General features: G+C 69.5%; 103 protein-coding genes (1 of these 103 running past the window's edge). 53 read left to right on the top strand and 50 right to left on the bottom strand.

What is annotated here, in order from left to right; genetic code table 11:
- Together malQ and KXR53_RS11265 are read right to left on the bottom strand one after the other, a co-directional pair.
- A protein-coding gene (gene malQ / locus KXR53_RS11270) for a 4-alpha-glucanotransferase (protein ID WP_437375231.1) crosses the window boundary here: on the bottom strand, positions 1–1,872 show its 5' portion. Its footprint begins 150 nt before the window's first position; only the first 1,872 of its 2,022 coding nucleotides appear in the window; the start codon lies at positions 1,870–1,872; the stop codon falls past the left edge of the window.
- 168 nt (positions 1,873–2,040) lie between these two features.
- Positions 2,041–2,343, bottom strand: coding sequence for a hypothetical protein (locus KXR53_RS11265; protein WP_026869828.1), 303 nt, complete (start codon positions 2,341–2,343; stop codon positions 2,041–2,043).
- A gap of 326 nt (positions 2,344–2,669) precedes the next feature.
- On the opposite strand from KXR53_RS11265, the gene KXR53_RS11260 reads away from it, so the two are divergent.
- On the top strand, positions 2,670–3,581 hold the full coding sequence (locus tag KXR53_RS11260; RefSeq protein ID WP_437375230.1) for a dihydrodipicolinate synthase family protein: 912 nt from the start codon (positions 2,670–2,672) through the stop codon (positions 3,579–3,581).
- 242 nt (positions 3,582–3,823) lie between these two features.
- The gene (locus tag KXR53_RS11255) at positions 3,824–4,168 is read left to right on the top strand and encodes a hypothetical protein (protein WP_437375229.1); all 345 of its coding nucleotides are present in this window, start codon (positions 3,824–3,826) and stop codon (positions 4,166–4,168) included.
- A gap of 66 nt (positions 4,169–4,234) precedes the next feature.
- Here the strand turns inward: KXR53_RS11255 and KXR53_RS11250 are convergent, their stop codons facing one another.
- From KXR53_RS11250 to KXR53_RS11235, 4 genes are all read right to left on the bottom strand, one after another.
- A complete protein-coding gene (locus tag KXR53_RS11250) occupies positions 4,235–5,329 on the bottom strand; it encodes an ABC transporter ATP-binding protein (RefSeq protein ID WP_437375228.1) in 1,095 nt (364 codons plus the stop codon).
- Between the two features lie 53 nt (positions 5,330–5,382).
- On the bottom strand, positions 5,383–6,174 hold the full coding sequence (locus tag KXR53_RS11245; protein WP_437375227.1) for an ABC transporter permease: 792 nt from the start codon (positions 6,172–6,174) through the stop codon (positions 5,383–5,385).
- On the bottom strand, positions 6,171–7,076 hold the full coding sequence (locus tag KXR53_RS11240; RefSeq protein WP_437375226.1) for an ABC transporter permease: 906 nt from the start codon (positions 7,074–7,076) through the stop codon (positions 6,171–6,173). Before KXR53_RS11240 ends, KXR53_RS11245 begins: the two co-directional genes overlap by 4 nt.
- A gap of 103 nt (positions 7,077–7,179) precedes the next feature.
- Positions 7,180–8,280, bottom strand: a complete 1,101-nt coding sequence (locus KXR53_RS11235; RefSeq protein ID WP_437375225.1) for an ABC transporter substrate-binding protein — start codon at positions 8,278–8,280, stop codon at positions 7,180–7,182.
- A gap of 492 nt (positions 8,281–8,772) precedes the next feature.
- On the opposite strand from KXR53_RS11235, the gene KXR53_RS11230 reads away from it, so the two are divergent.
- The gene (locus KXR53_RS11230; RefSeq protein ID WP_437375224.1) at positions 8,773–9,237 is read left to right on the top strand and encodes a RidA family protein; all 465 of its coding nucleotides are present in this window, start codon (positions 8,773–8,775) and stop codon (positions 9,235–9,237) included.
- Between the two features lie 46 nt (positions 9,238–9,283).
- Entirely contained in the window at positions 9,284–10,042 is a 759-nt protein-coding gene (locus KXR53_RS11225; RefSeq protein WP_437375223.1) for a TrmH family RNA methyltransferase, read from the top strand.
- 143 nt (positions 10,043–10,185) lie between these two features.
- On the opposite strand, the gene KXR53_RS11220 is transcribed toward KXR53_RS11225, so the two are convergent.
- Together KXR53_RS11220 and KXR53_RS11215 are read right to left on the bottom strand one after the other, a co-directional pair.
- Complete coding sequence (locus KXR53_RS11220; protein ID WP_437375222.1) at positions 10,186–10,716, bottom strand: GNAT family N-acetyltransferase; 531 nt, start codon at positions 10,714–10,716, stop codon at positions 10,186–10,188.
- 26 nt (positions 10,717–10,742) lie between these two features.
- Positions 10,743–11,873 carry a type III PLP-dependent enzyme gene (locus tag KXR53_RS11215; RefSeq protein ID WP_437375221.1) on the bottom strand — a complete coding sequence of 377 codons (1,131 nt, stop codon included), beginning with the start codon at positions 11,871–11,873 and terminating at the stop codon, positions 10,743–10,745.
- 517 nt (positions 11,874–12,390) lie between these two features.
- Here KXR53_RS11215 and KXR53_RS11210 point away from each other — a divergent pair.
- The 9 genes from KXR53_RS11210 (at position 12,391) to KXR53_RS11170 (ending at position 25,910) form a co-directional block, all read left to right on the top strand.
- Complete coding sequence (locus KXR53_RS11210; RefSeq protein WP_437375220.1) at positions 12,391–14,478, top strand: transglycosylase domain-containing protein; 2,088 nt, start codon at positions 12,391–12,393, stop codon at positions 14,476–14,478.
- Between the two features lie 258 nt (positions 14,479–14,736).
- Positions 14,737–15,639 (top strand): alpha/beta fold hydrolase, encoded by a 903-nt coding sequence (locus KXR53_RS11205; protein ID WP_437375219.1) that lies wholly within the window; start codon positions 14,737–14,739, stop codon positions 15,637–15,639.
- A 53-nt stretch (positions 15,640–15,692) separates the two neighbouring features.
- On the top strand, positions 15,693–19,028 hold the full coding sequence (locus KXR53_RS11200) for an adenylate/guanylate cyclase domain-containing protein (protein WP_437375218.1): 3,336 nt from the start codon (positions 15,693–15,695) through the stop codon (positions 19,026–19,028).
- Positions 19,029–19,098: 70 nt separating this feature from the next.
- On the top strand, positions 19,099–19,701 hold the full coding sequence (locus tag KXR53_RS11195) for a DUF1326 domain-containing protein (protein WP_437375217.1): 603 nt from the start codon (positions 19,099–19,101) through the stop codon (positions 19,699–19,701).
- A gap of 27 nt (positions 19,702–19,728) precedes the next feature.
- Positions 19,729–20,523 (top strand): DUF2182 domain-containing protein, encoded by a 795-nt coding sequence (locus tag KXR53_RS11190; RefSeq protein WP_437375216.1) that lies wholly within the window; start codon positions 19,729–19,731, stop codon positions 20,521–20,523.
- Between the two features lie 178 nt (positions 20,524–20,701).
- The gene (locus KXR53_RS11185) at positions 20,702–21,352 is read left to right on the top strand and encodes a glutathione S-transferase family protein (RefSeq protein ID WP_437375215.1); all 651 of its coding nucleotides are present in this window, start codon (positions 20,702–20,704) and stop codon (positions 21,350–21,352) included.
- Between the two features lie 256 nt (positions 21,353–21,608).
- Positions 21,609–23,267 (top strand): PBSX family phage terminase large subunit, encoded by a 1,659-nt coding sequence (locus KXR53_RS11180; protein ID WP_437375214.1) that lies wholly within the window; start codon positions 21,609–21,611, stop codon positions 23,265–23,267.
- Between the two features lie 689 nt (positions 23,268–23,956).
- Complete coding sequence (locus tag KXR53_RS11175) at positions 23,957–25,162, top strand: ABC transporter substrate-binding protein (RefSeq protein ID WP_437375213.1); 1,206 nt, start codon at positions 23,957–23,959, stop codon at positions 25,160–25,162.
- Between the two features lie 106 nt (positions 25,163–25,268).
- On the top strand, positions 25,269–25,910 hold the full coding sequence (locus tag KXR53_RS11170) for a LysE family translocator (protein ID WP_437375212.1): 642 nt from the start codon (positions 25,269–25,271) through the stop codon (positions 25,908–25,910).
- Here KXR53_RS11170 and KXR53_RS11165 read toward each other — a convergent pair.
- Positions 25,907–26,779: a LysR substrate-binding domain-containing protein gene (locus tag KXR53_RS11165; protein WP_437375211.1), complete on the bottom strand. Its 873-nt coding sequence runs from the start codon at positions 26,777–26,779 to the stop codon at positions 25,907–25,909. The genes KXR53_RS11170 and KXR53_RS11165 overlap by 4 nt on opposite strands.
- A 97-nt stretch (positions 26,780–26,876) precedes the next feature.
- On the opposite strand from KXR53_RS11165, the gene KXR53_RS11160 reads away from it, so the two are divergent.
- The gene (locus KXR53_RS11160; protein WP_437375210.1) at positions 26,877–27,740 is read left to right on the top strand and encodes an EamA family transporter; all 864 of its coding nucleotides are present in this window, start codon (positions 26,877–26,879) and stop codon (positions 27,738–27,740) included.
- Positions 27,741–28,186: 446 nt separating this feature from the next.
- Positions 28,187–29,731: an asparagine synthase-related protein gene (locus KXR53_RS11155; RefSeq protein ID WP_437375209.1), complete on the top strand. Its 1,545-nt coding sequence runs from the start codon at positions 28,187–28,189 to the stop codon at positions 29,729–29,731.
- 108 nt (positions 29,732–29,839) lie between these two features.
- On the opposite strand, the gene xylB is transcribed toward KXR53_RS11155, so the two are convergent.
- Complete coding sequence (gene xylB / locus KXR53_RS11150; protein WP_437375208.1) at positions 29,840–31,300, bottom strand: xylulokinase; 1,461 nt, start codon at positions 31,298–31,300, stop codon at positions 29,840–29,842.
- 76 nt (positions 31,301–31,376) lie between these two features.
- Here xylB and KXR53_RS11145 point away from each other — a divergent pair, with 76 nt between their 5' ends.
- The 3 genes from KXR53_RS11145 to KXR53_RS11135 are packed head-to-tail and all read left to right on the top strand — an operon-like array spanning position 31,377 to position 33,813.
- A complete protein-coding gene (locus tag KXR53_RS11145; protein WP_437375207.1) occupies positions 31,377–32,351 on the top strand; it encodes a zinc-dependent alcohol dehydrogenase in 975 nt (324 codons plus the stop codon).
- A gap of 2 nt (positions 32,352–32,353) precedes the next feature.
- Positions 32,354–32,758: a 6-pyruvoyl trahydropterin synthase family protein gene (locus KXR53_RS11140; RefSeq protein ID WP_437375206.1), complete on the top strand. Its 405-nt coding sequence runs from the start codon at positions 32,354–32,356 to the stop codon at positions 32,756–32,758.
- Positions 32,755–33,813, top strand: coding sequence for a glycosyltransferase family 4 protein (locus KXR53_RS11135; protein WP_437375205.1), 1,059 nt, complete (start codon positions 32,755–32,757; stop codon positions 33,811–33,813). Before KXR53_RS11140 ends, KXR53_RS11135 begins: the two co-directional genes overlap by 4 nt.
- A gap of 116 nt (positions 33,814–33,929) precedes the next feature.
- Here the strand turns inward: KXR53_RS11135 and KXR53_RS11130 are convergent, their stop codons facing one another.
- From KXR53_RS11130 to KXR53_RS11120, 3 genes are read right to left on the bottom strand one after another with little or no spacing between them, the layout of a single operon-like run.
- The gene (locus KXR53_RS11130; RefSeq protein WP_437375204.1) at positions 33,930–34,682 is read right to left on the bottom strand and encodes a RibD family protein; all 753 of its coding nucleotides are present in this window, start codon (positions 34,680–34,682) and stop codon (positions 33,930–33,932) included.
- A complete protein-coding gene (locus KXR53_RS11125) occupies positions 34,682–35,428 on the bottom strand; it encodes an FkbM family methyltransferase (protein WP_437375203.1) in 747 nt (248 codons plus the stop codon). Before KXR53_RS11125 ends, KXR53_RS11130 begins: the two co-directional genes overlap by 1 nt.
- The gene (locus tag KXR53_RS11120) at positions 35,425–36,165 is read right to left on the bottom strand and encodes a CDP-alcohol phosphatidyltransferase family protein (RefSeq protein ID WP_437375202.1); all 741 of its coding nucleotides are present in this window, start codon (positions 36,163–36,165) and stop codon (positions 35,425–35,427) included. The genes KXR53_RS11125 and KXR53_RS11120 overlap by 4 nt, the downstream gene beginning before the upstream one ends.
- 137 nt (positions 36,166–36,302) lie before the next feature.
- On the opposite strand from KXR53_RS11120, the gene KXR53_RS11115 reads away from it, so the two are divergent.
- Positions 36,303–37,292 (top strand): 2-hydroxyacid dehydrogenase, encoded by a 990-nt coding sequence (locus KXR53_RS11115; protein WP_437375201.1) that lies wholly within the window; start codon positions 36,303–36,305, stop codon positions 37,290–37,292.
- 191 nt (positions 37,293–37,483) lie between these two features.
- On the opposite strand, the gene KXR53_RS11110 is transcribed toward KXR53_RS11115, so the two are convergent.
- The 5 genes from KXR53_RS11110 to KXR53_RS11090 all read right to left on the bottom strand — a co-directional run bounded on the left by KXR53_RS11110 (position 37,484) and on the right by KXR53_RS11090 (position 41,982).
- A complete protein-coding gene (locus tag KXR53_RS11110) occupies positions 37,484–38,338 on the bottom strand; it encodes a DUF533 domain-containing protein (protein WP_437375200.1) in 855 nt (284 codons plus the stop codon).
- A 96-nt stretch (positions 38,339–38,434) separates the two neighbouring features.
- Positions 38,435–39,595, bottom strand: coding sequence for a GNAT family N-acetyltransferase (locus KXR53_RS11105; protein WP_437375199.1), 1,161 nt, complete (start codon positions 39,593–39,595; stop codon positions 38,435–38,437).
- Positions 39,596–39,696: 101 nt separating this feature from the next.
- A complete protein-coding gene (locus KXR53_RS11100) occupies positions 39,697–40,608 on the bottom strand; it encodes a polysaccharide deacetylase family protein (protein WP_437375198.1) in 912 nt (303 codons plus the stop codon).
- Positions 40,609–40,616: 8 nt separating this feature from the next.
- A complete protein-coding gene (locus tag KXR53_RS11095) occupies positions 40,617–41,261 on the bottom strand; it encodes a CoA transferase subunit B (RefSeq protein ID WP_437375197.1) in 645 nt (214 codons plus the stop codon).
- A 16-nt stretch (positions 41,262–41,277) separates the two neighbouring features.
- The gene (locus tag KXR53_RS11090) at positions 41,278–41,982 is read right to left on the bottom strand and encodes a CoA transferase subunit A (protein ID WP_437375196.1); all 705 of its coding nucleotides are present in this window, start codon (positions 41,980–41,982) and stop codon (positions 41,278–41,280) included.
- A 283-nt stretch (positions 41,983–42,265) separates the two neighbouring features.
- Between KXR53_RS11090 and KXR53_RS11085 the strand changes: the two genes are divergently transcribed.
- The 3 genes from KXR53_RS11085 (at position 42,266) to KXR53_RS11075 (ending at position 45,401) form a co-directional block, all read left to right on the top strand.
- Entirely contained in the window at positions 42,266–43,414 is a 1,149-nt protein-coding gene (locus KXR53_RS11085) for a TRAP transporter substrate-binding protein (RefSeq protein WP_437375195.1), read from the top strand.
- 71 nt (positions 43,415–43,485) lie between these two features.
- Positions 43,486–44,076 (top strand): TRAP transporter small permease subunit, encoded by a 591-nt coding sequence (locus tag KXR53_RS11080; RefSeq protein ID WP_437375194.1) that lies wholly within the window; start codon positions 43,486–43,488, stop codon positions 44,074–44,076.
- A complete protein-coding gene (locus KXR53_RS11075; RefSeq protein ID WP_437375193.1) occupies positions 44,073–45,401 on the top strand; it encodes a TRAP transporter large permease in 1,329 nt (442 codons plus the stop codon). The genes KXR53_RS11080 and KXR53_RS11075 overlap by 4 nt, the downstream gene beginning before the upstream one ends.
- A 27-nt stretch (positions 45,402–45,428) precedes the next feature.
- On the opposite strand, the gene KXR53_RS11070 is transcribed toward KXR53_RS11075, so the two are convergent.
- The 3 genes from KXR53_RS11070 to KXR53_RS11060 all read right to left on the bottom strand — a co-directional run bounded on the left by KXR53_RS11070 (position 45,429) and on the right by KXR53_RS11060 (position 49,885).
- A complete protein-coding gene (locus KXR53_RS11070; RefSeq protein ID WP_437375192.1) occupies positions 45,429–47,315 on the bottom strand; it encodes a potassium transporter Kup in 1,887 nt (628 codons plus the stop codon).
- Between the two features lie 146 nt (positions 47,316–47,461).
- Entirely contained in the window at positions 47,462–48,217 is a 756-nt protein-coding gene (locus KXR53_RS11065) for a glucose 1-dehydrogenase (protein WP_437375191.1), read from the bottom strand.
- Positions 48,218–48,439: 222 nt separating this feature from the next.
- Complete coding sequence (locus KXR53_RS11060; RefSeq protein WP_437375190.1) at positions 48,440–49,885, bottom strand: aldehyde dehydrogenase family protein; 1,446 nt, start codon at positions 49,883–49,885, stop codon at positions 48,440–48,442.
- Positions 49,886–49,993: 108 nt separating this feature from the next.
- On the opposite strand from KXR53_RS11060, the gene KXR53_RS11055 reads away from it, so the two are divergent.
- Positions 49,994–51,436, top strand: coding sequence for a sigma-54-dependent transcriptional regulator (locus KXR53_RS11055; protein WP_437375189.1), 1,443 nt, complete (start codon positions 49,994–49,996; stop codon positions 51,434–51,436).
- 15 nt (positions 51,437–51,451) lie between these two features.
- On the opposite strand, the gene KXR53_RS11050 is transcribed toward KXR53_RS11055, so the two are convergent.
- The 4 genes from KXR53_RS11050 to KXR53_RS11035 all read right to left on the bottom strand — a co-directional run bounded on the left by KXR53_RS11050 (position 51,452) and on the right by KXR53_RS11035 (position 54,370).
- Positions 51,452–52,660: an MFS transporter gene (locus tag KXR53_RS11050; RefSeq protein ID WP_437375188.1), complete on the bottom strand. Its 1,209-nt coding sequence runs from the start codon at positions 52,658–52,660 to the stop codon at positions 51,452–51,454.
- A 109-nt stretch (positions 52,661–52,769) separates the two neighbouring features.
- A complete protein-coding gene (locus KXR53_RS11045; RefSeq protein ID WP_437375187.1) occupies positions 52,770–53,189 on the bottom strand; it encodes a type II toxin-antitoxin system VapC family toxin in 420 nt (139 codons plus the stop codon).
- The gene (locus tag KXR53_RS11040; RefSeq protein ID WP_437375186.1) at positions 53,189–53,434 is read right to left on the bottom strand and encodes a type II toxin-antitoxin system VapB family antitoxin; all 246 of its coding nucleotides are present in this window, start codon (positions 53,432–53,434) and stop codon (positions 53,189–53,191) included. Before KXR53_RS11040 ends, KXR53_RS11045 begins: the two co-directional genes overlap by 1 nt.
- Positions 53,435–53,515: 81 nt before the next feature.
- Positions 53,516–54,370, bottom strand: coding sequence for a helix-turn-helix domain-containing protein (locus tag KXR53_RS11035; RefSeq protein WP_437375185.1), 855 nt, complete (start codon positions 54,368–54,370; stop codon positions 53,516–53,518).
- 135 nt (positions 54,371–54,505) lie between these two features.
- On the opposite strand from KXR53_RS11035, the gene KXR53_RS11030 reads away from it, so the two are divergent.
- A complete protein-coding gene (locus KXR53_RS11030; RefSeq protein WP_437375184.1) occupies positions 54,506–55,417 on the top strand; it encodes a fatty acid desaturase in 912 nt (303 codons plus the stop codon).
- Between the two features lie 41 nt (positions 55,418–55,458).
- On the top strand, positions 55,459–56,253 hold the full coding sequence (locus tag KXR53_RS11025) for a phosphate/phosphite/phosphonate ABC transporter substrate-binding protein (RefSeq protein ID WP_437375183.1): 795 nt from the start codon (positions 55,459–55,461) through the stop codon (positions 56,251–56,253).
- On the opposite strand, the gene KXR53_RS11020 is transcribed toward KXR53_RS11025, so the two are convergent.
- On the bottom strand, positions 56,198–56,578 hold the full coding sequence (locus KXR53_RS11020) for an Hpt domain-containing protein (protein ID WP_437375182.1): 381 nt from the start codon (positions 56,576–56,578) through the stop codon (positions 56,198–56,200). The two genes, KXR53_RS11025 and KXR53_RS11020, sit on opposite strands and share 56 nt — an antisense overlap.
- A 115-nt stretch (positions 56,579–56,693) precedes the next feature.
- Here KXR53_RS11020 and KXR53_RS11015 point away from each other — a divergent pair, with 115 nt between their 5' ends.
- Both KXR53_RS11015 and KXR53_RS11010 read left to right on the top strand, forming a co-directional pair.
- Positions 56,694–57,269, top strand: a complete 576-nt coding sequence (locus KXR53_RS11015) for a TetR/AcrR family transcriptional regulator (protein WP_437375181.1) — start codon at positions 56,694–56,696, stop codon at positions 57,267–57,269.
- 83 nt (positions 57,270–57,352) lie between these two features.
- On the top strand, positions 57,353–58,450 hold the full coding sequence (locus KXR53_RS11010; RefSeq protein ID WP_437375180.1) for an alkene reductase: 1,098 nt from the start codon (positions 57,353–57,355) through the stop codon (positions 58,448–58,450).
- Here the strand turns inward: KXR53_RS11010 and KXR53_RS11005 are convergent.
- The 4 genes from KXR53_RS11005 to KXR53_RS10990 form a co-directional block, all read right to left on the bottom strand.
- Positions 58,420–58,665, bottom strand: a complete 246-nt coding sequence (locus tag KXR53_RS11005; RefSeq protein WP_437375179.1) for a BON domain-containing protein — start codon at positions 58,663–58,665, stop codon at positions 58,420–58,422. The genes KXR53_RS11010 and KXR53_RS11005 overlap by 31 nt on opposite strands.
- Before the next feature lie 85 nt (positions 58,666–58,750).
- A complete protein-coding gene (locus KXR53_RS11000) occupies positions 58,751–59,410 on the bottom strand; it encodes a BON domain-containing protein (RefSeq protein WP_437375178.1) in 660 nt (219 codons plus the stop codon).
- 91 nt (positions 59,411–59,501) lie between these two features.
- The gene (locus KXR53_RS10995; protein ID WP_437375177.1) at positions 59,502–59,663 is read right to left on the bottom strand and encodes a hypothetical protein; all 162 of its coding nucleotides are present in this window, start codon (positions 59,661–59,663) and stop codon (positions 59,502–59,504) included.
- A gap of 7 nt (positions 59,664–59,670) precedes the next feature.
- Complete coding sequence (locus KXR53_RS10990) at positions 59,671–61,560, bottom strand: ABC transporter ATP-binding protein (RefSeq protein WP_437375176.1); 1,890 nt, start codon at positions 61,558–61,560, stop codon at positions 59,671–59,673.
- A gap of 59 nt (positions 61,561–61,619) precedes the next feature.
- Between KXR53_RS10990 and KXR53_RS10985 the strand changes: the two genes are divergently transcribed.
- From KXR53_RS10985 to KXR53_RS10960, 6 genes are all read left to right on the top strand, one after another.
- Positions 61,620–63,356, top strand: a complete 1,737-nt coding sequence (locus tag KXR53_RS10985) for a long-chain-fatty-acid--CoA ligase (protein WP_437375175.1) — start codon at positions 61,620–61,622, stop codon at positions 63,354–63,356.
- An 86-nt stretch (positions 63,357–63,442) separates the two neighbouring features.
- A complete protein-coding gene (locus tag KXR53_RS10980) occupies positions 63,443–63,868 on the top strand; it encodes a MerR family transcriptional regulator (RefSeq protein WP_437375174.1) in 426 nt (141 codons plus the stop codon).
- Positions 63,869–63,931: 63 nt separating this feature from the next.
- Positions 63,932–65,071 (top strand): thiolase family protein, encoded by a 1,140-nt coding sequence (locus KXR53_RS10975; protein ID WP_437375173.1) that lies wholly within the window; start codon positions 63,932–63,934, stop codon positions 65,069–65,071.
- Positions 65,072–65,211: 140 nt separating this feature from the next.
- Positions 65,212–67,542, top strand: coding sequence for a 3-hydroxyacyl-CoA dehydrogenase NAD-binding domain-containing protein (locus tag KXR53_RS10970; protein WP_437375172.1), 2,331 nt, complete (start codon positions 65,212–65,214; stop codon positions 67,540–67,542).
- An 11-nt stretch (positions 67,543–67,553) separates the two neighbouring features.
- Complete coding sequence (locus KXR53_RS10965) at positions 67,554–69,356, top strand: acyl-CoA dehydrogenase C-terminal domain-containing protein (protein ID WP_437375171.1); 1,803 nt, start codon at positions 67,554–67,556, stop codon at positions 69,354–69,356.
- A 135-nt stretch (positions 69,357–69,491) separates the two neighbouring features.
- Positions 69,492–70,040, top strand: a complete 549-nt coding sequence (locus KXR53_RS10960; RefSeq protein ID WP_437375170.1) for a thioesterase family protein — start codon at positions 69,492–69,494, stop codon at positions 70,038–70,040.
- A gap of 28 nt (positions 70,041–70,068) precedes the next feature.
- On the opposite strand, the gene def is transcribed toward KXR53_RS10960, so the two are convergent.
- On the bottom strand, positions 70,069–70,584 hold the full coding sequence (def, locus tag KXR53_RS10955) for a peptide deformylase (protein ID WP_437375353.1): 516 nt from the start codon (positions 70,582–70,584) through the stop codon (positions 70,069–70,071).
- A gap of 112 nt (positions 70,585–70,696) precedes the next feature.
- Between def and KXR53_RS10950 the strand changes: the two genes are divergently transcribed.
- The 4 genes from KXR53_RS10950 to KXR53_RS10935 all read left to right on the top strand — a co-directional run bounded on the left by KXR53_RS10950 (position 70,697) and on the right by KXR53_RS10935 (position 73,853).
- A complete protein-coding gene (locus KXR53_RS10950) occupies positions 70,697–71,323 on the top strand; it encodes a hypothetical protein (protein WP_437375169.1) in 627 nt (208 codons plus the stop codon).
- 22 nt (positions 71,324–71,345) lie between these two features.
- Positions 71,346–72,503: an aminotransferase gene (locus KXR53_RS10945; protein ID WP_437375168.1), complete on the top strand. Its 1,158-nt coding sequence runs from the start codon at positions 71,346–71,348 to the stop codon at positions 72,501–72,503.
- Positions 72,504–72,570: 67 nt separating this feature from the next.
- On the top strand, positions 72,571–72,747 hold the full coding sequence (locus KXR53_RS10940) for a DUF1345 domain-containing protein (protein WP_437375167.1): 177 nt from the start codon (positions 72,571–72,573) through the stop codon (positions 72,745–72,747).
- Between the two features lie 533 nt (positions 72,748–73,280).
- Positions 73,281–73,853: a DJ-1/PfpI family protein gene (locus KXR53_RS10935; RefSeq protein ID WP_437375166.1), complete on the top strand. Its 573-nt coding sequence runs from the start codon at positions 73,281–73,283 to the stop codon at positions 73,851–73,853.
- 51 nt (positions 73,854–73,904) lie between these two features.
- Here the strand turns inward: KXR53_RS10935 and KXR53_RS10930 are convergent, their stop codons facing one another.
- The 9 genes from KXR53_RS10930 to KXR53_RS10890 all read right to left on the bottom strand — a co-directional run bounded on the left by KXR53_RS10930 (position 73,905) and on the right by KXR53_RS10890 (position 84,143).
- Positions 73,905–74,864, bottom strand: coding sequence for an isopenicillin N synthase family dioxygenase (locus KXR53_RS10930; protein WP_437375165.1), 960 nt, complete (start codon positions 74,862–74,864; stop codon positions 73,905–73,907).
- 63 nt (positions 74,865–74,927) lie between these two features.
- A complete protein-coding gene (locus KXR53_RS10925; protein WP_437375164.1) occupies positions 74,928–75,980 on the bottom strand; it encodes an ABC transporter ATP-binding protein in 1,053 nt (350 codons plus the stop codon).
- Between the two features lie 10 nt (positions 75,981–75,990).
- Complete coding sequence (locus KXR53_RS10920) at positions 75,991–77,097, bottom strand: ABC transporter ATP-binding protein (RefSeq protein ID WP_437375163.1); 1,107 nt, start codon at positions 77,095–77,097, stop codon at positions 75,991–75,993.
- Between the two features lie 4 nt (positions 77,098–77,101).
- Positions 77,102–78,019 (bottom strand): ABC transporter permease subunit, encoded by a 918-nt coding sequence (locus KXR53_RS10915; RefSeq protein ID WP_437375162.1) that lies wholly within the window; start codon positions 78,017–78,019, stop codon positions 77,102–77,104.
- Between the two features lie 10 nt (positions 78,020–78,029).
- Positions 78,030–78,950, bottom strand: coding sequence for an oligopeptide ABC transporter permease OppB (gene oppB / locus KXR53_RS10910; protein WP_437375161.1), 921 nt, complete (start codon positions 78,948–78,950; stop codon positions 78,030–78,032).
- A 110-nt stretch (positions 78,951–79,060) separates the two neighbouring features.
- Positions 79,061–80,665, bottom strand: coding sequence for a peptide ABC transporter substrate-binding protein (locus KXR53_RS10905; protein WP_437375160.1), 1,605 nt, complete (start codon positions 80,663–80,665; stop codon positions 79,061–79,063).
- Positions 80,666–80,913: 248 nt separating this feature from the next.
- Positions 80,914–81,978, bottom strand: a complete 1,065-nt coding sequence (locus KXR53_RS10900) for a COX15/CtaA family protein (protein ID WP_437375159.1) — start codon at positions 81,976–81,978, stop codon at positions 80,914–80,916.
- Between the two features lie 79 nt (positions 81,979–82,057).
- Positions 82,058–82,978 (bottom strand): DnaJ C-terminal domain-containing protein, encoded by a 921-nt coding sequence (locus tag KXR53_RS10895; RefSeq protein ID WP_437375158.1) that lies wholly within the window; start codon positions 82,976–82,978, stop codon positions 82,058–82,060.
- A gap of 91 nt (positions 82,979–83,069) precedes the next feature.
- Positions 83,070–84,143 (bottom strand): Gfo/Idh/MocA family protein, encoded by a 1,074-nt coding sequence (locus KXR53_RS10890; RefSeq protein ID WP_437375157.1) that lies wholly within the window; start codon positions 84,141–84,143, stop codon positions 83,070–83,072.
- Between the two features lie 42 nt (positions 84,144–84,185).
- Between KXR53_RS10890 and KXR53_RS10885 the strand changes: the two genes are divergently transcribed.
- From KXR53_RS10885 to KXR53_RS10870, 4 genes are all read left to right on the top strand, one after another.
- The gene (locus KXR53_RS10885; protein WP_437375156.1) at positions 84,186–84,929 is read left to right on the top strand and encodes an SDR family oxidoreductase; all 744 of its coding nucleotides are present in this window, start codon (positions 84,186–84,188) and stop codon (positions 84,927–84,929) included.
- A 25-nt stretch (positions 84,930–84,954) separates the two neighbouring features.
- Positions 84,955–85,797, top strand: coding sequence for an ureidoglycolate lyase (locus KXR53_RS10880; protein WP_437375155.1), 843 nt, complete (start codon positions 84,955–84,957; stop codon positions 85,795–85,797).
- Positions 85,798–85,951: 154 nt separating this feature from the next.
- On the top strand, positions 85,952–86,311 hold the full coding sequence (locus KXR53_RS10875; RefSeq protein WP_437375154.1) for a hypothetical protein: 360 nt from the start codon (positions 85,952–85,954) through the stop codon (positions 86,309–86,311).
- 155 nt (positions 86,312–86,466) lie between these two features.
- A complete protein-coding gene (locus tag KXR53_RS10870) occupies positions 86,467–86,649 on the top strand; it encodes a hypothetical protein (protein WP_437375153.1) in 183 nt (60 codons plus the stop codon).
- Positions 86,650–86,652: 3 nt separating this feature from the next.
- Here the strand turns inward: KXR53_RS10870 and KXR53_RS10865 are convergent, their stop codons facing one another.
- On the bottom strand, positions 86,653–87,567 hold the full coding sequence (locus KXR53_RS10865; RefSeq protein ID WP_437375152.1) for a DMT family transporter: 915 nt from the start codon (positions 87,565–87,567) through the stop codon (positions 86,653–86,655).
- A complete protein-coding gene (locus tag KXR53_RS10860) occupies positions 87,564–88,328 on the bottom strand; it encodes a class I SAM-dependent methyltransferase (RefSeq protein WP_437375151.1) in 765 nt (254 codons plus the stop codon). The genes KXR53_RS10865 and KXR53_RS10860 overlap by 4 nt, the downstream gene beginning before the upstream one ends.
- 153 nt (positions 88,329–88,481) lie before the next feature.
- Here KXR53_RS10860 and KXR53_RS10855 point away from each other — a divergent pair, with 153 nt between their 5' ends.
- The 5 genes from KXR53_RS10855 (at position 88,482) to KXR53_RS10835 (ending at position 93,270) form a co-directional block, all read left to right on the top strand.
- Positions 88,482–89,345 (top strand): AraC family ligand binding domain-containing protein, encoded by an 864-nt coding sequence (locus tag KXR53_RS10855; RefSeq protein WP_437375150.1) that lies wholly within the window; start codon positions 88,482–88,484, stop codon positions 89,343–89,345.
- A 20-nt stretch (positions 89,346–89,365) separates the two neighbouring features.
- Entirely contained in the window at positions 89,366–90,064 is a 699-nt protein-coding gene (locus tag KXR53_RS10850) for an AzlC family ABC transporter permease (RefSeq protein WP_437375149.1), read from the top strand.
- Positions 90,061–90,360 (top strand): AzlD family protein, encoded by a 300-nt coding sequence (locus tag KXR53_RS10845; RefSeq protein ID WP_437375148.1) that lies wholly within the window; start codon positions 90,061–90,063, stop codon positions 90,358–90,360. The genes KXR53_RS10850 and KXR53_RS10845 overlap by 4 nt, the downstream gene beginning before the upstream one ends.
- 79 nt (positions 90,361–90,439) lie before the next feature.
- Positions 90,440–91,861, top strand: a complete 1,422-nt coding sequence (locus KXR53_RS10840) for an FAD-binding oxidoreductase (protein ID WP_437375147.1) — start codon at positions 90,440–90,442, stop codon at positions 91,859–91,861.
- Between the two features lie 59 nt (positions 91,862–91,920).
- Positions 91,921–93,270 (top strand): MFS transporter, encoded by a 1,350-nt coding sequence (locus KXR53_RS10835; RefSeq protein WP_437375146.1) that lies wholly within the window; start codon positions 91,921–91,923, stop codon positions 93,268–93,270.
- Positions 93,271–93,391: 121 nt separating this feature from the next.
- Here the strand turns inward: KXR53_RS10835 and acs are convergent, their stop codons facing one another.
- Positions 93,392–95,338 carry an acetate--CoA ligase gene (gene acs, locus KXR53_RS10830; RefSeq protein WP_437375145.1) on the bottom strand — a complete coding sequence of 649 codons (1,947 nt, stop codon included), beginning with the start codon at positions 95,336–95,338 and terminating at the stop codon, positions 93,392–93,394.
- Between the two features lie 133 nt (positions 95,339–95,471).
- Positions 95,472–95,876, bottom strand: a complete 405-nt coding sequence (locus KXR53_RS10825; RefSeq protein ID WP_437375144.1) for a DUF6496 domain-containing protein — start codon at positions 95,874–95,876, stop codon at positions 95,472–95,474.
- 205 nt (positions 95,877–96,081) lie between these two features.
- Here KXR53_RS10825 and KXR53_RS10820 point away from each other — a divergent pair, with 205 nt between their 5' ends.
- The 3 genes from KXR53_RS10820 to KXR53_RS10810 all read left to right on the top strand — a co-directional run bounded on the left by KXR53_RS10820 (position 96,082) and on the right by KXR53_RS10810 (position 100,665).
- Positions 96,082–98,598: a mechanosensitive ion channel family protein gene (locus KXR53_RS10820; protein WP_437375143.1), complete on the top strand. Its 2,517-nt coding sequence runs from the start codon at positions 96,082–96,084 to the stop codon at positions 98,596–98,598.
- The gene (locus KXR53_RS10815; RefSeq protein ID WP_437375142.1) at positions 98,588–99,361 is read left to right on the top strand and encodes a class I SAM-dependent methyltransferase; all 774 of its coding nucleotides are present in this window, start codon (positions 98,588–98,590) and stop codon (positions 99,359–99,361) included. The genes KXR53_RS10820 and KXR53_RS10815 overlap by 11 nt, the downstream gene beginning before the upstream one ends.
- A 230-nt stretch (positions 99,362–99,591) precedes the next feature.
- Positions 99,592–100,665 carry an OmpA family protein gene (locus KXR53_RS10810; protein ID WP_437375141.1) on the top strand — a complete coding sequence of 358 codons (1,074 nt, stop codon included), beginning with the start codon at positions 99,592–99,594 and terminating at the stop codon, positions 100,663–100,665.
- A gap of 36 nt (positions 100,666–100,701) precedes the next feature.
- Here KXR53_RS10810 and KXR53_RS10805 read toward each other — a convergent pair whose 3' ends face one another.
- From KXR53_RS10805 to KXR53_RS10780, 6 genes are all read right to left on the bottom strand, one after another.
- The gene (locus tag KXR53_RS10805; RefSeq protein ID WP_437375140.1) at positions 100,702–101,478 is read right to left on the bottom strand and encodes a DUF2182 domain-containing protein; all 777 of its coding nucleotides are present in this window, start codon (positions 101,476–101,478) and stop codon (positions 100,702–100,704) included.
- Between the two features lie 9 nt (positions 101,479–101,487).
- The gene (locus KXR53_RS10800) at positions 101,488–102,117 is read right to left on the bottom strand and encodes a DUF1326 domain-containing protein (protein ID WP_437375139.1); all 630 of its coding nucleotides are present in this window, start codon (positions 102,115–102,117) and stop codon (positions 101,488–101,490) included.
- A 121-nt stretch (positions 102,118–102,238) separates the two neighbouring features.
- The gene (locus KXR53_RS10795) at positions 102,239–104,320 is read right to left on the bottom strand and encodes a hypothetical protein (protein ID WP_437375138.1); all 2,082 of its coding nucleotides are present in this window, start codon (positions 104,318–104,320) and stop codon (positions 102,239–102,241) included.
- A 3-nt stretch (positions 104,321–104,323) separates the two neighbouring features.
- Positions 104,324–107,077, bottom strand: coding sequence for a DUF4159 domain-containing protein (locus KXR53_RS10790; protein ID WP_437375137.1), 2,754 nt, complete (start codon positions 107,075–107,077; stop codon positions 104,324–104,326).
- Entirely contained in the window at positions 107,071–107,985 is a 915-nt protein-coding gene (locus tag KXR53_RS10785) for a DUF58 domain-containing protein (protein ID WP_437375136.1), read from the bottom strand. The genes KXR53_RS10790 and KXR53_RS10785 overlap by 7 nt, the downstream gene beginning before the upstream one ends.
- Positions 107,986–107,992: 7 nt before the next feature.
- Positions 107,993–109,006: an AAA family ATPase gene (locus tag KXR53_RS10780; protein WP_437375135.1), complete on the bottom strand. Its 1,014-nt coding sequence runs from the start codon at positions 109,004–109,006 to the stop codon at positions 107,993–107,995.
- Between the two features lie 114 nt (positions 109,007–109,120).
- Here KXR53_RS10780 and KXR53_RS10775 point away from each other — a divergent pair, with 114 nt between their 5' ends.
- The 4 genes from KXR53_RS10775 (at position 109,121) to KXR53_RS10760 (ending at position 112,428) form a co-directional block, all read left to right on the top strand.
- Positions 109,121–109,624, top strand: a complete 504-nt coding sequence (locus tag KXR53_RS10775; protein ID WP_437375134.1) for a DUF1285 domain-containing protein — start codon at positions 109,121–109,123, stop codon at positions 109,622–109,624.
- Positions 109,621–110,235, top strand: coding sequence for a CoA pyrophosphatase (locus tag KXR53_RS10770; RefSeq protein WP_437375133.1), 615 nt, complete (start codon positions 109,621–109,623; stop codon positions 110,233–110,235). The genes KXR53_RS10775 and KXR53_RS10770 overlap by 4 nt, the downstream gene beginning before the upstream one ends.
- A complete protein-coding gene (locus tag KXR53_RS10765; RefSeq protein ID WP_437375132.1) occupies positions 110,232–111,431 on the top strand; it encodes a CCA tRNA nucleotidyltransferase in 1,200 nt (399 codons plus the stop codon). The genes KXR53_RS10770 and KXR53_RS10765 overlap by 4 nt, the downstream gene beginning before the upstream one ends.
- A gap of 145 nt (positions 111,432–111,576) precedes the next feature.
- Positions 111,577–112,428 (top strand): alpha/beta fold hydrolase, encoded by an 852-nt coding sequence (locus KXR53_RS10760; protein WP_437375131.1) that lies wholly within the window; start codon positions 111,577–111,579, stop codon positions 112,426–112,428.
- The last annotated feature ends 179 nt before the right edge of the window (positions 112,429–112,607 follow it).

The following is a 112,607-nucleotide window of genomic DNA, read 5'->3' as shown; positions in this document are numbered from 1 at the left end:
CGCATCCTCCAGCGGGATCAGCGCCAGCCGCGACGGGCTGCGGGCGACGAAGCGAAGAGCGGCGTCGACCACCGGTCCTGGTTGCTCGGGAAGCGGGCCGGCGCCGACCGCCCGCCACAGTTGGGCACGGCTGGCGTCGCGCTGTGCCTGCTCCGCCGCGCCGCCATCGGCGTAAGCGCCCAGAGCCGCCCGCGCGGCGATATCGGTGCCGCGCCACCAGCCGGCCACCGGCGGCAGGTCGTGAGTCGAGCTCATCGCCACGGCGCCGGCGTCCCAGCGCTCGGCCGGCTTGAAGCCGTCACCCTCGCGTTCGAACCACAGCACCCGCAAGCCGGCCACGGCGCGGTCGGCCAGCAGTTCCGCGAAGCCCCAGGGCAGGGTCCCGAGATCCTCGCCGATCACCACGGCGCGGTGGCGATGTGATTCCAGCGCCACCAACCGCAGCAGATCCTCCACCGGATAGGACAGGTACGCGCCTTCGGTCGGCGCCATCCCGTCCGGCACCAGCCACAGCCGGGCCAGCCCCATGACGTGGTCGATGCGGATGCCGCCGGCATGGCGCAGCGTCGCCCGCAGAGTGTCGAGGAAGGGGGCGAAGCCGGTCTCGACCATCGCCCGCGGCGAAATCGCGGCCAGAGTCCAGTTCTGCCCGTCGGCGTTGAAGGCGTCGGGCGGCGACCCGATGCTGGCTCCCCCCAGCACGTCGGACGGACGGCTCCAGGCATGGCTGCCGGTGGCGTCCATGCCGACCGCGAGATCCGCGATCAGCCCGAGCCGCATGCCGGCCGAGCGCGCCTCGGCCTGGGCGGCGGCGAAGGCGCGGTCGGCCAGCCATTGCAGGAACAGGTGGAAGCGGACCTCTCGGTCATGCGCCGCCGCGAACTCCGCCACCGCGGTGCTGCGGGGATCGCGCAGCGCCGCCGGCCAGCGCCGCCAGTCGCGGTCGGCCGGGTCGGCGGCCAGGCGCGCGGCGTGCAGCGCCTCGAATCGCGCATGATCCTGCAGCAGCGATCCGCCGGCCCGGACGAAGCCGGCGAAATCCTCGGCCAGGCTGCCGCCGGCCTCGGCGTCGAAGCCGTCGAACAGGGCCCGGAACAGCGCCAGCTTCGCCCGGGCCGCTTCCGGCCAGTCGATCAGCGCCAGAGATTCACAGCACCGCAGCGCCTCAGCCACGCCCGCCGCCCGGATCGCTGCGGCGACTCGGGCTTCGCCGAACAACGCGGCGGGATCGGCCAGCAGCGGGTTCCGGAACAGCCGGCTGGAGGGAGAGTAGGGGCCGAAGCGCTCCGGCTCCGCCGTGAACAGGGCATGGGTCGGGCTCAGCGCCACCGCGTCGGCGCCGGCGCGGCCTGCTGCTCGCGCCAGCTCCGCCACCCCGCGGCTGTCGCCGATGCCGCCGTCGCCCAAACCATCATGATGCTTGCGATGCAGCGCGTAGATCTGGGCGGCCAGGCCCCACATCCGGCCGCCGCGGGCGACCTCATCCAGGCCGAAGCAGCGCGGCGGGGCCACCGCCAGGGTGATCTCGCGGTCGCCCAGATGCAGCCGGTGATAGCCGGTCCGGTCGATCGGCGGCACCCAGCAGCGCCCGTCGTCGCCCGGATGCACGGTGATGTCTGCTCTCTCGCCCGACTCCAGCACCAGGACGGCGGCGCCGGTGCCGGCGGCTGGCGGCAGCGGGATCGCCTGGTGGACCTGACCGGTGACCAGAGGCGGCACGGGTGACGCCGGCTCATCGGCGCCGATCAGCGCCAGCAGCCGCTCCAGCGTCTCCGGCGCCACGCTGCGGGCCTGGCCGGTGACATCGGTCCAGTCGGGCGCGATGCCGGCCCGGCGGGCCCGGTCGCGCAGGGCGTCGTCCGCGAAATCCAAGACAGGACCCTTCCGCTCGGTCGCGCCGGGGACGGCGCGGCTGCGATCATATCCGCCTCTCACGGGGCCGGAATCAAAATCCCTTGCCTGCAGCAGCGCTCAGCGCCGTGCAGGCAAGGGATTGAACTCTCGGCCGCGGCCGAACAGCGGCCGTCCGGATGCGGCGACTCAGGCCAGGGTCAGCGAGCGCGGCATCGCCACGCTGCGGGTGCGACGGCGCTCCACCACCACGGCGCTGCCGGTGTTCGAGCGGATGGTCGAGGTGATGCGCAGGGTCGACTTCTTCGCCATCTCCGCCGCTTGGGCCTCGGCCGCGGCACGGACCTCGTCCAGCGACAGGCCGCTCAGCTCGGCGGCGATCTGCAGCCGTTCCTCGTAATCGGCGGTCAGCCCCTCGGCGGCGTACAGCGCGTCTTCCACCGTCGGCAGCTCGCGCTTGGTGACATAGCGGACGTTCTTGACGGCAGGCATTGGATCGCTCCCGAAAAACCTTCACCCGTTGCTCTGGACATTCGATTCCGGCCCTGCATCGGCCGGGCCGGTCAAATGCCCGTAAAATGTGGTGCAAAGAGGGCGGGGGCGAGGCCCTGATCGGGCTTTGCCGTGCCTCCCTGCACCTGACGAGAATAATCATACTATTTTGCAGTGCAACATAGGTTTGCAGGAAATGCTGCGGTGCAATGTCGCCAGCGAAGGGCTCGCTTCGGTCCATCGGAAGCTGTCGACAAATTAAATACAGAAGATATCCTGGGTTGGCCGCGAACGGATCGGCGGCCGATCACAGGGAGATGCAGGCGATGGCTGGGCAGCGCTGGACCGGGGTCTACACGGCGATCACCACCAAGATGGATGCGGCGCAGGATGTCGACCCGGCGGCGGTGCGCGCCGATGTCGTATTCCAGATCGAGAACGGCGTCGACGGCATCATCTGCTGCGGCTCGATCGGCGAGGCCAGCACGCTGACCGCCGACGAGAAGATGGCGATCGCCCGGGAGGTCAAGGAGGCGGCGGGCGGCCGCCCGGTGCTGCTGACCGTGGCCGAGGATTCGACCCGCGCCGGGGTGGCGCTGGCCGAACGGGCCGCGGCCGCGGGTATGGACGGGCTAATGCTGCTGCCGGCGATGCGCTACGTCTCCGATCGGCGTGAGACCATCCATCATTTCCGCACCGTGGCGCGGGCGACCGGCCTGCCGATCATGGTCTACAATAACCCGATCGCCTATTCGGTCGACATCACGCCGGAGATGTTCGCCGAGATGGCGGACGAGCCGAACTTCGTCGCGATCAAGGAATCCTCGGGCGACATCCGCCGCATCACCGATATCCTGAACACGGTCGGCGACCGCTATGCCATCTTCACCGGGGTCGACGATTTGGCGCTGGAAAGCCTGATGCTCGGCGCGGTCGGCTGGGTCGCCGGCCTGGTCTGCGCCTTTCCGCGCGAGACGGTGGCGATCCACAAGCTGGTCGCGGCCGGCCGGGTCCCGGAGGCGCTGGAGATCTACCGCTGGTTCATGCCGCTGCTGCACCTCGACGTGTCGCTGCGCTTCGTCCAGAACGTCAAGCTGGCCGAGGCGATCGTGCGCGGCACCTCGACCGTGGTGCGCCAGCCGCGGCTGGAACTGCAGGGAGCGGAGCGCGACCGCGTCGAGACCATCGTCCGCACCGCCCTGGCGAACCGTCCGGACCTGGCGAAGTACGGGCTCTGATGCGCTTGGCCAGGCGTCGGCGCGGCCTCGGGTAGCGGCCCGACGCGAATCGGACGCATCCGTAGGGGGAGGTGGACCGGACCGCCGATCGGTCCCAAATCAAGAAGGTACAGATAGACCGGGGTCCCGGTATCGGACGCCTGGGCGATTTGGGAGATGCGGCCTATGACTGCAGCCCTTGTGCGCAGCAGAACGCGATTTGATCGCCTGGTCCGGCCTGCGTGTCACATGGGAGAACGCCAATGAAACGCCCTGTGTCGACGCCCCAGAAGCTTCAGCAGTCAATCGATCACCTGAAAGGGAGGCAACTCGGGCTCGAGTTGATGCTGGCGGCCTTCGTGCGCTCCGTCGTGCCTGTCGAGGAGCACGGCGATATGGCGAACGGGCTTTCCGTCGACTGCCACTCGGCGATCGATGGCGTCCTCGTGGCGATGCCGGATGGCACGGTCAGGCCCGGCTTCGTGGCAGCCGACAATCCATCGTTCCGGAGGATCGAGGACGCGGCTCGCGACACCGTCGACGAGATCTGCACCCTCATCGCGGCCAGTCGCTCGCCCGAAGATCTTGGAGCCCGAACGAAGACGTGAGAGGCCGGTGACCATGGCTCCCGCAACGGGCTGAAGACTTCTGTCAGGGCGGTAGGCTTGCCGGGCTCAGGCCGCTTCGCCCTCCAGCACCAGCACATCCTCGCGGCCGAAGCTGACGGTGACCGGCTGGCCGCGCTCGGGCGGCGCCAGGCTGGGGCTGTTGAAGGTGTCGAGCGATACCGCATTCTCCTGGAAGCGGACGCGGATGCGCACCACCGCGCCGAGGAAATTCACATCCTCGATCGTGCCCTGCATGCGGTTGCGGTCGGCGCCCCGGTCTTCCGCCGATCCGGCCAGGGCGATCGCCTCCGGCCGCAGCGCCACCGACCGGACCTCGCCGTCCCGGGCGTCGGCGACACCGCGGGCAGCGACGATCTCCTGCCCGTCGATGCGGATCCTTTGGCCGGCGGCGTCCACCACCTGGCCGCGCAGGATGTTCAGCGTGCCGACGAAGGAGGCGACGAAGCGGGTGCGCGGATAGTTGTAGATCTCGAACGGCGTGCCGACCTGCTCGGCATAGCCCTCGTTCATCACCACGATCCGGTCCGACATCGACAGGGCTTCCTCCTGGTCGTGCGTGACGAAGATGGTGGTGATGCCGAGATCGCGCTGCAGCGCCTTGATCTCGCTGCGCAGCGACACCCGGATCTTGGCGTCCAGCGCCGACAGCGGCTCGTCCAGCAGCAGCACCTTCGGCTGGTTGGCCAGGGCCCGCGCCAGGGCGACGCGCTGCTGCTGCCCGCCGGACAGCTGGTAAGGGTAGCGGTCGGCGAGATGCGGAAGCTTGATCAGCTCCAGCATCTCCTTCACCCGCCGGGCGATTTCGGCCGCCGGCTTCTTCGCCACCTTCAGGCCGAAGGCGACATTGTCCGCCACCGTCATGTTCGGGAACAGCGCATAGGCCTGGAACACCATGCCGACTTTGCGCTGATTGGGCCGGAGGCGGGTGACGTCGCGGCCGTCGATGCGGATCGCCCCGCCGGTCGGGGACTCGAACCCCGCCACCATGCGCAGCGTCGTGGTCTTGCCGCAGCCGGAGGGGCCGAGGAAGGAGATGAACTCGCCGCGCTTCACCGCCAGGTCGAAATTGTGGACCACGGTGTTCTGGCCGTAGCTTTTGCGCAGGCCGCTGATCTCGAGGAAATCGGTCGCCGGATCCATCCGTTCACCTGCTTGCGGCGCCGGTTGCTGCGGCGCGTATGCGGTCGAGAGGGTCATTGCATCGCCGGGGAGGCGCCGCGGCGGCCGCGGCCGAAGAGCTGCAGCAGGCCCATGCAGGCCCAGGTGACGGCGAAGGCGATGATCGCCAGCGCCGCCGGCTCATAGGCCCGGTTGGCGCCGACCAGCTGCAGATAGGGGCCGAAGGCCGGCCGGTTGAGGAGGCTGGCGAGGGTAAACTCGCCGATCACGATGGCGAAGGTCAGGAAGGCGCCGCTCAGCACCGCGGCGCGGACATTCGGCAGGATCACCCGGAACAGGATCCGGGCCCGGCCGGCGCCCAGGCTTTCCGCCGCCTCGGTCAGGGTGCGGACGTCGATCGCCCCGAGCCCGGTGTCGACCGCCCGGTACATGTAGGGCAGGGCCAGGGTGACGTAGCCGAAGGTCAGCAGCAGGTCGGTGCCGCGCTCCGATCCGAGCAGGGGTAGGATCGAGGAGGTGTTGAACAGCTGGATGTAGCCGAACACCAGCACGATCGCCGGGATCACCAGCGGCAGCAGGGTGATGAACTCGATGAGCGGGCGCAGCTTCGGCAGGCGCAACCGCACCCAATAGGCGGTCGGCACCACCAGCAGCACCCCGACCACGATGGTCGCCAGGGCCAGCACGCAGGAATAGAGGAAGCTGGCCTGGAAGCCGGGGTCTGCCAGCACGATGCGGTAGGCGTCGAGGCTGTACTCGCCGCGCCGCATGCGCAGCGAGAATTCCAGCGTGCCGATCAGCGGCACCAGGAAGTACAGGGTGCCGACGACGAGGGCGATCCAGGCGCCGATGCGGCTCTGCCTCATCGCAGCCACCGTTCGCTGCGGGCCCGCAGCAGCATGTAGAGGCCGTTGGACAGGCCGGTGATCAGGATCATGCCGAGCGCCAGCGCGTAGCCGAGATTGGGGTTGTGCAGCACGTCGCCGCGGATCTGGGCGTAGAGCAGAATCGGCACGATGTTGAGCGAGCTGCCGGTCAGGGCATAGGCGGTGGCGATGGCACCGAAGGCGTTGGCGAACAGCAGCAGCGTGGTGCCGACCAAGCTGGGCCATAGGATCGGCAGCGCGACCATGCGCCAGTATTGCCAGGTGCTGGCGCCGAGGATGGCCGAGGCCTCGCGCCACTCCTTCTTCAGCCCGTCCAGCGCCGGCGCCAGGATCAGCACCATCAGCGGGATTTGGAAATAGAGATAGGTCAGGGTCAGGCCCCAGAAGCTGAGCAGGTTGAAGCCGGTCTGGTACAGCCGGAAGCCCAGGACGGGGGCGAGATAGGTGTCGAACAGGATCGTCACCAGGCCGAGCCGGCCGAGGGTGGCGATGAAGGCGAAGGCCAGCGGCACGCCGGCGAAGTTCGAGGCGACGCCGCAGAAGGTCATCAGCGTCGGCCGGATCCAGCCCGGCAGCCCGCCCATCACCGCGGCATAGGCCAGGAAGAAGCCGATCAGGGCGCCCAGCAGGGCGGAGGCGGCGCTGACCCGGATCGAGATCCAGTAGGCATCGAGGATCGAGCGCTGGAACAGGTTGGCGATGTTGTCCAGCGTGAACGTCCCGTCCGGCGTCTGGAAGCTGCCGACCAGCAGATAGCCGGTGGGCAGCACCAGGAACAGCAGGGCGAACAGGAAGAAGGGAGCCACCCCGAGCCAGGCCCAGGAGATCCCGGCGGATCTGGACGGCGCGGCGAGGTGGGTGGCGATCGAGGCCTGGGTCATCGGCGCCTGCTGACGGAAACCTGCCGCGACGGGCGAAGACGCGAAAGGCCGCGCCGTCCTCCGGCCTCAGCATAAGGCAGGGGAAGGCGCGGCCTCCAGCACATCACTTGACATTGGCGCCGACCACGGAGTCCCACTGCTTGGTGATGATCGCGCTGGCCTTGTTCTGATCCTCGAGGCTCGGGAAGACAGCTGCCGCATAGGCCTCCGCCGGCGGCAGGGCCTTCAGCAGATCCTCCGGCACCTTCTTGGTGTCGACCAGGTTCTGGAACCGGATCGGGTGGCAGTAACCCTTGAGATAGCCGATCTGGCCCTCATTCGAATACAGATGCTCCATCCACAGCTTGGCGGCGTTGGGATGCGGCGCATAGGCGCTGATCGCCTGGACATACACGCCGGCGACGACGCCGGTCTTCGGCACCACGATCTCGATCGGCGGGTTGCCCTTCAGCGTGTCGCGGTCGTTGAGGGCGAGATAGTCCCAGCGGATCACGATCGGGGTGGCGCCCTGGGCCAGCGAGGCGGCCTTGCCGATGGTCGGCACGAAGTTGCCGGCCTTGTTCAGCTCGGCGAAGAACTTCAGCCCGGCCTCGGCGGCCTTCTCGGCATCCTTCTCGGTCGACAGGCCGGCGGCCAGCACACTCTGGATCGCTTGGTTCGAGCCGCGAGGGTCGCCGGCGAGGGCGACGGAATTGGCGTAGTCGGAGGCCAGCAGGTCCTTCCAGTCGGCGGGGATCTTGCTGACCAGGTCCTTGTTCACCTCGAAGGCCAGCACGCCGTAATAGTCGCCGTACCAGTAGCCCTCGGGGTCCTTGGCGCTGTCCGGGATCGTGTCCCAGGTCGAGACCTTGTACGGCGCGATCAGCCCTTCGGCCTTGGCCGACGGGCCGAAGGACAGGCCGACATCGATTACGTCGGGGGCTTGGGGGCCTTTGTTCCCCTTGTTCGCCTTGATCGCCTCGATCTCGTCGCCCGAGCTGGCGTCGGGGTTCAGCTCGTTCACCTTCAGGCCGTACTTGGCCTTGAAGCTGTCGATGATCGCGCCGTAGCCGCACCAGTCATGCGGCAGGGCGATGGTGGTCAGCTCGCCCTCCTGCTTCGCCGCGGCGATCAGCTCGGCCGACGGCTCGGCCATGGCGGTGGCGGCGGAGGCGGCGAGCGCCAGGGCCGAGATCGACAGCACGGATGTCCACGTCGCCTTCATGTCAGAACCCCTGTTGTTCACCAGTCTGTTGTCCGGATTTTAGAAAAATTCCCGAATTCGAAGTCGAGCGCGCGGTCAAACCCGGAGTCCGGCGCGAACGCGGCGGGACTGTGTTGCGCTGCCCAATCCTTGTCAAGGAGAGTTCCGATGAAATGTCTGTAATCGGCGCAAATGCGCCGGTCTTCCCGGCGGTTCAGCCGCCCGGATCGGTCGCAATACAGGTCTGTCGTCCAGCCATGACATCGTGGCTGACACACTATTGTCGTCTGATTGTAATAATAACGTCATGAAACCATGACGCCGTCAACGACTCCCTGCATGGGCCTGTGTCCGGCCTTGGAGCAAGAGTGACTCAAGCGGCAATCGTCATCTGTTCCGCTTGCGGCACGATCCGTCGCGCTTCGGCCCAAGCTGGTCGGGGCCGGGCTTTCGCCGCCCGGCGGCGCTGGCTATGGTGCGGCCTTCGATTCACTGATGAGCGGGAACGGACCCATGGCAGGAAGCATCGAGGCGCGGCTGCAGGAGAAGGGCGTCACCCTGCCGGCCGTGGCGGCGCCGGCGGCGAACTACGTCCCCTATGTGATCTCCGGCAACACGCTCTACATCTCCGGCCAGGTGCCCTTCGTCGAGGGCAAGATCAGCCACACCGGCAAGCTCGGCGCCGAGTTCAAGGTCGAGGACGGCTATGCCTGCGCCCGGATCTGCGCCATCAACATCCTCGCCGCCGCCAAGGCGGCGCTGGGCGACCTCGACCGCATCGCCCGGGTGGTGAAGCTGACCGGCTTCGTCAACTCGACGCCGGACTTCACCGACCAGCCGAAGGTGGTCAACGGCGCCTCCGACCTGATGGCCGAGGCTTTCGGCGACGCCGGCAAGCACGCCCGCTCCGCCGTCGGCGTCGCCCAGCTGCCGCTCGGCTGCGCCGTCGAGGTCGAGGCGATCTTCGAGATCCGGTAAAGGCCGCGAACTGGCGCCGGGGGCGGATCGTCCGGGAAGGCGAGGGATGGGCGAGCGCATCATCGAGAGCCCGGACAATCCGCGCGCCAAGCTGTGGGCGTCGCTGCTGGAGAGCCGCGGCCTGCGCAAGCACCGCCGCTACCTTCTGGCCGGGCGCAAGACCGTGCGCGAGGCGCTGGCGCACCACCCCGACCGGTTCGAGACCCTGCTGCTGCCGCCCGGCGCCGATGCCGGCGACCTGCCGGCGCCGACGGGGCTGGAGCGGATCCGGCTCGGCCGGGCGCTGTTCGACCGGCTCGACATCTCCGGCACCGGCCAGCCGATCCTGGTCGGGATCGTGCCGGAGATGCCGGCGATCGACCTGGCGCGGCCGCCGGAGGGGCTGGAGCTGGTCTGCGCCCTCGGCGACCCCAGCAATCTCGGCGCCCTCTTGCGCAGCGCCGCCGCCTTCGCCGTGTCGCGGGTGATCCTGCTGGCCGATGCGGCGCACCCCTTCCACCCGAAATGCCTGCGTGCGGCTTCGAACGCGCAATTCGCGCTGGAGCTGCGGCGCGGCCCGGCCTGGGCCGGTCTGGCGCAGGCCGCCGGGCCGCTGCTGGCGCTGGACGCGGAGGGAGAGGACCTGTCGGGCTTCGCCTGGCCGCGCGACCTGCGGCTGATCCTGGGCGAGGAGGGGCCGGGCCTGCCGCCGGGCCTGGCGGTGCGGCGCCTGGCGATTCCCACGACCGGCGCGGTCGAATCGCTCAACGCCACCGTCGCCGCCAGCCTGGCGCTGTACGGGCACTATCTGGCGATGCGCGGTTAGGCCGATAAAAAGGCTCTATCCGTCATGGCGAGGCGCGCAGCGCCGTGGCCATCCAGGGGCCGGTGCGAGCGGCCCTGGATGGCCACGCCCCTTCGGGGCTCGCCATGACGGTGAGAACAATGCTTCCTATGGGTAACGGCCCCTCAGGCCACCGCCATCTCGGCCAGCTCGGTCCGCACCGGCACGCCGTCGGCGCGGCCGATCATGCCGCGGGCGCCGGCCAGGGCGCCCGGCACCAGCTCGAGCCCGAGCAGCCGGCTGTAGTCGACCGGCCCCGGCAGCATCAGGCCGAGGGTCAGGTCGCGGCGGAAGCCGAAGCGGCGGTAGTACGGCTCGTCGCCGACCAGGATCACGCTCCGGTGGCCGAAGGCGGCGGCGCGCGACAGCCCGGCCCGCATCAGCCGCGAGCCGATGCCGCTCGAGCGCAGCCCCTCGGCGACCGCGAGCGGGCCGAGCAGCAGCGTCTCGCCGACGCCGTCGACATGGATCGGCCAGAAGCGCAGCGTGCCGACCAGCTCGCCATCTTCCAGCGCGACGAGGCCGAGCTCGTTGACCGGCCGCACCCCGTCCCGCAGCCGGTAGACGGTCTTGCCGAAGCGCCCCTCGCCGAAGCAATCGGCGACAAGCTCCTCGATGGCGGCCGCGTGGCGCGGCCGCTCCCGCATGATGTCCATGACCCGAATCCCCACCCGTATGAGGTTCAGATGTAGTAGGCCTTGAGGGGCGCGAAGCCGTTGAAGGCGACCGCCGAATAGGTCGTCGTGTAGGCGCCGGTGCCGTGGATCAGCACCTTGTCGCCGATCGCGAGCGAAACCGGCATCGGGTAGGGCGTCTTCTCGTACAGCACGTCGGCGCTGTCGCAGGTCGGGCCGGCCAGGATCGCCGGCTCGGCGGCGTCGCCGTCATGCGCGGTGGTGATCGGGTACCGGATCGCCTCGTCCATCGTCTCGGCCAGGCCGCCGAACTTGCCGATGTCGAGATAGACCCAGCGGGTGTTGTCGTTCGCCGACTTGTTCGAGATCAGCACGACCTCGGTCTGGATCACCCCGGCATTGCCGACCATGCCGCGGCCCGGCTCGATGATGGTCTCGGGCAGGCGGTTGCCGAAATGGTGGCGCAGGCTGGCGTCGATGGCGCGGCCATAGGCCTCCGGCGTCGGCACCTCCTTCAGGTACTTGGTCGGGAAGCCGCCGCCGAGATTGACCATCTTCAGCTCGACGCCCTTGGCCGCCAGGTCGCGGAAGATCGCGGCCGCCGATTCCAGCGCCTGGTCCCAGGCGCCGGTGTCGCGCTGCTGCGAGCCGACATGGAACGACACGCCATAGGGCTCGAGACCCAGCGCCGGGGTCATCGCCAGCAGCTCGCGCGCCATCGACGGCTCGCAGCCGAACTTGCGCGACAGCGGCCATTCGGCGCCCTCGCCCGAGGTCAGGATGCGGCAGAACACGCGGCTGCCCGGCGCGACCTCGGCGATCTTGCGCAGCTCCGCCTCGCTGTCGAAGGCGAACAGGCGCACGCCGAGCGCGTAGGCGGTGGCGATGTCGACCCGCTTCTTGATGGTGTTGCCGAAGGAGATGCGGTCCGGGGTGGCGCCGGCGGCCAGCGCGTCGCGGATCTCGGCGACGCTCGCCGTGTCGAAGCACGAGCCCAGCGAGGCCAGCAGCGACAGGATCTCCGGCGCCGGGTTGGCCTTGACCGCGTAGAAGATGCGGCTGTCGGGCAGCGCCTCGGCCAGGGCCCGGTAGTTGCCGGCGACCACGTCGAGATCGAGCACGAGGCACGGGGTCTCGGGACGTCGCTCTTCCAGGAAGGCGGCGATCTTGGTGTTCATTTCGGGGGGCTCTCCCTCCGGCAGACAGTTCAAACCCAACCGTTGCCTGAGGCGCCCCGCCTCTGCTCACCGGCGACGAAACCCGGCGGCACATGCGGTTCCGGATCGCAGAGACAGGATCGCGGGACGACGCCAAGGGCGCCACCCGGGAACACCATCCAGACAATCACGGAAGAGGAACCCTCTCCGCACATGCAACCGAAAAACTTCTCTTCAACCCAGCCGGCCGAAGCCGGACAGACCGAGGAGACGCGTGACGTCGTTGCTGTGCCCACCTTGGGTCGGTGCTTGGTTCGACCGGGTGGGCCGGGGCACGTGCGAATACGTTCCGAGGCGTCAAATACGGTCGGTGCCCCCCTGATGCAAGTGAAATTTTGTCGATGAAGAATTTATCCCGTCGCCGTGGCGCCACAGCCTCAGGCGATTTCTAAATTCCGCCTTATTCCGTCTTGATATTGCGGGATTCTCGCGAGATAAGTTTCGCATCATGACGACCCGCTCTTCCGGCAGACCTGCCTTGCGCGCGACTGGCGGCCGCACCCGGACGAGCACGTCCACCGGCAAGTCCTCGTCCGGACGCCGCAAGTCGGGTCCGCGGAGTCGCAAGTCCTCGGGCCGCCGGCACTGGCTCTGGGGCGTCGCCAAATGGGGCGCGGTGCTGTCGATCTGGGCCGCGATCGGCCTCGGCGCCGTGGTCGCCTATTTCGCCTACGACCTGCCCGACATCCGCCAGGTGGCGATGCCGGAGCGGCGCACCGCCATCACCGTGGTCGCCGCCGATGGCGGCCAGATCGCCCGCTACGGCGACATGACCGGCGACATGGTGCAGGCCTCGGCCCTGCCGAAGCACCTGGTGAACGCGGTGCTGGCGATCGAGGACCGCCGCTTTTACGGCCATTACGGCATCGACCCGATCGGCGTGGCCCGGGCGCTGTGGGTGAACTGGCAAGCCGGCCGGGCGGTGCAAGGCGGCTCCACCATCACCCAGCAGGCGGCCAAGAACCTGTTCCTGACGCCGGAGCGCACGGTCCGCCGCAAGATCCAGGAGGCGATCCTGGCGGTCTGGCTGGAGATGAACTTCTCCAAGGACCAGATCCTGACCGCCTATCTCAACCGGGTCTATTTCGGCGCCGGCACCTACGGCATCGATGCCGCCGCCCGCGCCTATTTCGGCGTGCCGGCCACCGATGTGAACCTGGAGCAGGCGGCGATCCTGGCCGGCCTCTTGAAGGCGCCGTCGCGCTATTCGCCCGAGCGCGATCCCGAGGCGGCGCGGCAGCGCGCCGACGTGGTGCTGTCGGCCATGGTCGATGCCGGCTTCCTCACCGAAAAGCAGCGCGAGACCGCCGAGGATCAGCCGCCGGTGCCGCCGCGCCGGCCGGGCGGCGGCTCGGGCAGCCGCTACTTCGCCGACTGGATCGCCGACCAGGTGCCGGATTTCGTCAACACCGCTGCCCCGGCCCTCAGGGTGGAGACCACGCTGGTGCCGTCGCTGCAGCGCGCGGCCGAGCGCATCGTCGACGCCCGCATGGCGGAGGACGGCGGCAAGGTCGGGGCCAGCCAGGCGGCCCTGGTGGCGATGCGGCCGGACGGCGCCGTGGTCGCCATGGTCGGCGGCCGCGGCTACAGCCAGAGCCAGTTCAACCGGGCGGTGACGGCGCAACGCCAGCCCGGCTCCTCCTTCAAGATGTTCGCCTATCTGGCAGCGGTGGAGCAGGGGATGACGCCGGACAGCCTGGTGCTGGACGGGCCGATCACGATCAAGAACTGGTCGCCGGGCAATTACGACGGCAAGTTCCACGGCGAGGTGACGGCGCGCGAGGCGCTGGCCAAGTCCTACAACACCGCCGCGGTGCGGGTGCTGCAGCGGGCCGGCATCAACCGGACGATCGAGCTGGCCCGCCGGCTCGGCATCACCTCGCCGCTGCGGCCGGAGCTGTCGCTGGCGCTCGGCACCAGCGAGGTCAACCTCTTGGAGCTGACCGCGGCCTATGCCGCGCTGGCCAACAGCGGCAACGGCGTCTGGCCCTACGGCGTCGAGCGGATCGGCCCGCCGGGCGGCGACCCGATCTACACCCGCTACGGCGGCGGCCCGGGCGAGGCGGTGCTGCCCTGGCATGTCGAGGCGATCAACCGCATGCTGCGCTCGGTCATGACCATCGGCACCGGCCGCAGCGCCCGGCTGGACGACCGGCCCTCGGCGGGCAAGAGCGGCACGAGTCAAGGATACCGCGACGCCTGGTTCATCGGCTTCACCGCCGACTATGTGGTCGGCGTCTGGGTCGGCAATGACGACGGCGCGCCGATGGACAAGGTGACCGGCGGCAGCCTGCCGGCGAAGATCTGGCACGACTTCATGGTCGAGGCCGAGCGCGGCAAGCCGGCCAAGCCGCTCTTGGGCGTCGACGATTCGCTGCCCGCCGCGGTGGCGACGGCGGCGCCGGGCGCCAGCACGCCGGCCGCGATCGCGCCGACCGTCACGCCTCCGGGCGCGCCGAAAGTCCTGGTGCCGTCCGCGGCAACCGCGCCGGCGGTGCAGCCGGCGAAACAAGAGCTGGATCAGGGCGGCCTGGAAGGGCTTCTGAGCAAGCTGGGGAACGGCTGAGGCTCAGGGTCGACCGATTCGGAGCGTTTGGCGGCGCGTGCCGCGGCGCTGAACATCGACCTGCGCGACCTGTTGCGATCGTCCCGGCCGCCGGCGCGGCTCACTCTGCCGGCCCGACGGAAGTACAGCAGCCCGACACCAGATCTGCGCGCCACGAGCGGCTTGAGCCGGCGGCATTCGGGGTTCACTATTTATTCCGTACCCGCAACGATATTGCTCAGAAGAGCGGGTCATGGATCCTTCCAAGGGAGGGAACTCATGGACTTCCGTTCAATCTGCCTGGCATGCGCGCGTATTGGTGCGGTTGTCGCAGCCGGTTCTGCGCTCGCGGCCAACCCCGTTTCGAAGGAGGTCGAAGTCAATGGCGTCATGATGCCTTTTGTCGACCAGGGGGCGGGCGACCCAATCCTCCTTGTCCATGGGGCGGTTTCTGACCTGCGCGCTTGGGAGCCTACCCGCGGAGAAATCGCCGATGAGCACCGCTTCATTGCCATAACCCTGCGCTACTTCGGCACCGGCGACTGGCCGGATGGAGGCGGGAAGTTCAGCGTCGCCACACACGCCAGCGATCTTGCGGCTTTCATCAAGGCGCTTGATGTCGGGCCGGTGCATCTGGTCGGCTGGTCTTATGGCGCCAACGTCGCCACAGCCGCCGCCCTGCAGAACCCCGAGCTTGTCCAAAGCCTCATCCTCTTCGAGCCGGCCCTCACTTCGCTTGTCAAGGAGGGGGAGCCTGGCGACGCGGCGCGGGAGGCACTGGGCAAGATGTTCGGCCCCGTCACTGTCGCCGTGCAACAAGGCGATCTCCAGAAAGCCACAAGGCTGCTGATCGAAGGCGTGTTCCAGTTGCCGCCCGGCGGATTCGACAATCAACCCCAGGACCTTCGGGCGATGCAACTCGACAACGCCAGGACGATGGGCTTGCTGTGGTCCGCTGCGGAGTTCAGGGTGACCTGTGACATGCTGCGGTCGCTTGACCGGCCGACGCTCATCATCCACGGGGCGGAGAGCAATGCCTACTGGCCGCACGTCGCCCAAGCTATGGATGAGTGCCTGCCTCAGGCCGAGATAGGTGTGCAGCCGAACGTCAACCACGACGGCCCGGTGCGCGCCCCCGCTGGCTTCGCCGCCATCGTAGAAGACTTCGTCGTGAAGCACTGATCGAGGAAGCGCCCGCGTTTGCGACTGCGCGTTTTTGCTGAAGGGGACGTCACGTGGACGTCGGCGTCTGGCTGCGGGAGCTCGGGCTCGGCCAATACGAGCAGCTCTTCCGCGACAACGCGATCGATGCGGAGATCCTGTCCGAGCTGACGGACAGCGACCTCGAAGGGCTCGGTGTGCTCCTGGGGCATCGCAAGAAGTTGCTCAAGGCGATCGCCGCGCTGCGCGAGGCCGCCATGCCGCCGGGGACGGCTGCGGCCGCCCCGATGATGCAGGCAACGGCCACTGCGGAGCGCCGCCAGCTGACGGTGATGTTCATCGATCTGGTCGGCTCCACCGCGCTGTCGGCGCGCCTCGACCCCGAAGTGATGCGCGAGGTGATGCGCGCCTATCAGAATGCCGCGGTGGACGAGCTGGTCCGCTTCGATGGCCATGTCGCGAAGTTCATGGGCGACGGGATCGTCGCCTACTTCGGCTGGCCGAAGGCGCATGAGGACGAAGCGGAGCGTGCCGTGCGCGCGGCTCTGAGAATCCTGGACGCGGTCGGGCGCCTCGCAACGCCATCGGGGGAAGCGCTTGCGGCGCGGATCGGCATCGCCACCGGTGTGGTCGTCGTGGGCGACCTGATCGGTGAGGGAGCGGCCCAGGAGGAGGCGGTCATCGGCGAAACTCCGAATCTCGCTGCTCGCCTTCAGTCTCTCGCGGCCCCCGATGAGGTGATCATCAGCGACGGCACGCGGCGCCTTCTCGGCGGTTTGTTCGAGTTCGAGGATCTGGGCGAACAGTCGCTCAAGGGCCTGGCCACGCCGGTCAGGGCCTTCCGCGTGCTCGGGCCCGGACAATCCGAGAGCCGGTTCGAGGCGTTCCACGGCCGGGGACCGGAACCGCTCGTTGGCCGTACCGCAGAACTGTCTCTGCTGCTCGACCGCTGGCAGCGGGCGAGGGCCGGCGAGGGGCAAGTGGTCTTCCTCAGCGGCGAGCCCGGCATCGGCAAGTCGCGGATCGTGCTGGCGCTGCGCGAACGGCTGGCCGAGGAACCGTTCACGCCGCTGAGCCATTTCTGCTCACCCTACCGAATGAACAGCGCGCTCTTTCCCGTGATCGGGCTGCTCGAAAGGGCAGCAGGATTCGGCCGCAACGATACATCGGACGAGAAGCTCGCCAAGATCCGCAACCTCCTCGCCCCATACACTCGGGATGTCGAAGAGGCCGCGGCTCTGGTTGCGGAGATGCTCTCCCTGCCCGTCGACGGACTCCCGGATCTCTCGCCCGAAAGACAAAAGCAGCGTACCTTCGAAATCCTGCTGGAACAGTTTCAAGGGCTCTGCAGGCAGCAACCGGTCCTCGCCGTCTATGAGGACGCGCACTGGATCGATCCGTCCACGGCCGAGTTCCTGGGACTCATCATCGAGCGCACGCAGCACCTGCGGGCACTGGTGGTGGTCACCTTCCGTCCCGAATTCAACCCACCCTGGACCGGGCATGCGCATGTCACGTCGCTGTCCCTCTCCCGGCTTGTCCGCGCCGACGTCGTGGCGATGGTGAATCGTCTGACAGACGGAAAGGCCCTGCCGACCGACGTCCTCAAGCAGATCTCCGACAAGACCGACGGCGTCCCGCTGTTCATCGAGGAACTGACCAAGGCGGTCCTCGAATCCGGCCTGCTGCGGGATGCCGGCGATCACTTCGAGCTCAACGGCATCCTGCCCGCGATGGCCATTCCGTCCACGCTGCAGGACTCGCTCATGGCCCGGCTCGACCGCCTCGCGCCCGTCAAGGAGTTGGCACAGGTGGCTTCCTGCATCGGCCGGGAATTCGACCATGACCTGCTGGCCGCGGTCTCGCCGCTGCAGGGGGCCGCGCTCGATGACGGGCTCGCCAGGCTCATCCAGTCCGATCTCGTCATCCGGCGCGGCCTGCCGCCTCACGCGACCTATGTCTTCAAGCATGCGCTCATCCAGGATGCCGCCTACGCGACCCTGCTGAGAAGCCGCCGGGCGCTGATCCACGGCCAGATTGCCGCGGCTCTCGAGGCGCGTTTCCCTGAGCTTGTCGACCGGCAGCCTGAACTTCTGGCCCGCCATCTGACGGAAGCCGGTCTGACCGAGAAGGCTGCCGATTGGTGGCTTCGGGCCGGGCAGCTCGCGAGCGCCCGATCCGCATACAAGGAGGCGATCGCTCATCTGACCAAGGCGCTGGCGATGATCGAGACGTTGGCGCCGACGGAGGAGCGGTTCCGCCGCGAACTCGAGGTGCAGAGCGCCCTGTGTCCGCCTCTGATCGCCACCAAGGGCTTCGCCGCGCCCGAGGTGGGCGACGCCTGTGCCAGAGCCGAGCGGCTGGCCCGCCAGCTCGGGCGTCAGGACCACCTTGCTGTCGCGCTGCGAGGCCTGTGCTATGTCGTTCACGTCCGTGGAGATCTGAGGCGCACGCGCGAGCTCGGCGCCGAACTCCTTGGTCTGGAGGAGCAGAGCGACGATCCCGTTCTTCAGGCCGACGCCCACAACGCCTCGGCCTTCACCCTGTTCCACCTGGGTGAGCACGCCTCCGCCCGCGACCATCTGGAAACCGCCCGCTCAAAGATCGAGGCCGTGGGCGATCCGGCCCGGGCTTTCTCGCGCGGCGTCAACATCTATATCTTCGGACGCGCCTATGCCGCTCATGTTGAGTGGCATCTCGGCTATCCCGATCGGGCCCTGTCCATCGGCCGGGAGATGGTTGGGTTCGCGCAGCAGCTCGACCATCCATTCAGCCTCGCGGTGGCGCTCAACTATGCCGCGATGCTGCATCAATTCCGTCGGGAACCCTCGGAGACACGCGATCTCGCCAATGCAGCCCTGGCGGTCTGCACCGAGTACGAATTCGCCTATTACCGCGCCTGGGCTACCGTCCTGCTCGGCTGGGCGACGGCCGAGCAGGGCGATCTCGAGCAGGGCATCCTTGGGATCCAGGACGGCGTGCAGGACTTGCGCAACACCGGGGCTGGACTCCGGCTGCCATATTATCTGTGCCTTCTGGCCGGGCTTTATCATCAAGCCCGTCGGGACGGCGAAGCGTCCCGCACGCTTTCGGAAGCGATGGACATCGTCGAGCGCAACGATGAGCACTGGGTGGACGCCAATCTTCATCTTCTGAGGAGCACGTTGCTGGCGGCCGATCAGCCAGAAGCGGCTGTGGATTGCTGCCGTCGGGCCATCGAGATCGCGCGAGGCCAAGGCGCCCGACCGCTCGTGCTCCGCGCCACGGCGCAGCTTGTCCGGCTGTCTGCGGACCCGCAATCGCGTGTGTGGGCATACGACCAGCTCGCGCAGGCCCATGGCTGGTTCACCGAGGGATTCGATACACCCGATCTCCAGGAGGCTCGGACGCTGCTCGACGCCGGTCCATAGTCGCCTGCGGCCGCCCATGCTACTCTTCAATCTTCAGGGAGGAGGCCTCGCGAGCAGCGAGGGTCAGATCATGGGATATTATCTCAAAGGTGATCTGCTCGAAGTCTGCGACTGCAAAACCCTGTGCCCCTGCTGGATCGGTGAGGATCCGGACAATGGAACGTGCCGCAGCGCGCTTGCCTACCGCATCGAGGAGGGCGAGGTGGACGGCGTCGATGTGTCCGGCCTCAACTTCGGTGTCGCGGTCCACATCCCGGGCAATGTGCTTTCAGGCAATTGGCGGGTGATCCGGTACGTGGACGACCGCGCTTCGCCCGAGCAGGAGAGGGCGCTTCTCGATGTGTTCCGAGGCAAGCTGGGCGGCCCGCTCGCCGACCTTGCCGCCCTCGCGGGCGAGGAGGTGGCGGCACGGCGCACACCGATCAGCTTCACCGTCGAGCAGGGCAAGGGGACGCTGCGGATCGGCGAGCACATCCAGGCCGAGATGGAGCCCTATCGCGGCCCGACCGGCGAGCCGACGCGCCTGGTCGAAAGCATCTTCTCGACCATCCCCGGATCACCCGCCTACGTCGCCAAAGCCACCCGCTTCCGCATGGAGCAACCCGAGATCGACGTGGATCTGGATCTGAGCGGCCACAACGCCATTCAAGGTCATTTCGAACTCCGCAACTGACCAGAGCGGTCGCATCGGGCGCATGGCATGCGCGAGACCAAGCATGATCGGGCGTTTATCGGCCTGTTCAGCGCGCTTGTCGTGCTTGCATGGGTGACGCTGGCCGTCTGGTCGCAATCACCCTATGGGCGCTATCTCGACCATGGTAACTGGACGCGTCTCGGGCTCGTCGGCGCCCTATGCGAGGCATTGCCGGCCGGCGACATCGTGTTGCCGGCCGTGCTCTACATCGCCGGCTGGGTGCTGATGACGGCAGCCATGATGGTGCCGACGACGCTCCCCTTCCTCCTGCTCTTCCGGCGGATCGCAACCCGGCATCGACGCCCGCGGATCCTCCTGGCCTTGCTCGTCGCCGGCTACCTTCTGGTCTGGGCGGGCGTCGGCCTGACCACTCACCTCCTGGGACTCGGGCTCATCGCCCTCGTGCGGCAGTCGGTCTGGCTCACCTTCAACGGCTGGGTGATCGGCGCCGCCGTTCTCGCCTTGGCGGGTCTCTTCCAGTTCTCGAGCCTCAAATATCGCTGCCTTGACGCATGCCGGACACCGGCCGGCTTCATCGCCGCCCGCTGGCGCGGCTCCCGACCGCAACTCGAAAGCCTGCGGCTCGGCCTCGCGCACGGCGCCTTCTGTGCCGGCTGCTGCTGGGCGCTGATGACGGTGATGTTCGTCGTCGGCACCGGCAGCGTCGGCTGGATGCTGGCGCTCGCCGCGGTGATGGCGATCGAGAAGAACATGCGGTGGGGGCATGCCTTGGCCCAGCCGACCGGGTTCGCGCTGCTGTTCGCTGCCGCGACGCTCGCCATCCCACCCGTCGGTCTCTGAGGCGACTTGCCCCCGATCCGCGATTTCGGTGCGCGATTTCGGTGACCGTGCACGTTTTGGCGGCCTTCCATCCGCTCAACAGCAGCAGGAACTGACCGCGAGGATGATCGCGGGCCTACGGTGTCGGACTCCCGTTCAGCCGATCGTCTTCAAGACAGACAGGCTCTGGAGAACGACGATGACGGCCACGATCACCGCCTTTGAACGCTCGCCCGACCGCGGCAAGGGGCTGGCGCGCGACATGCGCGTTCGCTGGGCGCTCGAAGAAGTGGGCCAGCCTTACGACGTCCGTCTGCTTTCGTTCAAGGCGATGAAGGAACCCGCGCATCTCACGCTGCATCCGTTCGGGCAGATTCCGACCTATGAAGACGGCGATCTCGCCCTGTTCGAGTCGGGGGCGATCGTGCTCCATATCGCCGAGCGCTACGGGGGCCTGCTGCCGGACGACGCGAATGCCCGGGCGCGCGCGATCGCGTGGATGTTCGCCGCGCTCGACGCGGTGGAGCCGCCGATCTTCGACCGCGCCCTCGCCAGGATCCTCGAGCGCGAGGAGCCCTGGTACGAGCAGCGCCTGCGCTTCCTCGAGGACAGCATCCGGACACGGCTGGGCCACCTGTCCCGTCGCCTCGGCGATGCCGACTGGCTCGACGGCACGTTCAGCGCCGGCGACCTGCTGATGGTGACGGTGCTGCGCCGGCTGCAGGGATCGGACCTACTGGAGGAATACCCGAACGTCGCCGCCTATGTCGCCCGCGGCGAAGCGCGGCCCGCCTACAAGCGTGCCTTCGCCGCCCAGCTGGCGGTGTTCACGGGCGCATCGGCCGGCTGACGAAGGCCGCTCCGAGCTCGAACGGCTTGGCCGGACGCTGGATCAGGCACAGGCCGGCGTTGGTCCTGGCCGCGGCAACCCCCTCCCCCTGCCCCCTCCCGCGAGGGGAGGGGGAACTCATTTTGCTTTCGGCCGACATCGCATGTTCCCTCTTTGTTCTTGACGTGATGCCGCGTCGCGCGCCATAATTCAGGCAGAGTCGAACAGTTGCGCCCGCCCGGCCCCGCCGCGGCGGGCTTTTTCGTGGGAGGCCGGCATGGAGGATGTCATCGCATGGGCGGTGGAGGTTCAGCCGGACGAGCGGCTGTTCGCCCTGCGCTTCACGCGGCACGGCAACGCCGGCCTCGCCGCCCTCGAGGTCGGCTATGCGGAGTCCAATCACCGCTCCCGAGCGTCCCGCCTGCTGGCCCGAGCCGAGATCCTGGTCGCGTGCTTCGAGGAGGTCGAGAAGCGGCGGCGAGACGGACTCCTTCCGCTTCCCGCCGTGCGGCGCAAGCTGACCAATCTGGCCGCGCGGGCCCTTGGGCGCCGCCCCGCCACCCATCGGTCCGCCGCCGCCATGCCCAATCTGGAGCAGGCGTTCGGGGAGTTCCGACACCACCACGGGTTCGAAGATGGGGAGCCGGCCGGAGACGCGCCGCTGCCGAAGGAGGGGGCCCGATCGGCGGCCGAAACGCCTGCGGGCCTGCCGGCCGCGCCCGCCCTGCCGCGGCTGAGGCTGCCGCCGACCTTCCGGGACCTCAGGAAGCCGTCGCGCTACAAGGCGCTGCATGGCGGCCGCGGCTCGGGCAAGTCGCATGTCTTCGCCGAGCTGCTGGTGCGGCGCTGCATCGAGGCGGCGCCGGTGCGGGCGGTGTGCATCCGCGAGGTGCAGCGCTCGCTCGACCAGTCGGTCAAGCGGCTGATCGAGGACAAGATCCAGGCCCTCGGCGTCGGCGCCGCCTTCCGGGTGCAGGCCGACCGGATTCTTGGTCCGGGGGACGGCCGGATCATCTTCCAGGGCATGCAGAACCACACCGCCGAGAGCATCAAGTCGCTGGAGGGCTACGACATCGCCTGGGTCGAGGAGGCGCAGTCGCTGTCGCAGCGGAGCCTGGAGCTGCTGCGCCCGACCATCCGCAAGAAGGGGTCGGAGCTGTGGTTCTCCTGGAACCCGACCCGGCCGGACGACCCGGTCGATGCGCTGTTCCGCGGCGGCCCGGCGCCGCCCGACACCGTGCTGATCGAGGCCAACTATGCGGCCAACCCGCATTTCCCGAAGGTGCTGCAGGCCGAGATGGAATGGGACCGCGAGCGCGACCCGGACAAGTACCAGCATGTCTGGCTGGGCGGCTATCGGCGGGTGAGCGAGGCGCGGGTGTTCGCCAACTGGCGGGTCGAGGCGTTCGCGACGCCGGGCAACGCCCAGTTCCTGTTCGGCGCCGACTGGGGCTTCGCCCGCGACCCGACGGTGCTGGTGCGCTGCTTCCTCAATGGCCGGACGCTGTTCGTCGACCACGAGGCCTACCGCGTCGGCTGCGAGATCGACCGCACGCCGGCGCTGTTCGACACCGTGCCGGAGGCGCGGCGCTGGCCGATCGTCGCCGACGGCGCCCGGCCGGAGACGATCAGCTACATGCAGCGGCACGGCTTCCCCAAGCTGCGGCCGGCGGTCAAGGGCGGCGGCTCGGTCAAGGAGGGCATCGAGTTCCTGAAGAGCTGCGACATCCTGGTGCATCCGCGCTGCCGCCACCTGATCGACGAGCTGGCGCTGTTCAGCTACCGCACCGACCCGAAGACCGGCGAGATCCTGCCCGAGCTGGAGGACCGCGAGAACCACGCCATCGACGCCCTGCGCTATGCCCTCGAGGGGCAGCGGAAGCAGTACGGCACCTATGACCACACGCTGAAATGGGTGGGGACGGGGTTGTGGTGAGCGGGCGGGGGCCGCAGGGAAGGCGAAGGAAGCCGATCATTTTCGCGTCGCCTCTCCCGCTTGCGAGACCTTTTCAAAATAGCTGGAGCCCGCTCCTTTCTAGTCCCCCCCTCCCCTTGCGGGAGGGGGGCAGGGGGAGGGGTCTGCGCGCGTCCGCGCGCGAATGCGCAGAGAGCCGAATTCGCCGTCCGGGCCGGTTGGCGACTGTCCAGGCCGGACCGGGCCGAGAGAACCCCCTCCCCCTATCCCCCTCCCGCGAGGGGAGGGGGGACTCATTTTTCTCCCGGTCGATGTCGTTGCGGGTCTCCACGACGACCCAAGAAACATTCTGAAAAGGTCTTGCTTGCGGGGCCTCTTTTCAGACTTCCCCGATCTGTCATCCCCGCGAAAGCAGGGATCTCGCACCGCTTATACCAACGGCCTTCGAGATCGACTCTTCGGCCTTTTTCGTCATCGCGAGGCGCGAAGCGCCGTGGCGATCCAGGGGCCGGTGCCGCTGGATGGCCACGCCCCTTCGGGGCTCGCCATGACGGGGTAACATTTCGGGCCGTTGGTATCAGATCGGACAGAGATTCCCGCTTCCGCGGGAATGACGACAAAGGATGGGCGGCCCCAAACCCCGGCCTTGCTTGTCGATCGGACAGACTTCCTGTCATCATCCCCGGCAACGAAAACACATGGGGGAGACGATGAAGCTTCACGTCCTGGCGCTGGGCCTGCTGAGTGCCGGCCTGCTGGCCTCCGCAGGGGCCGAAGCCCAGACGACGGTCAAGGTCGGGGTGATGAACGACCGGTCCGGCGTCTATGCCGACATCACCGGCGAGGGCTCGGTGGTGGCGGCGCGGATGGCGGCGGAGGATTTCGCCGCGGTCGACAAGGGGGTGACGGTCGAGATCGTCGCGGCCGACCACCAGAACAAGCCGGATATCGGCTCGAACATCGCCCGGCAGTGGTACGACCAGGACGGGGTCGACGCGATCCTCGACGTGCCGACCTCCTCGGTCGCGCTGGCGGTGAACCAGATCACCCGCGACAAGAACAGGATCTTCATCAATTCCGGCGCCGGCACCTCGGACCTGACCGGCACGCAATGCTCGCCCAACACGGTGCACTGGACCTACGACACCTGGGCCCTGGCCCACGGCACCGCCAGCGCGCTGGTGGGGGAGGGCGACGACACCTGGTTCTTCATCACCGCCGATTACGCCTTCGGCCATGCGCTGGAGCGCGACGCCAGCGCCCTGGTCAAGGCCCAGGGCGGCACGGTCGCCGGCTCGGTCCGCCACCCGTTCCCGGGGCAGGACTTCGCTTCCTTCCTGCTGCAGGCGCAGGCGTCGGGGGCCAAGGTGGTGGCCTTCGCCAATGCCGGCGGCGACACCATCAACGCGATCAAGCAGTCGGCCGAGTTCGGGCTGCAGGCCGGCGGGCAGAAGCTGGCCGGGCTGCTGACCACGATCCGGGACGTCAAGACGCTGGGCCTGGATGCGGCGCAGGGCCTCTTGCTGACCGAGGCTTTCTACTGGGACATGAATGACGGCACCCGGGCCTTCTCCAAGCGCTTCGCCGAGCGCATGGGCGGCAACCCGCCCAGCATGATCCAGGCCGGCGTCTATGCCGCGCTGACGCACTACCTGAAGGCGGTCTCGGCGACCAAGGGCAAGGACCCGGCCGCGGTGATGGCCTGGATGAAGGCCAACCCCAGCGACGACCCGCTGTTCGGCCAGGGCCGGATCCGCGCCGATGGCCGCCACATCCACCCGATGTACCTGTTCCAGGTCAAGGCGCCGGGCGAGGCCAAGGGCGACTGGGACCTGTACACCCTGCGCGCCACGATCCCGGCCGACCAGGCCTTCCGGCCCGAGGCCGAAGGGGGCTGCCCGCTGGTGAAAGGCTGAGGGGGCCGCCCCGGCCGGCAAATCTTGCCCCGAGAGCAATGTTCCGATTGCCCGGCGGCGGGGCGGCCGCGATGCTCGGCCTCGTCGTATGCCGAAGGTCCCGTCGATGATCGTCAGCCCCACCGGCCTGGCCGGCCTTGCCCTGATCGCGCTCGGCATGGTCTGCACCCCCGGGCCGAACATGATCTATCTGCTGTCGCGCTCGATTTTGCAGGGCCGGCTGGCCGGGGTGATCTCGCTGGCCGGCGTGGTGCTCGGCTTCCTCTGCTACATGCTGGCGACCGCGCTCGGCCTCACCGCCCTGATGCTGGCGGTGCCGCTCGCCTATGAGGCGATCAAGCTGGCCGGGGCCGGCTACCTGCTGTGGCTGGCCTGGACCTCGGTGCGGCCCGGCGCCGGCTCGGCGCTGCAGCCGCGGCGCGACCTCAAGGTCGACCGCCCGGCCAAGCTGTTCGCCATGGGCTTTCTCACCAGCCTGCTGAACCCGAAGATCGCGATCTTCTACGTCTCGCTGCTGCCGCAATTCATCGACCCGGAGCGCGGCCGGGTGCTGGCGCAAAGCCTGGTGCTGGGCGCCACCCAGGTGGCGATCAGCTTCACCGTCAACCTGCTGATCGTGCTGGCCGCCGGCGGCATCGCCGCATGGTTCGCGGCGCGGCCGACCTGGCTGCAGCTGCAGCGCTGGGTGATGGGCGGCCTGCTGGCCGGTTTCGCCGTCCGCCTCGCCTTCGACAAGCGGCCGGTTTAAGCGAGCGCCAGCCCCTCCAGCTCCGCGGCCAGGAAGTCCTGCAGCGACTGCACCGCCGCCGGGTTCTCCCCCGCCACCGTCGTCCGGTACAGGCCGAAATCCGCCCGCGGCGCCGGCGGCAGCCCCTCCGCCGCGCCGATCACCCGCATCGCCTCCCGGATATGGCCGTCGAGCAGCACCGAGACGCCGAGCCCGGCCTCCACCGCCGCCTGGATCGCCGGCGTGCTGCTGCTGGTGCAGACGATGCGCCAGGCCAGGCCGGCCCCGTCCAGCGCCGACAGCACCCGCTCCTGCCAGACGCAGGTCGGGGCGAAGGACACCAGCGGCACCGGATCCGTGAGGTCGATGTCGAAGCTCCGCGCGGCCACCCAGTGCAGCGGCCGGTGCCAGCGCGCCAGCGGCACGGCCGGGATCAGGTTGGGGTCGCCGACCGCGAGGTCGAGGCCGCCGCCGCGCAGCCGCCGGTCCAGCTCCTGGCTGCCGTCCACCACCAGCTCCAGCCGCACCCGCGGATAGGCCTGGGAGAAGCGGGCGAGGGCGCGCGGCAGCCGGCCGACCGCGACATCCTCGAGCAGGCCGAGCCGGACGGTGCCGGCGACCTGCCGCCCGGCCAGCACCCGCCGCGCCTCCTCACTGGCCCCCAGCGCGCGATGGGCATAGCGCAGCAGGGTCTCGCCGGCCTCGGTCAGGCGGATGCCGCGCGGCGACCGGTCCAGCAGGCGCTGGCCGACATCCTCCTCCAGCCGGCGCAGCTGCATGCTGACCGCCGCCTGGGTGCGCGCCAGCCGCTCGGCGGCGCCGCTGACGCTGCGCGTCTCGACCACGGTGGCGAAGGCGCGCAGCAGGCCGATATCGAGATCCCTGATCATAACGATCCCTTATGTCGATATCACGTGTATCAGGATACGTGAACACCATGGGTTTCGCTATAGTGCGGATCCCGCAACGACCGGACGGCCCGACAGAATGGCGACCGATTCCGAGACCAGCCCGGGCACGACCGCAGGGATCGCCGTCGCCGCCCTGATGGCGGTCGGCTCGATGACCTCGGTCCAGCTCGGCGCCGCCCTGGCGACCCCGACGCTGGAGAGCTTCGGTCCGATGGGCACGACCTGGCTGCGCCTCGCCTGGGCGGCGGTGCTGCTGGCCCTCCTGACCCGGCCGAAGATCCTGTCCTACAGCCGGGGCCAGTGGCTGGCTACGGGCCTGCTGGGCGCGGCGATGGCCGGCATGACCCTGTGCTACTTCCAAGCGGTGCTGCGCATCCCGCTGGGCCTGGCCACGGCGATCGACTTCCTCGGCCCGCTCGGGGTCGCCGCCTTCGGCATGCGCCGCGTCTGGCATGCCGTCTGGCCGGTCCTGGCACTGGTCGGCGTGGTGCTGCTGGTGCATGACGGGACGGACTGGACGGTCGACCTGGTCGGGGCCGGCTTCGCCCTCGGCGCCGCCTGCGGCTGGGCCGCCTATATCGTGCTGATGAAGCGGGTCGGCCAGTCGTTCCAGGGGCTGCAGGGCCTGACCATGTCCCTGGTCGTCGCCGCGCTGGTGGCGACGCCCTGGGGGCTGGCGGAGAATGGCGGCCACATCCCGCTGCCGGTCCTCGGGATCACCATCGGCTTGGCCATCCTGGTGCCGCTGCTGCCCTATGCGCTGGAGATGATGGCGCTGCGGCGGATGCCGACCCGGCCCTTCGGCATCCTGATGAGCGCGGAGCCGGCGATCGGCACGCTGATCGGCTTCGCCGTGCTCGGCCAGGCGCTCAGCCCGGCCCAGCTCGCCGGCATCGCCCTGGTCGTGATCGCCAGCCTCGGCGCGGTGGCGGGGGAGTAGACGGACCAGAGGTCTTTTGAAGGATCAGGGAGAGTCTCCCGAGGATCCGCGGCCGGCGCTTGCTCGCATTCGCACATCAGGCACAGATCGCGGATGGTCCGACACAGCAGACGGCGCATCCGCTGGCGGATCCATCAATGGATCCTCTGCCACTGACCGAATGGAGTAGCCGATTTCTCAAGGTCAAATTTGAAGCAAAGTTGCCGATGTCTTATAATAATCTATCCTGATTATTGGGGTATGGACTGCCCGTCTATCGAGACAGAGCTTCGATCACTCGGCGCGGACAGGAGGTCGGCCAGGGAAACCGAACAGCATTGCGGCTCTGATACCAGCAACACGCCGCAATTTCGACGCCTGATGACCAGATGGACTGTTGCGATCGCTGGCCGCCACAGACGTGACCGATCAATCGGCCCTTACATATGCATAGGGGAGAGACCGAGATGATCACAGAGCTTGCAAGCAGAGGGACTCTGCTGCCGACGGGTGTCCATCTGCATGAGAAGCAGGGTGAAACGGAAGTGTCGGTTCCACTGACTGCGACAGAGCAGTGGTATTACAGGATGGCCGATGGATCCGTTTCGATAAGCGATGACTTGCGAAGTCTATATGCTCCTGGCGACGAGCTGGACGAAGCCGCCATTTATTCGTACCTGCAGTTCGGTGCGGTTGTTCCTCCTTTCAGCCCTTGGAAAGGAATTCGTAGATTCGTTCCAGGGACTGTCACGGCTGTTTCCAATGCCGGCGCGCCAAAAATTCGCACCCAATTCTCCCTGAGGCCTTTTCCCAAGACCTCTCCCCCGCCGAACTTCGATCGCCAAATCTCGGAAGTCGTATCAACGCTGGATCGGGTTCTGCTCGAGCATTGCGCGGGACGGCCGGTCACGATTCTGTTCAGCGGTGGGATCGACTCGGGACTCCTCGCAGCCAGAGCATCGGTTCTCGGGCTGAAGGATGTCACCCTTGTCAACTACTGTTTCGGTCCGAATGACTCGGAGTCGATGCTGGCGGAGCAAATGGCCCGTCACCTTGGACTGAGGTTCGTGCGGATAGAAGAGGAAAGGGACGGCTCCGATGTCGCCGATGTGCTGCAGCATGCCGGCCTTTACTATCGAACTCTCTTCAGTGATCACTCGGCGGTTCCGACCTGCGCATTGGTTCGTGCGGTCATCTCGGAGTGTGATTCGAGCGGGATTGTTCTCGAGGGGACAGGAGCAGACGGAGGTTTCGGGAAATTCGACAGGGCCGTGCAATGGCAGCGTCTCCATTCATTGCCGGTTTGGGGGCGGAGACTCGGCGCTATAGCATATCGGATGACCAAGGCCTGGAGGCGTGACAGTAAGGTTGAATATTGGTTGAGGCTTCTTCGCCGATCGGATCAATGGCAGTACCCATTTGCTACCTTTGCTCAAAATGCTCTGCTTGGAATTGCCTATCACCCCTCAAAAGACATCATTGATTCCATTGAAGAACATCTGGTTCAATGGTTGTCTCATATGTCTTCGCCTGACCCTCGCCTGCGGCTGGTGGCTGTCGGCCTCACGCTGCTCGATGCTTCGATCGTCGCGCAAAAATCAAGATCGCTATTCAACGAAGCATCATTAGAGGTCGTCTATCCCTTCATTCTGCCGGACATAATCAGTGTCGCAGTGGCATCAGGTGATTGGCCCGGATCTGAAAAAGAGCCGAAATGGATCTTGAAGGCGGCGCTGGCGCAGCACGTTCCTGCCACGATGGTGTATAGGGCCAAGGGTGCATTCATGGCCTCGATGCCCGACAAGTTCTGGCAAAAGGCCTTCCTGACGGCGTTCGACAAATTGCTGGACCCGCAGTCGCCGATGGGCCGCTTTGTCGACCGAAAATTCCTCCTTGGCATTCGACCGATGCTAGTGGCGAAACAGCGGCTGCCAGCACAAACCGAGAGGTTCATATGGGGCGCCGTGTTCGGCAACGAGTGGATCGAGCAGGTCTCGACGGGTCGGTTCTGAGCTCCTGACGGCCCGGGGTTAGGGCCTAGACCCGCCCAGCTTCACGGCGGAACCGGGCGCCGCACTCGGCGCCGTCGCACTATTCCTTCTCCATTTTCCCATCGTCCGTCACCCCCTCCAGGCCGGCTTCAGCATCGGGTACAGGGCGCGGAAGCGCCGATACTTCTCGGCATATCTCTCCGCCAGCGCCGCATCCGGCTCGACCACATGCGCGGTCTGCGGCCGGGTGCAGACGGCCTCCGGCGCCTCGTCCGTCGAAGCCAGGCGGCCGAGGCGGGCAGCGCCGAAGGCGGGGCCCAGCTCGCCGCCCGCGGGGTAGTGCAGCGGCCGGTTCAGTGCCGCCGCCAGGATCCGGCCCCAGAATTGCGACCGCGCGCCGCCGCCGATCACCGCGACCTCGCCGATCGCGGTGCCCGCCGCTGTCAGCGCCGCCTGGCCGTCGGCGAAGGCGAAGGCCACGCCCTCCAGCAGGGCCCGGACCAGCTGCGGCCGTCCGGTCGCATGGGTCAGGCCGATGAAGACGCCCGTCGCCGTCGGGTCGTTGTGCGGCGTGCGCTCGCCGGACAGATATGGCAGGAACAAGAGGTCGCCGATATCCGGATCGGCGACCTCGGCTTCGGCCAGCAGCTCCGGCTCGGTGCCGCCCAAGAGGCGGGCCAGCCAGGACAGGGCCGAGGCGGCGCTGAGCACCACGGACATGCGGTGCCAGGTGCCGGGCAGGCAGTGGCAGAAGGCGTGCACCGCCTGGGCCGGGTTCGGCGCGAAGCCGGCATCGGCGACGAACAGCACGCCCGAGGTGCCGAGCGACAGGAAGGCGTCGCCCGGCCGGATCACCCCGACCCCGGCGGCCCCGGCAGCGTTATCGCCGGCCCCGCCGGCCACCACTGCATCGGCCGGCACGCCCCAGGCGGCGGCGACCTCCGGCCGCAGCGTGCCGGTCGGCCGGCTGCCCTCGAACAGCTCCGGCATGGCGGACAGCGGCAACCCTGTCGCCGCCAGCATCGCCCCGGACCAGCGCCGGGCGCCGACATCGAGCCACAGCGTGCCGGCGGCATCCGACATCTCCGACGCGGCCATGCCGGTCATGCGCAGGCGCAGATAGTCCTTCGGCAGCAGCACCCGGCGGGTGCGGGCGAAGGCTTCGGGCTCATGCGCCGCCACCCACAGCAGCTTCGGCGCGGTGAAGCCAGGCATCGCCAGGTTGCCGGTGATCGTGCGCGAGCGCGGCTCGCGCCGCTCCAGCTCCGCGCATTCGGCGCCGGCGCGGCCGTCGTTCCACAGGATCGCCGGGCGAATCGGGCGATCGGCGGCGTCCAGCAGCGTGGCACCGTGCATCTGGCCGGACAGGCCGATGCCGCACACGCCGGACAGGGCCTGGGCGTGCCGGGCCTTGAGCGCGACCACGGCCTGGTCGGTGGCGTGCCACCACTCCTCCGGGTCCTGCTCGCTCCACAGCGGATGGGGGCGGGAGACGGAGAGCGGCACCGCCTCCTGGTCGACCACGCGCTGGTCGCCGTCGACCAGCACCACCTTGACCCCCGAGGTCCCCAGATCGATCCCGAGAAACATGCGCGTCCTCCCGATTCCGCTCCCAAGCTAAGGAACCCACTGGCCGGAGACAATGCGCCGGCTTATCCATGGGCCCATGGATGCACGCGCCCTCTGGATCCTGAAGCCGGGCCAGGCCCGGATCGGCACCGAGACCCTGCCCGAGCCGAGGCCCGACGAGGTGCGGGTCCGCGCCCGCTTCGGCGCGATCAGCCGCGGCACCGAGGCGCTGGTGTTCCAAGGCCGGGTGCCGCCGAGCCAATACCAGGCGATGCGGGCGCCGTTCCAGGCCGGCGCGTTTCCGGGGCCGGTGAAATACGGCTACATCAATGTCGGCCGGGTCGAGGCCGGGCCGGAGCCGCTGCTGGGCCGCGATGTTTTCTGCCTCTATCCGCACCAGACGGCCTATGTCGTGCCGGCGGCGGCGGTGACGCCGCTGCCCGAGGGTCTGCCGCCGGAGCGGGCGGTGCTGGCCGCGAACATGGAGACGGCGCTGAACGTGGCCTGGGACGCGGCGCCGCGGCCGGGCGACCGGGTGGCCGTGGTCGGCGCCGGCGTCGTCGGCTGCCTCGTCGCCCGGCTGGCCGGACGGATCCCGGGCTGCGCCGTGACCCTGGTCGACACCGATCCCGGCCGGCAGGCGGTCGCCGCGGCGCTCGGGGTCGGCTTCGCCGCGCCGGAGGACGCGCCGAGCGACCAGGATCTGGTGATCCATGCCAGCGGCAGCCCGAAGGGGGCGGCGACCGCGCTCGGCCTTGCCGGGGTCGAGGCCACGGTGGTGGAGGCCAGCTGGTACGGCGACGCCACGGTGCCGCTGCCGCTGGGCGAGGCCTTCCATGCGAAGCGCCTGACCCTGCGCTCCTCCCAGGTCGGGATGGTGGCGGCGGCGCAGCGGCCGCGCTGGGGCCATGCCCGGCGCATGAGGAAGGCGCTGGAGCTGCTGCTGGACCCGGCGCTGGACGGGCTGTTCACCGGCGACTGCGGTTTCGACGAGCTGCCCGAGGTGCTGGCCCGGCTGGCGGCCGACCCCGCCGGCGCGCTGTGCCAGCGCATCCGCTATCCGGAGGAATGAGCATGTACACGGTGTCGGTTCGCGATCACTTCATGATCGCCCACAGCTTCCGGGGCGCGGTGTTCGGCCCGGCGCAGCGGCTGCACGGCGCCACTTATGTGGTCGACTTGGCCTTCCGCCGGGCGGAGCTGGACGCCGACGGCATCGTCGTCGACATCGGCTTGGCTTCGGCGGCGTTGAAAGCGGTGATGGACGAGCTGAACTACCGCAATCTCGACGACGAGCCGGCCTTCGCCGGGCGCAACACCACGACCGAGGTGCTGGCCCGCACCATCTTCGACCGCGTTGCCGCCAAGATCGCCGCCGGCGAGCTGGGGCCGGGCGCCGCCGGGATCGAGAGCCTGGCCGTGACCCTGCACGAGTCGCATGTCGCCTGGGCCTCGTACGAGGGCCGGCTGACGCGATGAGCATCGCCTTCCTGCTGCCGGGCGACCCGGAGTCGCGCACCGGCGGGTACATCTACGACAAGCGCATCATCGAAGGTCTGCGGGGGCTCGGCCGGCGGGTGGCGCTGTGCCGGCTGGGGGATGGCTTCCCCTTTCCGAGCGAGGCCGAGGCGGCAGAGGCCGCCGTGGTGCTGCGGGATCTGCCGGACAACGCCCTGACTGTGGTCGACGGGCTGGCCTTCAGTGTGCTGCCGCAGCAGATGGCGGCCGAAGCCGCGCGGCTGCGGCTGGTGGCGCTGATCCATCATCCGCTGGCCTTCGAGCAGGGCTTGAGCGCGGCGCAGCGGCAGGCGCTGGAGACCAGTGAACGTCAGGCGCTGGCGGCGGCGCGGCGGGTGATCGTCACCAGCCCGGGCACCGCCCGTGACCTGCATCGCTACGGCGTCGAGGCGGCGCGCATCGGTGTGGTCCTGCCCGGCACCGACCCGACCCTGCCGGCGCAGGGCTCGGGCGAGGCGGCGCCGGTGCTGCTCTGCGTCGCCACGCTGACGCCGCGCAAGGGCTATCTCGATCTCGTCGCCGCCCTGCAGCGCCTGGCCGGGCTGCCGTGGCGGCTGGTCTGCGCCGGCAGCCTGGAGCGCGACGCGCCGCACGCCAGGGCGGTGCTAGCGGCGGTGGAGCGCGCCGGCCTCTCCGATCGCATCCGTTTCATCGGCGAGATCGACGAGCCGGCGCTGCTGCAGCACTACGAACGCGCCGACCTGTTCGTGCTGCCCTCGCATCATGAGGGCTACGGCATGGCGCTGGCCGAGGCCTCGGCGCGCGGCCTGCCGATCGTCAGCACGACCGGCGGCGCGATCCCGGACACGGTGCCGCCCGATGCCGGAATCCTGGTGCCGCCGGGCGATGTCGACGCGTTGACCGAGGCGCTGCGCCGGCTGCTGGCCGATCCGGGCGCAAGGCTGCGGATGCGCGAGGCCGGCCTGGCGGCACGCGCCCGCCTGCCCGGCTGGCCGGCCCAGGCCGCGGCCTTCGCGCATGAGCTGGATCTCGTGGGTGATCCCAGAGGCCGTTGAGATCGGCTCTCCGGCCCTTTCCGTCATGGCGAGGCGCGCAGCGCCGTGGCCATCCAGGACGCGGTGTCGCTGGATGGCCACGCCCCTTCGGGGCTCGCCATGACGGCTCTTGGGGGTCAGACCTGCTTCGCCGCCCCACGCAAATCGAAGTCGAACAGCACGTCGCCGCCCATGGCGTAGGTGCGGCAGGGTGGCCGCAGGGCCTGGTCGAGATGGGCGATCTCCGGCAGCTTCAGCCCGGGCTTGCCGGAGCCGATGATGATCGGCGCCACCGTCACGTGCAGCCGGTCCAGCGCCCCGGCGGCGAGGAAGCGGGAGACGGTGGTGCCGCCACCCTCGATCAGCACCCGGCGCAGCCCGCGCGCCGCCAGCGCCGCCAGCACCGCTGCAGGCGACAGGTCGTCGAGGCCGACGATCTCGGCCCCGCCGGCCGGCCGGTCGGCGCGGTCGGCGGCGCAGAGCAGCAGCGTCGGCGCGACGCCGTCGGTGAACAGGCCGCGGCGGCCGTCGAGCCGGCGGTCGGGGTCCAGCACCACCCGCACCGGGTTCGGCCCGTCGACCCGGCGCGTGGTCAGCCGCGGATCGTCATGGGCCACCGTGCCGGCGCCGACCAGCACGGCGTCGGCCAGCGCCCGCAGCCGGTGCAGATGGTCGAGGTTGCAGGGTCCGGTGACGTATTGCGATTGGCCGCAGCCGGTGGCGATGTGGCCGTCGATGCTCTGGCCGAGATGGGCCAGGGCGAAGCGGCCCTCGGCCTCGGCGAAGGGGCGCAGCAACTCGATCCAATCGCGCGCCGCGGCGTCGGCGGGCAGCGGCGCCTCCGGCCGGCCGGCGCGGCGGTCGAGCAGCCAGATCCAGGCGGTGTCCATCACGCCTCCGCCCGCGCATAGAGGTCGCCGGAGCGGTCCCCCGGCGATCGAGTCAACAACCAGGCCCGCATTTCGTGCCCGCTGCGCCAGTCCGGCCAGAGGAAGCGGCCGGTCTCGCCGACCGAAACCTGGAAGCGATAGCGGCCCAGCGTCTCGATCCGGTCGAGTGCGGCGAGGGCGGCCGGCAGCGCTGCCGGAACGTATTCGACCGACAGGCAGGGCAGGGGGCGGGACAGGCCGGCCAGGACCTCGGCCTCGAAGCCTTCGACGTCGATCTTGCAGAAGGCGGGGACGCCGAAGCGGCCGATCAGCGCATCCAGCGTCGTCACCGGCACCTCGACCCGCCGGTCCCAGCGGATCGCGGCGAAGCCGTTTGCCTTCGACACGGTCTCGATCCAGTCCTTCGACAGGCTGGCGACGGTCGGGGTGCGGCTGCTGAGATGCAGCACGGCGGTGCCGGGGGCGGCGCCGACCGCGCTCTCGACCAGGGTGATGCCAGGATGGCCGCGGAAGCTGCGGCGCAGCAGCCGGGCGAGATCGGGCTGCGGCTCCACTGCCACCACCCGGGCGCCGAGACCGGCCCAGCACAGGCTGCGGTTGCCGACATGGGCGCCGATGTCGAAGCACAGATCGTCGGGCCGGATCAGTGCCGAGAAGAAGCGGCGGAAGCGGGCGGACCGGCCGGGGATGCCGCGGTAGATGGCGAGAGATCGGGCGATGCCGGCGGCGCGGGCGAGGGGGATCATGCCGGCACGCGCCGTCGCCGCCACAGCCAGAGGATGTCGCGCCCGAAGGACCAGCACAGCAGCGCCAGCGCGCTCGCCGCCAGGATCGCGGCGACGGCAGGCGGCACCGGCGGCGCCAGGCAGGCGATCAGCGCCAGGATCTGGATCACGCAGACGATCTTGCGGGCGACGCTGTCCGGCACCGGCGCGCGCAGCCAGGGCCAGGCGGCGCCGGCCAGGACATAGAGGTAGCGCATCGCCCCGATCAGCAGCACCCAGGACCCGACCTTGCCCCATTGCCAGGCCAGCACCGACAGGACGAGGACGAAGAAGGCGTCGGCCTCCATGTCGAATCGGGCGCCGAAGCGGGAGGAAAGGCCGCTGCGCCGCGCCGCCCAGCCGTCGACGCCGTCCAGCGCCAGCGCCAGCGTGGCGAATCCGGCGATCAGCCACAGACAGTCCTCGTCCGGCGCGGCCGTGCCCATCAGCGCGGCCAGGAGGCAGATCAGCACGATGCGCGCCAGCGTCACCGTGTTCGCCGGGCCGAAACGGCGATGCGGGGCATGGGCGGCGAGGCCGGCCAGGATCAGCGTGGCGATGCCGCAGTACAGCAGCCCGGCCCGCGCCACGAAGAAGGCGCCGAGCGCGGGATCGGCGACGAGCGGCAGCGCGAGGGCGGCGAGCGCGATCGCCCCCGCCGCCAGCAGCCACCGCGCCTGCCGCTGCAGGGCGCCGCGAAGATCGGTCTCGTCGCGCATGATCCTCCCGCCGGTCGACGCCATCATCCTACGCGACTCTTCGGCCAAACCGTGACCCCGGTCACAGTCCGGCTCTGGACATTCGCGCGGCCGGCTTGCTCTATGGCGCAAACGGGGTTGCCGGGACTGGTTCAGCCATGGCCGAGAGAAAGCGTCCGCTCGTCATCGTCACCCGCAAGCTGCCGGATGTCATCGAGACCCGGATGATGGAGCTGTTCGAAACCCGGCTGAACCACGACGACGTGGCGATGGACCGGGAGCAGCTGGTCGCCGCGATGCGCGAGGCCGACGTTCTGGTGCCGACGGTGACCGACCGGATCGATGCCGACCTGCTGGCCCAGTCCGGTCCGCAGCTGAAGCTGATCGCCAGCTTCGGCACCGGCGTCGACCATATCGACCTTTCCGCCGCCAGGGCGCGCGGGCTGACCGTGACCAACACCCCCGGCGTCCTGACCGAGGACACGGCCGACATGACCATGGCCCTGATCCTGGCCGTAGCCCGCCGGCTGGCGGAGGGGGAGCGGCTGGTCCGCGCCGGCCAGTGGAGCGGCTGGAGCCCGACCGGCATGCTCGGCGCCCGGCTGGGCGGCAAGCGGCTCGGCATCATCGGCATGGGTCGGATCGGCCAGGCGGTGGCGCGCCGGGCCCGCGCCTTCGGCCTGTCGGTGCACTACCACAACCGCAACCGCGTGCATCCGGAGGTGGAGGCCGAGCTGGACGCCACCTACTGGCCCAGCCTGGACCAGATGCTGTCGCGGATGGACATCGTCTCGGTCAACTGCCCGCGCACGCCGGCGACCTACCACCTGCTCTCGCCGCGGCGGCTGAAGCTGATGCGCCGGGACGCGCTGATCGTGAACACCTCGCGCGGCGAGGTGATCGACGAGGACGCGCTGGCGCAGATGCTGAAGCAGGGCGAGCTGGGCGGCGCCGGGCTCGACGTGTTCGAACGCGAGCCGAACGTCAACCCGAAGCTGCTGAAGCTGCCCAACGTGGTGCTGCTGCCGCATATGGGCTCGGCCACCCTCGAAGGCCGCATCGACATGGGCCAGAAGGTGATCGTCAACATCCGCAGCTTCGTCGACGGCCATGTGCCGCCCGACCGGGTGCTGGAGACGGAGTTCTGAGGAGCCTGCCCCCTTGCCCTACGCATTGGAGAGGCCGGTGCCACCCCCTCACCCGAAATCGCTGACGCGATTTCGACCTCTCCCCGAGGAGAGGTGAACAAGCCCCTCTCCTCGGGGAGAGGGAGGGGCCCATTCGCGACAGCGAATGGGAGGGTGAGGGGGCTCGTGCCGCGGGAAGAGCAGGAAGCGGCTCAGCCCTGCCTCACCGTCTGGTGCAGCGACGCGATGGTCTGGGCGTCCAGCCTCAGCGCCAGAGCGAGCTGCTTCAGGAAGCGGCTCTCCTCCGGCGAATCCATGGTCACGGTCAGCAGCGCCGCGGTATAGACCTGCGCCGCCTCCTGCGGGCCGCGGACCCCGGCCGCCAGCTCTTCCGGCGTCGCGGGGTTGCTCAGCTCCCGCTCCAGGAATTCGCGCTCTTCCGTGTCGCCCTCGCCGAGATGGCCCTGGATCGCCGTGGCCTCGGCCTCGTCGATCGTGCCGTCGGCCGCCGCGGCGGCGATCATGGTGCGGATGAGCCGGTGCGCGGTGTCCTGCCCGACGAGATGTGCTGCCGCCGGCGTTCCGCCGCCGACCGAATCGGCCATGTCGAGGAAACCACCGCCGCCGGCCCCGGAGGACGGGGTGGTGGGCATGATGGCCGGCGTATCATCGACACTGGGCGACGGCGCCGCGGCGGCACCCCCGCCGCGATTCTGCAACGCCTGCATGGCGATCGCGGCGATGATCGCCATCAGCCCGCCGCCGAGACCGCCGCCCAAGCCGCCGCTCCGGCCCTGACCGCCGCCGAGCCCGCTGAGGATGCTGCCGAGGCCGCCAAGCCCACCGCCGCCGGGCGCAGCCGCGCGGCCACCACCCAGGCCTTCCAGCAATCCGCCGAGGCCGCCAAGGCCACCGCCCGATCCGCCGGCCGGCATGCCGCCCGCGCCGCCGCCCAGCACCTGGCTGAGGATGCCGCCGAGATCGAGGCCGCCGGCCCCGCCGCCGCCCGCAGCGCGGCCCATGCCGCCCTGCGCCAACGCACCCAAGAGCTTGTCGAGATCCATCATCTCTCTCTCCCTCGGTTCGCGCGACGGCTCTCGCCTGCCGGCCGTCGCGCCGTGATGCCGGCCGCGGGATGCGGCTGCGAGAGGCCGAACAGCCTCTCAGCAATCTTGCCGGAAGGGGAGGTGCTCGGCGAGATCTTCGATGCCGGCCTCGACCGCCCGCCTCTCGCGCGCCAGGAAATCGTCGACGGCGCGGCGGAAGCCGGGGTCGCGGATCCAATGGGCGCTGTAGGTGCGCACCGGGCGATAGCCGCGCATCACCTTGTGCTCGCCCTGGGCCCCGGCCTCGACGCGCTTCAGGCCGCGGGCGATGGCGAAGTCGATCGCCTGGTAGTAGCAGGCCTCGAAATGCAGGAAGGGGTGGTCGCGGCCGTCGCAGCCCCAGTTGCGGCCGTAGAGGGTGTCGCTGCCGATCAGGTTCAGGGCGCCGGCGATCCAGCGGCCGTCCTTCTCCGCCATCACCAGGGCGATGCGGTCGGCCATGGTCTCGCCGATCCGGGCGAAGAACTCCCGGGTCAGATACGGGTCGCCCCATTTCCGGTCGCTGGTGTTGCGGTAGAAGCGGAAGAAGGCGTCCCAGTGCTGCGGCTTCAGCTCGTCGCCTGTCAGCGCGGTCAGGCGGATGCCGCCTTCGACCGCGCGCTGCCGCTCCTTGCGGATGTCCTTGCGCCGGCGGCTGTTCAGGGTGGCCAGGAAATCGTCGAAGCTGCCGTAGCCTTCGTTGTTCCAGTGGTACTGCTCGCCGATCCGCTGCAGCCAGCCGGCTTCGCCGAAGCGCGACCAGTCGGCCTTGGTCGGGAAGGTGACGTGCAGCGACGACACCTTGTGCGCCAGCGCCGCCTGCTCGAGGCCGCGGATCAGCAGCTCGGCGGTCATCACCGGCGCGCCGGGGCGGACCAGGAGGCGCGGTCCGGTGACCGGGGTGAAGGGCACGGCCGACTGCAGCTTCGGATAGTAGCGGCCGCCCGCCTGCTCATAGGCCCGGGCCCAGCTGTGGTCGAAGACGTATTCGCCGTAGGAATGGCCCTTGAGGTAGAGCGGCACCGCGCCGAGCAGCCGTCCGTCCGGCTCCTCCAGCACCAGATGCTGCGGCAGCCAGCCGGTCTCGGCGGTGGCCGAGCCGCTCTCCTCCAGCGCCGAGAGGAAGGCGTGGGAGAGGAACGGATTGTCCGGCCCGGCGCAGGCGTCCCAGGCGGCGGCGTCGATGGTCGAGATATCGGAGACCAGCTTGAGGCTCGCCTCAGGGATGCCGTCGGGCATGGGTCCGCTCTCTCGCATGTGCGAAAGCTCTAATCTGGCCTCGGCGCCGGGCAGGGGCAAGCGCCGGGGGCCGATCCCCACGCGACAATCGGGCGCGTCCTTCAGCCCGGCACGATCCCGGGCGGCAGGGCGGCGGCGTGGGCGGCGATGGCGCCGGCGGTGGTGATCCAAACGTCGTTACGCCGGGCGGCGATATGGGCCAGGGCGCGGCGCAGCTCGCGCAGCCGGTAGGGCTGGCCGACGATGTAGGGGTGCAGCGCCACGCCCATCACCAGCGCCTGGCCGTGCGCCTGCTGCTCCAGCATCTCGTCGAACTGGCCGATCACCATGTCGGCGAAGGTATCGGCGTTCATCTTCCGCGCCACGATCGCCGGAATGTCGTTCAGCTCCTGCGGGTACGGCACCGACAGGATGCGGCCGCCGCGGGTGCGCATCCAGACCGGCTGGTCGTCATGGCACCAGTCCAAGAGATATTCGTAGCCCGACTCCTGCAGCAGCTCGGGTGTGTAATGACTCTGCGAGATCCACGGCCCGAGCCAGCCCTTCGGCGGCGCCCCGGCGTGGCGGGCGATGGTCTCGGTGGCACGGCGGATCAGCGCCGCCTCCTCCGCCTCTGGCAAGGTGCCCTGGCGTTCGGAATTGGTGCAGCCATGGCCGACGATCTCGTCGCCGCGGGACTGGAACGCCGCCGGCAGCTCCGGGCAGTAATCGTAGATCGCGGCGTTGACGATCACGGAGCAGGGCAGGGCCAGGCGGTCGAACAGCTCCAGCAGGCGCCAGGCGCCGACCCGGTTGCCGTAGTCGCGCCAGGCATAGTTCAGAACGTCCGGCTGCGGTCCGCCCGGCGCCAGCTCGGCGCCCAGACCCTCGCCGAAGGCGAAATGCTCGAGGTTGAGGCCGAGATAGACGGCGAGGCGCGTCCCGTTCGGCCAGGCATAGCCCGGCCGACGGATGATCGCGCTGTAGCCGTAGCGGCCGTGATCCGCCAGCGGTCCCGAGGGGATCACGGCCATCGGCGGGATCAGGCGAGGCCGGGCCCGAGCGCGAAGGGCGCCTCGGTCTTGGTCCGAATCTCGTCGGCGGTGACGCCGTCGGCGACCTCGATCAAGGTCAGGCCCTGCGGCCCGATCTCGAACACGCCGAGCTCGGTGATCACGAGGTCGACCACGGCCTTGCCGGTCAGCGGCAGGTCGCAGGCGTTCAAGAGCTTCGGCGCGCCGTCCTTGGCGTTGTGCTCCATGATCACGACGACGCGCTTGACGCCGGCGACCAGATCCATCGCCCCGCCCATCCCCTTGACCATTTTGCCGGGGATCATCCAGTTGGCGAGGTCGCCCTCCTTCGACACCTGCATGGCGCCGAGGATCGACAGGTCGATATGGCCGCCGCGGATCATGGCAAAGCTGTCCGCCGAGCTGAAATAGCTCGACTGCGGCAGCTCGGTGATCGTCTGCTTGCCGGCGTTGATCAGGTCCGGGTCCTCCTCCCCCTCATAGGGGAAGGGGCCCATGCCCAGCATGCCGTTCTCGCTCTGCAGCGTCACGGTGATGCCGGGGGGGATATAGTTCGCCACCAGCGTCGGGATGCCGATGCCGAGATTGACGTAGAAGCCGTCCTTCAGCTCGCGGGCGGCGCGGGCGGCCATCTGCTCGCGGGTCCAGGGCATGGTGCTCTCCCTCTCCTCAGGCGGCGCGCGGCCGGGTGGTGCGCTGCTCGATGCGCTTCTCGTAGCCCTTGCCCTCGAGGATGCGCTTCACATAGATGCCGGGGGTGTGGACGAAGTTCGGGTCCAGCCCGCCGATCTCCACCAGCTCCTCGACCTCGGCCACGGTGACCTTGGCGGCGGTCGCCATCATCGGGTTGAAGTTCCGCGCCGTCTTCCGATAGATCAGGTTGCCCTCGGTGTCGCCCTTCCAGGCCTTGACGATGGCGAGGTCGGCGAACAGCCCGCGCTCCATGACGTATTGCTCGCCGTCGAACTCCCGCACCTCCTTGCCCTCCGCGACGATGGTGCCGACGCCGGTCTTGGTGAAGAAGGCGGGGATGCCGGCGCCGCCGGCGCGGATGCGCTCGGCCAACGTGCCCTGCGGGTTGAACTCAAGCTCCAGCTGGCCGGACAGGTACTGCTGCGCGAACAGCTTGTTCTCGCCGACATAGGACGAGATCATCTTCCGGATCTGGCCGCGCTCAAGCAGCTTGCCGAGGCCGACGCCGTCGATGCCGCAATTGTTCGAGATCACCGTCAGCCCCTTGACGCCGCTCTCGGCGATGGCGTCGATCAGCTTCTCGGGGATGCCGCAGAGGCCGAAGCCGCCGGCCATGATCACCATCCCGTCGCGGAGCACGCCGGCCAGGGCCGCCGTCGCATCCGGATAGACCTTCTTCATCCCGTCCCTCCCATTGGGCATCAGCTGGGCGCCGAGGGACTAAAGCCGGGCGGCGGGCGGGTGTCAATCGAGGCCACGTCGCCGGCCGGCCGGTTTGCGGCGGGGGCCGGCGACGGATCCGGGACATCACCGAAAGTCGAAGCTGCGACGATGGTCCTGCCGGATGATTCTTATGATCATCTGTGAGAAAGTACGACTTTATTGCGCATCAAAGGCGCCCTCCGAAGTGCCTGCCGCGCATCGCAGTGCCGGGCATCGCCCGGCCCAGCAAGGGGAGGACTTCATGGCTGATCCCAAGACGGATTCCACGCCCGTTCGCACCGAAACCTCGCCGACGACGCGTCGCAACCTGCTGCGGACGGCAGTCGTCGCCGGCGCCGCAGCCGGCGCGGCGACCCTCGCCACGCCGCATGTCGCCCGCGCCCAGGGGCGCGTGCTGAAGTTCCAGAGCACCTGGCCGAGCCAGGACATCTTCAACGAGTTCGCACAGGACTACGTCACCCGCGTCAACGAGATGGCGCTGGGCCGCCTGACGCTCGAGCTCCTGCCCGCCGGGGCGGTGGTCAAGGCGTTCGAGCTGCAGGACGCCGTCAACGACGGCATCCTCGACGGCGGCCACGGCGTCTGCGCCTACTGGTACGGCAAGCACAAGGCGTTCTCGCTGTTCGGCACGCCGCCGGCCTTCGGCTGGACCGCCAACCAGATGCTCGGCTGGATCAAATACGGCGGCGGCCAGGCGCTGTATGACGAGTTGGTCGGCAGCGTCCTCGGCCTCAACCTGGTCGGCTTCCTGACCGGTCCGATGCCGACCCAGCCCCTGGGCTGGTTCCGCCGGGACGTCGCCGACGCGGACGACCTCAAGGGGCTGAAATTCCGCACCGTCGGCCTCGCCGCCGACCTGTTCAATGTCATGGGCACCGCCGTCACCATCCTGCCGGGCGGCGAGATCGTGCCGTCGATGCAGACCGGGGTGATCGACGCGGCCGAGTTCAACAACCCGTCCTCCGACCGCGTGCTCGGCTTCCCCGACGTCAGCAAGACCTACATGGTGCAGAGCTACCACCAGTCGGCGGAATGCTTCGAGGTGATCTTCAACAAGCAGATCTATGAGGAGCTGGAGCCGGATCTGAAGGCGATCCTGAAATACGCCGCCGAAGCGGCCTCGGCGGACATGTCCTGGAAGCAGCAGGACCGCTATTCGGCCGATCTCGCGGCGATGGAGGCGGCGGGGGTCAAGGTCGTGCCGACACCCGAGCCGATCCTGAAGGCCCAGCTCGAAGCCTGGGACAAGGTGATCGCCGAGCTGTCCAAGGAGCCCTTCTTCGCCAAAGTCATCCAGTCGCAGAAGGACTGGGCCAAGCGGGTGGTCGGGTTCTACAACCGCTTCGAGGTCGCGTCCAAGCCCGCCTACGACCATTTCTTCGGCGCCTGAGCGCCGGCCGCGCCGGGGCTTTCGCCCCGGCGTTTTCGTTCGGCCATCTGCAAGGGAGGCTCGGGCCGCCGATGCATCGTGTGCTCCTCGCCGTCGACCGGCTCAACGCCTGGATCGGGCGGATCGCCGCCTGGGCGATCCTCGCGCTGACGCTGGTGATCAGCTACGAGGTGTTCGCCCGCTACCTGTTCCGCAGCCCGACCACCTGGGCCTACGACGCCAGCTACATGCTGTACGGCACGCTGTTCATGCTCGGCGGCGCCTACACGCTGTCGCGCAATGGCCATGTGCGGGGCGACTTCCTGTACCGCACCTGGTCGCCGCGGCGACAGGCCTGGATGGACCTGATCCTCTATTTCCTGTTCTTCTTCCCCGGCATCGCCGCGCTGATCTGGGCCGGCTATCTCGAAGCGTCGCGGTCCTGGGCGATCGGCGAGCGCTCGAACAGCCCCGGCGCGCCGATCCTCTACCCGTTCAAGACGCTGATCCCGATCGTCGGCTGCCTGATGCTGCTGCAGGGCGCGGTCGAGGTGATCCGCTGCCTCGACTGCATCCGCACCGGCCGCTGGCCGCAGCGGCTGAAGGATGTCGAGGAGCTGGAGCAGCAGATCCTGAAGCAGGCCGCCGCCGCGCGCGGCGAGGGGGAGGGGAACGGGCGATGAGCAATCCGGAAGTCGGCATCCTGATGCTCGGCGCCTTCATCTTCGTGATCATGCTCGGCTTCCCGATCGCCTTCTCGCTGATGGCGATGGGGGTCGGCTTCGCCTTCTACTATTTCGGTTTCCGCGATGCGCCGGTCTTCGCCCTGGTGGTCCGCAAGACCTTCGAGGTGATGACCAACGAGACGCTGATCCCCGTGCCGCTGTTCCTGTTCATGGGCTATGTGGTGGAACGGGCGAACATCCTCGACCGATTGTTCCACAGCATCCAGATCGCGGCGCGCAACGTGCCCGGCGCGCTCGCCGTCGCCACCCTCGCCACCTGCGCCCTGTTCGCGACCGCGACCGGCATCGTCGGCGCCGTCGTCACCCTGATGGGCCTCCTGGCCTTCCCGGCGATGCTCAAGGCCGGCTACGACGTCAAGCTGTCCTCCGGCGTGGTCTGCGCCGGCGGCTGCCTCGGCATCCTGATCCCGCCCTCGATCATGCTGATCCTGTACGGCGCCACCGCCGGGGTGTCGCCGGTGCAGCTCTATGCCGGGGCGTTCTTCCCCGGCTTCATGCTGGCCGCGCTCTACGTCGCCTATGTGGTCGTCCGTGCCTGGCTGAACCCCGCCCTGGCGCCGGCCCTGCCGCGCGAGATCACGGAGGTGCCTTTCATCCAGGTGGTGCGCGAGCTGCTGACCTCCTTCTTCCCGCTGGCGACGCTGGTGACGGCGGTGCTCGGCGCCATCGTCTTCGGCCTCGCCACGCCGTCGGAGGCGGCGGCGATCGGGGCGCTCGGCGCCCTGGTCCTCGCCGTCGCCTACCGCAGCTTCAGCACGGCGAAGCTGACCGAGGCGGTGCATCTGACGATCCGGGCGACGGCCATGGTCTGCTGGCTGTTCGTCGGCTCGGCCATCTTCTCCTCGGTCTTCGGGCTGCTCGGCGGCCAGCAGGTGATCAAGGACGTGGTGCTGGCGCTCGACCTCAGCCCGGTGCAGTTCATGATCCTGACCCAGGTGATCATCTTCCTGCTCGGCTGGCCGCTGGAATGGACCGAGATCATCGTGATCTTCGTGCCGATTTTCCTGCCGCTGCTGCACCATTTCGGCATCGACCCGCTGTTCTGGGGGCTGCTGGTGGCCCTGAACATTCAGACCTCGTTCCTGTCGCCGCCGGTGGCGATGGCGCCCTTCTACCTCAAGGGCGTGGCGCCGCCGGGGGTCGCGATCAACCAGATCTTCTCCGGCGTGATGCCGTTCCTCGGCCTGGTGCTGGTGGCGATGGTGCTGCTCTATGTCTTTCCGGAGATCGGCCTGTGGCTGCCAACTTATCTTTATCGCTGAGGGGCTGAGGCGGCGAAAGGCGCAGCCTCAGATCTCCAGATGCGAGCCCAGCTCGACCGCGCGGTTGGCCGGGATGCGGAAGAACTCGGTGGCGCTCAGCGCGTTGTTCGACATCAGGATGAACAGCCATTCCTGCCAGGGCGGCAGCTCCGGCCGCGGCGACGGCACGAAATACTCCCGGCTCATGAAGAAGGAGGTGTCGGCCATGTTGAAGCCCAGCCCCTTGCTGCCGCAGGCGGCGAGGGCGCGCGGGATGTCCGGCTGCTGCTGGAAGCCGTAGCGCACGATCACGGTGTAGAAGCCGTCGCCGAGATCCTTGATCTCGATGCGCTGCTCGTCATCGACCCGCGGCTCGTCCGTGGTCTCGACCTTCAGCAGCACCACGCGCTCGTGGATGATCTTGTTGTGCTTCAGGTTGTGCAGCAGGGCGAAGGGCACGACGCCGACATTGCCGGTCATGAAGATGCCGGTGCCGGGCACGCGATGCGCCCGCTTGTACATCTTGCCTTCGACGAAGGTCGCCAGCGGGATGGCGTCGCGGTAGCGGCGGCGGTACAGGATCTCGCGGCCCTTGCGCCAGACCCACATCAGCGTCGTCAGCACCACGGCCAGCACCAGCGGGAACCAGCCGCCGTGCAGGATCTTGATCGTGTTGGCGCCGAAGAAGGCGAGGTCGATGAACAGGAACAGCGCGAACAGCGGCAGCGCCGTCCAGCGGCTCCAGCCCCAGCGGTGGCGGGCGACGAGATAGGCCAGCACGCTGGTCACAGCCATGGTGCCGGTCACGGCGATGCCGTAGGCGCCGGCCAGGGCGCTGGACGAGCCGAAGCCGACCACCAGGATGACGACCATGGCGTAGAGCGACCAATTGACGCGGGAGATGTAGATCTGGCCCTTCTCCTCGGCCGAGGTGTGGCGGATCTGCAGCCGCGGCATGTAGCCCAGCTGGGCCGCCTGCTGGCTGACCGAGAAGGCGCCGGAGATCACGGCCTGGGAGGCGATCACCGTGGCCATGGTGGCCAGGACCACCATCGGGTACAGGCCCCAGGACGGCGCCAGCAGGTAGAAGGGCGATTCGATCGCCGCGGGGTTCTGGATCAGCAGCGCCCCCTGGCCGAAATAGTTCAGCAGCAGGGCCGGCCAGACGAAGCTGAGCCAGGCGATGCGGATCGGGCCGCGGCCGAAATGGCCCATATCGGCGTAGAGCGCCTCGCCGCCGGTCACCGCCAGCACCACCGAGCCGAGCACGACGATCGCGGCCCAGGGATGGCTGGCGAACAGCTCGACCGCGTGGTTCGGCCAGATCGCCGCCAGCACGTCGGGACGGTTCACGATCTGGGCCGCGCCGAGCAGGCCGATGACCAGGAACCACAGGCACATGATCGGGCCGAAGGCCGAGCCGACCTTGGCCGTGCCGTGGGCCTGGACCATGAAGATCAGGGTCAGGATGATCAGCGTCAGCGGGATGATGTAGGGGTCGAACAGCGGTGTCGCGATGCCCAAACCCTCGACGGCGCTGAGCACCGAGATCGCCGGGGTGATGACACCGTCGCCGTAGAACAGCGCGGCGCCGATGATGCCCATCAGGACGATGAAGTGTCCCCATTTCGCCCCCCGGCGCGACCGGAAGGCCAGGGCCGTCAGGGCCAGGACGCCGCCCTCGCCGCGGTTGTCGGCGCGCATCACGAAGGAGACGTATTTGACCGTGATGATCAGCGTCGTCGCCCAGAAGATCAGCGACAGCACGCCCAGCACCGCACCCTCGGAGACGCCGGGGGCGCCCGGATGGGTGAAGCATTCGCGGATGGTGTAGAGCGGGCTGGTGCCGATGTCCCCGTACACGACGCCGATGACGCCGAGCAGCTTGGGGGCGAGCGATTGGCCGTCGCGCGAGGCGGTTGCGATGGTCGTCATCGCGCCTTCCTAGTCGGATGGCGTGCCGTCGACAACCCGCCCGTTGCTGGCATGCCCATCGCCCCTTCGCTGCCTCGAGCGCCGAGGGTGCGGGGATCGTGGCCGTGAGGCAAGCCCCGGCTGCGATCCGCCTCGTTCAGCGGCTCCTAGATGCAGCGGCCGCCGTCGACCTCGAGCGCCACGCCGGTGATGAAGGCGGCCTCGTCCGATGACAGGTACAGCGCGGCGTTGGCGATGTCCTCGGGCGTGCTCATGCGGCCGAGCGGGATGGTGGCCAGGAACTGGGCCCGCCGCTCCGGCGTGTCGTCGCCAAGGAAGGTGGAGGTCAGGCCGGTCTGGCCCAGCACCGGGCACAGGCAGTTGACCCGGATCTGCTTCGGCGCCAGCTCGACCGCCATCGACTTGGTGGCGGTGATCACGGCGCCCTTGGAGGCGTTGTACCAGGTCAGGCCGGGCCGCGGCCGCAGGCCCGCGGTCGAGGCGATGTTGAGGATCGAGCCGCCCTTGGCCGAGAGATGCGGGGCGGCGTGTCGGACCGACAGGAAGATCGCCTTCACATTGACCGCGAAGATGCGGTCGAACTCGTCCTCGCTGACCTCGGCCATCGGCTTGTTGCGATGGGTGTAGCCGGCATTGTTGACGACGATGTCGAGCCCGCCGAAGGCCTCGACCGCGGTGGCGACGGCGACCGCGGTGTCGGCGTCGCGCGACACGTCGGTGCGGACGAAGCGGGCGGCGCCCGGCCGCTCCTGGTTCAGCGCCGCGGCCACCGCCTCGCCGGCCTCGGCCGACAGATCGGCGATCAGCACGCTGGCGCCTTCCCGCACGAAGCGCTCGGCGATGCCCTTGCCGAAGCCTGACGCCGCGCCGGTGACGATAGCCACCTTGCCTTCGAGCCGCATGCCCTGTCCCTCTTGCCTGTCCTGGTCGTGTGGTGGTCGTGTCGCGGGCGGGGGCGCCGCCCTGTGCCGGGCGCCCGGACCGCCGTCTGCTCCGGTGGTGTGCCGGACGTCGAATGGCCGGACTATAGGGGCAGGGCCGCGGCAGCGGGAGGCGAATGTCCGCCGAGGTGGTATGAGCCGGGCGCGGATCTTCGATCGCTGCGCCCGGCCCCGAGGCCATCGCTATCCGTGCCGGATGGCGATGGTCTTGGTCACGCTGAAATGGTCCAGCCCTTCCATCGCCTTCTCGCGGCCGAAGCCGGAGCGCTTCATGCCGCCGAAGGGCAGCTCGACGCCGCCGCCGGCGCCGTAGTTGTTGACGAAGACCTGGCCGGCCCGGACCCGGCGGGCGCAGCGCAGCTGCCGGGCGCCGTCGCGGGTCCAGACCCCGGCGACCAGGCCGAATTCGGTGCCGTTGGCCAGGCGGATCGCCTCCTCCTCGTCGCGGAAGCGCAGCACCGCCAGCACCGGGCCGAACACCTCCTCCTGCGCCAGCGGGTGGCCGGGCGGCACGTCGCCGATCAGGGTTGGCACCTGGTAGAAGCCGCCGGCCGGGGCGTTCGGGGAGAGGCGTCCCTCGGCCAGCACCGGCAGTCCGTCGGCCCGGGCGCGGTCGAGATGACCGCGCACCCGCTCCTGCTGCCGGGCGCTGATCAGCGGGCCGCAATCCGGGTCGCGGTCCCAGGGCCCGGTCTCGAGCGCCCGGAACCGGTCGCCCAGCGCGGCGAGGAACTCGTCGGCGATGCCGTCCTGCAGCAGCAGGCGGCTGCCGGCGGAGCAGGTCTGGCCGGCATTCTGCACGATCGCGGCGGTGACGAAGGGCAGGGCGGCCTCGGCATCGGCGTCATCGAAGACCAGCTGCGGCGACTTGCCCCCCAGCTCCATCGTCACCGGCCGGTTGAACTTTGCCGCCGCGGCCTGGATCGCGGCGCCGGTGGCGGGCGACCCGGTGAAGCTGATGTGGTCGATGCCGGGATGCGCGGCCAGAGCGGCGCCCGCCTCTGCGCCCAGGCCGGTGACGACGTTCAGCGCCCCCGGCGGCAGCCCGGCCTCCAGCGCCAGCTGGGCGATGCGCAGCGGCGTCAGGCAGGCATCCTCCGCCGGCTTAAGCACGCAGGCATTGCCGGCGGCCAGGGCGCCGCCGATGGTGCGGCCGAAGATCTGCGCCGGGTAGTTCCACGGGATGACGTGGCCGGTGACGCCGTAGGGCTCCTTCACCGTCAGCACGGTGTAGCCGTCGAGATAGGGGATGGTGGTGCCGTGGTGCTTGTCGCAGGCGCCGCCGTAGAATTCGAAATAGCGGGCGCAGGCGGTGATGTCGGCCTTGGCCTGCTTCACCGGCTTGCCGGCGTCGGCGGCCTCGAGCCGCCACAGCGTCTCGAAATCCGCCTCGATGGCGCGGCCGAGGCGGGTCAGGATGCGGCCGCGCTCGACCGCGGGCATCCGCCCCCAGGGTCCATCGTCGAAGGCCCGGCGCGCGGCCCGGACGGCGGCGTCGATCTCGGCCGCGCCGCCGCGGGCGAGGCTGTCGAATTCCGCCCCGGTCGACGGGTCGATCACCGGAACGGTGCGGCCATCCTCCGCGCCGTTCCAAATTCCATCGATCAGAATTGTTTTCGGACCTATCATGATGTTCTTTCTGTCTCCGGACCGTTCGTCGTGATGGGGCAGGCTCGGCACGTCGTTGCGTTTAAGACGAATTCTTCTTGCGGGCTATTGTTGAAGATGGATGCTTCCATGGGCCACGATATCGCCATGGCTCCCCTCGCTGAAACGCAGGCGGCCGATCCCGCGGCCGTGCTCCTGGTCGAGGACATGCCGGCGCTGGCGCGGCTCTACATCGAGACCCTGTCCAAGGCCGGCATTGCCGTCGATCATGCCGAAACCGGGGCCGATGCGCTCGCGGCGCTGGCGCTGGGGCACTATGCGACCGTGCTGCTCGACCTGAACCTGCCCGACATGAACGGCATGGAGATCCTGCAGCATATCCGGGAGCAGCAGATCCCGGTCGCGGCGATCGTGATCACAGCCCATGGCTCGGTCAACATCGCGGTCGAGGCGATGCGGCTCGGCGCCTTCGACTTCCTGGTCAAGCCCTTCCCCGGCGACCGGCTGACCGTGACCGTCCGCAACACGCTGGAGCGGATGCGGCTGCAGCGCGAGGTCGAAGCCTGGCGCGAGGATCTCGGCCGCGACCGCTACTACGGCTTCATCGGCCGGTCGCTGGCGATGCAGGCGGTGTATCGGATCATCGATTCGGCGGCGGTGTCGAAGGCCACCGTCTTCATCACCGGCGAGAGCGGCACGGGCAAGGAGCTGTGCGCCGAGGCGGTGCATCGCCGCAGCCCGCGGCGTGATGAGCCTTTCGTCGCGCTGAACTGCGGCGCCATCCCGCGCGACCTGATGGAATCGGAGATCTTCGGCCATGTGAAGGGCGCCTTCACCGGTGCAGTCGTCGACCGTGAGGGCGCCGCGGTCCGGGCCGATGGCGGCACCCTGTTCCTGGACGAGATCTGCGAGCTGCCGCCGGAGCTGCAGACCAAGCTGCTGCGCTTCCTGCAGACCGGGGTGGTTCAGCCGGTCGGCGGCAGCCGCGAGCGTAAGGTCGACCTGCGCATCGTCTGCGCCACCAACCGCGACCCGGCGGAGGAGGTGCGCCAGGGCCGGTTTCGCGAGGATCTGTACTACCGCCTGCTGGTGATCCCGATCACCCTGCCGCCGCTGCGCGAGCGCGAGGACGACGTGCTGCTGATCGCCCGGCAGTTCCTGCGCGACTACGCGGCGGAGGAGGGCAAGAGCTTCACCGATTTCGACCTGGAGGTGGCGGAGGATCTGCAGCGCTACGCCTGGCCCGGCAATGTCCGGCAGCTGCAGAACGTGATCCGCAACATCGTCGTGCTGCATGACGGGCCGCGGGTGACGCGGGCGATGCTGCCGCCGCCGGTCAGGACCCTGATCCCGGCGGCGCAGCCCAGCCGCCCGGCGGCCGAGCCGCCGCCGGCCGTCCCGAACGGCAAGGGGGCGTCGATCCGGCCACTGTGGATGATCGAGAAGGAGGCGATCGAGGACGCGATCGCCGCCTGCGACGGCCATGTGCCGCGGGCCGCGGCGCTGCTCGGCATCAGCGCCTCGACCATCTACCGCAAGCGGCTGAATTGGGAGGCCGAGGGGCGGGACTGAGGCCCTCGGCCGGGATCAAGCCCGGCGCGGCATCGGACGGCGGGCCAGCTCGGTCGTGTACAGCAGCAGCGCCAGGATGGGCAGGGCGAGACCCACCCAGCTGACCAGCGACCAGCCGCCCTGGCTGAAGGTGCCGCTGGCGATGGCGGAGCCGCCGGCGCCGCCGGCGAAGGCGCTGGCGACGTAGAGCCCGTTCATCCGGCCGCGCGCCTCCGGCGCCAGGGCATAGATGGCGCGCTGGCCCAGCACCATGTTGGCCTGCACCCCGAAATCCAGGAGGATTCCGGCGGCGGCCAGCAGCACCACCGACCCGGCCGCGCCGCCGGCCCAGGCCATGGCGAAGGCGACGGCGACCGAGGCCAGGGCACCGAAGGTGGCGGGCCGGGTCCAGCCGCGGTCGGCGATGCGGCCGGCCAGCGGCGCGGCCAGGGCGCCGGCGGCGCCGACCAGGGCGAAGACGCCGATGCCGGCCTGGCTGTAGCCGAAGCGCGGGCTGGCCAGCTCCAGCGGCACCGCGGTCCAGAACAGGCTGAAGCCGGCGAACAGCGCGGCCTGGTAGGCAGCGCGGCGCTGCAGCACCGGGGTATGGCGGAACAGCGTGGCCAGCGAGCGCAGCACCTGGCCGTAGCGCGGCCCCGGCGCCGGCCGGTATTGCGGCAGGCGCCAGCCCAGCACGGCCAGGAGCCCGGCCATCAGCAGGGCGGAGAGGACGAAGATGGCGCGCCAGCCCAGCAGCTCGGCCACCACGCTGGAGACGGGCCGGGCCAGCAGGATGCCGAGCAAGAGGCCGCTCATGATGTTGCCGACGACCCGGCCGCGGATCGCGTCGGGCGACATGTGGGCGGCCATCGGGATCAGGATCTGCGCCGCGACCGAGCTGAGGCCGATCAGCAGCGCCGCGAACAAGAAGATCCCGGCGTTCGGCGCCAGCGCCGCGATCGCCAGGGCGACGACGGTGCCCGACAGGGTCAGCACCACCAGCCGCCGGTTCTCGACCATGTCGGCCAGGGGCACCAGCAGGATCAGCCCGACGCCATAGCCGATCTGGGTCAGGGTGACGACCAGGCTGGCGGCGACGGTGCCCAGCCCGACCGAAGGCGCGATCAGCGCGATGAGCGGCTGGGCGTAGTACAGGTTGGCGACGATGGCGCCGCAGGCGACCGCCATCAGGAACATCAGCGCCGGCGTGATCGTCGGGACGGCAGGATGCGCGCGCTCGCCCATGGCGACGCCTTTCTGGCAACAGGATCGGTGAGAAGGATCAAATATAGGCGTCCGGCGCTGCTGCAGCGCACAAAAGTCCGACATGGCAGCGTTGAGAGATCGGCGCGGCTTAGGCGAGATCGGTATGGGCGAAGTCGTTGCCCTTGTAGAGCAGGGCCACGCCGAGCGCCTTGGCGCAGGCATAGGCAAAACAGTCGCCGAAGTTGAGATCGGCGGGATGCCCAACGGCTTTGCCGTAGGTCGCGCTTGCGTCGAGCGCCTGCCGTCCGATCTCAGGCGAAATCGCCACCTCTTCGGCGCCGAGATCCTCGACGAAGGCGTCTACAGCTCCTCGGGCCTGCCGCAGAAGGTCGGGCGACGGCTTTGCGTTCGCACCTGCCTTGAGGCGCGCAAGGGCGACAGCGGCCTCGAACCTGACCAACGGCGAAACGAAGAAGGGACCGTCGATGACGGCCAGTCGCTTTTCGATCTCCTCGTAACCCGGCTCCCGTCCCAGAATCGCGACGATGACGGAGGAGTCGACGAACATCAGGTGTCGCCCCACATCTCGTCGGTATAGGCTTTCATATCGAAGACGGGATTGCCCGGTCCCATCGCGTCAGCGAGGGCTTTGGAGCGTGCCAGGCGCTCTCTTAACGGCAGGGTACGGCGAGCCATGGCGAGCTGGGCTTGCAGAGCCTGGCGAACCGCTTCGGTCTTGGTTTTTGCCTTGGTGATCCTGCGGACTTCCTCCGCGAGGGCATCGACCTCGGCATCGCGGATGAACAAAGCCATCGAGATATCTCCTTTGCGCTATCTATATAGCATTCAGAAGATATACACGCCAGTTGGGCCGAGCTAACAAGCGGCTTTGCGCTAACCCAGCCGTGCCCGCAGCCGGCGCAGCAGCTTGGGCACATCGGGCGGCTGGACGATGGCGCCGCGGATCAGGCTGTCGAAATGCTCCGACAGGGCGCGGATGTGCTCGGTCGAGTTGAACAGGAAGTACATGCCGCCGAGATAGAGCACGGCCCGGAGCGGCCCGAACACCGTCACCGGCACCGAATAATGCTGCCTTCCGTCGTAGAAGAACCAGCGGAAGGTCGGGTACAGCTCCTCCACCAGCGCGATCATGTGGTCGAGCTGGCGGGCGCGGACTGAGGCGTCGAGGTCGTGCCAGATGCCCTCGCCGCGGGCGAAGCCCTCGATCGCCTGGATCGAGTTGCAGACCTCCATGTCGGTCTCCGGCCGGCGCTGATAGGCCAGGCGCGCGGCCGCGGTCTCGATCCGCTGCTCCGGCCGCGTGCCGGCGAAATGCTCCAGCTCGTGCCGGATCACGTCGCGATTCTTGAGGATGTCGGGCAGGGTGGTCGGGACGTGGCGGATCTTGTAGCCGATCGCCTCGCGGTGCCAGGCGATCAGCCGCGCATCATCGGTCCATTGCGCGTCGCGCTCGATCGCCATTCGCTCCGGCAGGATGTCGGCGGAAAGCGGGCCGCGCTGGCTCAGGCCCAGCAGCCAATCGATGCTGACCTGGCGGGAGGCCGCGATCGCCGCCAGGGTCTCGGCCCGCGGCAGCCGGTCGTTCGCCGGCGACAGGATCTGCGACAGGGTCGACCGGTCCATCCCGGCCGAGGCGGCGAAGGCGCTGCGGCTCTGGCCGGAAGCGGCGATGATCTCCTCCAGCCGGCTGCGGAAGGTCTCGATCATCTCATGCCGGGACTGCGTCATCGCTGGTCTTCCAAAACAGATCGTTCGAACTCGCGTCAGTTCGTTTGAAAGTACGACATCTGCATCGTTTTGTGCGCATTATCGCATTGTCCGACATGACCGTTCCGCGACAGCCTGGACCCGAAGGATCTGGTCATGGCGGAAGCGGTGAGACGAGAGAGGATCGAAGGACCGACCTGGGCGGTGGCAGCGGCGGTCTATGGCGGCTGGGCGGCGCTGCTCTGGTTCCATGCGGTGCTGCCGGGGCCGCTCTTCGTTGCGGTGGGCGCCGTGCTGCTGGCCTGGCACGGATCGCTGCAGCACGAGACGATCCACGGCCACCCGACCCGGTCGCGCCGGATCAACGCGGCGGTCGGCTGGCCGCCCCTCTCGCTGTGGCTGCCCTATGCCTGCTATCGCGACCTGCATCTGCGCCATCATCGCGACGACCATCTGACCTCGCCGGTCGAGGATCCGGAGAGCTACTACGTCACCGCCGACCGCTGGTCGGCGCTCAGCCCGGCCGGGCAGGCGGTGCTGCGCTTCAACCGCACCCTGCTGGGGCGTCTGCTGATCGGCCCGGCCCTGGCCTGGTACGGGCTGTGGGCGGCGGAGCTGCCGAGGCTGCGCCGGGATCACAGAGCGCGCGCCGCCTGGGTGCTGCATCTGATCGGCGCCGCCGGGGTGCTCGCCCTTGTCTCCGCCGGCTTCGGCGTCTCGCCGATCCTCTACGTCGCCACCTGCTACGCCGGCACCTCGCTGTCGCTCCTGCGCTCCTTTGCCGAGCATCGCGCCGGGCCGGAAGGGATGCGCACCGCAGTGGTCGCGTCCGGGCCGTTCTTCTCGCTGCTGTTCCTCAACAACAACCTGCATGTGGCGCATCACGCCCGGCCGGGCCTCGCCTGGTACAAGCTGCCGCGCTTCGCCGCCGCCAACGACGCCGCCGGCATCGCCGCGCGCGGCGCCGGGCTCTATCGCGGCTATGGCGAGATCGCCCGGCGCTACCTGCTGCGCCCGGTCGACCAGCCGGTGCATCCCGATTTCGACGCCGGGCGGCGCGGCCGGTGATGCCGCCGGCCACGGCCGTACCTGGCACGGCCAGCCTACCGATGTACGATTTGCCGGAGGTGCGCTGGGCCACTGATGCGCTGTGGTCGGCAATCGCCACGCGCCTCTCCGCCGCCGGCGTCGCGGCGGCGCCGGCCCTGACCCGCGGCCCGGCGCCGCCCGATCTGTGGACCGACCCGGCGCTGCTGTTCACGCAGAGCTGCGGCAACCCCTATGTCCGGCACTATCGCGACCGGCTGCGGCTGGTGGCGACGCCCTGCTACGCCGCCCCGGGCTGCGACGGTCCGTTCTACCGCAGCCTGCTGGTGACCCGCGCCGATGCGCCGGGGGAGGGGCTGGCGGGGTTCCGCGGCGCCGTCTGCGCCGTCAACGACTGGGACAGCCTGTCCGGCTGGGTCGCCCTGGCCGCGGCGCTGCCGGAGCCGCCGGACCGGTTCTTCCGCGCCGCCGTGGTCACCGGCGCCCATGCCGACAGCCTCGCGGCCGTGGCGGCGGGGCAGGCCGACATCGCCGCGATCGACTGCGTCAGCTATGCGCTGCTGCAACACCACCGCCCCGCCACCCTGGCCGGGCTGCGGGTGATCGGCCAGACCGCACCGGCACCGGGCCTGCCCTTCGTGACGCGGCGGGACGCCGATGACGGAACGGTCGACGCGCTGCGAACGGCGCTGCGCGAGGCGCTGGCCGATCCTGCGCTCGCCGCGGCCCGCGCGGCGCTGCTGCTCGAAGGGGGCGAGGTCCTGGGTGAGGCGGCGTACGACGCGATCCCGCCCCAGCCGGCTAGCACTCTTCCTCCGGCTCCGGCTGTTCGCCGCGCCACAGCGCCAGCGCCCTGAGCGTCCCGGCCACCCGGGCCCGCACCATCTTGGCCAGCTCCTGCGGCCGGCCCGGCCGGTCCTCGCCCTTGTCGCCCAGCGATTCGGCGAGGTCGATCAGGGCACGGGCGCCGCAGATCGCGGCGCAGGAGCGCAGGGCATAGGCCTCCAGCGCCAGGGTTTCGCGGTCGCCGGCGCCGGCCGCGGCGGAGATCGCATCGGCGTGCTCGCGCAGCTCCTCCACCAGATCGTCGATCATCGCGCGGCGGGTGGCATCGTCGAACCCGGAGAGATTGCGCTCCAGCGCCGCCGGGTCGAACAGGTATCGCGGACCGTTGCCGGCCATGCATGCCTCCAGCACCTCTCTCAGATATCGCTTCGCACGGCCGCAAGTTCCAGGCGAGACGCGAAGCGACGCGGTCGCCGCTTGAATTCCGGAACGGCCGGTCCATATTTCCGTCATGGTCCCGCATCCCGGCCGCCCCCGCGAGTTCGACAAGGACGCCGCCCTCGACGCGGCGATGGCCCTGTTCTGGCATCAGGGCTATGAGGCGACGTCGCTGGACGACCTGACGCGGGCGATGGATCTCAGCCGCAGCAGCTTCTACGGCTGCTTCGGCTCGAAGCGCGACACTTTGGTCGCGGCGATCCGCCGCTACGGCGACCTGCGCTTCGCCGAGCTGAAGCGGCGGGTGGAGGCTGAGCCGGACCCCGGCCGCGCCCTGCGCCTCGCCATGGACGCGATCGCCAATGTCGGGGGCGGCCGCGACGGCTGCTTCCTGATCAACTGCGCGGTCGAGCTGGCGCCGCACGACCCGGAGGTTGAGGGGCTGGGCCGCCATCATCTCGAAAAGCTGGAGGCGCTGCTGGTCCGGCTGCTCGCCCGCAAGCTGGAGGCGCCCGGACCCGAGGTTGTGACCGCCCGGGCCCGCAGCCTGCTGGCGCTCGCCGTCGGCGCCTCGGTGATGCACAAGGCGGGCACCGCGCCCGCCCAAATCGACGAACTCCTGATCGCTGCCGAGCCGCTGATGCGGTGAGGCCGGCCCGACCATGTCCGTGGCTTCTGTTGCCTAATTTTGGACCGACCGATCCGAAATTGGGCGCTCAACTGGAGAGAGCGATGACCCTGCCAAAGCTGTTCACGCCGACCCGGATCGGCGACCTGGACCTGCCGAACCGGATCGTGATGGCGCCCTTGACGCGCAACCGGGCGCGACCCGACGGCGACGTGCCGCATGCGCTGAATGCCGAATACTACGCCCAGCGCGCCGGCGCCGGCCTGCTGATCTCCGAAGGCACGCAGATCTCGCCGGAGGGCAAGGGCTATGCCTGGACCCCGGGCATCCACAGCCCGCAGCAGATTGCCGGCTGGCGGCTGGTGACCGACGCCGTGCACCGGGCCGGCGGCCGGATCGCGGCGCAGCTCTGGCATGTCGGCCGGGTCTCGCACACGGTGCTGCAGCCGGGCGGGGCGGCGCCGGTGGCGCCGTCCGCGATCGCCGCGAACACTCGGGTCTATGACGGCGAGGGCTTCATCCCCGCCTCGACGCCGCGGGCGCTGGAAATCGACGAGCTGCCGCGCATCGTCCGCGACTACGCCCAGGCTGCGCGCAACGCCATGGAGGCCGGCTTCGACGCGGTCGAGCTCCACGGCGCCAACGGCTATCTGCTGGACCAGTTCCTGCGCGACGGCACCAACAGGCGGGCCGACGGCTATGGCGGGTCGATCGCCAACCGGGCGCGGCTGCTGCTGGAGGTGGCGGAGGCGGTGGCGGCGGTATGGACGCCCGGCCGCGTCGGCGTCCGGCTGTCGCCCTTCTCCAATTTCGGCGACATCGCCGACAGCGACCCGATGGCCACCTTCGGCCATGCGATCGAGGGGCTGAGCCATCTCGGCATCGGCTTCCTGCACCTGATCGAGGGCCAGACCGGCGGGACGCGCGAGCTGCCGCCCGGCACCGACCTCCAGGCGCTGCGCCGGCTCTTCAAGGGCAGCACCATCGCCAACAACGGCTATGACCGCGCGATGGCGGTCGAGGCGGTGGAGAGCGGCCGCGCCGACCTCGTCGCTTTCGGCCGGCCGTTCATCGCCAATCCGGACCTGGTCGAGCGGCTGCGCCTCGACGCGCCGCTGAACACGCCGGACCAGGCGACCTTCTACGGCGGCGGCGCCGAAGGCTACACCGATTACCCGACGCTGGAGAAGGTCGCCGCCTGACCGACGGCGGCCGTCACATCACGACCGGCGTGCCTGTCGTCTCCGCTTCCGGAGCGCGGCGGGGCGCCGGTCGTCCGGCCGGCGCCCATCAGGACCGTGGCCCGGGCCTGCAGCCGCAGGTTGTTCTGCACATAGCCGACGCCGGAGACCCGTTCGGCGAGGTCCTCGGCGTGGCGCTTGGCCGGGCGGCTGCGGGCCGTGCCGTTCAGCGTCACTTCGCCTCCGGCGACGCCGACCGCCGCGGCACCTCGTCGAGCGCGTCCATGGCGTCGTCGGGCCAGGGGCGGTTTCTGCGGGCGATCATCGGCCGCCTCCGGGCTGCCGCATGCGCAGGTTGTTCTGGACATGGGTGACGCCGGACACCCGGTCGGCGTCGTCCTCGGCGCGCCGGCGCTCCGCCCGGCTGCCCACCGTGCCGGACAGCGTCACCTCCGAGCCGGCGACGGTCACCTCGATGTCCGAGGCGTCGAGCACCGGGTCGTCGGTCAGCCCGTCGCAGACATCCTCGCGGATCCGCTCGTCGGAGCGGGTGTAGCCGCGCGGGCCGATGCCGCGATAATCCTCCAGCACGTGGCGGCGCTGCGACCGGTCGTCGCCGTACCAGGGCGATACCTCGTCCGAGGGGCCGCGGAAGCCCAGCCGTTCGCGCCGGCCCGGGCCAGGCGGCGGCCCCTCCGCGTGGTAATAGCCGTAATCCGGGCCCCGCCGGCGCCATTCCTCGCCCCGGCGGTCGAATTCGACGCGCGACGGGCCGGTCGGATCGGCCATCCCTCGATGGAAGCGCGCCCGCGCCCGCTCGCGGGCATAAAGGCCGGCGTCGCGCTCGTCATACCCGTAGGGGGCGGCCTCGTCGTCGGGCCTGCCGCGGGGGATGCGCGGCCCGACGGCCTCGCGCCGCCAGTCGCGATCCCACCAATCCTCGTGATGCCGGTCCCGCGGTTCGCGCCTTCCATTCGCCATCTCGGTCTCCCGGACGTCGTCGCTGTCGCCTTATCTTCAGAACCGGACGCCCCCTGGCGCAGTTCCGGGCCCGGCGACGGCGGGTCGCGGGCTACGGCGTCTTCGCCGGGGCCAGGGCGGCGGCGCTGCGGGCGGTGTCGACGCCAATGGCGAAACCGGCATAGAAGCCGATGCCGAGGCCGAAGATCAGCGCCCAGACGGCGAGCCAACGCATCCCGCGCAGGCGCTGCCGCAGCCTTTCAGTCTCGTCCATCCTCTCCTCACACCGGCCCGGCCGCCGGGACGGCCAGGTCTTCGTCATCGGCCGTCTGCATCGCCCATAGCCGGGCGTAGAGGCCGCCGGCCGCGATCAGCTCGGCATGGCTGCCGACCTCGACCACCCGGCCATGGTCCAGCACATAGATCAGGTCGGCGCTGCGCACGGTCGACAGCCGGTGCGCGATCATCAGCGTGGTGCGCCCGGCCATCAGCTGGGTCAGCGCCGCCTGCACCTGCCGCTCGCTCTCGGTGTCGAGCGCCGAGGTCGCCTCGTCCAGCAGCAGGATCGGCGCGTTCTTCAGCATCGCCCGGGCGATCGACAGGCGCTGGCGCTGGCCGCCGGACAGCTTCACCCCCTGTTCCCCGACCATGGTGTCGTAGCCCTTGGGCAGGCGCAGGATGAAATCATGCGCCGCCGCCGCCCTGGCCGCGGCCTCGACCTCCTCCTGTGTCGCCGAGGGGCGGGAATAGGCGATGTTGGCGCGGACCGTGTCGTCGAACAGGGTCACCTCCTGGCTGACCAGCGCCATGTGCTCGCGCAGCGACTGCAGGGTCAGGCTGCGGACGTCGTGGCCGTCGATCGCCACAGTGCCCTGGGTGACGTCGTAGAAGCGCGGGATCAGGTTCAGGATGGTCGACTTGCCGGCGCCGGACGGCCCGACCAGCGCCGCCGTCTTCCCGGCCGGCACCTCCAGCGTCACGCCGCGCAGCGCCGGGATCTTCGGACTGTAGGAGAAATGGACGTCGGCCAGGGTGATGCGGCCCCGGCAATGCGTCAGCACCATCGCGTCCGGCGCGTCGCGGATCGCCGGCACCGAGTCGATGGTCTCGAACACCCGCTCGGCCGCGGCGAAGCCGGAGGACAGGGTGTTGTGCAGATTGGCCAGCCGCTTCAGCGGGTCGTACACCATCAGGAGCGCGGCGATGAAGGCGAAGAAGGAGCCGGTGGTGCGCGAGCCGGAGATGACCTCGCTGCCGCCATAGAGGATGACGATGACGATGGCCATGCCCGACAGGATCTCCAGGATCGGGTTGGTGGCCGAGCTGACCCGCATCGCCTTCTGCCGCAGCCGCGACACCTCGTTGATGATCTTGGCGGCGCGATGGGCCTCGCGCTCCTCGGCGTTGTAGGCCTTGACGTGGCGGATGCCCTGGAAGACCTGGCTGAGATGGTTGTTCAGCGAGCCGTACTGGGTGAAGGTCCGGCCGGTGATCTTGCGGATGCGCCTGCCGATCTGCAGCACCGGCAGCACGGTCAGCGGGAAGATGACGAAGGTGACCGCCGCCAGCTCCATATCCGTGTAGAACATCACCGCAATCAGCGCGACCAGCGACAGCAGGTCGCGGCCGATGCCGGTGATGCCGGTCGACACCGCGCCGTACATCGACTGCACGTCGTTGGTGAAGTGGCTGAGCATCCGGCCCGTGGTGGTCTCGTGGAAAGTGGCGAGATCGGCCCGCACCCGGTTGCGGAACATCCGCACCTGCAGCTCGGCGATGATCAGCCGGCCGACATTGTTCAGAATCACGCCCTGGGCGTAGCCGGCGACGCCCTTGACCACGAAGATCCCCATCACCGCGATGGCCAGCGGCCACAGCCAGGTGCCGTCGCGCTCGGTGAAGATCTTCTCGATCACCGGCTTCATCACATAGGCCGACGCCGCGGTGGAGGCCGCGGTCAGGGCCATGCAGAACAGCGCCAGCGTCACCTTCGGCCAATGCGGCCGGATGTAGTTGCGCAGCAGCCGCTGCGCGATCTCGCGGTCGCTCACCCGCCGCGGCTGCTGCTTCTTGTCCTTGTGCTTGGCCAAGGTGATCCGGGGGCTGATATCGGGCGGGCCGTTAAACCACGGCCCCGGCTCCGCTTCAACCTTGCGGGCCGCCTCGCTCATCGGCACCATCGCCGGACAAGGTCGCTGAGCGGCCGATAAAGGACCCTGGGGAGACCGATATGACGGAGGCGTATGCCTCGGAGCGCCCGCAAGCCTGGGCCAAGCTGTACCCGCCCAACATCCACTGGAATGAGCCGATCGAGCCGAGGCCACTTTACGCCATTCTCGACGACGCGGTGGCGAGGTTCGGCGACCGCCCCTGCGCCACCTTCATGGACAAGACCCTCAGCTATGGCCAGATCGGCGACCTGGTCGCCCGCGCGGCCAAGGGGTTTCAGGCGGCGGGGATCGGCAAGGGCAGCCGGGTCGGCCTGTTCCTGCCGAACTGCCCCTATTACGTGATCTGCTATTTCGCGCTGCTGAAATGCGGCGCGGTGGTGGTCAACTTCAACCCGCTCTACGCCGAGCGCGAGCTGATCACCAAGATCGACGACAGCGGCACCGAGCTGATGGTGACGCTCGACCTGGCGCAGTTGCATGGCAAGCTGGTGCCGCTGCTCGGCCGCACCGTGCTGAAGCGGATCCTTGTCTGCCCGATGGCGGGCGTCCTGCCCTTCCCGAAGAACCTGCTGTTCCCGATCGTCAAGCGGCGCGAAGTGGCGAAGGTGCCGCAGGACGGCCGCCACCTGCGCTGGGCCGACCTGGTCCGCAACGACGGCCGCTTCGCCCCGGTGCCGATCGCGCCGGAGGAGGATCTGGCGGTGCTGCAATACACCGGCGGCACCACCGGCACGCCGAAGGCGGCGATGCTGACCCACGCCAATCTCTACGCCAACGCGGTGCAGGCCGGCTGCTGGTTCGAGGGCATGGTGCCGGGCCAGGACCGGATGCTGGCCGTGCTGCCCTTCTTCCACGTCTTCGCCATGACCGTGGCGATGAACCTGGCGATCTGGGCGGGGGCGGAGATCATCATGCTGCCGCGCTTCGAGCTCGAGACCGTGATGAAGACGATCCACGAGAAGAAGCCGACCCTGTTCCCGGCGGTGCCGACCATCTACACCGCGATCGCCAACTTCCCCGAGCGCGCGAAATACGATCTGTCCTCGCTGAAGCGCTGCATCTCGGGCGGGGCGCCGCTGCCGGTCGAAGTCAAGCACGCCTTCGAGGCGGCGACCGGCTGCAAGCTGGTCGAAGGCTACGGCCTGTCGGAAGCCTCGCCGATCGCGACCTGCAATCCGCTGTTCGGGATCAACAAGGAGGGGTCGATCGGCATCCCGCTGCCGCAGACGATCGTCGAGATCGTGTCGCTGGAGGACCGCACCACCGTATTGCCGACCGGCGAGCGCGGCGAGGTCTGCATCCGCGGGCCGCAGGTGATGAAGGGCTACTGGAACCGGCCGGAGGAGTCGGCGGAGACGCTGTACGGCGGCCGCCTGCACACCGGCGATGTCGGCACCATGGACGAGGACGGCTACATCTTCATCGTCGACCGGATCAAGGACCTGATCCTGTGCTCCGGCTTCAACGTCTACCCGCGCAATGTCGAGGAGGCGATCTACCTCCACCCGGCGGTCGAGGAATGCATTGTCGCCGGCGTGCCGGACGCCTATCGCGGCCAGACGGTGAAGGCCTATATCAAGCTGCGCGCCGGGCAGAGCCTGACCGCCGACGGCCTGGTCGACTTCCTCAAGGACAAGCTGTCGCCGATCGAGATGCCGAAGCAGATCGAGTTCCGTGACCAGCCGCTGCCGAAGACCTTGATCGGCAAGCTGTCGCGCAAGGCGGTGCTGGAAGAGGAGGCGGCGAAGGTGGCGGCCGCGGGCATGGCGGAGGCAGCGGCGCGCACCGGCACCTGACCGCTTCCGATTGACCCGAACCTCCGGCTGCGGTACTTTACGTTTACGTAAACGGCATGCAGCAACGCAGGCGGAGGCGAGGCGCCATGGAGGCTGAGGCCAGGGAGAAGACGGGGACCGAGAAGCGCAGCTACTCGATCGGCGAACTCGCCGCGGCCTTCGACATCACCCCCCGCAGCATCCGGTTCTACGAGGACGAGGGCCTGCTGTCGCCTGAACGGGCCGGGCTGACCCGCATCTACAGCCATCGCGACCGGGCCCGCCTGGCCTTGATCTGCCGCGGCAAGCGGCTGGGCTTCTCCCTGGCCGAGATCAAGGAGTTCCTGGACCTCTACGACCGCGAGCACGGGCAGGTCGAGCAGATGACCTATTTTCTCGGCCGCGCCCGGGCCCGGCGCGCCGCCCTCGAGACCCAGCTCGTCGACGTGCAGCAGACGATCGAGGACCTGAAGGGGATCGAGGCCGAGATCGTCACGTTCCTGAAGCGGGAAGGCGCGCTGCCGGAAGGCTGAGCCGCCCATCCATCCGCGGGCGCGGCCCGCGACAAGAAAAAATCTGAGGAGCCTGAGACCACCATGGACAAGAGCGTCGTCATCGCCGGGTTCAAGCGGTCGCCGCATCATTTCGCCAACAAGGGCGGGCTGCGCCGGGTGCGGCCCGACGACCTGGTCGCCGCCGTCGTCAAGGCGCTGGTGGCGGAGAGCAAGGTCGATCCGGAGGCGATCGAGGACCTGATCCTCGGCTGCGCCTTCCCGGAGGGCGAGCAGGGCTTCAACATGGCCCGCATGGTCGTGTTCCTGGCCGGGCTGCCGCAGTCGGTCGGCGGCGTCACCGTGAACCGCTACTGCGGCTCGTCGATGCAGGGGATCCACCAGGCCGCGGGCGCGATCCAGATGGGCGCGGGCGAGGCCTTCGTCTGCGCCGGGGTCGAGAGCATGACCCGGGTGCCGATGATGGGCTTCAACCCGGCGCCGAACCCGACCCTCGCGGCCGAGATGCCTGGCGCCTATTTCAACATGGGCGTGACCGCCGAGAACCTGGCGGTGAAGTACCAGATCACCCGCGAGAGCCAGCAGGACTTCGCCATCCGCTCGCATCAGCGCGCGGCCAAGGCCTGGGCCGAGGGCCGCTTCGCTGCCGAGATCGTGCCGATCGCGACCAGGGACGGCACGGTGGAGCGCGACGGCACCATCCGCCCCGACACCAACCAGGAGGCGCTGTCCGGGCTGAAGCCGGCCTTCGACCAGAACGGCACGGTGACCGCCGGCACGTCGAGCCCGCTGACCGACGGCGCCTCGGCGACGCTGGTGACCAGCGAGGCCTTCGCCAAGGCCAACGGCCTGCCGATCCTGGCCCGGATCAAGTCGATCGCGGTGTCGGGCTGCGCGCCGGAGATCATGGGCATCGGCCCGGTCGGCGCCACGCGCAAGGCGCTGAAGCGCGCCGGCCTGTCGCTCAAGGATATCGACGTGGTCGAGCTGAACGAGGCCTTCGCCGCCCAGGCGCTGGCGGTCGGCCGGGACCTCGAGCTCGACTGGGACAAGACCAATATCGACGGCGGGGCCATCGCACTGGGCCACCCGCTCGGCGCCTCGGGCGCGCGGATCACCGGCAAGGCCGCGTCGATCCTGAAGCGGGAGGGCAAGGAACTCGCGCTCGCCACCATGTGCATCGGCGGCGGCCAGGGCATCGCCACGGTGCTCGAGGCGGCCTGACCTTCTGACGATTTCTGCGCCACCCTACCCCTTTCTCGTCATTCCCGCGCAAGCGGGAATCTCGTCCAGGTGTTCATGAGATCCCCGCTTTCGCGGGGATGACGATGGGGGTGAGGGAAGGGCGATCGGGGAGCTGAACCATGGACATCAAGCAAGTCGCGGTGATCGGCGCCGGCGTGATGGGCAGCGGCATCGCCGCGCATTTCGCCAATGCCGGCGTGCCGGTGCTGCTGCTCGACATCGTGCCGAAGGATGCGACGAACCGGAACGTCGTCGCCGAGGGCGCCCTGGCGCGCATGGCCAAGGCCGATCCGGCGCCCTTCATGTCGAAGGCGGCGGCGCGGTTGGTCACCCCCGGCAACACCGAGGACGACCTGGACAAGCTGGCCGGCTGCGACTGGATCGTCGAGGCGGTGCTGGAGGACCCGAAGGTCAAGCAGGACCTCTACGCCCGGATCGAGCGGGTGATGAAGCCGGGGGCGGTCGTCTCCTCCAACACCTCGACCATCCCGCTGGCGATCCTGACCGAGGGCCGGTCCGAGGCGTTCCGGCGCCGCTTCCTGATCACCCATTTCTTCAACCCGCCGCGCTATATGCGCCTGCTGGAGCTGGTGGCGGGGCCGGAGACCGACCCGGCGCTGGTCGAGGGCATCCGCGGCTTCGCCGATCTCCGCCTCGGCAAGGGCGTGGTCGACTGCAAGGACACGCCCGGCTTCATCGCCAACCGGATCGGCACCTACTGGATCCAGGCGGCGGTCAACGGCGCCTTCGACCTCGGCCTGACGGTGGAGGAGGCGGATGCGGTGGTCGGCCGGCCGATGGGCGTGCCGAAGACCGGCGTGTTCGGGCTGATCGATCTGGTCGGGCTTGACCTGATGCCGCATATCGCCAAGAGCCTGCTGGCGACCCTGCCGGCGGACGACCCCTACCGCGAGATCCACCGCTCGGAGCCGCTGGTCGAGACGCTGATCGCCAAGGGCTACACCGGCCGCAAGGGCAAGGGCGGCTTCTACCGCCTCAGCAAGGGCGCCGACGGCAGCCGGGTGAAGGAGAGCATCGACCTCAAGACCGGCGCCTGGGCGAAGTCGGAGAAGCCGAAGCTCGACAGCGTCGAGGCGGCGCGGCAGGGCGGGCTGAAGGCGCTGGTCGCCTTCGACGACAGGACCGGCCATTACGCCGCCCGGGTGCTGGGTCAGACCCTGTCCTACGTCGCCGGGCTGGTGCCGCAGATCGCCGACACTGTGGTCGCGGTCGATGAGGCGATGCGCCTCGGCTACAATTGGAGCTTCGGCCCGTTCGAGCTGATCGACCAGGTCGGCACCGACTGGCTGATCAACTGGCTGGAAAGCCAGGGCAAGCCGGTGCCGAAGCTGCTGGAATCCGCGCGCGGCCGCAGCTTCTATCGGGTGCAGGACGGAAAACTGCAATACCTGACCACCGCCGGCGACTATGCCGATGTGGTGCGGCCCGAAGGCGTGCTGCTGCTGGCCGACATCAAACGCACCGCGAAGCCGATCGCGAAGAACGGCTCGGCGGCGCTGTGGGACATCGGCGACGGCGTCACCTGCTTCGAGTTCACCTCGAAGATGAACAGCCTCGATGACCAGACCATGGCCCTCCTGGGCGAGGCGATCCGCATTACCGCGTCCAGGTACAAGGCGATGGTGATCTACAACGAGGGCACCAACTTCTCGGTCGGCGCCAATCTCGGCCTCGCTTTGTTCGGCATCAACATCGCGCTGTGGCCGCAGATCGAGGCGCTGGTGAAGGGCGGCCAGGACGCCTACAAGGCGCTGAAATTCGCACCCTTCCCGACCGTGGCCGCACCTTCCGGCATGGCGCTGGGCGGCGGCTGCGAGATCCTGCTGCATTCGACCGCGATCCAGGCCCATGCCGAGACCTATTGCGGCCTGGTCGAGGTCGGCGTCGGGCTGATCCCCGGCTGGGGCGGCTGCAAGGAGATGCTGTTGCGCGCCTACGGCCAGGCCAAACGGTCCGGCGGGCCGATGCCGCCGATTGCGCAGGTGTTCGAGACCATCGGCACGGCCAAGGTGGCGAAGTCGGCCTTCGAGGCGAAGGAGCTGCTGTATTTCCGGCCGAATGACGGCATCACCATGAACCGCGACCGGCTGCTGGCCGACGCCAAGGCCCGCGCCCTGGCGCTGGCCGAAGGCTACCAGCCGCCGAAGCCGGCCGAGGAGATCCGCCTGCCCGGTCCGACCGCCCGGACCGCGCTGAACCTCGCGGTCGCCGATCTGGCCCGCAGCGGCAAGGCGACACCGCACGACATCGTGGTCTCGGACAAGCTGGCCACGGTGCTGTCCGGCGGCGACACCGACATCACCGAGACGCTGACCGAGGACGACGTGCTGGCGCTGGAGCGCGAGATGTTCGGCGAGCTGGTCCGCGCCCCCGCCACCATCGCCCGGGTCGAGCACATGCTGACGACCGGCAAGCCGCTGCGGAACTGAGAGGACGAGAGATGCCCAGCTACAAGGCCCCGCTCGACGATATCCGCTTCGTGCTGCACGAACTGCTGGACATCGGCCAGCTCGCCAGGCTGCCCGGCTATGAGGAGGCGACGCCCGACACCATCGACGCCATCCTGGAGGAGGCGGCGCGCCTGGCCGAGAACGAACTGGCGCCGCTGAACCAGCCTGGCGACGAGGAGGGCTGCCGCTTCGAGAACGGCGTCGTCTACACGCCGAAGGGGTTCAAGGAGGCCTACCGCACCTTCATCGAAGGCGGCTGGACCGGACTGTCCGCCGACCCGGCCTATGGCGGCCAGGGCATGCCCAAGGCGGTGAACTTTGTGATCGAGGAGGTGCTGTCCTCCGCCAACATGTCCTTCGGCATGTATCCTGGCCTGTCGCAGGGCGCCTACAACGCGCTCGAGACCTATGGCGACGAGCAGCAGAAGACGACATACCTGCCGAAGCTGGCGGACGGCACCTGGTCCGGCACGATGTGCCTGACCGAGCCGCATTGCGGCACCGATCTCGGCCTGATCCGGACCAAGGCGGAGCCGATCGGCGATGACAGTGCCTACAGCCTGACCGGCACCAAGATCTTCATCTCGGCGGGCGAGCACGACCTGACCGAGAACATCATCCATCTGGTGCTGGCGCGGCTGCCCGACGCCCCGCCCGGCATCAAGGGCATCAGCCTGTTCGTGGTGCCGAAATTCCTGCCGAAGGAGGAGGGCGGGGCGGTCGTCGCGGGCTCGCGCAACGGCATCGCCTGCGGCTCGATCGAGCACAAGATGGGGATCAAGGCCTCGTCCACCTGCGTGATGAATCTCGACGGCGCCACCGGCTGGCTGGTCGGCGAGAAGCACAAGGGCATGCGGGCGATGTTCGTGATGATGAACGCCGCCCGGCTCGGCGTGGCGCTGCAGGGGCTCGGCATCGCCGAGGTCGCCTACCAGAACGCCGCCGCCTACGCCAAGGACCGGCTGCAGGGCCGTTCCCTGGCCGGCCCGCAGGCGCCGGACAAGCCGGCCGACCCGATCATCGTCCATCCGGATGTGCGCAAGAACCTGCTGACCGGCAAGGCCTTCGCCGAGGGTGCGCGGGCGCTGGCCTATCTGGTCGGTATCAACATCGACCTCTACACCAAGCACCCGGACCCGGCGGTGCGGCAGAACGCCAACGACTTCGTGTCGCTGATGACGCCGATCCTGAAGGCGTATTTCACCGACATGGGGTCGGAGGTGGCGAACCGGTCCCAGCAGGTGCTGGGCGGCCACGGCTACATCCGCGAATGGGGGATGGAGCAGTTCGTGCGCGACGCCCGCATCGCCCAGATCTACGAGGGCGCCAACGGCATCCAGGCGCTCGACCTGGTCGGCCGCAAAATGCCGCAGGACATGGGCCGGCTGCTGCGCAGCTTCTTCCACCCGGTCGACGCCTTCATCCGGGAGGAGGCGGAGGATGCAGCGATGCTGGAATTCGTCGGTCCGCTGGCCAAGGCCTTCGGCAAGCTGCAGCAGGCCACCGCCTGGATCGCGCAGAAGGGGCTGAAGGACCCGGAGGAGGCGGGCGCCGCCTCGTCCGACTACCTCAAGCTGTTCGCCCTGGTGGCGCTGGGCTGGATGTGGGCGCGGATGGCCAAGCTGGCGCTGCAGCGCGCGCCCGAGGCCGGCGACCGCGCCGGCTTCTACGACGCCAAGCTGAAGACGGCGCGCTTCTTCATCCAGCGCATGCTGCCGGAGACGAACTCGCTGTTCATCCAGATCATGGCCGGCAAGGCGCCCCTGATGGCTCTGGAGGCCGAGGCGTTCTAAGCAGAACGCCTGGGTTCCTCTCTTCTGTCATTGCCGGGCTTGACCCGGCAATCCAGAGGGTGTCGACGCTTTCTGGATGCCCGGGTCAAGCCCGGGCATGGCAAAGGAGAGTAGGGGAATGGGCGAGGAGACCCGATGAACCTCTATCTCCGCCTCATCCGGGTCGTGGTTGCGGCGCTGTTCGGCCGGCGGATCGGGCTGCTCGACGAGAGCGTGCTGCGGTTCCGGGTCTGGCCGAACGATCTCGACCTCAATCTGCACATGAACAACGGCCGCTACCTGACGGTCATGGACCTCGGCCGGTTCGACCTGATGCTGCGCGCCGGGCTGGCCGGCACGATCCGCCGCCGGCGCTGGATGCCGGTGCTGGGTGCGGCGACCATCCGCTACCGTCGCTCGCTCGCCGCCTTCGCCGGCTACCGGCTGCGCAGCCGACTGCTCGGCTGGGACGAGAAGTGGCTGTATCTGGAGCAGGGCTTCGAGGATACGCGCGGCGCCGTCGCCGCCCATGCGGTGGTCAAGGCCGCCTTCCTGCACCGCGGCGGCACGGTGCCGACCGCGGAGATCGCCGCCGCGCTCGGCTGGCGGGGGCCATCGCCCGCGCTGCCGGCCTATGTCCTGGCGCTGCGCGACGGCGAGGAGGCAATGCGCGAGGGGCTGCGGGAAGGGCCGCGCGCCGCCTGATCCGAGCCGGGTCGTGCCGCCCGCGCCGCTACGACGCGTGCTCCTTCTTCCACTTCTGGACCTTGCGCAGGATCATGTTCCGGCGCAGCGCCGAGATATGGTCGACGAACAGCACGCCGTTGAGATGGTCGATCTCGTGCTGCAGGCAGGTGGCCAGCAGGCCGGTCGCGTGCTTCTCCTGCGTCGCCCCGGCCTCGTCCAGGTAGCGGACCTTGACCTCGGCCGGGCGCGCCACCTCGGCCCATTGCTCGGGCAGCGACAGGCAGCCTTCCTCGGCCGTCTGCATCTCCTCCGACGCCCAGGTGATCTCCGGGTTGATCAGGCGCAGCGGTGCCCGCGGCTCGTCCTTGCCGGCGACGTCGATGACGATGATCCGCTCCAGCACGCCGATCTGCGGCGCCGCCAGGCCGATGCCGGGCGCGGCATACATCGTCTCCAGCATGTCGTCGGTCAGTTTGCGGACGCGGTCGTCTACCGCGGCGACCGGCTTCGCCTTGGTCTTGAGACGGGGATCGGGGGCGATCAGGATCGGGAACTTGGCCATCGTGCGGTCCAGATAGGCACAGGCCCGACGGGGGTCAAGCGTCGCCATCGGCGGGGCTGCTGTGTTGAGGCTGCTGTGTTAGGGTGCGGCCCGCAACAGAAGGACGAGCATCGTGACCGCCATAGCCAAACCCGAGACATCGCTGCTCGCCGACATGGCGCCGGAGGAGCAGGCGCGGCTGCGGTCGATCGCCGAGGACGTCCGCAGCGGTGCCAATTGGGTGGTGCGCAAGCGCAAGCTGCTCGACACGCTGCTGGCGATCGAGGCGGCGATCGGCGGCTCGCCGAACGAGGCGCTGATCGGCGACGACAGCGACTTCGCGGCTCTGCGCGACGAGATCCGCAAGATGGAGGAGGCGGCGCAGGCTGCCGCGGCCGCCGCCGGCGAAGCGCCGGAGGCGCCGCTGGACGAGGAGGAGCTGGCCGCCGCCGCGAACGAGATCGCCTTCCTGACCGGGCTGCCGACCTATGTCGGCGCGGTGCTGGAGATCTTGGACGAGCCGCAGATCACCAGCGTCGAGCAGGCGGCCTTCTACCACCTCTCGGCCCATCCGGAGCACCAGCGCGCCGCCGATGCCTGGTTCGACGAGGACATCCGCAACGACAAGGCGTTCCGCAAGTTCCTGCGGGCCAATCGCGACTACTCGGACCTGCTCGACCGGTTCGAGGAGATGCTCGACGTGGTCGAGGAAGGGCCGGAGGGCGAGGATTTCGACGAATCCGCAATCACCCGGCACTGACACGAGCGGCGCACGTCACGAGATGAAGCCCGGAAACGCGATCTTCTCCGGCCTCGGCACCACCGTGTTCGAGGTCATGTCCCGGCTGGCGCGGCAGCACGGCGCGGTCAATCTCGGCCAGGGCTTCCCGGACGGGAAGGGGCCGGAGGACGTGCTGCGGGTCGCGGCCTCCGCCGTCACCGACGGCTGGAACCAATACCCGCCGATGCTGGGCCTGCCCGAGCTGCGCCAGGCCGTGGCGGCGCATGAGAGGCGCTTCTACGGGCTCGAGGTCGATCCCGACAGCGAGGTCGTGGTCACCTCCGGCGCCACCGAGGCGCTGGCCGCGGCACTGTTCGCGCTGATCGAGCCGGGCGACGAGGTGGTGCTGTTCGAGCCGCTCTACGACGCCTACCTCCCGCTGGTGCGGCGCGCCGGCGGCGTGCCGAAATTCGTGCATCTGACGCCGCCCGATTGGTCCTTCGACCGGGATGCCCTGGCCAGCGCCTTCTCGCCGCGGACCAAGGCGGTGCTGTTCAACAACCCGCTGAACCCGGCGGCGAAGGTTTTCGGCGCGGCCGAGCTCGACCTCCTCGCCGAATTCGTCGAGGGCTCCGGCGCCTACGTCATTTGCGACGAGGTCTACGAGCATCTGGTCTTCGACGGCCAAAAGCATCAGCCGCTGATCGCCCGGCCAGGCATGCGCGAGCGCTGTCTGAAGATCGGCTCGGCCGGCAAGACCTTCTCGCTGACCGGCTGGAAGGTCGGCTACGTCACCGCCGCCCCGGCCCTGGCGACGCTGCTGGGCAAGGCGCACCAGTTCCTGACCTTCACGACACCGCCGAACCTGCAGGCGGCCGTGGCCTATGGCCTGGCCAAGGGCGATGACTACTATGCCAGCCTCGTCGTCGAGATGCAGGGCAAGCGTGACCGCTTCGCCGCCGGCCTCGCGCGGCTGGGCCTCAGGGTGCTGCCCTGCGGCGGCACCTATTTCGTCAATCTCGACATCGGCTCGACCGGCTTCAGCGGCGACGACCAGGCCTTCTGCCGGCATCTGATCGAGGAGGTCGGCGTCGCCGCCATCCCGCTCTCGGCCTTTTACGCCGAGGCGCCGCTCTCGACCGTCGTCCGCTTCTGCTTCGCCAAGCAGGATTCGGTGCTGGACGAGGCGCTGGGGCGGCTGGCCAAGCGGTTCGGCTGAAGCTTCGTAGGTTGGGTTCGCCCTTGGGCGAACCCAACATCTCACCCTCCGGCAATGTGGAATCCGGGTGTGGGAGTTCCTCTACTACTCCTTCGTCATCGGCATGACGGCCCAGGTCTCCGACGTGCAGGTCACGGGCTCCTACATGCGCCGGCTGACCCTCGGCCACGGCATTCTGTCCTTCTTCTTCAACACCGTGATCCTGGCCCTGGCGGTCAATGTCGCGGCCGGCCAGGCCGACTGACCGCGGCTCGCACTTGACAGAACCAGCCACTCATCCGACTTTTATCGCAGGTGCAACAAACGAAAGGAGGTGATCCGATGTCTAGCGCTCCGGTGAACATGATCTCCGCGGCCGCCCTCATCGGGCGTGCGTCGGATCGAGCGGCGTCGGCAACCTCCGGTCTGCCGGCCTGACACCGACTGTTTCGTCGCGGTGATCCGCGAGCGCCGGCACTCAAGACCGGCGCCTCACCGAACGTTGAACTCCGACCGCCGCCCTCCGGGGCGGCGGTTTTGCATGGGCCGGCCGGGGTCGGGAAGCGGGGCGAGCCCCAGCATTGTGCAATGCACCCATGCGATGGGTGTCCGGCATTGACTTTCGTCCTTGGCGCCGCCACTTCTACGGTCGAATTCAATCACCATCCCGGCATGGTTTCGCCGCTGCCCGCGATATCGCGATCCGCAGCGCAGGACGGCGCGTTGCGCGTCCTGAAGGCAACCATGTGGGTCCGGAGGGGATCCGCCGGGACCGGCTTCAGCAAGGGAGAATAATACATGCAGAACGACAAGCCTCTCGCCGGCAAGACGATCGCCATCCTGGTGTCGAACGGGTTCGAGGAAATCCAGATGACCGAGCCGCAGCGGGCCCTGCTCGCCGCCGGCGCCACCCTGAAGATCGTCTCGACCGAGCAGGGGCTGGTCAATGGCTGGCACGAGAAGGCGTGGGGCCACTACTTCGCTGTCGACGTGCCGCTGTCGAACGCGCTGGCCGCGGATTTCGACGCGGTGCTGATTCCGGGCGGCGAGCGCGGCGTGGCCAAGCTGGCCGCCAACCCGCACACCAAGCGCATCCTCCGCGGCTTCGCCGATGCCGGCAAGCCGATCGCGGCCCTCGGCGTCGCGCCGCAGCTGCTGGCGCTGTCCGAGCGGGTGCAGGGCCGCACCGTGGTCACCAATGACAGCGTCCGCGAGACGCTGGAGGCCGCCGGCGCCAAGCTGGCCGAGGGCACCGTCGTGGTCGACGGCAACCTGATCACCGGCCGCGACGACCTCGACATGGAGGCGTTCAAGGGCTCGATCGTCGAGCACTTCACGACCGTCGCCGCCTCCCTGGCCGCGGCCGCCTGATCCTCCGGGACAGAGAGCATTCGAAGGGCGCCGGCTTCCGGCGCCCTTTTTCTATGGCGCGCCGGCCGCCCGATGCGCGTAGGTGGCGTCCAGCCGCGACTTGAGATAGTCGGCCCCCAGCACCGGCGGATAACGGGCCGGCCGGTCGGCGCCGACGCAGCCCGGCAAGGCCTCGACCAGCGCGTCCGGATTGGGGTCGAGGAAGAAGGCGACCGAAATCCGCTCCCGCTCCGGCGGCTGCACGCGGTGTGGCGTCGAGACATAGACATCATTGGTCCAGCGCATCAGGCAGTCGCCGATGTTGCAGAGAAAGCCGCCGGGCACCGGCGGCGCGTCCAGCCAGACCCCGTCCCGCCGCCGCACCTGCAGCCCGGCCACCCCGTCCGTCGCCAGGATGGTGACATTGCCGTAGTCGGTGTGGGTGCCGGCACCCATCTGGCCCGGCGCCACGGTGCCCGGCCGCGGCGGGTAGTGCAGCAGCCGCAGGATCGCCATTGGCGCATCCAGCCGGCTGTCGAAATAATCGGGGGCGAGGCCGAGATCGACGGCGAAGCCGCGGTGCAGCAGCCGGCCGAGGCGCCAGGCCGCGTCGAAATAGGCCAGCATGGTCTCGCGCCAGCCGGGGAGCTCCGGCCACAGGTTGACGCCGCGGAACGGCCGTCCGGCGACCACCTCGGGATGGTCCGCCGGCAGGTCGAGGCCGATGTTGAAGGCCTCCTTCAGGTCGCTGGGCCTGGTCTCGTCCAGCGTCTCCGTGCCGATGCCGACATAGCCGCGATTGTGCGGTGAGCGGGTGATCGACAGCGCGACCTTCTCGGCCGCGGGCCGGCCGAAGAAATCCTTGGCCGCGGCGAAGACCCGGTCGACCAGGGCCGGGTCGATGCCGTGGCCGGCGACGGCGAAGAAGCCGACCTCGCGGCAGGCGCGGCCGAGGGCGCCGGCCACCGCCCGCAGCCCCTCCGTCCCGCCGAGGCGCAGCGGGGTCAGGTCGATCGCCGGAATGTCGGTCATGCGGCGGCCTCGGCTGCTGGCATTCCCGATTACAGCGGGGGCAGCGCCGATGACGCAAGCCCCTTAAGCCGCCTCCTCGCGCCGCGCCGGGGTGGGCGTGTCCCAGAAGTGGCAGGCGGCCTGGTGGCCGGGGCTGCCGACATCCATCAGCTGCGGCGCCACCTGGGCGCAGAGGTCCTGCGCCTTCGGGCAGCGGGTGCGGAAATAACAGCCGGTCGGCGGGTTCAGCGGGCTCGGCAGGTCGCCGGTCAGCACGATCCGCTTCTTGGCGCGCTCCGCATCCGGGTCGGGCAGCGGCACCGCCGAGATCAGCGCCTGGGTGTAGGGATGGCGCGGATGCTCGTAGATGTCGTCGCGGTCGGCGATCTCCGCCAGCTTGCCGAGATACAGCACCATGATCCGGTGGCTGATGTGGCGCACCACAGACAGGTCGTGGCTGATGAAGATCAGCGACAGGCCGAACTGGCGCTGCAGCCGCATCAGCAGGTTGACGATCTGGCTCTGGATCGAGACGTCGAGGGCCGAGACCGGCTCGTCGCACACGATCAGCTTCGGGTTCAGGATCATCGCCCGCGCAATGCCGATGCGCTGCGCCTGGCCGCCGGAGAACTCGTGCGGATAGCGGTTGATCATCTCCGGCCGCAGGCCGACCAGGCCCATCATCTCCTCGACCTTGGCCCGGCGCTCCTTCCGGCTCAGCTTGCCCTCGAACACGTCGAGCGGCTCGCCGATGATCTCGCCCACCGTCATGCGCGGGTTCAGCGAGGCCAGCGGGTCCTGGAAGATGATCTGCAGGTCCTGCCGCTTCTCCCGCATCGCGTGGCTGTCGAGATTGGCGATGTTCTCGCCCATCCACACCACCTGGCCCGCCGTCGGCGGAATCAGCTGCAGCACGGCGCGGCCGAGGGTCGACTTACCGCAGCCGGATTCGCCGACGATGCCCAGCGTCTCGCCGGCCTTCAGGTCGAAGCTGATGCCGTCGACCGCCTTCAGCGTGTCGCGGTGGCCGGACCAGAGATGCCGCTTCGGCATCGAAAAATGCACACGCAGGTCGCGCACCGACAGGATCGTCTTGCCGTCGGACGGACGGTCGGTCGTCTGCAGGGTATCGGTCATGGCGCGGGCCTCAATGACGGGTCCGGGCGGCGCGATCCGCCTCGATCACGGTGCGGTCGGCCTCGGTCAGGGGCAGCTGGATCAGGTGGCAGGCCTTGGCCCGCAGCCCGGCCCCGGCCTCGCCGCCGCAGGGCAGCAGCGCCGGCTCCTCGGTCAGACAACGGGCATGGGCGTAGCGGCAGCGCGGCTGGAAGTTGCAGCCGGGCGGCAGGTCCTGCAGGTTCGGCGGCTGGCCGCCGATCGACGGCAGCTCGGCATGGCGGTCGGAGTTCAGCCGCGGCATGCTCTGCAGCAGGCCTTCGGTGTACGGATGCTGCGGGTTGTAGAAGATGTCCCGCACCGACCCGGTCTCGACCACGTTTCCGGCATACATCACCATCACCCGGTCGGCCAGGCCGGCGATGACGCCGAGATCGTGGGTGATCAGCACGATCGAGGTGTTGAACTCGCGCTTCAGGTCGCGCATCAGGTCCAGGATCTGCGCCTGGACGGTGACGTCCAGCGCCGTGGTCGGCTCGTCGGCAATCAGCAGGTCCGGCTGGCACAGGAGGGCCATGGCGATCATCACGCGCTGGCGCATGCCGCCCGAGAACTCGTGCGGATACATGCCGATGCGCCGCTTCGCCTCCGGGATGCGGACCAGGTCCAGCATCTCGATCGAGCGCTTCAGCGCCTGGCCCTGGGTCATCCCCTTGTGCTGCACCAGCACCTCGGTCATCTGCCGGGCGATGGTCAGGTAGGGGTTCAGCGACGTCATCGGATCCTGGAAGATCATCGACATTTTCGAGCCGCGGAAGCGGTTCAGTTTCGCCGGCGGCAGGCCCAGGATCTCCTGCCCCCGGTACTGGACGCTGCCGGTGGCGCGGCCGTTCGCGGCCAGAAGCCCCATCACCGACATGAACAGCTGGCTCTTGCCCGAGCCGCTCTCGCCGACGACGCCGAGGGTTTCGCCGGCGGCGATGTCGAGCGAGATGCCGTTCACCGCGGCGACGACGCCGTCGCCGGTCTGGAAGCGGGTGACGAGATTGCGGATCGCCAGGATGGTCTCGGTCTGGGTGGCCGGGGCGGCCACGGTGCCGGTCATCGGGGTCGGGGTGGTCACGAGGGTTGCGGTCATGGGCTTAGCGGTCACGCGGGTCGAGTGCGTCGCGCAGCCCGTCCCCGATGAAGTTGAGGCAGAACAGGGTGACGGCCAGGAAGGCGGCCGGGAACACCAGCATCCACCAGGCGATGGTCATGCTGCGGGCGCCTTCGGAGATCAGCACGCCCCAGCTCGTCATCGGCTCCTGCACCCCGAGGCCGAGGAAGGACAGAAAGCTCTCCAGCAGGATCACCTGCGGCACGGTCAGCGACATGTAGACGATAACCGGGCCGAGCGTGTTCGGGATCACGTGCTTGCGGATGATGCCCCAGCTCGACACGCCGCAGGCATGCGCCGCCTCGATGTACTCCTTGCGCTTGATCGACAGGGTCTGGCCGCGGACGATGCGCGCCATGTCCAGCCAGTTGACCGCGCCGATGGCGACGAAGATCAGGAAGATGTGCCGGCCGAAGAACACCATCAGCAGGATCACGAAGAACATGAAGGGCAGCGAATAGAGCACGTCGACGATGCGCATCATCATGCTGTCGACGCGGCCGCCCAGGAAGCCGGAGGTGGCGCCGTAGGCCACGCCGATCACCAGGCTGACCAGGGTGCCGACGATGCCGACCATCAGCGAGATCTGGCCGCCATAGAGGGTGCGGACCAGCAGGTCGCGGCCGTTGGCCTCGGTGCCGAAATAATGCGGGGCCGTGCCGTCGGCCGCGGCCGCGAAGGTCGGCGGCGCCGTGAAGGCGGTGTAGTCGACGTCATCGAGGCCCCAGGGCAGGAGATAGGGGCCGATGAGGCAGGCGATGGCGATCACCGCCAGCATCGCCGCGGAGGCGATGGCGGCCTTGTTGCTGCGCAGGCGCCGCCAGGCGTCCTGCCACAGGCTGCGTCCCTTGATCGGCTTGGCGGGCGGGGGCGGAAGGGTTCCGATGGTGGCGTCGGTCATCGGCGCGTCCTCAGTCGTAGCGCACGCGCGGGTCGAGCGCGCCGTACAGCAGATCGACCAGAAGGTTGAACAGGATGATCAGCACGGCGAAGAAGATCACCGTGCCCATCACCAGGGTGTAGTCGCGGTTCAGCGAGGCCTGCACGAAGTAGCGGCCGATGCCGGGGATGCCGAAGATCTGCTCGATCACGACCGAGCCGGTGATGATGCCGGCGGTGGCGGGGCCGAGATAGGAGACGACGGGCAGCAGCCCGGCCTTCAGCGTGTGGCGGACGATGGTGATCCGCTCCGGCAGGCCCTTGGCGCGGGCGGTGCGGATGAAGTTCGAGCGCAGCACCTCGATCATGCTGGCCCGGGTCAGCCGGGCGATATAGGCCGTGGGCGGCAGGGACAGCGCCACGATCGGCAGGATGAAGGAGGTCCAGCCGCCGGCGATGCCGCCCGCGGGCAGCACCCTCCAGGTCACGGCGAATATGAGGATCAAGAGCGGGGCCACGACGAAATTCGGGATGGTGATGCCGACCATGGCGATCGCCATGGTGCCGTAGTCGCCGGGGGTGTTCTGCTTCAGCGCGGCGATCGTGCCGAACAGGATTCCGAAGAAGGCGGCGATCGCGATCGCGATCAGGCCGATCTGCAGCGAATACGGAAAGCCCTGATAGATCAGGTCGTTGACCGAATAGTCCTTGTACTTGAACGACGGCCCGAAATCGCCCTGCAGGATGTTGGCCATGTAGCGGCCGAACTGCATATAGAGCGGCTCGTCCAGGTGATAGGCCTTCTCCAGGTTCCGCTTGATCTCGACCGGCAGCGGCCGGTCGTTGGCAAAGGGGCCGCCGGGCGCCAGCCGGATCATGAAGAACGCGATCGCGATGATCACGAGGATGGTCGGTATGGCGCCGAGGATGCGGCGCACGGCATAGGTCAGCATCGTTTCAAATCCCTGCCCCCGTCCGAACGTCGGACATGTCGTGGGGGTGAAAAGGGCGATGCCCGCCCTCCGGCGCGAACCGGGAGGCGGGCATCGTCACGGAACCGTTCTTACCGCTCGACGGACAGCCAGCGCGACAGGTGATAGTCCTGCACGTTGTCCTGCCAGCCCTTCACCGCGGGCGAGACGGCATGCTTGGTGGTGTAGAAGTAGATCGGGATGATCGGCAGGTCCTGGATCATCATCTTCTCGGCTTCGACCATCAGCTCGCCGCGCTTGGCGAGATCGGTCTCGAGGCCGGCTTTCTTCATCAGCTCGTCGAACTTCGGATTATCGTATTCCGAGGTGTTCTGCTCGCCGATGTACTGGGTCTCCAGCTCCAGGAAGTTGTTGGCGTCGTTGTAGTCGCCGATCCAGCCGTGCCGGGCGATGTCCGGGAACTGCTTCTTGTCGCGCGTCTCCTGGAAGGTGCCCCATTCCTGGTTCTGCAGCGTGACGTCGACGCCCAGCGTCTTCTTCCACATCGCGGCGATGGCGACCGCCACCTTCTTGTGGTTCTCGCTGGTGTTGTAGGTGATCTCCAGCTTCAGCGGCTTGTCCGGGCCGTAGCCGGCCTTGGCGAACAGCTCCTTCGCCATGGCATCCCGCTCGGCCTGGGTCATCTTCGCCGCATCGGGCTCCCAGGTCGGATAGTTATCCGTGCCCGGCGGCACGAAGCTGTAGGCCGGAAGCTGGTCGGCCTGCGTGACATGCTTGATCAGCGTGTCGCGGTCGACCGCGAGGTACAGGGCCTTCCGCAGGTCGGCGTTGCTCTTCCACGGCTCCTTCGTGAGGTTGAACGCGTAGAAGTACGTGCCGAAATACGGCGTGATGTGGATCTGGTCCCCGATCTCCTTCTTCAGGGTCGGGATCTGCTGGCTCGGCAGCTCATAGGTCATGTCGAGCTCGCCGGCCTTGAAGCGCTGCAGCTCGGCGTCGATGTCCTCGGTCGGGTAGAACATGACCGTGTCGATCTTGACGTTGGCCGCATCCCAGTAGTGCGGGTTCTTGACGACCTTGACGTAGCCCTGCGGCACCGCCTCGGCCAGCATGTAGGCGCCGTTCGAGACCATGTTGCCCGGCTTGACGAACTCGTCGCCGAACTTCTCGTAATTGGCCTTGCTGATCGCATGCGTCGAGTGGTGCAGCAGCGACGACAGGAAGTACGGCGTCGGCGCCACCAGCTTGACCTCGAGGGTGTGGTCGTCGATCGCCTTGACGCCGAGATCCTCGAGCTTCTTGCCGTTCTGGCCCAGGCGGATGTCACGGGCGTTGACCACCTGGTCGAGGAAGTAGCCGTAGTCGCTGGCCGTCTTCGGATCGATCAGCCGGCGCATCGAAAACACCCAGTCCTCGGCGGTCACCGGGGTGCCGTCCGACCATTTGGCGTTCTGGCGCAGCTTGAAGGTGTAGGTCAGGCCGTCGTCCGAGACGGTCCAGCTCTCGGCCTGGCCGGGAACCGGCTCGCCCTTGGCGTCGGCCATCAGAAGGCCCTCGAAGAGGTCCATCTGGATGAAGGATTCCGGCACGCCCGAGGATTTGTGGACGTCCAGCGTCTCCGGCTCGGAACCGTTGCCGCGGTTGAACACCATCTCGGCCAGGGCCGCGCTCGATACGCCGCCCAGGAGGGCGGCGGCCAGCAGCCCGCGCGCCAGGATTTTGGTGAAGCTGTGCATGTGTTCGCCCCTACTGTTTCCGGTTTCCCGGTCACTGGTTTGTTTGCAAGGCACGCCTGTCCGGGCGCGCTCTCGTCCGTCTCCCACCAGCGAGGAGTGATGCGCTGGACGGTATCGTTTCGACCGCATTTGAGCAATCGAATTCGCGGGTCTGCTATGAATCCGGCGCGGGTTTCATGCCTTGCAAAAGTCGCAAAAAGGAAAGTTTCGAATCGGCGTCGCGCTTGTTCTTTACTTTCTTCTTGTCGTCATCTGAGCCGCGATTCCGAAACCGGCCGGGTGACGAAACGAAGCGCGATCAGCAGGGCCAGCAGCAGCAGAGCCCCCGCCTGGTGCATCGCGCCGAGCCCGACGGGCACCTGCGTCAGCAGGGTGGAGATGCCGAGACCGACCTGGACCACCACCATCAGCCCGACCAACCCGGCCCATCCGGCCGCCGGGGTGCCACGGCAGCGGAAGGCCAGCGCCAGCACCACCAGCGCGGTGCCGATCGCCAGCCAGCGATGGGTGAACTGCACCAGCGCGGTGTTGTCGAACCAGTTCAGCCAGGCCGGGATGATGCTGAACGCCTCCGGCGGCAGGAACCGTCCGTCCATCAGCGGGAAGGTGTTGTAGACCTGCCCCGCGTCCAGCCCGGCGACGAAGGCGCCCCAGCACATGGTGACGGCGACGCAGCCGATGGCGATCGATGCGTGCCGGCGCAGGGCCTGTGCCCCGGCGAAGCCGCCCAGCCGCGGCAGCACCAGCCCGTAGGCGGTCCACAGGATCAGGGCGTAGAGCAACACGGCGAGGCCGAGATGCGCGGCCAGGCGGTAATGGCTGACCGAAGGCCGGTCGACCAGTCCGCTCATCACCATGAACCAGCCCAGCGCCCCCTGCAGCCCACCCAGCACCAGGAGCCCGAGCAGGCGGAGGCGCAGGGTGCGGTCGAGCCCGCCGCGCCACCAGAACCAGGCCAGGCCGGCAGCGAAGACCAGTCCGATCAGCCGGCCCCACAGCCGGTGCAGCCATTCCCAGAAGAAGATCTGCTTGAACGCCTCCAGCGACATGCCGGTGTTCTTGTAGAGGTACTCCGGCGTCGCCTTGTAGGCGGCGAAGGCGTCGGCCCAGGCCTGGTCCGACAGCGGCGGAATCACGCCCCTGATCGGCGCCCATTCGACGATCGACAGGCCGCTCTCGGTCAGCCGCGTGATCGCGCCGATCACCGCCATGGCGAAGACCATGGCGGCGCAGAGGAACAGCCACAGCGCGACCGGGCGCGTGGTGGAGGCGGCGGCAGGGCGCAGGGCCGCGGCGGCGGGGACGGATTGCATGGAGCGGCCTTATCGCGCCCGGCCGCGGCGGCGTCAAATCAGCTTTTGTCGCAGGGATCCGTAGCCGTTCGGAACCAGCTCAACGGATCTTGCCGCGACGCGGATCGTAGTTGTGGCGGGCGCCCCAGTCCTCGACGAAGCGGGCCAGCTCCGGGTCGATCGGGTCGGGCAGGGTGACGGCGAGCCGGACATACTGGTCGCCGCGGCCATCGGCGGTCGGGCTGCGCACGCCCTTGCCCTTGAGCCGCAGCACCGTGCCGCTGTTCGAGCCCTTCGGGATGGTCAGCATCACCGGGCCCAGCAGCGTCGGCACCTCGACCCGTCCGCCCAGCACCGCCTCCTGCAGCGACACAGGCAGGGTCATGCGGATGTCGTTGCCGTCGCGCTCCAGCACCGGGTCGGGGATGATCCGGACCTCGATCAGCGCGTCGCCGGGAACGCCGCGCGGCCCCCGCTCGCCCTGGCCGCGCAGGCGGATGGTCTGGCCGTCGGTCAGGCCGACCGGCAGGGTGATCTTGAGCGAGCGGCCGTCGGCCAGCGTCACCGTGGTCTCGCCGCCCTCGACGGCAAGGCGGAAGTCGACCCGCAGCGTGTAGCTGATGTCACGGCCCTTGCCGCCGCCGGCCCGGGCGCCGCCCTGGCCGAACATGCCGCGCAGGATGTCGTCGAGGTCGCCGGCATCGGCGAAGGCGTCGAAATTGTCGTAGCGCTGGTAGCGCGTGCCGCCGGCGCCGCTCCCGGCCCATCCGCCGCCGGGCCGGCGGGCATAGGCGCGCTCGGCGCCGTTGGCGTCGATCTCGCCGGCGTCGAAGCGGCGGCGCTTCTCGGCGTCGCCCAGCAGGTCATAGGCGCTCGACACCGCCTTGAACCGCTCCTCGGCGCCGGGATCGCCGCGGTTCAGGTCCGGGTGATACTTCTTGGCGAGCTTGCGATAGGCCCGCCGGATCTCGTCGTCGCTGGCGGTGCGGGGCACGCCCAGCACGGCATACGGGTCATCCATGGCTCGGATCTCGGGGGGTAAGCCTTTGATCCGGAGAGATGATATCGTGCCGTCCTGGTTTCAACTCGCTCCCCCTGTCCCCGCGCCCGGATCAATTTGCGGTTGCGTCGCCGCCGTCCTGGAAGCGCCGGCGCCAGTCGGCCAGCTGATGCGTGATGTCCAGCGCCGCGGCCAGCGCCGCCCGTCCCTCCGGCCCGCTGACCGCCGGCGGGCGGCCGTTACCGACGCTGTCGAGGAAACTCTGGATCTCCAGCTTCAGCGGGTCGCCGGCCTCGAACTGCTGCTCCTCCTGGTACAGCTCCGGCTGGCCGTCGCGGCCGCGCGTCTTGCGGATGAAGGTCAGCTTGGCCTCGCTCAGATCGACCATGATGTAGCCGTCCTGCTGGAAGATCCGCATGGTGCGGTGGCGCTTCCAGCTGACCCGGCTGGCGGTGACCGTCGCGGTGCAGCCATTGGCGAATTGCAACCGGGCGTTGACGATGTCGTCAGCCTCGCTCAGCACCGGCGCGCCGACGGCGTCGATCCGCTCGACCGGCGACCCCACGATCTTCAGCACCAGGTCGATGTCGTGGATCATCATGTCGAGCACGACGTTGACATCGGTGCCGCGCGGCTTGAAGGCGGAGATGCGCTGGCATTCGATGTAGCGCGGCCGGTCCAGGATCTTGGCCAGGCCCTGCACCACCGGGTTGAACCGCTCCAGATGGCCGACCTGCAGCACCAGCTTGCGCTCGGTGGCGAGGCGGCTCAGCGCGTCCGCTTCCTCCAGCGTGTTGCTGATCGGCTTCTCGATCAGCACGTGAATCCCGGCCTCGAGGCAACGGCGCGCGGTGTCGAAATGGGCGTTGGTCGGCGTGGCGATGCTGACCGCGTCGACCTGGCCGATCAGCTCGGACAGGTCGGTCACCGCCCGGGCGCCGAGCTTGGCCGCCAGCGCCTCGGCCCGGTTCGGGTCGGTGTCGCAGACCGCGACCAGCTCGGCCTCGGGCAGTTCGGCATGCTTGGCGGCGTGCAGGCTGCCGAAATAGCCCGCGCCGATCACCGCGGTCCGGGTCCGCTTCATGTCGTCTCCACGCTCGTCAGCAACTACGTTTCGTCTTCCTAACGCCGTTGCCCAGGCTTTGACCAGCGGTGATACGCTTCCGGCTTGACGGGCGCGCCGCACGGGGCGAGGAATACGTCCGACTTAACAACCGGGTCGAGGGACATGGCTGGCAGGCTGGCGGGCAAGACGGCGGTTCTGACCGCGGCGGGGCAGGGCATCGGCCGTGCGACGGCGCTGGCCTTCGCCCGTGAAGGGGCGACGGTTCACGCCACCGACGTGAACGAGGCGGCGCTGCAGTCGTTGGCGGCCGAGGTGCCCGGCATCAGCGTTGCTCGGCTCGACGTGCTCGACCACGACGCGATCAAGGCCTATGCGGCGCAGCGCGGCGCGGTCGACGTGCTGTTCAACTGCGCCGGCTTCGTCCATGCCGGCACCATCCTCGACTGCGAGGAGAAGGACTGGGACTTCTCCTTCGATCTCAATGTCCGCTCGGCCTACCACATGTGCCGCGCCTTCCTGCCGGCGATGATCGCGGCGGGCGGGGGCGCCATCGTCAACGTCGCCTCGGTCTGCTCCTCGATCAAGGGGCTGCCGAACCGCTTCGTCTACGGCGCCACCAAGGCGGCGCTGCTGGGCCTGACCAAGTCGATCGCCGCCGATTTCGTCGGCCAGGGCATCCGCTGCAACGCCATCTGCCCGGGCACGGTGGAGACGCCGAGCCTGCAGGACCGCATGGCGGCGCAGGGCGATGTCGAGAAGGCCCGCGCCGCCTTCGTGGCGCGGCAGCCGATGGGCCGCCTCGGCACCGCCGAGGAGATCGCATCGCTGGCGGTCTACCTGGCCTCGGACGAGAGCTCCTACATCACCGGCCAGGCGATCAACGTCGACGGCGGCATCACCATCTGAACCGAGTTTCTGGGAGAAAACATCGATGAAGCTGCTGCGCTACGGCCCCGCGGGGCAGGAGAAGCCGGGCCTGCTCGACGCCGAAGGCCGGATCCGCGATCTGTCGGGCGTGGTCCCCGACATCGCCGGCGAGGCGCTGACGCCCGAGGGCATCGCCCGGCTCAAGGCCGTGGACCCGGCCTCGCTGCCGGTCGTGGCCGGCAATCCGCGGCTCGGCCCCTGCGTCGGGCGGGTCGGCAAGTTCATCTGCATCGGCCTGAACTACTCCGACCACGCGGCCGAGAGCGGCCTCGCCGTGCCGCCGGAGCCGGTGATCTTCATGAAGCCGACCAGCGCCATCGTCGGCCCGAACGACGATGTCGAGATCCCGCGCGGCAGCGAGAAGACCGACTGGGAGGTCGAGCTGGGCGTCGTCATCGGCAAGGCGGCGAAGTACATCAGCGAGGCCGAGGCCTTCGACCACATCGCCGGTTACTGCGTGGTCAACGACGTGTCCGAGCGCGCCTTCCAGATCGAGCGCTCCGGCCAGTGGGTGAAGGGCAAGGGTCACGACACCTTCGGCCCGATCGGGCCGTGGCTGGTGACCCGCGACGAGGTGCCGGACCCGCAGGACCTGCACATGTGGCTCGAGGTCGACGGCCACCGCTACCAGGACGGCTCGACCAAGACCATGGTGTTCCAGGTGCCGTTTCTGGTCAGCTATCTCAGCCAGTTCATGAGCCTGCAGCCGGGCGACATCATCACCACCGGCACCCCGCCGGGCGTCGGCATGGGGCAGAAGCCGCCGAAGTACCTGAAGGCCGGCCAGACCATCCGCCTCGGCATCGAGAAGCTGGGCGAGCAGGCGCAGAAGACGGTCCAGGCCTGACGATATCGGCACGGGCGTCATCCGGCGCCCGTGCCGCCTACCGCATTAAATAGCGGTAAATTGCCTTGCCGTCTGCGACGGCGGCGCACCATCTCTTCGTGTGATAAGGGACACGCCCGCTTCGGCGTGCCGCGTTCAGAGAGATGGTGTCACCATGCTGAAGGTGTTCCGCATCATCCCGCGCCACGCCGCGATCCTGGCGGCGCTCGGCGCCGCCCTGGCCGTACCGCTGCTGATCTCCACCCCGGCCGAGGCCTGGTGGCGCGGCGGCTGGCACTCAGGTGTGAGCATCGGTATCGGCATCCCGCTGGGGCCGCGGGCCTACTACGCGCCGCCCCCGGTCTATTACGCGCCGCCGCCGGTCTACTACGCCCCGCCGCCGGTGGTCTACGCGCCGCCTCCGCCGGTCGTCTACGCGCCGCCGCCGCGCGTGGTCTATGCGCCGCCGCCGGCGCGGGTCTGGGTCCCGGGCTACTGGAGTAGGGGCGTCTGGATCGAGGGTCACTGGCGCTGAGGCCGAGCCTCCGCCTCGGCGCGGAACCGGATTTCGCTGTGTCCGCTGTGCCGTAGGTCACAGCGGCGGCGCGCCAACTTCGCGATAGTCGTAGATGCGCCTCGGTCGGATGGTCCGGCCGGGCACTGCGCTGGAATGAAGCGCGGAGTTGGAACATGAGCCTCATCGGAATGACCGGCCTCGAGCCGGACGATTCGATGGCGCAGAGCGAGGACTGGACGGCTCCGGAAACCCGGTCCGCCCGGGTGTCCTGGTCAGAGGTCACAGTCGCCTGGGTTATCGCGGCCGTACCCGTCGCGCTCGGCGCCATCGCGGCGATTATCGCCCTGTTGTTTTGAGACTTAGCGTCGCGGCAGCGTGAGCAGCCCGACGCCGCCGACCACCAGAACCGCTCCCAGCACCTGCAGCCCGGTCAGCCCCTCATCCATCCCGGCCCAGGCCAGGAGGATGGTGGAGACGGGGCCGAGCGCGCCGAGCAGCGCCGCCCTGGCGGCGCCGATCCGCTTCAGCGCCTCACTGGTGGCCCAGACCGGCAGCACCGTGCCGATCACCGCGATCCAGGCGGCGATGCCCAGCACCTTGCCCGAGACCAGCAGGTGATCGGCCGGGCGCAGCACGAAGAACTGCGCGATGCAGGCGGCGCAGGCCGCCATCATGGCGATGGCGGTGAAGCGGGTGCTGCCGATCCGGGGCACCGTATCGCTGCCCCAGACCAGATAGGCGGCATAGGCCAAGGCGCTCAGCAGGATCAGCCCGGCGCCGCCCAGCCGGGCCTCGTCGAAGCTGGCGGCCGCGGCGTCCAGCACCAGGAACAGCCCGGCATAGGCGACAGCTAGGCACAGGATCTCCCGCCGCTGTGGTCGCCGGCCGAGGACCAGGGCCGACAGCACCAGCACGAAGGTCGGATACAGGAACAGGATGATCCGGCCCAGCCCGGCCGGCACCGTGCGCAGCCCCAGGAAATCGCAGTAGCTGGCGATCCAGTAGCCGAGCAGCCCGAGCGCCACGGTGCGCAGCAGATCGCCCGGCGCCAGCGGGCCGGCGGTGCGCCGCCGGCTCCAGGCCCACATCGCCACGAAGAAGGGTAGGGACAGGCCCATGCGCAGCGCCAGCAGGGTCTCGGCGTCGACCCCTTCGGCATAGCCGAGCCGGATCAGCACCGGCCGGGTGGAGAAGGCGAGGACGCCCAGGATCGCCAGCAGATAGCCCAGCGCCTCGCCGCGCCGGCTCCCTTCGGTCCGCACCGCCGCGGTCATGATGCCAGCGTCGCGGCAAAGCGCAGCCGCACGTAATCCGCTGTCCATTGCCCGGCCCGGTCGCGCAGGCTGGGCGCCAGCAGCGCCTCGACCTCGTCCAGCAGCGCCGATCGCGCCGCGCCATCGATGCCGTCGAGCAGCGGGTTGGCGAAGGTGTCGAGCCAGCCGCGCATGCCGGTGGGCAGCGGCGTCGGCCGCGGCGCCAGGCCGATCGTGTCGACGCGGAAGCCCTGCGCCTCCAGCTTGGCCGCGTATTCGGCCGGGGTCGGGAAGAACCAGGGCATGCGGGCGGCGCCGTCCAGGCCGCGGGCGTTCAGCGCCGCGACCAGCGCGGTGACGATCGCCGCGACATTGCCGTGGCCGCCGAACTCGCCGACGAAGCGGCCGCCCGGCTTCAGCGCCCGGCGGACGCCGGCGATCACCGCATCGGCATCCCGCATCCAGTGCAGGGCGGCGTTGCTGAACACCGCGTCGAACTCGGCCGCGAAGGGCAGGGCCTGGCCGTCGGCGATGCGGGCATCGAGCCCCAGGGCGCGGGCGGCCGCCACCAGCTCGGCCGAGCTGTCGGCGCCCACCACCTCGGCGCCCGCCGCCGCCAGCTTGGCGGTCAGGGCGCCGTCGCCGCAGCCGAGGTCGAGGATGCGCTCGCCCGGTTTCGGCGCCAGCAGCTCCAGCACCGGCTGCCCCAGATCGGCGACGAAGCGGGCGTTGCGGGCATAGCCCTCGGCGCTCCACGACTGCACTTCCCTGATCGCGCTCATGGCGGCGTCCCCTGTGGTCCCGGGACACTATCGCGCCCGCCGGGGCCTCTCGGCCAATGCCGGATGGATGTATCGGCCGTGACGGTGCAAAGCCGGCCTCGTCATGCCGATTTTCTACAAGACGGCGCGGTGCCCGTGCCTATGATCGGGCCGATGGACAGCGTCACACAGGAACAGGCGATGGCGGCCGAGCCGCTCGCACCCGGCGAGCGGGCGCGGTTCTTCACGGTCGCGGGCTTCGACAGGCTGGAATGCCTGGAGGCGACCTTCTGCACCCATCGCTACGCCCTGCACATGCACGAGACTTATGTCGTTGGCGGCATCTTCGCCGGCTGCGAGACCTGGCTGGCGCGCGGCGTCCAGCGCTACGGCGGCCCGGGCGACCTCGTCCTGGTGAACCCGGAGGACGTGCATGACGGCGCGCCGCATGGCGACGGTTATCGCTATCGCATGACCTATCCTTCGGTCGCGCTGCTGCAGCGCCTGGCGTCGGAGATCACCGGCCGGCCGGTGACCGGGACCCCATTCTTCCCCGAGCCGGTGGTGCACGATCCAGAGGCCGCGGCACTGTTTGCCGAAGCCTTCGCGGCGCTGGCCCGGGGCGGCGACGCCCTGGCGGTGGAGGAACTGCTGCTGCGCGCCTTCGGCCGCTGCCTGGTTCGCCATGCCGCCTTCCAGCCGGAGGGGCCGGCGCCGGACTCGGGCCGGATCGCCCGGGTCAAGGCGCTGATGTGTGACCGCCACGCCGAGGAGCTGTCGCTCGACGACCTCGCCGCCGAGGCCGGGCTGTCGCGCGATCACCTGATCCGCGCCTTCCGGCGCGAGACGCGGATGACGCCGCACGCCTATCTGCTCAACCAGCGGGTCCTGGCCGCCCGCCGCCGGCTGCAGGCGGGCGAGGCGCCGGCCGAGGTCGCGGCCGCCACCGGCTTCTGCGACCAGGCGCATCTGACCCACGCCTTCAAGGCGCGGCTCGGCATCGCCCCCGGCGCCTACCGGGCCGGCTTTCACCCCTGATCCCCAGCATCGGCTTCCCCATGACCCGAGACCTCTGGCGCGATGCCGCAAACGGCATCCGCGACATCCTCCCGCCCGCGATCGCAGCGATCCCGATCGGCCTGCTCTGCGGCGCGCTCGGCGCCGCCAAGGGGCTGTCGCCGGCCGAGATGGCGCTGATGTGCGCGCTGGTCTTCGCCGGGGGCGCGCAATTCGCCGCGATCGACCTGTGGTCCTATCCCGTGCCGGTGGTGACGCTGGTGGTGTCGACCTTGCTGATCAATTCCCGCCATATCCTGATGAGCCTGTCGCTGGCCCGCCGCACCGGGCACTTCACCTGGGCCCAGCGCCTGCTCGGCTACGCGGTGATGGCCGATGAGAACTGGGCGATGGCGGAGCGGCGGGCCGTGGGCCGCGAGCTGACCCCGGCCTATTTCCTGGCGATGGGCGGCTTCTTCTGGCTGAACTGGGTGATCTGGGGAACACTCGGTGCCGTGGTCGGCGCCGCGATCGGCGACCCGACCCGGATTGGCGCCGACTTCGCCTTCACGGCCCTGTTCATCGGCCTGGTCGTCGGCTTCTGGCGCGGCCACCGCAGCACCGCCACCATCGCCGCCAGCCTGGTCACCGCCGCGCTGGTCTACCGCTTCGCCGGCCCGCCCTGGCATGTCGCGGCCGGCGCCCTGGCCGGCATCGCCGCCGCCTGGCTGGCCGCGGAACCGGAGGAAGTGCTGGCATGAGCGTCGATCCGATCACCCTGGCCGCCATCTTCGGCATGGCGGCGGTGACCTATCTGACCCGGATCTCCGGCCTGTTCCTGGTCGGCCGGCTGCGGCTGCAGGGCCGGATGAAGGCGGCGTTCGACGCGGCGCCGCCGGCGGTGCTGACCGCGGTGATCGCGCCGATGGTGCTGGCGACCGGCTGGGCCGAAACCGCGGCGGCGCTGGTCACCGCGCTCGCCGCCACCCGCCTGCCGCTGCTGGCCACCATCCTGGTCGGCGTCATCGCGGTGGTGGCGCTGCGCGCCGTCGCCTGACGCGAAGCGCCGCGGCGTTGCGGCTCCAGGCCTTTCGTCCTATAGATATGTCAGACATTAGGGCGAAGGGAGGAGCAGCTTGGCTCCAGAAGTCGCGGCCGCGCCGGCCGATGCCGGTTCCGAGGCGCTGATCGAGGCCTTGCGGGCGGCGCTCGGCCCCCAGGCGGCGTTCGCCGGTTCCGACATCCCGCCCCGCAATGAATCGGACTGGAGCACGCTCGGCCCCTCGAGGCCGCTGGCGGTGGTTCGCCCCGCCGACACCGCGGGCGTGACGGCGGCGATGCGGATCTGTGCCGAGCACGGCGTGCCGGTGGTGCCGCAGGGCGGGCTGACCGGGCTGTGCGGCGGCGCCCGGCCGGTTGCGGGGTCGGTGGCGCTGTCGCTGGAGCGCATGATCGGTGTGGAGGAGATCGATGCCGCCTCCGCGACCATGACCGTCCGTGCCGGCACGCCGCTGCAGGCGGTGCAGCAGGCGGCGGACGAGGCCGGTTTCTTCATCCCGCTCGACCTTGGCGCCCGCGGCTCCTGCGCCATCGGCGGCAATCTCTCCACCAATGCCGGCGGCAACCGGGTGATCCGCTACGGCATGGCGCGGGAGATGGTGCTGGGGATCGAGGTGGTGCTGCCGGACGGCCAGGTGGTCACCAGCCTCAACAAGATGCTGAAGAACAATGCCGGCTACGACCTGAAGCATCTGTTCATCGGCAGCGAGGGCACGCTCGGCGTGATCACCCGGGCGGTGCTGCGCCTGCACCCGAAGCCCGGCTGCACCATGGCCGCCCTGTGCGGCCTGTCCGGCTACGACCAGACGGTCAGGCTACTGACCGCCGCCCGGCGCGGGCTGGGGCCGCTGCTCTCCGCCTTCGAGGTGATGTGGCCGGACTACTGGGGCGTGGTCACGACTCGCGTGCCGGGCCTGCGCAGCCCGATCTCCGGCGGCCATGCCAGCTATGTGCTGGTCGAGGCGCAGGGCACCGACGAGGCGGTGGACGGTCCGCGCTTCCAGGCCTGGCTGGAGCGCCAGGCCGAGGACGGCGTCATCGCCGACGCGGCGGTGGCGCAGTCGCTGGCCGATATCCGCGCCTTCTGGGGCGTGCGCGACGCCGCCGGCGAGTTCAAGCAGGTGCTGGGGCCGCACGAATCCTTCGATATCGGCCTGCCCGTGGCGAAGATGGATGACTACGTCCGGGCCTGCCGCGCGGCGCTGGCGCAGCGCCTGCCCGGCATCGAAGCGCTGTTCTACGGCCATATCGGCGACGGCAACCTGCACATCGTCGCCTGTGTCCCCGGCGCCGAGCCGCAGCCGAAGCAGGAGATCGTCGAGACCGTCTACACGCTGGTGCGGGAATTCGGCGGCACGATCTCGGCCGAACACGGCATCGGCCTGACCAAGAAGCCCTGGCTGCCCTATGTGCGCAGCGACGCCGAACTGGCGCTGATGCGCCGGCTGAAGCAGGCGCTGGACCCGCACGGGCTGCTCAATCCCGGCAAGGTCTTGTAGCCCCGCCGTCGCCCGGACCGGCCCGGGCGGAAACGACAACAGCCGAGAGGGAGCCAAGAATGACGACGACACCACCGGCGCCGGGGGCGCCGTCGGGGCCGCTCGACGAAGCTGTGCTGGACCGCGCGGTCCGGCGGGCGATGTGGCGGCTCGTGCCGTTCCTGATCCTGATGTACATGATGGCCTATCTGGACCGGGCCAATATCGGCTTCGCCAAGCAGGCCTATCAGGCGACGACCGGCCTCAGCGACGCGGTCTTCGCCTTCGGCGCCGGCATCTTCTTCCTGACCTATGCCCTGTTCGAGGTGCCCAGCAACCTGATCCTGCACCGGATCGGGGCGCGGGTCTGGCTGGCCCGGATCATGGTGACCTGGGGGCTGGTCGCGGCGGCGATGGCCTTCGCGCATGGCGAGACCTCCTTCTCGGTGATCCGGCTGCTGCTCGGCGCGGCCGAGGCCGGCTTCTTCCCCGGTGCGATCCTGTTCATGACCTATTGGTTCCCGGCCAAGGCGCGCGGGCGGGTGATGGGGCTGTTCTATTTCGGCTCGCCGCTCGCGCTCATGCTCGGCGGCCCGATCTCGGGCGTGCTCCTCGACCTCGACGGGCTGTTCGGCCTGCACGGCTGGCAGCTGATGTTCCTGATCGAGGGGCTGCTCGCCTCCGCGGTCGGCGTCTGGGCCTATTTCTATCTTTGCGACCGCCCGTCGGAGGCGCGCTGGATGCCGGCCGAGGAACGCGAAGCCCTGAGTCGGGCGATCGCGGCCGAGGAGCGGGAGAAGCAGGCCGCCGGCCGGGTCGGCTTCCGCGCGGTACTGACCGATCCGCGGCTGCTGCATTTCGCGGCGATCTACTTCCTGATTCAGGTCAGCGGCTACGGCGTTGCCTTCTACCTGCCGACCCAGGTTGGCGCGCTCCTCGACATGAAGGTCGGCTTCCTGGTCGGCGTGGTCTCCGCGATCCCCTGGGCCTGCGCCATCCTGGCAGCCACATTCTGGCCGGGGCTGGCGGTGCGGACCGGCTACCGCCGCAGCTTCGCTTTCGTCTCGCTGCTGGGAATCACGGCCGGCCTCGTCATCTCGGCCAACGCGCCGCCGGCGATCGCGATCGCGGCGCTGTGCCTGACGACGATGGGGATCATCTCTTCGCAGCCGATCTTCTGGACCTTCCCGACCGGCTATTTCGGCGGGGCCGCAGCCGCGGGCGGGATCGCTGCGATCAACGCGATCGGCAATCTCGGGGGCTTCTTCGCCCCGAATGTGAAGACCGCGGCGGAGCAGGGCTTCCAGTCCACCGCGGCAGGGCTCTATGTGCTGGCCGCGGCTGGTCTGGCCGCAGCGGCTCTGGTCCTGCTGCTGCGCCCCGGCGCCGGCCCGCGGGCCACGATGCGAGAGGCCGTCGCCCGGGCTTAGGTGCTCTGGAGCCTCCCAAAACCGTCATCGCGAGCCCCGAAGGGGCGTGGCGATCCAGCGGCACCGTCCCCTGGATCGCCACGTCGGCTTCGCCTCCTCGCGATGACGAGGAGGAAGAGACTTACTGTCCCCGATTCATCCTGTTCTCGACCAGGTCGGTGACCACCGCCGGATCGGCCAGGGTCGAGGTGTCGCCCAGGGCCTCGTACTCGTTGGCGGCGATCTTGCGCAGGATGCGGCGCATGATCTTGCCCGACCGGGTCTTCGGCAGGCCAGGAGCCCACTGGATCAGGTCCGGCGTCGCGATCGGGCCGATCTGCTTGCGCACCCACTGCGCCAGCTCGCGGCGCAGCTCCTCGGTCGGCTGCTCGCCGGCGATCAGGGTGACATAGGCGTAGATGCCCTGGCCCTTGATGTCGTGCGGATAGCCGACCACCGCGGCCTCGGCCACCTTCGGATGGGCGACGAGGGCGCTCTCGACCTCGGCCGTGCCCATGCGGTGGCCGGAGACGTTCAGCACGTCGTCGACCCGTCCGGTGATCCAGTAATAGCCGTCCTCGTCGCGGCGGCAGCCGTCGCCGGTGAAGTACAGCCCCTTGAAGGTCGAGAAATAGGTCTGGACGAAGCGCTCGTGGTCGCCGAACACGGTGCGCATCTGGCCGGGCCAGCTGTCGGCGATGCAGAGATTGCCTTCGGCCGCCCCGTCCAGCGGCTTGCCGTCATTGTCGACGATCAGCGGCTTGACCCCGAAGAAGGGTAGGGTGGCGGAGCCGGGCTTCTGCGCGATGGCGCCGGGCAGCGGCGTGATCAGGATGCCGCCGGTCTCGGTCTGCCACCAGGTGTCGACGATCGGGCAGCGGCCGTCGCCGACCACGCGGTGGTACCACAGCCAGGCCTCGGGGTTGATCGGCTCGCCGACCGAGCCGAGCAGGCGCAGCGAGGCGCGGCTGGTCTTCTTCACCGGCCCCTCGCCGTCGCGCATCAGGGCGCGGATCGCGGTTGGGGCGGTGTAGAAGATGTTGACCTTGTGCTTGTCCACCACCTGCCAGAAGCGCGAGGTGTCCGGATAGTTCGGCACGCCCTCGAACATCAGCGTGGTGGCGCCGTTCGCCAGCGGGCCGTAGACGATGTAGCTGTGCCCGGTGACCCAGCCGACATCGGCGGTGCACCAGTAGATGTCCCCGTCGTGGTAGTCGAAGACGTATTGGTGCGTCATCGCGGTGTAGACCAGATAACCGCCGGTGGTGTGCAGCACCCCCTTCGGCTTGCCGGTCGAGCCCGAGGTGTAGAGGATGAACAGCGGGTCCTCGGCGCCCATCTCCTCCGGCGGGCAGTCGGCGGAGACCTTGGCAGCCGCCTCGTGCAGCCAGAGATCGCGGCCCTCGGTCCAGCCGATCTTGCCGCCGGTGCGGCGCACCACGATGCAGCTGGTGACATCGGGGCAGCTCTTCAGCGCCTCGTCGGCATTGGCCTTCAGCGGCACCGCGCGGCCACCGCGCAGCCCCTCGTCGGCGGTGATGAGGATGGTCGAGCGGCAGTCAAGGATGCGGTCCTTCAGGCTGTCGGGCGAGAAGCCGCCGAACACCACCGAATGGACGGCGCCGATCCGGGCGCAGGCGAGGATGGCGTAGGCCGCTTCCGGGATCATCGGCAGGTAGATCGTGACCCGGTCGCCCTTCTTCACCCCTTGCGCCTTCAGCACATTGGCCAGGCGGCAGACCTGCTCGTGCAGCTCGCGATAGGTGATGTGGCGGCTGTCCTTCGGGTCGTCGCCCTCCCAGATGATCGCCGTCTGGTCAGCCCGCTTGGCCAGGTGCCGGTCGATGCAGTTGTAGGCGGCGTTCAGCGTGCCGTCCTCGAACCAGCGGATATGGACGTCGCCCACATAGCTGCTGTTCTTGACCTTGGTGAAGGGCCGGATCCAGTCGACGCGCCGGCCGTGCTCGGCCCAGAAGCCCTCGGGATCATTGACCGAGCGTTCATACATCGCCCTGTATTCGGCGGCATCGATCCAGGCGCGCTTGGCCCAGTCGTCGGACACGGGAAAAAGGCTGGCATCGCTGCTCATGGGGTCTCCCCGATCGTTCTTTTCTCTCCGCGCCGGCCGGGTGGGCGCGCCCCGGCCGGACGATCCGGCATTCATAGCAAGAGGATCGCGTGTCGACCACGGCCGATCGGTGGGATCGCCCCGCGCCCGGACGTCACCGATGCAGCGCGCGCTCGAGCTCGCCCTTCGACATCTTCGACCGGCCGGGGATGTTCCGGCGCCTCACCTCGGCGTAGAGCTCGCTGCGGCTCTTGCCGGCGTCGTCGGCGCGCTTGCGGGCGGTCTGGCGGCGCATCGTCCGGTCCTGTGCCGCCTTGCCCTCGGTTTCCGCCTCCGCGGTCTCGCCACGGCGCTCCTTCGCCTTGGTCCGGCTCAGGCTCTGCCGCTTCTCCTGCGGGCTCTGCTGCCGGCTGGCGCCGGCCTCGCGCAGGGCGATCGCGACCGCCTGCTTCGGGTTCTTGACCTTGGGGCCGGTGCCCCGGATCCGAAGCTCGCCGTGCTTGAACTCGTGCATCACGCGCCCGACGGTCTCCTTCTGGCCCTTGGATTGCCGCGGCATGATGACCTCCTTCGTCTGCGGCCCTGGCGGATGCCGTGGCCGCCTTTCAGGCGAACGGAGCGGGCGGGCCGAGGGTTCCGGCGGGATTCGAGGCTCGGCGGGGCACTGAATTGCTGCTGCGACGCCGCGTGGGCTCGCCTTCTTTCGGCCGCTTTGGCATGCAGGGTGGACTCCTCCCATCCATCGCGGTGCCATCCGGCCGAATATGATCCATCGCGCGCTCCTCCATCGCCTCCTGGTCCTTGTCGCTTTCTGCCTGCCGGCGCTGCCGGCCGCAGCGCAGCAGCAGGAGGCGCCGAAGCCCGACTTCGCGACGCAGATCGCCGGCTGGCAAAGCACGCTCAACCAGCTCGAGGTCCAGCTTTCGGCCCTGGGGCTGACCGAGGACAGCTACAACGCCCTGCGCGATCAGGCGGCCGCGATCTCCGACCAGGCCAAGGCGGCGGCCGAAGCCGCCCGCGCCGACGCTGCCCAGGCCAAGCAGATGGGCGACGCGCTGGGGCCACCGCCGGCCGAGGGCGCGCCGCCCGAAGCCGAGTCGGTCACGGCCGACCGCAAGCGCCTGGCCGACCAGGCCGCCGCGGCCGACGGCCAGGCCAAGCAGGCCGACCTGATCCAGGCCCGGGCCGACATCCTGCTGCGCAGCGCCGCCGCGGCGCGGCTGGACCAGTTCCGGCGCAACCTGCTGTCGGTGTCGCCGGCCGCCTTCGACCCCGAGACCTGGGTCGAGATCCCGGACCAGACCGGCTACCTGCTCATGCGGCTGCTGCGGCCGTTCCAGGACCGCGGCAGCGCCGGCTGGGACGGGGTGGGCGAAATGGCGCGCCGCATCTTGTTCGCCACCATCGGCCTCGGCATCGGCTGGCTGGTGCGGCGCTGGCTGCTGCGCCATTTCGGTCGCCGCCCGGCGGAGACCGTGCCGTCCTTCGGCCGCCGGGTCGCGGCCGCCGCCGTCCACACCATCGCCCACGGCGTACTGCCGGCGATGGTGACGCTGGCGGCGGCGGTGATCTGCGCCGGCTGGCTCGGCGACCGGCCGGCCAGTTATGTCGCCATGATCGCGCTGGGCGTGCTGGCCTGGGGCATCGTCGCCTATTTCCTGACCTCGGCCGCGACCGCGGCGGTGCTGACCCCGGACGAGCCGGCCTGGCGCCTGATCGAGCTGACCGACGCCTCTGCCCGGGCACTGCATCGCGCCCTGCAGGCGGCGATCATGATCTGGGCCGTCGCCGGCATGACCCTGGCGATCGCCGACGGGCGGATCCTGCTGCAGAGCGAGCTGCGCGCGCTCCTGATCGCCGCGGCGCTGACCGCCGGGGCGCTGGCGCTGCTGACCGTGCTGCCGGGATCGCTCTGGGGCCACCGTGCCGATCTCCAGGCCGTGCCCGAGGGAGAGGCCGCCGACGACCGGCCGCCCGACCGTCCGACCTCGCGGCCACCCGGGCGCTGGCCGCGGCTGCGCCTGCTGGCGGCCCTCCTGGCCGTGGTGGTGATGGTGGCGGGGCTGATCGGCTATCAAAAGCTGGCGCTCTACATCGCCTATCTGTTGGCGGCCTCGATCGGCATCGGCGCGGCCTTCCTGATCCTGCGCCGCATGGTGCAGGAGGCGGTCGGCCGGTTCCTGACCCAGCCGGTCGGGGCCACCGCCAAGATCCGCCATTCGCTGTTCCCGAACGACCGCGGCCTGTGGGCGTTCGAGACCGGCGCCGGCCTCTCGGCCGACATCGTCTTCGGCATCGCCGCCTTCCTGGCCCTGGCGCCGGTGCTGGGGCTCAGCGCCGGCGACATCTCGGCGATCGGCGGCACGATCCTGAACGGCGCCACGGTCGGCGGCGTGCGCATCGCGCCGCTCGACATCCTCGGCGCCGTGGTCGCCTTCACCCTCGGCATCACCGCCACCCGCTTTCTGCAGCGCCGGCTCGATTCGCGCTTCCTCGACAAGCTGCAGATCGACCTCGGCCTGAAGAACTCGATCCGCACCGGCATCGGCTATCTCGGCGTGCTGATCGCGGCGCTGCTCGGCGTCGGCGTGCTCGGCCTCGACCTGTCGAATCTCGCGCTGATCGCCGGCGCCCTCTCGGTCGGCATCGGTTTCGGCCTGCAGAACATCGTCCAGAACTTCGTCGCCGGCCTGATCCTGCTGGTCGAGCGGCCGGTGAAGGTGGGCGACTGGGTGGTGATCGGCGGGGCCGAAGGCGTGGTCCGGCGGATCAGCGTCCGCGCCACCGAGATCCAGACCTTCCAGCGCTCCTCCGTGATCGTGCCGAACGGCACCCTGATCTCGTCCCAGGTCGTCAACTGGACCCACAAGGACAAGAATGGCCGGGTCGACATCCCGGTCTCGATCGCCGCCTCGGCCGATGCCGAGCAGGCGCGCGAGATGCTGCTGGACATCGCCAAGGCGGACAACCGCGTCAGCGCCTTCCCGGCGCCGGTCGTCGCCTTCAAGAGCTTCAGCACCGCGACGCTCGATCTCGAGCTGCGCTGCCACATCTCCAACGTCGACAACTTCGCCGGGGTCGGCACCGATCTGCGCTTCGCCATCTGGAAGGCATTCCGCGAGGCCGGCATCGCTTTCCAGCCGATCCCGGCCGATATCTCGCTGCCCCAGGCGGTGCAGGTGCTGGCGACCGCGGTGCGGGAGCGCGACGGCGTCCGCGGCAATGGCGCGGCCCATGGCGACGCGCCGGAGGAGGCGCGGGAGCCGTCGAATGCTGCATGACCTCGGCCGCGTCGTCGGCGCCATCGCCCGCGACCGGCTGGACGAGGCGGCGGTGTACCGGCGCGAACGGCTCTACGCCCGGCCGCGGGCGCCGGCCGGGCCGCCGGGCGTGCTGGAATGCCCGATCTGCGGCACCCGGGCGCGCCGCTTCCTGCGCTTCGGCCTCGAGGGGCGGCGCAACGCCATGTGCCCGGGCTGCGGCAGCGTCGAGCGGCACCGCTTCCTCTGGCTGTACCTGACCGCCCGGACCGGCCTGCTGACCGGCCGGCACCGGGTGCTGCATGCGGCACCCGAGCCGTGGCTCGAGGCGCGGCTGCGCGGGCTGCCCAATCTGCGCTACCGCTCGGTCGACCGCTTCAACCCCTTTGCCGATATCCAGGCCGACCTGACGGCGCTGCCCTTCGCCGATGCCGCCTTCGACGTCGTGATCGCCAACCACGTGCTGGAGCACATTCCGGAGGACAGGGCGGCTATCGCCGAGCTGGCGCGGGTCCTGCGCCCCGGCGGCCGGGCCATCCTGATGGTCCCCTTCGATCCGAAGGGCCCGACCCAGGAAGGCGCCGGCATCGCCGACCCGGTCGAGCGGATGCGCCGCTTCGGCCACCCCTACCATTACCGCATCAACGGCCGCGACTTCCCCGATCGGCTGGCCGCCGCCGGGCTGGCGCCGATCATGGTCGACAGCCGGGCCCTGCTGCGGCCGCATCTGCGCCGCAGGTTTCGTGTGAACCGGAATCATCTGTTCGACTGCCGCAGGCGATAAGCAGGAGCCGCATTTGCGGCATTTGCATTAAATTCAACTCATGAAGCGGGGATGCGGCGAAACCTTTACGATCTGGTAAAGAACCGTCCGTACTTCGTATTGAATCCTTGATTTCTGATTGATCGGCGGCCGAAGCCTCCGTATTGATGCGAAGGGGGCCGAATGAAACCCAGCATCGCTCTGCCGGGGGTTGGGGGCCCTGGTTTGAACTCTGACCAGGATGGCGGCACATGAGGATTTTGACGTTGTGCGCGGCGGCCACCGCTGCCGTGCTGCTGGCCACGCCCGTCATGGCCCAGCAGGCGAGGGGAATCTATCTCGGCGCGGGCGCCGGCGTGAACATCCGGCAGGATCAGAGATGGTCGTTCGACGACCCGGTCACCGACGGCCATGCCGACGTCTCCTTCGACACGGCACCGACGGGCAATATCTATGTCGGCTATGATTTCGGCGCGATCCGGGCCGATCTCGAAGGCAGCTTCCGTCAGAACGACATCGGAACGACCAAGCTGAGCTATGATTCCTTCCAGTTGAACCGGTTCGTCACGGTCCCCGGCGTCGACAACCAGAAGATCAACGTCAAGGGCCATGAGCGCACCATCGGCCTGATGGCCAACGTCTATTACGATTTCGAGTTCGGCTCGCCCTTCGTGCCCTATGTCGGCGGCGGCATCGGCGTCGGCTTCAACAATTGGAAGGTCAAGGCCAAGGATTTCGACATCGACTTCGAATACGATTCGCCGCTCTTCGCCTACCAAGGCATCGCCGGCGTGTCCTACGCCATCACGCCGAAGCTGAATGCCAATCTGGAGTACCGCTATTTCGGCGAGACCGGGGCCGAGTTCACCTCGGGCAGCACCAAGATCAAGCTCGACGCCCCGGCGAACCACACCATCCTGGTCGGCATCAAATACATCTTCGACTTCGGCGCCGCCTCGGGCGAGCCGGCGCCGGAGACGCCGGTCGACACCGGCCGGCGCAGCTATCTGGTGTTCTTCGACTTCGACAGCTCGCGCCTGACGCCGGAGGCGCGGTCGATCGTCGCCGCCGCCGCCACCGACGCAAGGCGGGGCGAGTCGACCCGCATCGACGTCACCGGCCACACCGACCGCTCCGGCAGCCCGGCCTACAACCAGGCGCTGTCGGTGCGCCGGGCGGAGGCGGTCCGGACCCAGCTCGTCGCCGACGGGGTCGCCGACGACCTGATCGTGGTCCGCGGCGTCGGCGAATCCGACCCGCTGGTGCCGACGGCCGACGGCGTGCGCGAGCCGCAGAACCGGCGGGTCGAGATCGTGATGAACTGAGGCGGAAAGGGCGTAGGCCGGGCTCGCGAGGCCGGCCTACGCCGCCGCCAGCACCCAGCCGCCCCAGAGCACCAGGCCGGCACCGGCGGCCCGGCCGAGCCAGGGGCCGGCGGGAATCGTCTTCTCCAGCAGCACGAACAGCGCGATGACGCCGATCCAGGCCAGGCTCATCACGCCGCCGACGAACAGCAGCAGCATCAACGCCCAGCAGCAGCCGAGGCAATAGAGGCCGTGGCGCAGGCCGAGGCCGAGCGGCCTCGACCGGTGGTGCCGGGTGAGGAATTCGACCGGCGACCGGCAGCGGGTGAGGCAGCGGTTCTTCGGCCCGGTGAACTGGTAGACGCCCGCCACCACCAGGGCGGCGCCGGCCAGCGCCGTGCTGGCGGTGGCCATCGACGGCAGCAGCAGGGCCAGGGCGTCGAGGCGCCATTGCAGCAAGGTGGCGAGCAGGCTGAAGCCGGCCCAGACCACGATGTAGCCGAGGGTGAACAGCGCCGTCGACGCATGCGGCGACGCCTGGCGGCGATGGCGCTGCAGCGCGGCATAGGTCAGCACCGTCGGTGCCGCGCCCGGCAGCATCATCGCCACCATCATCACCGTCCACATCGCGACCATCAGCAGGAAATAGGTCGCGGTCCAGGGCATCGGCATGGGCATCGCCATCATCGCCGGATCCATCGCCATGCCCGGCATCCCGATGCCGAGGCCGGTATAAATCCAAGCGGCAGCGCAGACGAAGGCGAGGGCGGCCAACGTTACCAGGCGGTCGCGGCGCAGCACCGCCTCGATCACGGATGGGGCCGTGGTGGCCATCGGCGCCGGCTATGCCACGATCCCGCTGTTGTTGAGGTGAAGGCGGGCGAACTGGGCATAGGTGCCGGCGAGGTCCAGCTCGATGCCGCCGGTGGCCCTGGTGGTGCCGCTGCCGATCTCGGCCAGGCGGTATTCGAAGCCGTGCGGCAGATCGATGCGGGCGCGGTGCTCGGCGCCGGTCACCGGGTTGCGGATCGGCTCGGCGTTGATCTCGACCACGCCCGGCACGACGACGCGCCCGCGGCGGCGATCGACGTCGATCTCGATCTCGATCGGCTTGAACAGGGGCTCGAGCCGGTTCGGCGACATGGCGGTGAACACCCACCACATGGTCGCCATGTCCTCGGTCTCCTGGCCGGTCATGATCTTGAGCAGAGCGTCGCGCTGTGCGGCATCGGCCCGCTCGTCGATGATCAGCTGCATGGTGCCGTTGCCGTGATGCACCGGCCCGGGCCAGCGATACAGGCCGCCGGCCCGCAGCCCGTCCAGGCTGACCTCGCCGAAATGGCCGGTCTCGATCTGGAAGCCGGCGGCGGCGCGGCAATGCCCATGCGTCGGCAGGTCGTTGAACTGGCACGGGCAGCCATAGGAGCAGTTGCAGTTGGCGAGCTCCGTCGCCTTCAATTCCCATTTCACCATCGTCTTGGCCTCCCCGAAGGGGCTCGCTGGAGCAGCCGCAACAATCGATCAAAGCATAAAAGGCTATTAAAATATTACGCTTTCTGTGCCGCAATGACAATGCGGCACCCGGAGGAGATCTCTAACGACCCTCGCGCCGCCAAGCGGCCATCAGCCCACCGAGGCCGAGGAACAGGGCGATCAGCGGCGGCAGCAGCGGCGTCTCGGTCATGCCGGTGACAGTGTAGTCGCCATTGCCGCGCAGGCCGATCCAGCCGGCGCCGGCGGCGGCCCGGTCCGGACGGGTGCGGCGGATGCTCGGCACCCCGTCGGCGGCCAGCCAGGCGACGCCGCCGCCGCTGGCCTCGGTGACCGGCGCCAGCCGGTCCGGCACCGCCCGCATGTCGCTCAGCTCCGGCGGGTTCAGGGTGCCGACCACCGCCAGCGCGGTCCTGTCGCCGTCGCTGACGCGGTAGATGCCCGGCCCCTGGGCGTTGACCCGGCCGACATAGAGGCCGGGCGAGGCCTCGTTCAGCGTCACGCTCTGGGTCTTGCCGGCGGGGTCGGTCACGGTCACCAGCGGGTTGGCCTCGTCCAGGCTGCGGCGGCGGATCTCGATGCGCTGCCCGGCCGTCTCGGCACGCAGCACGTTCTCCTCCAGCTCCGGCTCGCGCATCAGCCAATGCGCCAGGCGGCGCAGCAGCTCGGCCTGCGGGCCGCCGCCTTCGAAGCCGCGGCTCCACAGCCAGATCTGATCCGACGCCATCTGCGCCACCCGGCCCTCGCCGACCCGGTTGAGGATCAGCAGGGGACGGCCGCCGTCCCCGGTCATCACCACGTTGCCGCCATGCGGCACCACGTCGATCTGGCGGAACCAGCGGCCCCAGCTCGGCCCGCCGCCCGGGCCGCCGGTGGATCCCTCTAGCGTCGCCGTCACCGGGTGGCGCTGGCCCAACTCGGTCACCTGCGGACGGAAGCCCTGCTCCAGCACCTCGCCGGTCGGCTCTGCCGGCAGGATGTTGCCGATCGGGGTGCGGTACAGGCTCAAGGGCTCGGCGAAGGCCTCGCCCGAAACCTCGAGGAAGGCGCCGCCCTCCTCGACGTAGCGGGCGATATTGCCGAGATAGAGGTTCGGCAGCACCCCCATCCGCCGGTAGCGGTCGAAGATGATGAGGTCGAAGTCCTTCAGGTTGGTCTCGAACAGCTCGCGGATCGGGAAGGAGATCAGCGACAGCTCGTTGATCGGGGTGCCGTCCTGCTTCTCCGGCGGCCGCAGGATGGTGAAGTGCACCAGGTCGACCGAGGGGTCGGATTTCAGGATGTTGCGCCAGGTGCGCTCGCCCGGATGCGGCTCGCCCGAAACCAGCAGCACGCGCAGCCGGTCGCGCACGCCGTTGACGACGATGGCGGCGCGGTTGTTGGCCGGGCTCAGCTCGCCCGGCAGCCCCTCCACCGCGAATTCGAAGACGGTCGGGCCGCCATGGTCGAGGCGGAAGCTGACCTGAGTGTCGCGCCCGACCGGCAGCTGCAGCGCCTCCGGCGCACCGGCGTCCTTGGTCGCGGTCACGGTGGCGACGGCACCGGGCTCGGCCTTCGGCAGGTCGTCGACCCTAAGCGTCACGGTCACGTCCTGGCCGACCAGGCCGAAGCTCGGCGCCTGGGCCACGACGATGCGTCGGTCGAATTCGTCCGGCCGCCCGGTCAGAAGCGTGTGCACCGGCCCGAAGGAGGTGCGGGTGGCCGGGTCGGTCGGGACGTCGTGCACCTGGCCGTCGGTGATCAGGATGGCGCCGGCCAGACGCCGCCGCGGCACATCCGCCGTGGCCGCGCCCAGGGCCTCGAACAGATGGGTCTCATCGAGCGGCGCGTTGGCGTTCTCGCCGACCGTGACGAAGCGGGTCTCGAGGTCGGGGAAGGCGGCCAGCTTGGTGCGCAGATCGGCCAGGGCGGCGTCGATCCGGGCCGGGCGGTCCTCGATCTGGTCGGAGGGCGAGCGGTCGACCACCACCACGGCGACGTCGCGGATCGGGTCGCGCTTCTCCTCCACCAGCGACGGGTTCAGGAGGGCGGCGGCCAGGGCGGCGAAGGCCAGGGCGCGCCAGCCCAGCCCCGGGGCGCGGCGCCAGGCGCCGACCAGCAGGGCCAGCACCGCCAGCCCGAACAGCGGCCCCAGGACGGTCCAGGGCAGCAGCGGCGACAGGGCGACGGAGGTGGCGTCGTCCATGGCCTATTGCCCCAGCCGTTCCAGGATCGCCGGCACATGCACCTGGTCCGACTTGTAGTTGCCGGTCAGGGCGTACATCACCAGGTTGATGCCGAACCGGTAGGCCATCTCACGTTGGCGCTCGCCGCCCGGCACCACCGGCAGCATCGGCGCGCCGCCCGGGCCGATGGCCCAGGCGCCGGCCCAGTCATTGGCGCCGATGATGATGGTCGAGACGCCGTCATTGACCGTGGCGTCCGCGGTCTCCACCCACAGGTCGCTTCCGGTGTAGCGGCCGGGGAAGTCCTGCATCAGGTAGAAGGCGCGGGTCAGGATGTGGTCCGGCGGCACTGGCGTCAGCGGCGGGATGTCGAGGCCTCGGGTCAGCTCGCGCAGCTTCTCGGCGCCCGGCCCGGCCAAGGCCCCGCCGCCGCCCATCCCCTGGTCGCGGGTGTCGAAGAAGATGGTGCCGCCGGTGCGCAAGAAGGCGTTCAGCTTGCCGATCGCGGCGTCGGACAGCGCCGGCTGCCCCGGCGTCACCGGCCAGTAGAGCAGCGGGAAGAAGGCCAGCTCGTCATTCTCGATATTGACGCCGACGGCGCCCTCAGCATTGACCGAGGTGCGGTCGCGCAGCACCTGGGCCAGCCCCTCCAGCCCGGCCTGGCTGACGGCGTCGACATCCTGCTGCCCGGTCTGGACGTAGGCGAGGCGGACATGGTTGGCCATGGCGATGGTGCGCTCGTCCTGGGCCCGTGCCGCGCCGGGGGCGAACAGCGCCGCGGCGACAACGCCGGCGGCCAGCAGCGACGCCGCCGTGGCGCGCCGCGGTGGCGTAAGCAGGCCGCGCATGAACAGGGCGATCAGGCCGTCGAGGATCAGCAGCGCCATGGCCAGGGTGAAGATCCAGGGCCGCAGGTCGATCTCCGCCGGCGCCACGTAGCCCGACACCGCGACGCCGGGGGGCAGGTTGGTGACCGGCTCCAGGCTGGTCACGACCGAGCCGAGATTGAGGGCGCGGCGGCTGTCCTCGGTGCCGTAGAAGCCGGGCGGATGCTCCGGCCCCGGCACGGTGCTGGCGAAGGCGGGGCCGGCGATCGGCAGAGCCAGCGGCGGCGGCGGCACCAGCCGGCCAAGACCGTCCAGCACCCTGACCGGCGGCAGGCTGGCCTGGCCGCTGTCGCCGCCGACGCCGCTGCCCAGCGCCACCACCCGGCGCAGCATGTCGACGAACAGGCCGGAGAAGGCGAGGTTCGACCAGCCCGGCCCGGCCGTGGTGTGGACCAGCACCAGCCAGCCGCGGCCGCGCTTCTCAGCGGTGACGATCGGCGTGCCGTCGGTCAGCCGGGCCCAGGTCTTGTCGGCCAGGTCGGGGGAGGGATCGGCCAGAACCTGGCGCTGGATGCGGACGTCGGACGGGATGGTCAGCCCCTGGAACGGGCTCTTGCCGTCGAATGGCGCCAGCGGCATCGGCTCGGTCCAGGACATGGCGCCGGAGAGGGTGCGGTCGCCGAAGCGCAGCGGCACCGGCACCAGCGGGTCCGGATTGGCCGCCAGGATCGGCCCGGCGAAGCGGATCAGGGCGCCGCCGCCCTCCATCCAGCGCTCCACCGCCTGGCGGTCGGCCTCGGAGGACAGGGTGCCGTCGGGCAGCAGCAGGGCGGCCAGCCGGTCGGTCGGCTGGGTGCCGCCCAAGAGGTCGGAGACGCTGCCGCGGCGGATCTCGGCGAAGGGCTCCAGCGCCCGCTGCAGGTAATAGCTCTCGGTCAGCAGCGGCTGGGCCCGGGCGGTGTCCTGCGGCGCGGCCAGGCCGACCGGCCGGCGGCGCCAGCGCTCGTCGACCAGCACCGTGGCCCCGGCCGTGGTCTCGCCTTCGATCGACACCGCGGCGATGGCGTTGCGCGCGGTCGACGGCAGCTCGAACCGGGCCTCGGCCTGGCGCTGGCCGGCGGCGAAGCGGACCTCGCTGCGGGCCAGCGGGCGGCCGTCCTCGGCCACGGCGCGCAGCACCAGCGGCACGTCGCCCGTGGCCACGGCGCGCTTCACCGGCACGGTCAGGGCGGTCTCGACCACCTGCGGCGTGCCGACCAGATGCGCCAGGTCGAAGGCCGGCGGGATCAGCACCTCCAGGCTGCCGAAGCGCTGCAGCCGGGCGGCGAAATCGCGCACCCCGGCCGCGTCCTTCTCGGTGGTGATGCCGTCGCTGGCCCAGACGACGTGGACCGAGCCGGGCAGGCGCAGCGCGTCGAGCGCCCTCAGCGCCGCCGCCCGATCGGTCGGCCAGGGGCTCGGCGCCAGATTGTCGATCATGCCGCGCGCCTCGCCCGGGCGCAGCAGTCGGCTCGGCGCCACCGGCTCGCCGGGGGCGGTCGGCGCGGTGGTCAGCAGCACCAGGTCGCGGCCGGCCCGCTCCGCCTTGTCCACGGCGGTGCGCAGGGCCTCCTGGCGCTGCGGCCAGCCCTTGCCCGCGGCCCAGCCGTTGTCGACCACCAGCAGCACCGGCCCGCTGCCCGGCAGCGCCGCGCTGGGGTTCAGCACCGGATGCGCCAGCGCGATGATGATCAGCGCGGCCAGCAGCAGGCGCAGCACCATCAGCCACCACGGCATCCGCTCCGGTGTCTCCTCCTGGGTCTGCAGGCCGAGGAGAAGGCGGATCGCCGGGAAGCTCAGCCGCCGCGGCGCCGGCGGGGTGACCCGCAGCAGCCAGTAGATCACCGGCAGCAGGATCAGCGCCGCCAGGATGGCGGGCGCCAGGAAGACGAGGCCGCCGAGCGTCACCATCTGGCCCGTCCCGTCGTGGCGCCGGACATGACGCCCCACAGGCTCAGGAGGGCCGCTTCGGGCGAACGATCGGTGCGGTGGACGGCGAAGCTCCAGCCGGCCCGGCGGGCGATCGCCGCCAGCCCGTCCTGGTGCTGGGCCAGGCGCTCGCGATAGGCGTCGCGGACCGACCGGACCCGCGGGATCAGCGCCGATTCGACTTCCTCGATACCTTCGAAGCGGATGCGGCCCTCGAAGGGCAGTGTCGCCTCCGCCGGGTCGAGGATCTGCAGGATATGGCCGCGCACGCCGCGCGCGGCATAGGCGGCGACGGATTCGCCGAACTCGTCGAGCGGGGCCAGGCAGTCGCCCAACAGCACCATGGCGGCGTGGCGCGGCACCCGCAGCTCCCACGGCACCGCCTTGCTGGAATCGTCGCCGACGGCCTGGTCCAGGGACGCGGCCAGGCGCAGCAGGCTGGCGCGGCCGGTTGCCGGCGGGCTGTCACCGCCGATCAGCGCCACCCGCTCCCCGGCCCGGTTCAGCAGCGAAGCGAGGGCCAGCAGCAGCACCTCGGCGCGCTCACGCTTGGTCGGCAGCGACCGGTCGGAGCGGTAGTCCATCGACGGCGAAGCGTCGCGCCACAGCCAGGCGGTCTGCACCGCCGCCCATTCGGTCTCGCGCTGGAACAGGCCCTCGGACTTGCCCGACTGGCGCCAGTCGATCCGTCCGACCGGCTCGCCCGGCTGGTAGCGGCGGAACTGCCAGAAGCTCTCGCCGACGCCGACCCGACGGCGCCCGTGCACGCCCTGGGCGACGGTGGAGGCGACGCGGTCGGCGGCGATCAGCAGCGGCGGCAGCGTCGCCGCCAGCGCATCGGCCGCCTTGCGCCGCGCAGCCGCGGTCAGGGGTGAGGGACCGGCCGCCACCTCGGCCTCAGCCCAGGCGGGCGACCAGCCGTTCGACCACGTCGGCGATGGTCGCGCCATCGGCCCGCGCGGCGAAGGTCAGGGCCATGCGGTGCTGCAGGATCGGGCGGGCCAGCGCGGCGACGTCGTCGATCGAGGGCGACGGCCGACCGGTCAGGAGGGCGCGGGCGCGGCAGGCCAGCATCAGGGACTGGCTGGCGCGCGGGCCCGGGCCCCAGCCGACCATACGCTGCACCTCGGGCAGGTCAGTCGAATCCGGGCGGGCGGCGCGGACCAGGGACAGGATCGCCTCCAGCACCGCCTCGCCGACCGGCAGGCGGCGCACCAGGCGCTGAGTCCGCTGCAGGGAATCGGGGCTCATCACCGGCTCGATCCCGGCCTCGGCGACGCCGGTGGTGGCCAGCAGCATCCGCCGCTCCGCCGCCAGGTCGGGGTAGCCGACATCGACCTGCATCAGGAAGCGGTCCAGCTGCGCCTCGGGCAGGGGATAGGTGCCCTCCTGCTCCAGCGGGTTCTGGGTGGCCAGCACGTGGAACGGCTCCGGCAGCGGCAGGTAGCGGCCGGCGATCGACACCCGGTGCTCCTGCATCGCCTGCAGCAGCGCCGACTGGGTGCGCGGGCTGGCGCGGTTGATCTCGTCGGCCATCAGCAGCTGGCAGAACACCGGGCCGGGGATGAAGCGGAAGCTGCGGCGGCCGGTCTCGGTCTCCTCCAGCACCTCGGAGCCGAGGATGTCGGCCGGCATCAGGTCCGGCGTGCACTGCACCCGCCGCTCCTCGAGGCCCAGCACGGTGCCGAGCGTCTCGACCAGCCGGGTCTTGGCCAGGCCGGGCAGGCCGACCAGAAGGACATGGCCGCCGGCCAAGATGGTGACGAGGCTCTGGTCGATCACGTCTTGTTGGCCGAAGATGACCCGGCCGATCATGCTGCGCACGGCGGCCAGCCGTTCCACGGCCGCATCGATATCGCCGGGCGTGGCGGGGGTGTCGAGCTCGGACGAGGTCGAAACGGTCGTTTGCATCGGCGTACCGCTCTGCCAGTGAACTGACGGATCTATTTCAAGAGTATGGCGGAATTGAGCGACGACGAGTCCAAGAAAACGCAGCCGAGGCAGGCGCAGTCTGACGCAGCCCCGATGCAGGCGGCCCTGGCGGCCGCCCGGCGCGGCCCGACGGAACAGGACGAGGCCTACGACATCCGCATCGCCCGCGACGGCACCTGGTACCACAATGGCGGCCCGATCCGCCGGCTGGCCCTGGTCAAGCTGTTCGCCACCGTGCTGCGGCGGGACGAGGCCGGCGACTATTGGCTGATCACGCCGGCGGAGCGGGGGCGGATCACCGTCGACGACGCACCCTTCGTCGCCGTGGCGGTGGAGGTCGCCGGGACCGGCGAGGACCAGGTCCTGACCTTCCGCACCAATCTCGACCAGCTCTGCGAGGCCGGGCCGGAGCACCCGATCCGCGTCAGCTTCGCGCCTGACACCGGCGAGCCGTCGCCCTATATCCGGGTGCGGGACGGGCTCGACGCGCTGCTGTCGCGCCCGGTCTTCTACGAGCTGGCCGAGATCGCCGTCAGCCATGACGGCCGGATGGGGGTATGGAGCCACCGGACATTCTTCCCGCTGGACCAGGCGTGAGTGCCGGGTCGCCTTCGGCCGTGGCCGATCTGGAGCGGCTGCGGCGCTACCGGCCGCGCCTCTCGCGCGGCGACCACGACCTGAACCCGGACCTGACGCCGATGCCGATGCTGCGGCCGGCGGCGGTGCTGGTGCCGATCGTCCGGCGGCCGGAGGGCGACGCCATCCTCCTGACCCTGCGCACGCCGCATCTGACCGCCCATGCCGGCCAGATCGCCTTCCCCGGCGGCGGCGTCGACGCGGAGGACCCCGACCCGCTGGCCGCGGCGCTGCGCGAGACGGAGGAGGAGATCGGCCTGCCGCGCGGGAAGGTCGAGATCGTCGGCCGGCTCGACACCTATGTCAGCCGCACCGGCTTCGAGATCCAGCCCTTCGTCGGGCTGCTGACGCCGCCCTTGGAGACCGCGCCCGACCCGTTCGAGGTGGCGGAGATCTTCGAGGTGCCGCTGGCCTTCATCCTGGCCCCCGGCAACCCGAAGCTGCACCGCGTCACCGTGCAGGGGGTGGAGCGGCAGTACTACGCCTTCCCCTATCGCGACCGCTATGTCTGGGGGGTGACCGCGGGCATCCTGCGGAACCTGCGCGACGTGCTGCTCGAGGCCGCCGGATGACACCGCTCCGCCTGTCGCCGCTGCCGCGCTGGGCCACCGACCCCGCCGCTCGGGCGGTGATCAACGCGCTGTCGATCCCGGGCTTCGATCCCCGCTTCGTCGGCGGCTGCGTGCGCAACGCGCTGCTCGGGCGCGACGCCGACGATGTCGACATCGCCACGCCGCTCAAGCCGCAGGCGGTGATGGTGGCGCTGCGCAATGCCGGGCTCGGCGTCATCCCGACCGGGCTGGAGCACGGCACCGTCACCGCCCGCTCCGGCGGCAGGAGCTTCGAGGTGACGACGCTCCGCGTCGATGTCGAGACCGACGGCCGGCACGCCATCGTCGAGTTCACCGCCGACTGGCGGGCCGATGCGGCGCGGCGCGACTTCACCATGAACGCGCTGTCGGCCGACCCGGACGGCACGGTGCACGACTATTTCGGCGGGGTGGCGGACGCCCTGGCCGGCCGGGTCCGCTTCGTCGGCGACCCGGCGCAGCGCATCGCCGAGGACGCGCTGCGCATCCTGCGCCTCTTCCGCTTCCACGCCCATTACGGAAGCGGCGAGCTGGACCCGCCGGCGCTGGCCGCCTGCGCCGCCGCTTCCGGCAGCCTCGACCGGCTGTCGGGCGAGCGGGTGCGGACCGAGCTCTTGAAGCTGCTGGCCGCGCCCGACCCGGTGCCGGTGTGGCGGGCGATGGTCGAGGCCGGCATCGCCCCGCACGTGATCGGCGAGGACGGCGACATCGCCCGGCTGCAGGGGCTGGTGCAGGTGGCCCCCGCTTCCGACCCGCTGCTGCGCCTCGCGGCGCTGCTGCACGGCGAGGCGGCGGCGGTGGCGGCGCGGCTCCGGCTGTCGAATGACGAGCGCGACCGGCTGGTCGGGCTGCAGGACGGCATCCCGGACAAGGCGCCGGACGAGGTCGGGGTGCGGCTGCTGCTGTACCGCCACGGCCGCGCCGGCGGCCGCGACCGGCTGCGCCTGGCCTGGGCGGCGGCGCCGAAGCGCTGGAGCTTCAAGCGCGCTTTGGCGGCGCTGGAGAAGGAGCCGGTGCCGAGCCTGCCGGTGCGCGGCCGCGACGTGGTCGCGCTCGGCCTCTCCGGCCCCGCCGTCGGCCGGGCCCTGGCCGAGATCGAGCGCTGGTGGATCGGCCAGGGCCTGCGCCCCGGCCGGGACGAGAGCCTGGACCGGCTGCGGGAACTGGCCAGGGTCTAGGACCAACGGCCTTTGAGATCGACTCTCCGGTTCATTTCCGTCATGGCGAGGCGCGCAGCCACGCCCCTTCGGGGCTCGCCATGACGGGTCCATATTTCGGCCGTAGGTCTAAGACGGCCGGGCTGACGAAAAGGGAGGGGACGAAATGAGCGAAAAGACCATCAAGGCAGGCGGCGTCGAGATCGCGACCGAAGCCTTCGGCGACCCGACGCACCCGCCGGTGCTGCTGATCATGGGCGCCATGGCCTCGATGCTGTGGTGGCCCGAGGCGTTCTGCCGCCGCCTGGCGGACCGGAACCGCTACGTGATCCGCTACGACAACCGCGACACCGGCCTGTCGACCACGACTCCGCCGGGCCAGCCGGACTACGGCTTCGACGACATGGCGGGTGACGCCATCCGCGTGCTCGATGGCTACGGCCTGGGCCGCGCCCATCTCGTCGGCATGTCGCTCGGCGGCATGATCGCGCAGATCGCGGCGCTGGCGGATCCGGACCGGGTCGCCTCGCTGACCGCGATCAGCACCTCGCCGGTCGGCACCGACACCTCGCACCTGCCGCGGACCACGGCGGCCTATCTGGAGCATGCCGCGACCGGCGAATCGGTCGACTGGACCGACCGGTCGCAGGTGATCGACTTCGTACTCCGGGACGTCCGCGCGATCGCCGGCACCGCCCATCCGCACGATGCGGCGGCGGCCCGCCGGCTGATCGAAGCCGATTACGATCGGGCGCGCAGCTTCGCCAGCGTCACCAACCACTTCCTGCTGAAGGGCAGCGGCCGGTGGCGGGGCCGGCTGGGCCAGCTGCAGGCGCCGCTGCTGGTCATCCACGGCACGGCGGACCCGATCTTCCCGGTCGAGCACGGCGCCGCCTTCGCCGACGTCGTGCCGGGCGCCAGGCTGGTTCGGATCGAAGGCGGCGGGCACGAGCTGCACCCGGCGGACTGGGATGTGATCATCGCGGCGATCGCGGAGCACACCGCGGCGGCATCGTAGGACGCCGGGCCGTCACCCGGTGTCCGGTGCGGCTTCGGGTCATCGACATAGAGGCCGAGGCCGAGGGAGCGGCAGAGGCGGTCGGCGGTGGTGGCGGTGGTCTCGGTGTCGAGCCATTCGATCACGTCCGGCTCCTGCAGCCGGACCGCCAGCCCGGCCCTGAGCCCCGGCACCCGGAT

Source organism: Inquilinus limosus, assembly GCF_051487185.1.
In the GTDB taxonomy this organism is placed as follows: Bacteria; Pseudomonadota; Alphaproteobacteria; order DSM-16000; family Inquilinaceae; genus Inquilinus; species Inquilinus limosus_F.
Note: the sequence above shows the minus strand (reverse complement) of the source record. Positions and strands in the feature narration are given on the sequence as shown.

Coding starts and splice junctions, on each gene's coding strand:
- KXR53_RS11265 (WP_026869828.1), bottom strand. CDS start 2,343: ATGCCTGCCGTCAAGAACGTCCGCTATGTCACCAAGCGCGAGCTGCCG.
- KXR53_RS11260 (WP_437375230.1), top strand. CDS start 2,670: ATGGCTGGGCAGCGCTGGACCGGGGTCTACACGGCGATCACCACCAAG.
- KXR53_RS11255 (WP_437375229.1), top strand. CDS start 3,824: ATGAAACGCCCTGTGTCGACGCCCCAGAAGCTTCAGCAGTCAATCGAT.
- KXR53_RS11250 (WP_437375228.1), bottom strand. CDS start 5,329: ATGGATCCGGCGACCGATTTCCTCGAGATCAGCGGCCTGCGCAAAAGC.
- KXR53_RS11245 (WP_437375227.1), bottom strand. CDS start 6,174: ATGAGGCAGAGCCGCATCGGCGCCTGGATCGCCCTCGTCGTCGGCACC.
- KXR53_RS11240 (WP_437375226.1), bottom strand. CDS start 7,076: ATGACCCAGGCCTCGATCGCCACCCACCTCGCCGCGCCGTCCAGATCC.
- KXR53_RS11235 (WP_437375225.1), bottom strand. CDS start 8,280: ATGAAGGCGACGTGGACATCCGTGCTGTCGATCTCGGCCCTGGCGCTC.
- KXR53_RS11230 (WP_437375224.1), top strand. CDS start 8,773: ATGGCAGGAAGCATCGAGGCGCGGCTGCAGGAGAAGGGCGTCACCCTG.
- KXR53_RS11225 (WP_437375223.1), top strand. CDS start 9,284: ATGGGCGAGCGCATCATCGAGAGCCCGGACAATCCGCGCGCCAAGCTG.
- KXR53_RS11220 (WP_437375222.1), bottom strand. CDS start 10,716: ATGGACATCATGCGGGAGCGGCCGCGCCACGCGGCCGCCATCGAGGAG.
- KXR53_RS11215 (WP_437375221.1), bottom strand. CDS start 11,873: ATGAACACCAAGATCGCCGCCTTCCTGGAAGAGCGACGTCCCGAGACC.
- KXR53_RS11205 (WP_437375219.1), top strand. CDS start 14,737: ATGGACTTCCGTTCAATCTGCCTGGCATGCGCGCGTATTGGTGCGGTT.
- KXR53_RS11195 (WP_437375217.1), top strand. CDS start 19,099: ATGGGATATTATCTCAAAGGTGATCTGCTCGAAGTCTGCGACTGCAAA.
- KXR53_RS11190 (WP_437375216.1), top strand. CDS start 19,729: ATGCGCGAGACCAAGCATGATCGGGCGTTTATCGGCCTGTTCAGCGCG.
- KXR53_RS11185 (WP_437375215.1), top strand. CDS start 20,702: ATGACGGCCACGATCACCGCCTTTGAACGCTCGCCCGACCGCGGCAAG.
- KXR53_RS11180 (WP_437375214.1), top strand. CDS start 21,609: ATGGAGGATGTCATCGCATGGGCGGTGGAGGTTCAGCCGGACGAGCGG.
- KXR53_RS11175 (WP_437375213.1), top strand. CDS start 23,957: ATGAAGCTTCACGTCCTGGCGCTGGGCCTGCTGAGTGCCGGCCTGCTG.
- KXR53_RS11170 (WP_437375212.1), top strand. CDS start 25,269: ATGATCGTCAGCCCCACCGGCCTGGCCGGCCTTGCCCTGATCGCGCTC.
- KXR53_RS11165 (WP_437375211.1), bottom strand. CDS start 26,779: ATGATCAGGGATCTCGATATCGGCCTGCTGCGCGCCTTCGCCACCGTG.
- KXR53_RS11160 (WP_437375210.1), top strand. CDS start 26,877: ATGGCGACCGATTCCGAGACCAGCCCGGGCACGACCGCAGGGATCGCC.
- KXR53_RS11155 (WP_437375209.1), top strand. CDS start 28,187: ATGATCACAGAGCTTGCAAGCAGAGGGACTCTGCTGCCGACGGGTGTC.
- xylB (WP_437375208.1), bottom strand. CDS start 31,300: ATGTTTCTCGGGATCGATCTGGGGACCTCGGGGGTCAAGGTGGTGCTG.
- KXR53_RS11145 (WP_437375207.1), top strand. CDS start 31,377: ATGGATGCACGCGCCCTCTGGATCCTGAAGCCGGGCCAGGCCCGGATC.
- KXR53_RS11140 (WP_437375206.1), top strand. CDS start 32,354: ATGTACACGGTGTCGGTTCGCGATCACTTCATGATCGCCCACAGCTTC.
- KXR53_RS11135 (WP_437375205.1), top strand. CDS start 32,755: ATGAGCATCGCCTTCCTGCTGCCGGGCGACCCGGAGTCGCGCACCGGC.
- KXR53_RS11130 (WP_437375204.1), bottom strand. CDS start 34,682: ATGGACACCGCCTGGATCTGGCTGCTCGACCGCCGCGCCGGCCGGCCG.
- KXR53_RS11125 (WP_437375203.1), bottom strand. CDS start 35,428: ATGATCCCCCTCGCCCGCGCCGCCGGCATCGCCCGATCTCTCGCCATC.
- KXR53_RS11120 (WP_437375202.1), bottom strand. CDS start 36,165: ATGCGCGACGAGACCGATCTTCGCGGCGCCCTGCAGCGGCAGGCGCGG.
- KXR53_RS11115 (WP_437375201.1), top strand. CDS start 36,303: ATGGCCGAGAGAAAGCGTCCGCTCGTCATCGTCACCCGCAAGCTGCCG.
- KXR53_RS11110 (WP_437375200.1), bottom strand. CDS start 38,338: ATGATGGATCTCGACAAGCTCTTGGGTGCGTTGGCGCAGGGCGGCATG.
- KXR53_RS11105 (WP_437375199.1), bottom strand. CDS start 39,595: ATGCCCGACGGCATCCCTGAGGCGAGCCTCAAGCTGGTCTCCGATATC.
- KXR53_RS11100 (WP_437375198.1), bottom strand. CDS start 40,608: ATGGCCGTGATCCCCTCGGGACCGCTGGCGGATCACGGCCGCTACGGC.
- KXR53_RS11095 (WP_437375197.1), bottom strand. CDS start 41,261: ATGCCCTGGACCCGCGAGCAGATGGCCGCCCGCGCCGCCCGCGAGCTG.
- KXR53_RS11090 (WP_437375196.1), bottom strand. CDS start 41,982: ATGAAGAAGGTCTATCCGGATGCGACGGCGGCCCTGGCCGGCGTGCTC.
- KXR53_RS11085 (WP_437375195.1), top strand. CDS start 42,266: ATGGCTGATCCCAAGACGGATTCCACGCCCGTTCGCACCGAAACCTCG.
- KXR53_RS11080 (WP_437375194.1), top strand. CDS start 43,486: ATGCATCGTGTGCTCCTCGCCGTCGACCGGCTCAACGCCTGGATCGGG.
- KXR53_RS11075 (WP_437375193.1), top strand. CDS start 44,073: ATGAGCAATCCGGAAGTCGGCATCCTGATGCTCGGCGCCTTCATCTTC.
- KXR53_RS11070 (WP_437375192.1), bottom strand. CDS start 47,315: ATGACGACCATCGCAACCGCCTCGCGCGACGGCCAATCGCTCGCCCCC.
- KXR53_RS11065 (WP_437375191.1), bottom strand. CDS start 48,217: ATGCGGCTCGAAGGCAAGGTGGCTATCGTCACCGGCGCGGCGTCAGGC.
- KXR53_RS11060 (WP_437375190.1), bottom strand. CDS start 49,885: ATGATAGGTCCGAAAACAATTCTGATCGATGGAATTTGGAACGGCGCG.
- KXR53_RS11055 (WP_437375189.1), top strand. CDS start 49,994: ATGGGCCACGATATCGCCATGGCTCCCCTCGCTGAAACGCAGGCGGCC.
- KXR53_RS11050 (WP_437375188.1), bottom strand. CDS start 52,660: ATGGGCGAGCGCGCGCATCCTGCCGTCCCGACGATCACGCCGGCGCTG.
- KXR53_RS11045 (WP_437375187.1), bottom strand. CDS start 53,189: ATGTTCGTCGACTCCTCCGTCATCGTCGCGATTCTGGGACGGGAGCCG.
- KXR53_RS11040 (WP_437375186.1), bottom strand. CDS start 53,434: ATGGCTTTGTTCATCCGCGATGCCGAGGTCGATGCCCTCGCGGAGGAA.
- KXR53_RS11035 (WP_437375185.1), bottom strand. CDS start 54,370: ATGACGCAGTCCCGGCATGAGATGATCGAGACCTTCCGCAGCCGGCTG.
- KXR53_RS11030 (WP_437375184.1), top strand. CDS start 54,506: ATGGCGGAAGCGGTGAGACGAGAGAGGATCGAAGGACCGACCTGGGCG.
- KXR53_RS11025 (WP_437375183.1), top strand. CDS start 55,459: ATGTACGATTTGCCGGAGGTGCGCTGGGCCACTGATGCGCTGTGGTCG.
- KXR53_RS11020 (WP_437375182.1), bottom strand. CDS start 56,578: ATGGCCGGCAACGGTCCGCGATACCTGTTCGACCCGGCGGCGCTGGAG.
- KXR53_RS11015 (WP_437375181.1), top strand. CDS start 56,694: ATGGTCCCGCATCCCGGCCGCCCCCGCGAGTTCGACAAGGACGCCGCC.
- KXR53_RS11010 (WP_437375180.1), top strand. CDS start 57,353: ATGACCCTGCCAAAGCTGTTCACGCCGACCCGGATCGGCGACCTGGAC.
- KXR53_RS11000 (WP_437375178.1), bottom strand. CDS start 59,410: ATGGCGAATGGAAGGCGCGAACCGCGGGACCGGCATCACGAGGATTGG.
- KXR53_RS10995 (WP_437375177.1), bottom strand. CDS start 59,663: ATGGACGAGACTGAAAGGCTGCGGCAGCGCCTGCGCGGGATGCGTTGG.
- KXR53_RS10990 (WP_437375176.1), bottom strand. CDS start 61,560: ATGAGCGAGGCGGCCCGCAAGGTTGAAGCGGAGCCGGGGCCGTGGTTT.
- KXR53_RS10985 (WP_437375175.1), top strand. CDS start 61,620: ATGACGGAGGCGTATGCCTCGGAGCGCCCGCAAGCCTGGGCCAAGCTG.
- KXR53_RS10980 (WP_437375174.1), top strand. CDS start 63,443: ATGGAGGCTGAGGCCAGGGAGAAGACGGGGACCGAGAAGCGCAGCTAC.
- KXR53_RS10975 (WP_437375173.1), top strand. CDS start 63,932: ATGGACAAGAGCGTCGTCATCGCCGGGTTCAAGCGGTCGCCGCATCAT.
- KXR53_RS10970 (WP_437375172.1), top strand. CDS start 65,212: ATGGACATCAAGCAAGTCGCGGTGATCGGCGCCGGCGTGATGGGCAGC.
- KXR53_RS10965 (WP_437375171.1), top strand. CDS start 67,554: ATGCCCAGCTACAAGGCCCCGCTCGACGATATCCGCTTCGTGCTGCAC.
- KXR53_RS10960 (WP_437375170.1), top strand. CDS start 69,492: ATGAACCTCTATCTCCGCCTCATCCGGGTCGTGGTTGCGGCGCTGTTC.
- def (WP_437375353.1), bottom strand. CDS start 70,584: ATGGCCAAGTTCCCGATCCTGATCGCCCCCGATCCCCGTCTCAAGACC.
- KXR53_RS10945 (WP_437375168.1), top strand. CDS start 71,346: ATGAAGCCCGGAAACGCGATCTTCTCCGGCCTCGGCACCACCGTGTTC.
- KXR53_RS10935 (WP_437375166.1), top strand. CDS start 73,281: ATGCAGAACGACAAGCCTCTCGCCGGCAAGACGATCGCCATCCTGGTG.
- KXR53_RS10930 (WP_437375165.1), bottom strand. CDS start 74,864: ATGACCGACATTCCGGCGATCGACCTGACCCCGCTGCGCCTCGGCGGG.
- KXR53_RS10925 (WP_437375164.1), bottom strand. CDS start 75,980: ATGACCGATACCCTGCAGACGACCGACCGTCCGTCCGACGGCAAGACG.
- KXR53_RS10920 (WP_437375163.1), bottom strand. CDS start 77,097: ATGACCGCAACCCTCGTGACCACCCCGACCCCGATGACCGGCACCGTG.
- KXR53_RS10915 (WP_437375162.1), bottom strand. CDS start 78,019: ATGACCGACGCCACCATCGGAACCCTTCCGCCCCCGCCCGCCAAGCCG.
- oppB (WP_437375161.1), bottom strand. CDS start 78,950: ATGCTGACCTATGCCGTGCGCCGCATCCTCGGCGCCATACCGACCATC.
- KXR53_RS10905 (WP_437375160.1), bottom strand. CDS start 80,665: ATGCACAGCTTCACCAAAATCCTGGCGCGCGGGCTGCTGGCCGCCGCC.
- KXR53_RS10900 (WP_437375159.1), bottom strand. CDS start 81,978: ATGCAATCCGTCCCCGCCGCCGCGGCCCTGCGCCCTGCCGCCGCCTCC.
- KXR53_RS10895 (WP_437375158.1), bottom strand. CDS start 82,978: ATGGATGACCCGTATGCCGTGCTGGGCGTGCCCCGCACCGCCAGCGAC.
- KXR53_RS10885 (WP_437375156.1), top strand. CDS start 84,186: ATGGCTGGCAGGCTGGCGGGCAAGACGGCGGTTCTGACCGCGGCGGGG.
- KXR53_RS10880 (WP_437375155.1), top strand. CDS start 84,955: ATGAAGCTGCTGCGCTACGGCCCCGCGGGGCAGGAGAAGCCGGGCCTG.
- KXR53_RS10875 (WP_437375154.1), top strand. CDS start 85,952: ATGCTGAAGGTGTTCCGCATCATCCCGCGCCACGCCGCGATCCTGGCG.
- KXR53_RS10870 (WP_437375153.1), top strand. CDS start 86,467: ATGAGCCTCATCGGAATGACCGGCCTCGAGCCGGACGATTCGATGGCG.
- KXR53_RS10865 (WP_437375152.1), bottom strand. CDS start 87,567: ATGACCGCGGCGGTGCGGACCGAAGGGAGCCGGCGCGGCGAGGCGCTG.
- KXR53_RS10860 (WP_437375151.1), bottom strand. CDS start 88,328: ATGAGCGCGATCAGGGAAGTGCAGTCGTGGAGCGCCGAGGGCTATGCC.
- KXR53_RS10855 (WP_437375150.1), top strand. CDS start 88,482: ATGGACAGCGTCACACAGGAACAGGCGATGGCGGCCGAGCCGCTCGCA.
- KXR53_RS10850 (WP_437375149.1), top strand. CDS start 89,366: ATGACCCGAGACCTCTGGCGCGATGCCGCAAACGGCATCCGCGACATC.
- KXR53_RS10845 (WP_437375148.1), top strand. CDS start 90,061: ATGAGCGTCGATCCGATCACCCTGGCCGCCATCTTCGGCATGGCGGCG.
- KXR53_RS10835 (WP_437375146.1), top strand. CDS start 91,921: ATGACGACGACACCACCGGCGCCGGGGGCGCCGTCGGGGCCGCTCGAC.
- acs (WP_437375145.1), bottom strand. CDS start 95,338: ATGAGCAGCGATGCCAGCCTTTTTCCCGTGTCCGACGACTGGGCCAAG.
- KXR53_RS10825 (WP_437375144.1), bottom strand. CDS start 95,876: ATGCCGCGGCAATCCAAGGGCCAGAAGGAGACCGTCGGGCGCGTGATG.
- KXR53_RS10820 (WP_437375143.1), top strand. CDS start 96,082: ATGATCCATCGCGCGCTCCTCCATCGCCTCCTGGTCCTTGTCGCTTTC.
- KXR53_RS10815 (WP_437375142.1), top strand. CDS start 98,588: ATGCTGCATGACCTCGGCCGCGTCGTCGGCGCCATCGCCCGCGACCGG.
- KXR53_RS10810 (WP_437375141.1), top strand. CDS start 99,592: ATGAGGATTTTGACGTTGTGCGCGGCGGCCACCGCTGCCGTGCTGCTG.
- KXR53_RS10805 (WP_437375140.1), bottom strand. CDS start 101,478: ATGGCCACCACGGCCCCATCCGTGATCGAGGCGGTGCTGCGCCGCGAC.
- KXR53_RS10800 (WP_437375139.1), bottom strand. CDS start 102,117: ATGGTGAAATGGGAATTGAAGGCGACGGAGCTCGCCAACTGCAACTGC.
- KXR53_RS10795 (WP_437375138.1), bottom strand. CDS start 104,320: ATGGACGACGCCACCTCCGTCGCCCTGTCGCCGCTGCTGCCCTGGACC.
- KXR53_RS10790 (WP_437375137.1), bottom strand. CDS start 107,077: ATGGTGACGCTCGGCGGCCTCGTCTTCCTGGCGCCCGCCATCCTGGCG.
- KXR53_RS10780 (WP_437375135.1), bottom strand. CDS start 109,006: ATGCAAACGACCGTTTCGACCTCGTCCGAGCTCGACACCCCCGCCACG.
- KXR53_RS10775 (WP_437375134.1), top strand. CDS start 109,121: ATGCAGGCGGCCCTGGCGGCCGCCCGGCGCGGCCCGACGGAACAGGAC.
- KXR53_RS10765 (WP_437375132.1), top strand. CDS start 110,232: ATGACACCGCTCCGCCTGTCGCCGCTGCCGCGCTGGGCCACCGACCCC.
- KXR53_RS10760 (WP_437375131.1), top strand. CDS start 111,577: ATGAGCGAAAAGACCATCAAGGCAGGCGGCGTCGAGATCGCGACCGAA.